At 58.7% G+C, this 113,753-nt stretch carries 108 protein-coding genes, 4 tRNA genes, 7 pseudogenes, 1 riboswitch and 1 other annotated feature (2 of these 121 running past the window's edge); of the genes and pseudogenes, 62 read left to right on the top strand and 57 right to left on the bottom strand.

Annotation, left to right across the window (positions count from 1 at the left end; genetic code table 11):
• Positions 1–27: the 5' portion of a hypothetical protein gene (locus H2O17_RS08885; RefSeq protein WP_182049353.1), read on the bottom strand. The gene continues 726 nt to the left of window position 1, outside the view; only the first 27 of its 753 coding nucleotides appear in the window; it begins with the start codon at positions 25–27; its stop codon lies off the left edge, out of view.
• 274 nt (positions 28–301) lie between these two features.
• Between H2O17_RS08885 and H2O17_RS08880 the strand changes: the two genes are divergently transcribed.
• Positions 302–377 (top strand) — tRNA-His (locus H2O17_RS08880).
• A 625-nt stretch (positions 378–1,002) separates the two neighbouring features.
• Here H2O17_RS08880 and H2O17_RS11835 read toward each other — a convergent pair.
• From H2O17_RS11835 to H2O17_RS08840, 9 genes and pseudogenes are all read right to left on the bottom strand, one after another.
• Positions 1,003–1,071: pseudogene (locus tag H2O17_RS11835) on the bottom strand (hypothetical protein); the annotation flags it as partial.
• Positions 1,072–1,179: 108 nt separating this feature from the next.
• The gene (locus H2O17_RS11550; protein ID WP_220456749.1) at positions 1,180–2,049 is read right to left on the bottom strand and encodes a recombinase family protein; all 870 of its coding nucleotides are present in this window, start codon (positions 2,047–2,049) and stop codon (positions 1,180–1,182) included.
• A 176-nt stretch (positions 2,050–2,225) separates the two neighbouring features.
• Entirely contained in the window at positions 2,226–2,432 is a 207-nt protein-coding gene (locus H2O17_RS08870) for a hypothetical protein (RefSeq protein ID WP_026926258.1), read from the bottom strand.
• Positions 2,433–2,435: 3 nt separating this feature from the next.
• Positions 2,436–3,014 carry a hypothetical protein gene (locus H2O17_RS08865; RefSeq protein ID WP_026926259.1) on the bottom strand — a complete coding sequence of 193 codons (579 nt, stop codon included), beginning with the start codon at positions 3,012–3,014 and terminating at the stop codon, positions 2,436–2,438.
• Positions 3,011–3,448, bottom strand: a complete 438-nt coding sequence (locus H2O17_RS08860) for a single-stranded DNA-binding protein (protein ID WP_182049352.1) — start codon at positions 3,446–3,448, stop codon at positions 3,011–3,013. The genes H2O17_RS08865 and H2O17_RS08860 overlap by 4 nt, the downstream gene beginning before the upstream one ends.
• Before the next feature lie 82 nt (positions 3,449–3,530).
• Positions 3,531–5,309, bottom strand: coding sequence for a type IV secretory system conjugative DNA transfer family protein (locus tag H2O17_RS08855; protein ID WP_182049351.1), 1,779 nt, complete (start codon positions 5,307–5,309; stop codon positions 3,531–3,533).
• Entirely contained in the window at positions 5,306–5,854 is a 549-nt protein-coding gene (locus tag H2O17_RS08850) for a hypothetical protein (RefSeq protein WP_182049350.1), read from the bottom strand. The genes H2O17_RS08855 and H2O17_RS08850 overlap by 4 nt, the downstream gene beginning before the upstream one ends.
• A complete protein-coding gene (locus H2O17_RS08845) occupies positions 5,851–7,335 on the bottom strand; it encodes an ATP-binding protein (RefSeq protein ID WP_182049349.1) in 1,485 nt (494 codons plus the stop codon). Before H2O17_RS08845 ends, H2O17_RS08850 begins: the two co-directional genes overlap by 4 nt.
• A complete protein-coding gene (locus H2O17_RS08840) occupies positions 7,332–8,162 on the bottom strand; it encodes a hypothetical protein (protein ID WP_182049348.1) in 831 nt (276 codons plus the stop codon). Before H2O17_RS08840 ends, H2O17_RS08845 begins: the two co-directional genes overlap by 4 nt.
• A 135-nt stretch (positions 8,163–8,297) precedes the next feature.
• Here H2O17_RS08840 and H2O17_RS08835 point away from each other — a divergent pair, with 135 nt between their 5' ends.
• Positions 8,298–9,989 (top strand): hypothetical protein, encoded by a 1,692-nt coding sequence (locus tag H2O17_RS08835; RefSeq protein ID WP_182049347.1) that lies wholly within the window; start codon positions 8,298–8,300, stop codon positions 9,987–9,989.
• A gap of 3 nt (positions 9,990–9,992) precedes the next feature.
• Here the strand turns inward: H2O17_RS08835 and H2O17_RS08830 are convergent, their stop codons facing one another.
• Positions 9,993–11,462 (bottom strand): PrgI family protein, encoded by a 1,470-nt coding sequence (locus H2O17_RS08830; RefSeq protein WP_182049346.1) that lies wholly within the window; start codon positions 11,460–11,462, stop codon positions 9,993–9,995.
• 491 nt (positions 11,463–11,953) lie between these two features.
• Between H2O17_RS08830 and H2O17_RS08825 the strand changes: the two genes are divergently transcribed.
• Complete coding sequence (locus H2O17_RS08825) at positions 11,954–12,301, top strand: hypothetical protein (protein ID WP_182049345.1); 348 nt, start codon at positions 11,954–11,956, stop codon at positions 12,299–12,301.
• Positions 12,302–12,418: 117 nt separating this feature from the next.
• Here H2O17_RS08825 and H2O17_RS08820 read toward each other — a convergent pair whose 3' ends face one another.
• Positions 12,419–12,784, bottom strand: a complete 366-nt coding sequence (locus H2O17_RS08820) for a sulfate permease (protein ID WP_182049344.1) — start codon at positions 12,782–12,784, stop codon at positions 12,419–12,421.
• 204 nt (positions 12,785–12,988) lie between these two features.
• Between H2O17_RS08820 and H2O17_RS08815 the strand changes: the two genes are divergently transcribed.
• Entirely contained in the window at positions 12,989–13,129 is a 141-nt protein-coding gene (locus H2O17_RS08815; protein ID WP_182049343.1) for a hypothetical protein, read from the top strand.
• A 34-nt stretch (positions 13,130–13,163) separates the two neighbouring features.
• On the opposite strand, the pseudogene H2O17_RS11830 reads toward H2O17_RS08815, so the two are convergent.
• Positions 13,164–13,307, bottom strand: a pseudogene (locus H2O17_RS11830) (hypothetical protein); the annotation flags it as partial.
• 239 nt (positions 13,308–13,546) lie between these two features.
• On the opposite strand from H2O17_RS11830, the gene H2O17_RS08805 reads away from it, so the two are divergent.
• Genes H2O17_RS08805 through H2O17_RS08780 form a run of 6 tightly spaced genes read left to right on the top strand, consistent with a single transcriptional unit; the run spans position 13,547 to position 18,740 of the window.
• On the top strand, positions 13,547–13,783 hold the full coding sequence (locus H2O17_RS08805) for a heavy-metal-associated domain-containing protein (protein WP_182049342.1): 237 nt from the start codon (positions 13,547–13,549) through the stop codon (positions 13,781–13,783).
• A 51-nt stretch (positions 13,784–13,834) separates the two neighbouring features.
• Positions 13,835–15,874, top strand: a complete 2,040-nt coding sequence (locus H2O17_RS08800) for a heavy metal translocating P-type ATPase (protein ID WP_182049341.1) — start codon at positions 13,835–13,837, stop codon at positions 15,872–15,874.
• Positions 15,875–15,889: 15 nt separating this feature from the next.
• Positions 15,890–16,321, top strand: a complete 432-nt coding sequence (locus H2O17_RS08795) for a cupin domain-containing protein (protein ID WP_182049340.1) — start codon at positions 15,890–15,892, stop codon at positions 16,319–16,321.
• Positions 16,322–16,356: 35 nt separating this feature from the next.
• The gene (locus H2O17_RS08790) at positions 16,357–17,307 is read left to right on the top strand and encodes an NADP-dependent oxidoreductase (RefSeq protein ID WP_246311206.1); all 951 of its coding nucleotides are present in this window, start codon (positions 16,357–16,359) and stop codon (positions 17,305–17,307) included.
• The gene (locus H2O17_RS08785; protein ID WP_182049339.1) at positions 17,304–17,972 is read left to right on the top strand and encodes a class I SAM-dependent methyltransferase; all 669 of its coding nucleotides are present in this window, start codon (positions 17,304–17,306) and stop codon (positions 17,970–17,972) included. Before H2O17_RS08790 ends, H2O17_RS08785 begins: the two co-directional genes overlap by 4 nt.
• A gap of 54 nt (positions 17,973–18,026) precedes the next feature.
• A complete protein-coding gene (locus H2O17_RS08780) occupies positions 18,027–18,740 on the top strand; it encodes a Crp/Fnr family transcriptional regulator (RefSeq protein WP_220456748.1) in 714 nt (237 codons plus the stop codon).
• A gap of 61 nt (positions 18,741–18,801) precedes the next feature.
• Here H2O17_RS08780 and H2O17_RS11545 read toward each other — a convergent pair whose 3' ends face one another.
• Positions 18,802–19,137: a hypothetical protein gene (locus H2O17_RS11545; RefSeq protein WP_220456868.1), complete on the bottom strand. Its 336-nt coding sequence runs from the start codon at positions 19,135–19,137 to the stop codon at positions 18,802–18,804.
• Here H2O17_RS11545 and H2O17_RS11860 point away from each other — a divergent pair.
• Both H2O17_RS11860 and H2O17_RS08775 read left to right on the top strand, forming a co-directional pair.
• Positions 19,018–19,395 (top strand): annotated as a pseudogene (locus H2O17_RS11860) (P-type ATPase actuator domain-containing protein); the annotation flags it as partial. The gene H2O17_RS11545 and the pseudogene H2O17_RS11860 overlap by 120 nt on opposite strands.
• 13 nt (positions 19,396–19,408) lie before the next feature.
• Positions 19,409–20,674: a heavy metal translocating P-type ATPase gene (locus H2O17_RS08775; RefSeq protein ID WP_220456747.1), complete on the top strand. Its 1,266-nt coding sequence runs from the start codon at positions 19,409–19,411 to the stop codon at positions 20,672–20,674.
• A 22-nt stretch (positions 20,675–20,696) separates the two neighbouring features.
• Here the strand turns inward: H2O17_RS08775 and H2O17_RS08770 are convergent, their stop codons facing one another.
• The 5 genes and pseudogenes from H2O17_RS08770 to H2O17_RS11825 all read right to left on the bottom strand — a co-directional run.
• Positions 20,697–21,008 (bottom strand): metal-sensitive transcriptional regulator, encoded by a 312-nt coding sequence (locus H2O17_RS08770; protein WP_182049337.1) that lies wholly within the window; start codon positions 21,006–21,008, stop codon positions 20,697–20,699.
• Positions 21,009–21,032: 24 nt separating this feature from the next.
• Positions 21,033–21,866, bottom strand: a complete 834-nt coding sequence (locus H2O17_RS11750; protein WP_281363083.1) for an HAD-IC family P-type ATPase — start codon at positions 21,864–21,866, stop codon at positions 21,033–21,035.
• A 101-nt stretch (positions 21,867–21,967) separates the two neighbouring features.
• A pseudogene (locus H2O17_RS11745) lies at positions 21,968–22,648 on the bottom strand (HAD-IC family P-type ATPase); the annotation flags it as partial.
• A 93-nt stretch (positions 22,649–22,741) separates the two neighbouring features.
• On the bottom strand, positions 22,742–23,143 hold the full coding sequence (locus tag H2O17_RS11740) for a hypothetical protein (RefSeq protein WP_281363046.1): 402 nt from the start codon (positions 23,141–23,143) through the stop codon (positions 22,742–22,744).
• Positions 23,144–23,181: 38 nt separating this feature from the next.
• Positions 23,182–23,407 (bottom strand): annotated as a pseudogene (locus tag H2O17_RS11825) (hypothetical protein); the annotation flags it as partial.
• Between the two features lie 347 nt (positions 23,408–23,754).
• Between H2O17_RS11825 and H2O17_RS08760 the strand changes: the two are divergent.
• Positions 23,755–24,423 carry an ankyrin repeat domain-containing protein gene (locus tag H2O17_RS08760; RefSeq protein ID WP_220456746.1) on the top strand — a complete coding sequence of 223 codons (669 nt, stop codon included), beginning with the start codon at positions 23,755–23,757 and terminating at the stop codon, positions 24,421–24,423.
• Here H2O17_RS08760 and H2O17_RS08755 read toward each other — a convergent pair.
• A complete protein-coding gene (locus H2O17_RS08755) occupies positions 24,420–24,641 on the bottom strand; it encodes a hypothetical protein (RefSeq protein ID WP_182049336.1) in 222 nt (73 codons plus the stop codon). The genes H2O17_RS08760 and H2O17_RS08755 overlap by 4 nt on opposite strands.
• A gap of 380 nt (positions 24,642–25,021) precedes the next feature.
• Between H2O17_RS08755 and H2O17_RS11820 the strand changes: the two genes are divergently transcribed.
• From H2O17_RS11820 to H2O17_RS08735, 4 genes are all read left to right on the top strand, one after another.
• Complete coding sequence (locus H2O17_RS11820; RefSeq protein ID WP_425486312.1) at positions 25,022–25,234, top strand: ATP-binding protein; 213 nt, start codon at positions 25,022–25,024, stop codon at positions 25,232–25,234.
• A 201-nt stretch (positions 25,235–25,435) separates the two neighbouring features.
• Positions 25,436–25,693, top strand: a complete 258-nt coding sequence (locus tag H2O17_RS08745; protein ID WP_182049334.1) for a Fic family protein — start codon at positions 25,436–25,438, stop codon at positions 25,691–25,693.
• Positions 25,690–25,854 carry a hypothetical protein gene (locus H2O17_RS08740; RefSeq protein ID WP_182049333.1) on the top strand — a complete coding sequence of 55 codons (165 nt, stop codon included), beginning with the start codon at positions 25,690–25,692 and terminating at the stop codon, positions 25,852–25,854. The genes H2O17_RS08745 and H2O17_RS08740 overlap by 4 nt, the downstream gene beginning before the upstream one ends.
• A complete protein-coding gene (locus H2O17_RS08735) occupies positions 25,838–26,095 on the top strand; it encodes a hypothetical protein (RefSeq protein WP_182049332.1) in 258 nt (85 codons plus the stop codon). Before H2O17_RS08740 ends, H2O17_RS08735 begins: the two co-directional genes overlap by 17 nt.
• Positions 26,096–26,115: 20 nt before the next feature.
• Here H2O17_RS08735 and H2O17_RS08730 read toward each other — a convergent pair whose 3' ends face one another.
• Positions 26,116–26,589: a hypothetical protein gene (locus H2O17_RS08730; RefSeq protein ID WP_182049331.1), complete on the bottom strand. Its 474-nt coding sequence runs from the start codon at positions 26,587–26,589 to the stop codon at positions 26,116–26,118.
• A gap of 295 nt (positions 26,590–26,884) precedes the next feature.
• Here H2O17_RS08730 and H2O17_RS11540 point away from each other — a divergent pair, with 295 nt between their 5' ends.
• A complete protein-coding gene (locus H2O17_RS11540; RefSeq protein WP_281363082.1) occupies positions 26,885–27,169 on the top strand; it encodes an AAA family ATPase in 285 nt (94 codons plus the stop codon).
• On the opposite strand, the gene H2O17_RS11535 is transcribed toward H2O17_RS11540, so the two are convergent.
• The gene (locus H2O17_RS11535) at positions 27,166–27,342 is read right to left on the bottom strand and encodes a hypothetical protein (RefSeq protein WP_220456744.1); all 177 of its coding nucleotides are present in this window, start codon (positions 27,340–27,342) and stop codon (positions 27,166–27,168) included. The two genes, H2O17_RS11540 and H2O17_RS11535, sit on opposite strands and share 4 nt — an antisense overlap.
• A gap of 923 nt (positions 27,343–28,265) precedes the next feature.
• Between H2O17_RS11535 and H2O17_RS08720 the strand changes: the two genes are divergently transcribed.
• Genes H2O17_RS08720 through H2O17_RS08710 form a run of 3 tightly spaced genes read left to right on the top strand, consistent with a single transcriptional unit; the run spans position 28,266 to position 31,150 of the window.
• Complete coding sequence (locus H2O17_RS08720) at positions 28,266–29,573, top strand: hypothetical protein (RefSeq protein ID WP_182049330.1); 1,308 nt, start codon at positions 28,266–28,268, stop codon at positions 29,571–29,573.
• Between the two features lie 2 nt (positions 29,574–29,575).
• Complete coding sequence (locus H2O17_RS08715) at positions 29,576–30,739, top strand: hypothetical protein (protein ID WP_182049329.1); 1,164 nt, start codon at positions 29,576–29,578, stop codon at positions 30,737–30,739.
• Positions 30,740–30,745: 6 nt separating this feature from the next.
• Complete coding sequence (locus H2O17_RS08710; RefSeq protein WP_182049328.1) at positions 30,746–31,150, top strand: Imm70 family immunity protein; 405 nt, start codon at positions 30,746–30,748, stop codon at positions 31,148–31,150.
• Positions 31,151–32,019: 869 nt separating this feature from the next.
• On the opposite strand, the gene H2O17_RS08705 is transcribed toward H2O17_RS08710, so the two are convergent.
• From H2O17_RS08705 to H2O17_RS08695, 3 genes are all read right to left on the bottom strand, one after another.
• Positions 32,020–33,006, bottom strand: coding sequence for a quinone oxidoreductase family protein (locus H2O17_RS08705; protein WP_182049327.1), 987 nt, complete (start codon positions 33,004–33,006; stop codon positions 32,020–32,022).
• Positions 33,007–33,166: 160 nt separating this feature from the next.
• Entirely contained in the window at positions 33,167–33,538 is a 372-nt protein-coding gene (locus H2O17_RS08700; RefSeq protein WP_220456743.1) for an alpha/beta hydrolase, read from the bottom strand.
• Between the two features lie 166 nt (positions 33,539–33,704).
• On the bottom strand, positions 33,705–33,950 hold the full coding sequence (locus tag H2O17_RS08695) for a carboxymuconolactone decarboxylase family protein (protein ID WP_220456859.1): 246 nt from the start codon (positions 33,948–33,950) through the stop codon (positions 33,705–33,707).
• Positions 33,951–34,119: 169 nt separating this feature from the next.
• On the opposite strand from H2O17_RS08695, the gene H2O17_RS08690 reads away from it, so the two are divergent.
• Complete coding sequence (locus H2O17_RS08690; protein ID WP_182049326.1) at positions 34,120–34,317, top strand: hypothetical protein; 198 nt, start codon at positions 34,120–34,122, stop codon at positions 34,315–34,317.
• On the opposite strand, the gene H2O17_RS11815 is transcribed toward H2O17_RS08690, so the two are convergent.
• A complete protein-coding gene (locus H2O17_RS11815; protein ID WP_425486311.1) occupies positions 34,292–34,567 on the bottom strand; it encodes an FAD-dependent oxidoreductase in 276 nt (91 codons plus the stop codon). The two genes, H2O17_RS08690 and H2O17_RS11815, sit on opposite strands and share 26 nt — an antisense overlap.
• 445 nt (positions 34,568–35,012) lie before the next feature.
• On the opposite strand from H2O17_RS11815, the gene H2O17_RS08680 reads away from it, so the two are divergent.
• Positions 35,013–35,579, top strand: coding sequence for a CDP-alcohol phosphatidyltransferase family protein (locus H2O17_RS08680; protein ID WP_182049325.1), 567 nt, complete (start codon positions 35,013–35,015; stop codon positions 35,577–35,579).
• 57 nt (positions 35,580–35,636) lie between these two features.
• Complete coding sequence (locus H2O17_RS11530; protein ID WP_188042578.1) at positions 35,637–36,041, top strand: arsenate reductase ArsC; 405 nt, start codon at positions 35,637–35,639, stop codon at positions 36,039–36,041.
• Positions 36,042–36,109: 68 nt separating this feature from the next.
• Here H2O17_RS11530 and H2O17_RS11675 read toward each other — a convergent pair.
• A pseudogene (locus H2O17_RS11675) lies at positions 36,110–36,634 on the bottom strand (dihydrofolate reductase family protein); the annotation flags it as partial.
• Positions 36,635–36,777: 143 nt separating this feature from the next.
• Positions 36,778–37,170: a winged helix-turn-helix transcriptional regulator gene (locus H2O17_RS08670; protein WP_182049323.1), complete on the bottom strand. Its 393-nt coding sequence runs from the start codon at positions 37,168–37,170 to the stop codon at positions 36,778–36,780.
• 172 nt (positions 37,171–37,342) lie between these two features.
• On the opposite strand from H2O17_RS08670, the gene H2O17_RS08665 reads away from it, so the two are divergent.
• Complete coding sequence (locus H2O17_RS08665; protein ID WP_182049322.1) at positions 37,343–37,993, top strand: NAD(P)-dependent oxidoreductase; 651 nt, start codon at positions 37,343–37,345, stop codon at positions 37,991–37,993.
• Between the two features lie 258 nt (positions 37,994–38,251).
• On the opposite strand, the gene eno is transcribed toward H2O17_RS08665, so the two are convergent.
• The 3 genes from eno to H2O17_RS08650 all read right to left on the bottom strand — a co-directional run bounded on the left by eno (position 38,252) and on the right by H2O17_RS08650 (position 42,952).
• Positions 38,252–39,526 (bottom strand): phosphopyruvate hydratase, encoded by a 1,275-nt coding sequence (gene eno, locus H2O17_RS08660; RefSeq protein WP_182049321.1) that lies wholly within the window; start codon positions 39,524–39,526, stop codon positions 38,252–38,254.
• A 55-nt stretch (positions 39,527–39,581) separates the two neighbouring features.
• Positions 39,582–39,655, bottom strand: a riboswitch (Fluoride riboswitch).
• 193 nt (positions 39,656–39,848) lie between these two features.
• Positions 39,849–40,223 (bottom strand): DUF2255 family protein, encoded by a 375-nt coding sequence (locus H2O17_RS08655; RefSeq protein ID WP_182049320.1) that lies wholly within the window; start codon positions 40,221–40,223, stop codon positions 39,849–39,851.
• 458 nt (positions 40,224–40,681) lie between these two features.
• Entirely contained in the window at positions 40,682–42,952 is a 2,271-nt protein-coding gene (locus H2O17_RS08650; protein ID WP_182049319.1) for a response regulator transcription factor, read from the bottom strand.
• Positions 42,953–43,695: 743 nt separating this feature from the next.
• Here H2O17_RS08650 and H2O17_RS11525 point away from each other — a divergent pair.
• Complete coding sequence (locus tag H2O17_RS11525) at positions 43,696–45,132, top strand: collagen-binding domain-containing protein (RefSeq protein ID WP_220456742.1); 1,437 nt, start codon at positions 43,696–43,698, stop codon at positions 45,130–45,132.
• A 157-nt stretch (positions 45,133–45,289) separates the two neighbouring features.
• On the opposite strand, the gene H2O17_RS08640 is transcribed toward H2O17_RS11525, so the two are convergent.
• The 4 genes from H2O17_RS08640 to H2O17_RS08625 all read right to left on the bottom strand — a co-directional run bounded on the left by H2O17_RS08640 (position 45,290) and on the right by H2O17_RS08625 (position 48,342).
• Entirely contained in the window at positions 45,290–46,078 is a 789-nt protein-coding gene (locus H2O17_RS08640; RefSeq protein ID WP_182049318.1) for an amino acid ABC transporter ATP-binding protein, read from the bottom strand.
• 1 nt (position 46,079) lies between these two features.
• Entirely contained in the window at positions 46,080–46,757 is a 678-nt protein-coding gene (locus tag H2O17_RS08635) for an amino acid ABC transporter permease (protein WP_182049317.1), read from the bottom strand.
• Entirely contained in the window at positions 46,738–47,397 is a 660-nt protein-coding gene (locus tag H2O17_RS08630) for an amino acid ABC transporter permease (RefSeq protein WP_182049316.1), read from the bottom strand. The genes H2O17_RS08635 and H2O17_RS08630 overlap by 20 nt, the downstream gene beginning before the upstream one ends.
• A 75-nt stretch (positions 47,398–47,472) precedes the next feature.
• Entirely contained in the window at positions 47,473–48,342 is an 870-nt protein-coding gene (locus H2O17_RS08625) for a transporter substrate-binding domain-containing protein (RefSeq protein WP_182049315.1), read from the bottom strand.
• A 70-nt stretch (positions 48,343–48,412) separates the two neighbouring features.
• On the opposite strand from H2O17_RS08625, the gene H2O17_RS08620 reads away from it, so the two are divergent.
• The 5 genes from H2O17_RS08620 (at position 48,413) to H2O17_RS08600 (ending at position 52,636) form a co-directional block, all read left to right on the top strand.
• A complete protein-coding gene (locus H2O17_RS08620) occupies positions 48,413–48,760 on the top strand; it encodes a metallopeptidase family protein (protein ID WP_182049314.1) in 348 nt (115 codons plus the stop codon).
• Positions 48,761–48,963: 203 nt separating this feature from the next.
• A complete protein-coding gene (locus H2O17_RS08615; RefSeq protein WP_182049313.1) occupies positions 48,964–49,524 on the top strand; it encodes a biotin transporter BioY in 561 nt (186 codons plus the stop codon).
• 80 nt (positions 49,525–49,604) lie between these two features.
• Positions 49,605–50,348 carry an energy-coupling factor ABC transporter ATP-binding protein gene (locus H2O17_RS08610; protein WP_220456741.1) on the top strand — a complete coding sequence of 248 codons (744 nt, stop codon included), beginning with the start codon at positions 49,605–49,607 and terminating at the stop codon, positions 50,346–50,348.
• Positions 50,348–50,956, top strand: a complete 609-nt coding sequence (locus H2O17_RS08605; RefSeq protein WP_246311363.1) for a CbiQ family ECF transporter T component — start codon at positions 50,348–50,350, stop codon at positions 50,954–50,956. The genes H2O17_RS08610 and H2O17_RS08605 overlap by 1 nt, the downstream gene beginning before the upstream one ends.
• 261 nt (positions 50,957–51,217) lie before the next feature.
• On the top strand, positions 51,218–52,636 hold the full coding sequence (locus H2O17_RS08600; RefSeq protein WP_182049310.1) for an MFS transporter: 1,419 nt from the start codon (positions 51,218–51,220) through the stop codon (positions 52,634–52,636).
• 172 nt (positions 52,637–52,808) lie between these two features.
• Here the strand turns inward: H2O17_RS08600 and orn are convergent, their stop codons facing one another.
• Positions 52,809–53,441, bottom strand: coding sequence for an oligoribonuclease (orn, locus tag H2O17_RS08595; protein ID WP_182051007.1), 633 nt, complete (start codon positions 53,439–53,441; stop codon positions 52,809–52,811).
• A gap of 254 nt (positions 53,442–53,695) precedes the next feature.
• On the opposite strand from orn, the gene H2O17_RS08590 reads away from it, so the two are divergent.
• Entirely contained in the window at positions 53,696–54,148 is a 453-nt protein-coding gene (locus H2O17_RS08590) for a Dps family protein (protein WP_182049309.1), read from the top strand.
• Between the two features lie 162 nt (positions 54,149–54,310).
• Here the strand turns inward: H2O17_RS08590 and H2O17_RS08585 are convergent, their stop codons facing one another.
• The gene (locus H2O17_RS08585; RefSeq protein WP_182049308.1) at positions 54,311–54,589 is read right to left on the bottom strand and encodes an acylphosphatase; all 279 of its coding nucleotides are present in this window, start codon (positions 54,587–54,589) and stop codon (positions 54,311–54,313) included.
• A 114-nt stretch (positions 54,590–54,703) separates the two neighbouring features.
• On the opposite strand from H2O17_RS08585, the gene H2O17_RS08580 reads away from it, so the two are divergent.
• Positions 54,704–55,378 carry a hypothetical protein gene (locus H2O17_RS08580; protein ID WP_182049307.1) on the top strand — a complete coding sequence of 225 codons (675 nt, stop codon included), beginning with the start codon at positions 54,704–54,706 and terminating at the stop codon, positions 55,376–55,378.
• A 141-nt stretch (positions 55,379–55,519) separates the two neighbouring features.
• Here the strand turns inward: H2O17_RS08580 and H2O17_RS08575 are convergent.
• Positions 55,520–56,911: pseudogene (locus H2O17_RS08575) on the bottom strand (NAD-dependent succinate-semialdehyde dehydrogenase).
• A gap of 171 nt (positions 56,912–57,082) precedes the next feature.
• A complete protein-coding gene (locus H2O17_RS08570; protein ID WP_182049306.1) occupies positions 57,083–57,370 on the bottom strand; it encodes a hypothetical protein in 288 nt (95 codons plus the stop codon).
• On the opposite strand from H2O17_RS08570, the gene H2O17_RS08565 reads away from it, so the two are divergent.
• Positions 57,363–57,758 carry a hypothetical protein gene (locus H2O17_RS08565; RefSeq protein WP_182049305.1) on the top strand — a complete coding sequence of 132 codons (396 nt, stop codon included), beginning with the start codon at positions 57,363–57,365 and terminating at the stop codon, positions 57,756–57,758. The genes H2O17_RS08570 and H2O17_RS08565 overlap by 8 nt on opposite strands.
• A 113-nt stretch (positions 57,759–57,871) precedes the next feature.
• Here the strand turns inward: H2O17_RS08565 and H2O17_RS08560 are convergent.
• Positions 57,872–57,947: transfer RNA gene (locus H2O17_RS08560), tRNA-Arg, on the bottom strand.
• 306 nt (positions 57,948–58,253) lie between these two features.
• Here H2O17_RS08560 and H2O17_RS08555 point away from each other — a divergent pair.
• From H2O17_RS08555 to H2O17_RS08535, 5 genes are all read left to right on the top strand, one after another.
• Positions 58,254–59,807, top strand: coding sequence for a GTPase (locus tag H2O17_RS08555; protein ID WP_182049304.1), 1,554 nt, complete (start codon positions 58,254–58,256; stop codon positions 59,805–59,807).
• 20 nt (positions 59,808–59,827) lie between these two features.
• Positions 59,828–61,357, top strand: coding sequence for a GTPase (locus H2O17_RS08550; RefSeq protein WP_182049303.1), 1,530 nt, complete (start codon positions 59,828–59,830; stop codon positions 61,355–61,357).
• A gap of 131 nt (positions 61,358–61,488) precedes the next feature.
• Positions 61,489–62,016, top strand: coding sequence for a single-stranded DNA-binding protein (locus H2O17_RS08545; RefSeq protein ID WP_182049302.1), 528 nt, complete (start codon positions 61,489–61,491; stop codon positions 62,014–62,016).
• A 126-nt stretch (positions 62,017–62,142) separates the two neighbouring features.
• Positions 62,143–63,825: an energy-dependent translational throttle protein EttA gene (ettA, locus tag H2O17_RS08540; RefSeq protein WP_182049301.1), complete on the top strand. Its 1,683-nt coding sequence runs from the start codon at positions 62,143–62,145 to the stop codon at positions 63,823–63,825.
• Positions 63,818–64,033, top strand: coding sequence for a hypothetical protein (locus H2O17_RS08535; RefSeq protein WP_182049300.1), 216 nt, complete (start codon positions 63,818–63,820; stop codon positions 64,031–64,033). Before ettA ends, H2O17_RS08535 begins: the two co-directional genes overlap by 8 nt.
• Before the next feature lie 241 nt (positions 64,034–64,274).
• On the opposite strand, the gene H2O17_RS08530 is transcribed toward H2O17_RS08535, so the two are convergent.
• On the bottom strand, positions 64,275–65,186 hold the full coding sequence (locus tag H2O17_RS08530; RefSeq protein WP_182049299.1) for an acyl-CoA thioesterase: 912 nt from the start codon (positions 65,184–65,186) through the stop codon (positions 64,275–64,277).
• 317 nt (positions 65,187–65,503) lie between these two features.
• On the opposite strand from H2O17_RS08530, the gene malQ reads away from it, so the two are divergent.
• The 3 genes from malQ (at position 65,504) to H2O17_RS08515 (ending at position 68,550) form a co-directional block, all read left to right on the top strand.
• Positions 65,504–67,660, top strand: a complete 2,157-nt coding sequence (malQ, locus tag H2O17_RS08525; RefSeq protein WP_182049298.1) for a 4-alpha-glucanotransferase — start codon at positions 65,504–65,506, stop codon at positions 67,658–67,660.
• 154 nt (positions 67,661–67,814) lie between these two features.
• Positions 67,815–68,054: a PTS sugar transporter subunit IIB gene (locus H2O17_RS08520; RefSeq protein WP_182049297.1), complete on the top strand. Its 240-nt coding sequence runs from the start codon at positions 67,815–67,817 to the stop codon at positions 68,052–68,054.
• Between the two features lies 1 nt (position 68,055).
• A complete protein-coding gene (locus H2O17_RS08515; protein ID WP_220456740.1) occupies positions 68,056–68,550 on the top strand; it encodes a PTS sugar transporter subunit IIA in 495 nt (164 codons plus the stop codon).
• Between the two features lie 154 nt (positions 68,551–68,704).
• Here H2O17_RS08515 and pepN read toward each other — a convergent pair whose 3' ends face one another.
• Together pepN and H2O17_RS08505 are read right to left on the bottom strand one after the other, a co-directional pair.
• Entirely contained in the window at positions 68,705–71,266 is a 2,562-nt protein-coding gene (pepN, locus tag H2O17_RS08510; RefSeq protein ID WP_182049296.1) for an aminopeptidase N, read from the bottom strand.
• Positions 71,267–71,398: 132 nt separating this feature from the next.
• Positions 71,399–73,396 carry a M13 family metallopeptidase gene (locus tag H2O17_RS08505; protein ID WP_182049295.1) on the bottom strand — a complete coding sequence of 666 codons (1,998 nt, stop codon included), beginning with the start codon at positions 73,394–73,396 and terminating at the stop codon, positions 71,399–71,401.
• A gap of 73 nt (positions 73,397–73,469) precedes the next feature.
• Here H2O17_RS08505 and H2O17_RS08500 point away from each other — a divergent pair, with 73 nt between their 5' ends.
• Positions 73,470–73,919 carry a ribose-5-phosphate isomerase gene (locus H2O17_RS08500; RefSeq protein ID WP_182049294.1) on the top strand — a complete coding sequence of 150 codons (450 nt, stop codon included), beginning with the start codon at positions 73,470–73,472 and terminating at the stop codon, positions 73,917–73,919.
• A gap of 70 nt (positions 73,920–73,989) precedes the next feature.
• On the opposite strand, the gene epsC is transcribed toward H2O17_RS08500, so the two are convergent.
• The 3 genes from epsC to H2O17_RS08485 form a co-directional block, all read right to left on the bottom strand.
• Positions 73,990–74,568: a serine O-acetyltransferase EpsC gene (gene epsC / locus H2O17_RS08495; RefSeq protein ID WP_182049293.1), complete on the bottom strand. Its 579-nt coding sequence runs from the start codon at positions 74,566–74,568 to the stop codon at positions 73,990–73,992.
• A 175-nt stretch (positions 74,569–74,743) separates the two neighbouring features.
• Entirely contained in the window at positions 74,744–75,679 is a 936-nt protein-coding gene (cysK, locus tag H2O17_RS08490; protein WP_182049292.1) for a cysteine synthase A, read from the bottom strand.
• A gap of 358 nt (positions 75,680–76,037) precedes the next feature.
• Positions 76,038–76,697, bottom strand: coding sequence for an IMPACT family protein (locus H2O17_RS08485; protein ID WP_182049291.1), 660 nt, complete (start codon positions 76,695–76,697; stop codon positions 76,038–76,040).
• Between the two features lie 191 nt (positions 76,698–76,888).
• On the opposite strand from H2O17_RS08485, the gene rpmF reads away from it, so the two are divergent.
• On the top strand, positions 76,889–77,053 hold the full coding sequence (gene rpmF, locus H2O17_RS08480; protein WP_182049290.1) for a 50S ribosomal protein L32: 165 nt from the start codon (positions 76,889–76,891) through the stop codon (positions 77,051–77,053).
• Positions 77,054–77,301: 248 nt separating this feature from the next.
• Here rpmF and H2O17_RS08475 read toward each other — a convergent pair whose 3' ends face one another.
• The gene (locus tag H2O17_RS08475; RefSeq protein ID WP_182049289.1) at positions 77,302–79,578 is read right to left on the bottom strand and encodes a YhgE/Pip domain-containing protein; all 2,277 of its coding nucleotides are present in this window, start codon (positions 79,576–79,578) and stop codon (positions 77,302–77,304) included.
• The gene (locus H2O17_RS08470; protein WP_182049288.1) at positions 79,575–82,301 is read right to left on the bottom strand and encodes an MMPL family transporter; all 2,727 of its coding nucleotides are present in this window, start codon (positions 82,299–82,301) and stop codon (positions 79,575–79,577) included. The genes H2O17_RS08475 and H2O17_RS08470 overlap by 4 nt, the downstream gene beginning before the upstream one ends.
• 261 nt (positions 82,302–82,562) lie before the next feature.
• Here H2O17_RS08470 and H2O17_RS08465 point away from each other — a divergent pair, with 261 nt between their 5' ends.
• Positions 82,563–83,300 carry a TetR/AcrR family transcriptional regulator gene (locus tag H2O17_RS08465; protein ID WP_182049287.1) on the top strand — a complete coding sequence of 246 codons (738 nt, stop codon included), beginning with the start codon at positions 82,563–82,565 and terminating at the stop codon, positions 83,298–83,300.
• 292 nt (positions 83,301–83,592) lie between these two features.
• On the opposite strand, the gene H2O17_RS08460 is transcribed toward H2O17_RS08465, so the two are convergent.
• Positions 83,593–83,665, bottom strand: a tRNA-Pro gene (locus tag H2O17_RS08460).
• 154 nt (positions 83,666–83,819) lie between these two features.
• Here H2O17_RS08460 and H2O17_RS08455 point away from each other — a divergent pair.
• Positions 83,820–83,893, top strand: a tRNA-Gly gene (locus H2O17_RS08455).
• Positions 83,894–84,416: 523 nt separating this feature from the next.
• On the opposite strand, the gene H2O17_RS08450 is transcribed toward H2O17_RS08455, so the two are convergent.
• Both H2O17_RS08450 and H2O17_RS08445 read right to left on the bottom strand, forming a co-directional pair.
• Complete coding sequence (locus H2O17_RS08450) at positions 84,417–84,845, bottom strand: hypothetical protein (RefSeq protein ID WP_182049286.1); 429 nt, start codon at positions 84,843–84,845, stop codon at positions 84,417–84,419.
• Positions 84,846–85,038: 193 nt separating this feature from the next.
• Positions 85,039–85,797 carry a hypothetical protein gene (locus tag H2O17_RS08445; protein WP_182049285.1) on the bottom strand — a complete coding sequence of 253 codons (759 nt, stop codon included), beginning with the start codon at positions 85,795–85,797 and terminating at the stop codon, positions 85,039–85,041.
• Positions 85,798–85,925: 128 nt separating this feature from the next.
• On the opposite strand from H2O17_RS08445, the gene H2O17_RS08440 reads away from it, so the two are divergent.
• Positions 85,926–86,159 carry a hypothetical protein gene (locus tag H2O17_RS08440; RefSeq protein WP_182049284.1) on the top strand — a complete coding sequence of 78 codons (234 nt, stop codon included), beginning with the start codon at positions 85,926–85,928 and terminating at the stop codon, positions 86,157–86,159.
• Between the two features lie 277 nt (positions 86,160–86,436).
• Complete coding sequence (locus tag H2O17_RS08435) at positions 86,437–87,093, top strand: Ltp family lipoprotein (protein ID WP_182049283.1); 657 nt, start codon at positions 86,437–86,439, stop codon at positions 87,091–87,093.
• A gap of 441 nt (positions 87,094–87,534) precedes the next feature.
• Here H2O17_RS08435 and H2O17_RS08430 read toward each other — a convergent pair.
• From H2O17_RS08430 to H2O17_RS08420, 3 genes are all read right to left on the bottom strand, one after another.
• Positions 87,535–88,786, bottom strand: a protein-coding gene (locus H2O17_RS08430) for an IS3 family transposase (RefSeq protein WP_246311205.1) whose coding sequence is annotated in 2 segments (ribosomal slippage) — positions 87,535–88,486 and positions 88,485–88,786 — 1,254 coding nt in all. Because the reading frame shifts where the segments join, the coding sequence is not laid out codon by codon here.
• Positions 88,366–88,499: a sequence feature (AL1L pseudoknot), on the bottom strand. (Overlaps the previous gene by 134 nt.)
• Positions 88,787–89,283: 497 nt before the next feature.
• Positions 89,284–89,910, bottom strand: a complete 627-nt coding sequence (locus H2O17_RS08425) for a hypothetical protein (protein WP_182049282.1) — start codon at positions 89,908–89,910, stop codon at positions 89,284–89,286.
• A 105-nt stretch (positions 89,911–90,015) separates the two neighbouring features.
• Positions 90,016–90,705 (bottom strand): cysteine peptidase family C39 domain-containing protein, encoded by a 690-nt coding sequence (locus tag H2O17_RS08420; RefSeq protein ID WP_182049281.1) that lies wholly within the window; start codon positions 90,703–90,705, stop codon positions 90,016–90,018.
• A 210-nt stretch (positions 90,706–90,915) separates the two neighbouring features.
• Between H2O17_RS08420 and tig the strand changes: the two genes are divergently transcribed.
• The 5 genes from tig to H2O17_RS08395 all read left to right on the top strand — a co-directional run bounded on the left by tig (position 90,916) and on the right by H2O17_RS08395 (position 95,815).
• Positions 90,916–92,430, top strand: coding sequence for a trigger factor (tig, locus tag H2O17_RS08415; protein WP_182049280.1), 1,515 nt, complete (start codon positions 90,916–90,918; stop codon positions 92,428–92,430).
• 208 nt (positions 92,431–92,638) lie between these two features.
• Complete coding sequence (locus H2O17_RS08410; RefSeq protein WP_182049279.1) at positions 92,639–93,253, top strand: ATP-dependent Clp protease proteolytic subunit; 615 nt, start codon at positions 92,639–92,641, stop codon at positions 93,251–93,253.
• Positions 93,254–93,320: 67 nt separating this feature from the next.
• Complete coding sequence (locus tag H2O17_RS08405; RefSeq protein ID WP_182051005.1) at positions 93,321–93,974, top strand: ATP-dependent Clp protease proteolytic subunit; 654 nt, start codon at positions 93,321–93,323, stop codon at positions 93,972–93,974.
• Between the two features lie 178 nt (positions 93,975–94,152).
• Complete coding sequence (clpX, locus tag H2O17_RS08400; RefSeq protein WP_182049278.1) at positions 94,153–95,421, top strand: ATP-dependent Clp protease ATP-binding subunit ClpX; 1,269 nt, start codon at positions 94,153–94,155, stop codon at positions 95,419–95,421.
• Positions 95,422–95,479: 58 nt separating this feature from the next.
• Positions 95,480–95,815 (top strand): chorismate mutase, encoded by a 336-nt coding sequence (locus H2O17_RS08395; RefSeq protein WP_246311204.1) that lies wholly within the window; start codon positions 95,480–95,482, stop codon positions 95,813–95,815.
• A 46-nt stretch (positions 95,816–95,861) separates the two neighbouring features.
• Here the strand turns inward: H2O17_RS08395 and H2O17_RS08390 are convergent, their stop codons facing one another.
• The gene (locus H2O17_RS08390) at positions 95,862–97,712 is read right to left on the bottom strand and encodes an AMP-dependent synthetase/ligase (RefSeq protein WP_182049277.1); all 1,851 of its coding nucleotides are present in this window, start codon (positions 97,710–97,712) and stop codon (positions 95,862–95,864) included.
• Between the two features lie 128 nt (positions 97,713–97,840).
• Here H2O17_RS08390 and H2O17_RS08385 point away from each other — a divergent pair, with 128 nt between their 5' ends.
• On the top strand, positions 97,841–99,877 hold the full coding sequence (locus tag H2O17_RS08385) for a S9 family peptidase (RefSeq protein ID WP_182049276.1): 2,037 nt from the start codon (positions 97,841–97,843) through the stop codon (positions 99,875–99,877).
• Between the two features lie 117 nt (positions 99,878–99,994).
• Here H2O17_RS08385 and valS read toward each other — a convergent pair whose 3' ends face one another.
• On the bottom strand, positions 99,995–102,640 hold the full coding sequence (gene valS / locus H2O17_RS08380; RefSeq protein WP_182049275.1) for a valine--tRNA ligase: 2,646 nt from the start codon (positions 102,638–102,640) through the stop codon (positions 99,995–99,997).
• Between the two features lie 177 nt (positions 102,641–102,817).
• Here valS and H2O17_RS08375 point away from each other — a divergent pair, with 177 nt between their 5' ends.
• Positions 102,818–103,378 carry a coenzyme F420-0:L-glutamate ligase gene (locus tag H2O17_RS08375; protein WP_182049274.1) on the top strand — a complete coding sequence of 187 codons (561 nt, stop codon included), beginning with the start codon at positions 102,818–102,820 and terminating at the stop codon, positions 103,376–103,378.
• 28 nt (positions 103,379–103,406) lie between these two features.
• Here the strand turns inward: H2O17_RS08375 and proC are convergent, their stop codons facing one another.
• Positions 103,407–104,225 carry a pyrroline-5-carboxylate reductase gene (gene proC, locus H2O17_RS08370; protein WP_182049273.1) on the bottom strand — a complete coding sequence of 273 codons (819 nt, stop codon included), beginning with the start codon at positions 104,223–104,225 and terminating at the stop codon, positions 103,407–103,409.
• Positions 104,226–104,443: 218 nt separating this feature from the next.
• Here proC and H2O17_RS08365 point away from each other — a divergent pair, with 218 nt between their 5' ends.
• The 7 genes from H2O17_RS08365 to ileS all read left to right on the top strand — a co-directional run.
• A complete protein-coding gene (locus tag H2O17_RS08365; protein ID WP_182049272.1) occupies positions 104,444–105,235 on the top strand; it encodes an SDR family NAD(P)-dependent oxidoreductase in 792 nt (263 codons plus the stop codon).
• Between the two features lie 358 nt (positions 105,236–105,593).
• Positions 105,594–106,910: an ABC transporter substrate-binding protein gene (locus H2O17_RS08360; protein WP_182049271.1), complete on the top strand. Its 1,317-nt coding sequence runs from the start codon at positions 105,594–105,596 to the stop codon at positions 106,908–106,910.
• 107 nt (positions 106,911–107,017) lie between these two features.
• Positions 107,018–108,085, top strand: a complete 1,068-nt coding sequence (locus H2O17_RS08355; protein ID WP_182049270.1) for a carbohydrate ABC transporter permease — start codon at positions 107,018–107,020, stop codon at positions 108,083–108,085.
• Positions 108,082–109,005: a carbohydrate ABC transporter permease gene (locus tag H2O17_RS08350; RefSeq protein WP_182049269.1), complete on the top strand. Its 924-nt coding sequence runs from the start codon at positions 108,082–108,084 to the stop codon at positions 109,003–109,005. The genes H2O17_RS08355 and H2O17_RS08350 overlap by 4 nt, the downstream gene beginning before the upstream one ends.
• Positions 109,005–110,495 carry a glycoside hydrolase family 1 protein gene (locus tag H2O17_RS08345; RefSeq protein WP_220456739.1) on the top strand — a complete coding sequence of 497 codons (1,491 nt, stop codon included), beginning with the start codon at positions 109,005–109,007 and terminating at the stop codon, positions 110,493–110,495. Before H2O17_RS08350 ends, H2O17_RS08345 begins: the two co-directional genes overlap by 1 nt.
• Before the next feature lie 49 nt (positions 110,496–110,544).
• On the top strand, positions 110,545–111,555 hold the full coding sequence (locus tag H2O17_RS08340) for a LacI family DNA-binding transcriptional regulator (RefSeq protein WP_182049268.1): 1,011 nt from the start codon (positions 110,545–110,547) through the stop codon (positions 111,553–111,555).
• Positions 111,556–111,869: 314 nt separating this feature from the next.
• Positions 111,870–113,753 carry the 5' portion of an isoleucine--tRNA ligase gene (gene ileS / locus H2O17_RS08335; protein WP_182049267.1) on the top strand. It continues 1,374 nt past the right edge of the window, so 1,884 of the gene's 3,258 nt are visible here — the first part of the coding sequence; the start codon lies at positions 111,870–111,872; its stop codon lies off the right edge, out of view.

Genomic DNA, 113,753 nt, shown 5'->3' with positions numbered 1-113,753 from the left:
GCTGACAACTTCATCGATGGTGTACATGGTGGCCCATTTCCTGCTGTGACTGGCGCCTAGACCTCAATGTTATACGCGTATGGAAAACACTAATAGCACTCCACCTTTTTGGCAACAGGGTTTGGGGAAAGATGGTGGTGGGCCCGCAGCGGCGGTGGTAAGACCTGCAGCGGCGGTGGTAAGACCTGCGGCGGCGGTGGTAAGACCTGAGCTAGTGGTGGGTGTCACGATGCGGCGATTCGGCACAACGCAGTTCGTCAGATATAGTTGTTGTTCGTTGCTGGTATTCCAGTAACCAATGGTGGATGTAGCTCAGTTGGCAGAGCACCTGGTTGTGGTCCAGGGGGTCGCGGGTTCAAGTCCCGTCTTCCACCCCAAACGGGTCAGGTGTGAACTTGCGACCAAGGGGCCACCCTTGGTCGCGGTTCGCGCCTGGCCCATTTTCTTCGCCTCGGCGGCCCAGCTCAGGGCGTCGGCGTGGAGGCCGGAGAGGCTCAGTCCGTCATACGGGTTCCGGTAGCCGACGCGCACGTCGTTGTCCTCGTCGATGTAGATCGCCCTGAACAGTGCTTGGTTGCACAGTCGGCGGTTCGCGTCGTCGGCGTGCTCGTAGAGGTCGGCTGCGTTGGACAGCAGTTTCAGCGAGTCGTCGAGGTTCGCCCGCGCGTCGGCATAGTGGCCGTGGTGAGCGGTGATCCGGTGCTCGATGGTCTCCAACGACGCGGTGATCCGGTCCTGCTCCTTCTTGAGCAGGTCGAGCGGGATGGCTCCGGCGTAGTGGGCTTGCAGCAACTTCTGCTGCTCGCCTTCGAGTTGGGTTCTCCGGGACGCGAGGTCGGCAAGTTCGGCGGCTCCTTCGGCCATCATCTCGTCGAACCGGGCATGGATCATCGCCGAAACCGCCTGCGTCGTCTCGGGATCGAACTGCACCTTGGCATAGAAGCGCTCGATGAGCCGTTCGACCTGCTCGATGAGCATCGCCTGCCGGGTGCAGTCGCCTCTGCCACCATGCCTGCTCGCGCACACGAAGTACGGGTAGATCGTGCCCTGGCTGCTCTTGGCGTTGCACACCAGTAGCCGCGAGCCGCACTGGCCGCAGAACACCGTCCCCTTCAAGTAGTGCTCGTGGACTTGCGTTGCATCTGCTGCCCAGCGGTGCGTGCCGAGCACGGTCTGCACCTAGTCCCACACCTCGTTGGGGACGATGGCCTCGTGCGCTCCGGCATAGGTCACGCCCTGGTAGCGGACGCTGCCCTTGTAGTACGGGTTCGTCAGCATCCGATGCACCGACGACTTCACGATGGGTCGGGACGGTCGCCGCGGCGACGCCGCTGTCGTGAGCCCGCGCGCTACGAGCTCCTGGTGAAGCTGGCTCGTCGTCCAGTCGCCGGATGCGAACACCTGGAACGCCCACCGCACCAACGGGGCTCGCTCCTCGTCGATCTCGACGGTGCGTACTTCCCGCCCGAACTCGTCGCGCACGCCGACGTTGCGGTAGCCGATGGGTGCCTTCGTCACGGTGCCGCCCTGCGCGGCCTTCTGCGACAGACCCTTGACGACCTCGGTGGCGAGGTTGCGGGAGTAGAACTCCGCGATCGAGGACATGATGCCGTGCAGCAGCATCCCGGACGGGGTCTCGTCGATGTTCTCCGTGGCCGACACCAGCGTGACGCCGGCGTCCTTGAGGGCGAGGTGGATGGTCACGTCGTCGGCTCGGTTGCGGGCGAGCCGGTCGACCTTGTGGACGATGCAGTAGTTCGTCTTGTGCTTCGCGACGTACTGGATCATCCGCATCAGTTCGGGCCGGTCGGCCTTGCGCGCGGACTCGCCCGCGTCGACGAACTCCTCGATGATCGTTGCTCCGAGCTGGTCGGCCTTGCGCTGGTTCGCCTCGCGCTGGGCCGGGATCGAGAAGCCCTCCGCCTGGCCGCCCTTCTCCGCCTGCTCCTTCGTGGAGACCCGTAGGTAGGAGACGGCGAATGATCCGGGGAACGGGGTGGGCGCTACGAGGCTGTCTATCGCGGTTCGGTCCGCGTCGATGATCGTCATGGCTCTTCTCCACAGTCACTGGTCCTGCCGACGCGGACTTGTGAGAGCGGATGTTGATCGTGAGAAGAGCCCGAAGGCTGTAGGACTAGGCCGAGTCGGCCACATTTACTTTGCCTCGCCGTGGCGGCGAAGCGCTAGGACCACAACATCCGCCATCCGCGACGGATGCCTCCATTCTACGACGACGCGCTCGCGGAGGCACGAGGGCGCTTCGGTCGCGTCGATCCCTCCGAACGGCACGCTCCCGACTGTTGGAGCGCCAGGCGGATCAGCAGCTCGCAGAGCTTGTCCAGGTCGGGCGGCTCGTGGAACTCGGCGCGGATCGTCAGCTCGCGCTCGCTCTGTTGACGCTGCCCGGTCTTCCGTTCATAGCGGCGCGCCACGATTCACACCTCGCCCGTCTCCGGGTCGATGCCCGCGAAGAAGGCATCCTCTGCTTCCTGGCGCGCATCCACCATGTCGATCACGAACCGAACGAAGTCTTCGTCGCGATCCGTGATCGGTGAGTCCTCGATGGGCTGAGTGGGGTCTTCACCGGGCCAGCTCGTCTGGCGAGTCGGGCGGTCTCGGTCGAGCCGCGTACCGCAGGCCGACACCCAATCACGAAGGCGGGCACGGGCATCGGCGAAGTCGCGGTGCCAGCCGAGCGGTGCCGACCCATTCTGCTCGGGGTCGTATGCGCACAGCCAGTGCAGGTGCAGCGCCGACAGTTCCCAGAGGAGCTCGGGGTGACGGTGCCAGTAGGGCGGAACGACGCTGGCCGGAAGTCCGTAGGTGTGGCGAAGCCAGTCCACCCAACGGTTCAGTTCGAGCAACTCGGCTTCGAGATCGTTGGCGGTCAGCAGATTCCAGTTGACCGGATGCGGCGGCTCGGGCACGTCGAAACGCGGGGACGCGAGACCTGCCTCGGGTGGCATGTCGTCGTGCTCAGGGTGGAACTGATCGCTCATGGCGGGATCGCTCACATTCCGATGGCAGCCGCGGTGGACGGCGCGGCCTGCTGAGGTCCGGTGAACGCCGCGGCGTCTCGGCCGGAAGTGCGTTCGCTGCGATCCACCTCGTAGCGGTTGCGGGCGAGGTCGTGTCCGATGCGCGTCGCGATGAACTCCTCGCCCTCGTACCGCTGGCCGTTGCGCTCGTAGGAGTAGTCGCGCACCCGTCCGTCGGCGATGATGTTGTCGCCCTTGGCGAGCCGCTCGGCTCCCTGCTCGGCAGCACCGCGATACGCAATGAGGTCGTGGAACGTCGTCTCCAGTTGCGTGAAGGAGTTGTCGGGCTCCTTGCGGTAGTGCTCGATGCCGACCTTCATGTAGAGCCGTGCGTCGCCGCGGTCGGTGTAGCTGAGCTGCGGGTCCGAGGCGACAAAGCCGGAGATGGACTGGTGGGTACGAATGGCCATGATGGCGTCCTCCTGAACTCGGGCGACCAGCCGTGTGTGGCCGCTGTGTCAGGCAGGTGCGCTTCGGCACCCAGACGCAGCGTCAGGTGACGGGGCGGTGGCGCAGCAGTGTTTCGAGTTCGTCGCGGTCGCTGCGGAGTTGCGCGGCATCGGGGCGAGTCGGCCAGGCGCGGAGGTCGGTGACGATGGGCGGCGCGGAGCGCAGCATCGCAATGCCGGTGCCGAATGGCAGGGTGCGGATGCGGTCTGGCGGCAGGATCGGGACGCGGCGGATCGAGCGCTGGTTGGAGCGGGTGCCGTGGTCGCCGAGGGTCACGCTGTCGGTGTACTCGTCGCGCTCTCCGATGAGCGTGGAGAGGTCTTGGAGGTCGCGGCTGTTGGATGCGCCGCCGAGGATGATCTTGACGATGCTAGCGTCCCAGATCGCGCCGGCCTGGTGTTCACTCCACCTGTCGCGAGCCTGTGCGAGGGACTGCAAGACCGGCATTGTCGTGATCCCGGTGCCACCGCCTTCGGCCATGAGCGTCGGAAGTGACGGCAGCGGGGCGAGATTCCCGATCTCGTCGAGCGCGAGCAGTAGCGGCGGGTCGAGCCGTGCTCCGGGCGAGCGGGCGGCAAGTCGGCGGGCGGTTTCGATGAGGTCTTCGACGAATGCCGCGACCAGCGATGCCGAGGCTCCTGCTCCTGCTCCGGTGGCGAGCAGGTACAGGGTGCCTTGTTCGGTGAGGAAGGTCTCGGGGTCGAAGTGCTCGTGCGGGCCTGACGTGACGGCATCGAGTACGCGCGGGTCGGCGAGTGCGGCGAGTGCGAGGGAGACGCCTTGCCAGATGCTGTCGCGGGTCTTGGGGTCGGCGTCGATCATCGCGGCCAGTGAGTCGTTCCAGCCCATCGCGGCGTTCGGGTGTGAGTTGAGGATGGCGACGGCTTCGGACGCGGCGCTGGGGTCGAGGGTCCATCTGAACAGCTCGGCTGGCTGGCGGCCGTCGAGCGCGGCGGCATGCAGCAGGCTTTGGAGTGCGGTGCGGGTTTTGCCTTCCCAGAACCCGCCGGACTCGACCCCTCCGGCGCTGAGTCCTGTGGCGGCTGCGAGGCCGTTAGCGCGGATCATCGCGGTCAGCGGATCGTCACAGCCGCGAATGGGCGACCAGCGCAGCCCGGCGGGGATGCCTTCGGCGAGGTGTTGCGGGTCGAACACCGCGACCGGTCCGCCCCTGCGGCGTCGGGCGCGGAGGGTCGCGGTGAGGGTGTCGGGCCTGGTGCTGGTGGTGACGACCGCTCCGGGTGCGTCGAGGATCGCGTTGATGACGACATGTAGGCCCTTGCCTGAGCGGGGTGGGCCGATCAGCAGGATCGAGTCTTCGACAGATGCCCAGACCTTCGTCCCGCGACTGGCACCGAGGAGGTAGCCGACATCCTGCGGGGCTGGTGATTCCAAGGAGGGGCGCAGTGTGGCCGCGCGGTGCAGCAGTGCCTTCGCGGATGCTGCGGTCTTGACTTCATGGCTGGTCGCGATCCCGGCAAGGCGGTGCGGGTCGGTCTCGGTCTTCCGCGTGTGGCGGCGCAGCACGATCCACACCCAGACGATCCCGGTGGCGAGTCCGCCGAGCAGTGCCGCGCTGACGAGCCAGTAGGCGACCGGGTTGAGACCGTCGGCACCGAGCGCGGTTGCCGGGTCGCCGGGGTTGAACAGCACGGCGAGTCCCGCCGCTGCGCCGGCGTCTGGCTGGGGTGTGCCGGTGAGGAACGCGGCGACACTGCCACCGGCGCGGAGAACGAGGGCGATCCCGAACATGCCGATCAGCCCAATGAGGGCGGCATTGGTGAGTTCGTCGCCCATGCCCCCGGCCTGCCGCTGGTTCATGTCAGCCGCCGCACCGCGAGCGTGCCCGAGATGCGCCCGAACAGGATCACCTCGTGTGTGCCGTCGGGTAGGTCGTCGAGGTCGATGAGCGTCCGGGCTTCGCCGGTCCCGGTAGCGTCGGTGTGGGAGACGATCGTCGCGACAGCGACATCCTCGCCAGGCACGAACCCGCCCGCGGTGACCTCAGCCAAGCGCGGCACCCGTCGGGCGTGGCGACTTCGACGAGTTTCCGGCGCAGGGGTCTCGGACGGTGCGACTGCGCGTCGGGGTTTGCGGGTGCGGAGGATGTCGGTGAAGACGCTGCCGTCGTTCTCGCGCACCTCGACTCGGACTGCGATGGTGCGGTCGTTGGTGATGGCATCCATGAGCGGCCCGAACGTCGCGCGCGTCCAGTCGCCCGCGTCCGGCGACGCGAACGGTGTCCCATCGACCATCGCGGCGAGGGTGCCGTCTTCGGCGACGGTCACGAGGACATGCGGCAGCTCGACGGGAGCCGTGTTCTCGTCGTCGGTCGTGGTGGATCGGCGTGGGCCATTGAGGTTCATCGGTGGCCTCCGGCTGCACGGCTGCTGGTGTCGAATAGTGCGAGTTCGTCGGGGTGGAGTTGGTGTTGGCAGACGAAGCTTCTGGCCTTGATCCGCCATAGGCCTTGTCCGACGCCGAGGTTTGGCAAGAGCTGCTGCTCGGTGCCGGTCAGGCCGAGAGCGGTAGCGGTCGGTCCGAGTTGGTCGGACTCCTGCCGGTACACGATCCGCGTCTCGGCGTTCGCAAGCAGTGAGTTGGCCAGCGAGCGCATGGCGGAGCCCTGGTCGCCCACGTTGTCGAGGTCGGTGAGCTTGTGGAAGATCAGCATGTTCGCGATCCCGTAGTGCCTGGCGAGTCGCCAGTGCGCATCCATCCGCCGCAACAGAGCCGGGTGGGACATGAGCCGCCAGGCCTCGTCGTAGATCACCCACCGCTGCCCACCGTTCGGGTCGAGCAGCGCAGACTCCATCCACGCCGACGAGCACGTCATCAACACCGAAATGAGCGTCGAGTTCTCGGTGACCCGCGAGAGATCGAGCGAGATCATCGGCAACGACGGATCGAACGCGACCGTCGAAGGCCCATCGAACAGCCCGGCCAGGTCACCGGCCACGAGGCGGCGCAGCGCATGGCCGACAAGCCTGCCGTCCTCGGCCAACCTGCCGTCGGCATCCGCACTCGGGGCGAGGATGCGATCAACGACCATCGGCAGGATCGGCACGTCGTTCTCCCGCACCGTCTGAGTCAGGGCGATGTCGATCGCGGTGTGCTCCAACGGCGACAAGCCGCGCGCGAGCACGGTCTCCGCGAGGGCGCCGATCAGGTCACGGCGTCGCGCAGCGACGGTCGAGGCCCACTGCTCATCCGAGAGTCCGCTGGGCCGGTGGCCTTCGTCGAGTGGATTCAGGCGAGTGTTGAGTCCGTGGCCGAGGACGATGGCGCGTCCGCCGACGGCGTTGGCGACGGCGGTGTGTTCGCCCTTCGGGTCGCCGGGCACGTATACGCGCCGTCCGAACGGTAGCGAGCGCGTGTAGAGGGACTTGGCCAGCGATGACTTGCCGGAGCCGACGATCCCGGCCAGCACCACGTTGGGTGCGGTGATGATGCCGCGTGCGTAGAGCACCCACGGGTCGTAGACGAAACTCCCGCCCGAGTAGAGGTCTTGGCCGACGAACACGCCATCGGCGCCGAGACCGCCCTCGGCGACGAACGGGTACGCACCCGCCAGCGTCGCCGACGTGTCCTGATGCCGCGTCAGATGGAACCGACCCGGCGTGCGCAACTGCGCAGCGCCAGGCTCGCCCGACTTCGGCAGGTAGCTCGTGGCGCGCCGCTCGGCACGCTCATCCTCGGCCTTCGCCTTTGCAGCGGCGAGCGTGATCCTTCGCTGCTCTGCGTGGAGTCGTGCCTCGGCCTTGCGGCGCTGCTTGCGGAGCTTCCGCCGTTCCTTCGACGGCGCCACCAGAACGGCGGTGTGCAGCCGTGCTCGATCCTCGGTCACAGCACCAGCCCCCGCGACTGCTTGACCGCCGTGATCTTGGCCGGCTCGAACCACGACCTGTCCCGCTTCGCCGTTGGTAGGTCGGTCCGCTCTGGGGCGCCCGGCGACGAGTACGACGCCAACAGCTCCGGCCCAGCCTGCACCGGAGCGGACTCGACCTGTTCGGCGTCCTGGGGCTCTGCATCCGGTTCGGTGTAGCGGTGCAGCAGCGACACGTAGCCGACGTGCGGGTTGACGACCAGCGCGTAGTCGCCCGAGAGCGCCACTTGGTCGCTGGTACCCTCGCCGGGTTCGTCGTAGACGTACCCGTTCTCCAGCGCGGCCTGCGTGGTCTCCTCGCCGTAGTCCCACTGCGCGAGGAAGTCCACCGCATCGACATGCCCCAGCTCGCCGAGGATGCGCAACGGCCAGTCGGCCTCATTGCCCTGTAGGAACACCACGTTGACCCACCTGGACGGCGCGGCCTCCTCGACGGCGGGCTCGGGGTGCCAAGCGATCCGCCCCGCAGCGATGAACCCTTCCGCGAGCCGGTCGTAGGCCCGGTCGACGAGGTTCGCGGCCTGACGCAACTCTTCCGCAGCAGCGGGCGCCTCCCGCACGCCTGCCTCGTGGTTCCCGTCGTCATTGAACGCGTGCGCGGCCTTACGCTCGTGAACATCGGCGATCTGGTCGAGCACCTGTTGCAGCGACCGCATCCCCGACGAGAGGTCGCCGATCACCCCGTACATCTGCGCGGGCAGATCGAACGTACGGCTCGCGTGAGCCAACCCCCGCAGAGCCTCGGATGCCTCCGCGGCGTCGGCAGTCGAATCGAAGAACGTGGGCATGGTCGGCCTCCTCGGGAGTCGTGTGATGAGGAGGTGCGCTGCCTAGCACCCCGGCGCTGTCGGAGGCGGCTGATATACTTGACGGAGGCGTCGGAGGGAGGCACAAGGCAGTCACCGGCGAGAAGGAGAGCCCACATGGACGACCCGCGTGACGAGTCCGATAGCGACGATGCCGTTGGCAGGCAGCCCTCGGAGGATGGTCAGATCAGGTCCGACGCACTTGAACTCGCAGCGTCCACGACCCTCGTCGAGGTGACGCCAGGCGTCGCAGTCGTATTTGGCGAAGTCCCCGACGGTCTTGAACTCATCAGCCTTGACATGGTGCCGTCCTTTGACCGTGCTCAGCTCGCCACCGCTCTCGGTTCCTTCGGCAACGCAGGCACGATCGTCGGGAACGTCGCGGAGGCTGTGTCGAGCGCGCAAGGCCTCTTCCGCGTTAACGATGCGACGCTGTCTCTGTTGAAAAGCGGCGGTGAGATGGCCGCGAAGGACGGCGCGAAGCTCGGAGCGATCTTCAAGAACGGTGAACTGGTCGCGCAGGCACGCTTCATCCCCGCGTCGATGACGGCCGCCACGGCGATCGCAGCCATCGGGCCGGCTGTCGCCATGATCGCGCTTCAGATGCAGCTCGGTGAGATTTCGGGCCTCGTTCGCTCCAACATTCAACTCACGACGCAGACGCTCAAGGCCATCCGGAACGAGCAATGGGCAGAGCTTGAAGGACTGGCGGAGTCCGTGGATGAGGCAGTCAAGGAGACCCGCGAACTCGACGCCATCACGGACTCTGTCTGGGAGCCCATTGCTCCTAGCGGTCCCAACATCCGCAAGCAGTTGAAGTTGTACCGCAAGAACGTGGCTGGCCATGTCCATGAACTCGGGAAGCTCGACGGTCGTGCTCGCCGCCAGTATCTCGAATCTAACGCCGAAGCGATCGTCTTCGATACGTACGCGCTTCTCAGCTCGCTCAAGACCCACGCGGAGTACCAGACTGTCCGAGCTGCCCTCGCCAGAACACGAAGCACCAACGACGAGAGCGAGGCGCAGCTCTTCGACCGGATCGCTCGGAACACTCCCGTCGAGATAGACGAATCGCTCTCCGAAGTGCGTTCGCTGACCGAGTCGCTCGTCCGGGAGTTGCGGATCATCGCCGAACTCCCTGGCCGCGCCACCGTGCCTCTCACGAAGAAGCGGAAGGACGCAAAGGCGTCTCAGCTCACTTGCGGGCAGCTCCTGGAAGCCATCGAGCCCTTGGCCGACATGCTCCATCCTGCCGTCGACATGCCTGCCGTTCCGGATACGGTGTGCGCACCCGAAGGGCTCGATCTTGATCCCTATCTGCACGTGCTTCGGTGGTTCTTGGAGGACGGAGAGCAACTCCGCAGCATTGCGTTCCCATACGAGACCGGCGCGCACAACCTCACAGGAGTGGTGCCAGCGCTCCTGGCCAAGCGTGTCGATACCGCCTGGGACGCGCTCGCCCCAGGAAGAGCCGGCGCGATCGTCGAAACACTCACGTCCAGCACCTTCGTCGCGGTAACTGACCGTCGAATCGTCACCGCGACACCGAAGACGCTTCTACGCCGTGGCGAGCTTGGCATCACGTACCCACTCGATGAGGTGAAATACGTGCGGCCGAGAACGAATCACGACGAGCGAGTGCGGCCAACCATCGGCGTCACCACAGAACGAAGTGATGTCCAGTGGATGTTTCCTGCTGATGCCGACCACGAGAGCATTGATGCCCTGGTGACCGCGATCGCAGACGGCGCCTCTGGTCGCACCGAAGCGCGGGCTGCCATCGCTGCTGCTGAGTCACCGTCCGCGTAGCCTCTACACCTTGCGACACAGCGGGAGTGCGGCGGCGGTGAACGCTGCGGCTTGCTGTCCGACGAGGAGCCGGGTCTCGCAGGATGCTTGGATCGCGGCTTGCTCGATGGCGGCGACGGCTGCGTCGAGCTCTTCGACGGTGGGTGCGGAGACGGCGATGAGGCCGGTGTAGCGCAGGATGCCGTGGCCGGCGGTGAGGTCGGCTTCTTGCTGGAGCACGTCGTGGTATTCGGCGGTCTGGGAGGCGTCCTCGATCTGGCCGATCTTCGAACGTTGGGTTTGGTCGGAGATGTGCTCGACCTTCTTCTTGCGGATGTCGCGAGCGGCCTGGTCGGAGCGCATCGGGGTGCAGATCAGTGAGAACGACCGATGGATGCCGGTGGACAGCAGCACCGGCGACAAGAACCCCGGATACACCAGCGACCGCGGCCACTCGCTGACCCAGAGCACCGCGTGGTGAGCGGAGTCGGTGCGCAGCCTGCCCCAGGTTTCCGTGACCGCAACCGGCCCCGCAGTCGCGAGCGACTGGCCGAGCCTCCCGTGCCGCTCCAGGGTGGCGGCGATGGCTGGGTCGTAGGCGGAGCGCAGCATGACCGCGATCTGCCCCGGGGTCATCCATCCCGACGGTGAGAGGTCGGCGGAGCGGAGCGCGGCGACGAGGGTATTCATCTCTTGCCGCAGCACGGCGGCGGCACCGCGTATCCCGCCTCCCGCAGTCCTGATCTGCCGCGCGCTCGTCTTCATGTCCAGCGACAGCGAGAGCGTGGTGGCGTGGCGTTCGCCGGCGGGTCCGGCACGGTTGATGAGTTCGGCGTAGGTGTCGGCCGCCCACGAGCCGTCGGGGGTGCCGTGGGTGGCCCACCATTCGGCCAGGCCGGTGCCGGAGTCTGGGAGGGTCCGCTCCAAGACCTGAAGAGTGGCGATCCGTCCGGAGCGGCAGACGGTGGCGAGCACGCGACCCCAGGAGCTGACGCGGCGTTCCTGTTCTCCGGGGCCGAGGAGCACGAACGCGGGATGGGTGACCTCGCACACCACCGTCAACGTGGCGGCGTGGGGGTCGTGGATCATCCCGACTCCGGTCTCGGGGTCGGTGTACTCGCGCAGCCGTCCCATGTCGCCGGGCAGTGCGAGGGTTCCGACGGGACGCGGGATGACGATCCTGCGTCGGTACAGTAGTTGTCCGCCGGTGGTGCGCCACAACCACCAGCAGGCGATGGGCAGCCATTCCACGATCGGTCGGCCCGCGATAGGTATCCAGGTAAACGCGGCAGCGAGGACCCAGACCGGGGCGGTGTACGCCAGAAGCATCCCGTCTCCGGCGTAGAACGCGCCGATCAACGTCGCTCCGCCGACGGCGAGGGTGATGAGCTGGGTCAGCGAAAGGCCGAGAAGGACACCGCGTCGGGTGAGGCGGGAAAACTTCACCGGCACCAGCTCGCCCGGGGCCTGCCGGTCGTTGTTCATGCTGTTCATCGTCTACTCCTTCGTGGGGCGCGGCGCGGGCGGCGGGGGCTGCTTCGGCGGCGTGCTCGCCCTGGGCTCCGAGCGTCGTCCCGGCCTTGGGTCCGGCGGTGGCGGCACCCTTGGCGACACTCGCTCCGATCACCACGCCCGCGGCCACGGGACCGGCTGCGGCTGCGCCGCTTCCGCCTGCTGCGGCACCTCCACCGCCTGCCGCTCCTCCGCTGCTCGCGGCGGGTGTCGGTGACGGGGTCTTCGGCGGCGGTGGCGCGCTGCCCCCGCCCCCTCCGCCAGAGCTTCCACCGCCACTGCTGCCGTCGAGTACCTTCTTCGGCTCTGCGCCGCCTTGCGGCCTGGACGGGACCGGGATCGGACGGTTGAGAGCGCTCTTGGCGTCCTGCTCGGAGCCGATCGCGTGGTACATGTCGAACCCGACGAACGCGATGAACTTGTCGGTGAGATAGGGCGCGAACGCGGCCATCGCCATCAGCACGATCCCCGCGATGGGATCACTGACCGACGCCAGGTCCGCGTCGATGGGTGCGGACACCTGGGTGATCGCGACCAGGAACATGACGACGAGGACGAGCTTGGAGCAGATCAGGGCGACGACGAACATCGCCCACTTCCCGATCCATCCCCGGCTGGCGTCCCAGGATGCGCCGCTGAACGCGAGCGGCGCGAACACGACCGCGACCAGCAGCAGCGCCTTCCTCACCAGCAGCGACAGCCACACGATCGCGGCGGCGGTGATGTTGATGCCGACTAGTCCGGCGGCGAGGAGGGCGATCTTGTCGCCCATCGACTCGGTGGTCTCCCCGGCGGCCTGCACGATCCCGATGCACAGCTGATCGACGACTTCCAGCAGCAGTGCCGTGAGTGTGATGGCCACGAACGATCCAAGGACAGATTTCGCTAGCCCCAATGCGGCGTAGTTCAGCGCGCGAGGAGGGTCGCTGGTTTCGGCATCAGGCGTCGACTAGTTGCTCGTTCGCGCGTACGGTTGGCGCTTCGGCAGCAGACCTCTGGAGTCGCCGCTCGTGAACACGAACGCGCGCGAGGAGCCCCATGCAGACGAGGCCGTTCGCTAAGAACTTCAACGCGTTCCAGATGCACACGAAGAAGACGACATAGAGCCATTTCGATGCGCCACCGTCGACAAGAGTCGAGACGTAGCTTGCAGCGAACAAGTACGGCACTGACAGAAGCATCGCCGGTGCGGCCCACTTGAGGCCGCTGCGAGTGCGGAGTGTGGTGATCGCAATATTGCTAGGCATGAAGCGCCGCATGAAGCTGCGAACGTAGATGCTGATGATCCAGATCAGGCGAAACATGGTGACAGTCCTCTCCAAGTCGAGGGCGACAGGAGGAAGAAAACTGTTCAGCCAAGGCCGTTGAGTTGTGTCACCGATTGTGGCGATGACGTAGCAGGTAGAGGCCGCCTGCCCTCAGCATACGCCGAAGGCTTGTGTGCTGGGAACCCGAAATTCCAAATAGTCGCTCAACCGAAAACAGAATCCCACGCACTCAATCCAAGAATGTCGGAGGGTAATGGCAATATCAGTTATATGGACACGATGCCGATGATGGTGCAGCCCGAGCTGAGTGCAGCTCTTCCTTTGCATCCGCTCGAAGACGGGCGCCTTGGTCTCTACGCTTGGCAGGAAGAAGCATTTTGAATTGGCCTGGTTCTTGTTCCGACCGGTTTCCCTGTCAGCCGGTCGGTGACAGAAGTGTCTCGGTTTCAGCGTAGTACGCCTGTTCGACCTCGATCGGAGTACGCATATCGAGTTCCCCGTGGAGCCGCTCATGGTTCCAGCACCACACGTATTCGAGGGTCGCAAGCTCGACCTGCTCGACCGTCCGCCAGGGCCTTGCTGACGGATCAGTTCGGTCTTGTAGACCTTCATGGCGCCCAGCAGATCAACCAAGAAGCGACTCACAGCACCCAAGTAGCTGGTGAGCCACAGAGAGGAGCTCCGAGCACGACTTGATCTAGGTCAAGGCGGAGGCTCTGTCAACACAGTAGTCTGGGTCGTGAAGGCCAGGAACCTCCTGGTCGATCCCCGTTTCGGGGTGAAGCGAAAGGACTCATCATGGCGAACGCTACTGACACCACCCACACTCTGCTGCGCGCCGAGGGTTTCTCGTGCCCGTCGTGCGTGACCAAGATCGAGAAGCAGGTCGGCAAGCTCGATGGCGTCGAGAACGTGACGGTGCACTTCGCCTCGGGTCGCGTTGAGATCGACCACGATGAGACAAGAAGTTCCGTCGACGATCTCATTGCTGCTGTCGATAAGGCCGGCTATAAGTCGAAGGCCACCGCGTTCTAGCCAAACGGCTCCTAACGCACTAAGTTCACCAATTCGAAAGGCGGCACATTCGTGAAAGCGTTCCGTAAGTGGCGGTATGGCAACTGGTTCATTCCCGTTGTCTCGGGCCTCCTCATTCTCGTGTCGTTCGGCGTCGAAAAGCTCTTCGGCGGCAGCTGGAACGTCACGGTCGGTCCGCAATGGTGGATCGACGCTGGCGAACACGCCCACGGTTCTGGTCATGTGTTTACCCTTGCGAACACGTTCATGCTCGCCGCAGCAATTGTCGCGGGGTACGGAATCGTCGTGAAGGCCGTCCGGGCACTGCTCGTAAAGTTCATCAGTATCGACCTGCTCGTATCGATTGCAGCGATCGGCGCGATACTCATCGGCAACTTCTGGGAAGCTGCCGCCGTGACGTTCCTCTTCGCGATCGGTCACGCACTCGAAGCCGGCACGATGAACAAGACCCGTGCAGCGCTCGCTGAGTTGGTCGCGGTGGCACCCGACGTTGCAGTCGTGATGCGCGACGGTGAGCAGGTCGAGATCGCCGCACATCAGGTGCGCATGGGCGAGATCGTGCTCGTAAAGAACGGAGCGAAAGTTCCCGTCGACGGGCAGGTCGCGTCAGGCACCGGAGCGATCGACGAGGCATCGATCACGGGTGAGTCGATCCCTGTCGAAAAGACGAAGTCAGATCACGTGTTTGCGGGCACGATCTCGCGGGGCGGATTCCTACAGGTCATGGCGACCGGCATCGGAGCCGACACGACGCTCGCGCGCATCATTCACCGTGTCGAAGAAGCGCAGGATACGAAAGCGAAAACGCAGGCATTCATCGACCGATTCTCGAAGTGGTACACGCCCGCGGTGATGGTACTCGCGCTTGCGGCGGGCCTCATCTCTGGTGACGTAGTGCTCGGCCTCACGTTGCTCGTGATCGGTTGCCCGGGCGCGCTCGTCATCTCGATTCCCGTGGCGATCGTAGCGGGAATCGGCCGCTCGGCCCGCAACGGGATTCTCATCAAGGGCGGCGAGTACCTCGAAACCTCGGCCAAGATCTCGGCCGTCGCAGTCGATAAGACGGGGACTCTCACCGAGGGCCGCCCGGTACCCACCGACATCGTTGTGCTCAATCCTGAAGCGGATCGGCGCGAGGTGCTTCGCTGGGCAGCCGCCGCAGAAGCAGGGTCCGAGCACCCACTTGCCCGCCTGATCCTCGACACCGCACGAGAAGAAGGAGTGGCCCCCGAGGGCCTTCCGGGATCGGTCACACCGGTCGTGGGCAAGGGGATCGTGGCCGACGCTCACGGCAAGCGGGTACTCATCGGTAACGTGCCGCTGCTCGAACAGTACGGGATCGTGAACGACGCGGGGGCGGCTGTGGCTGCGAACAAACTGGCAGCGGCAGGCAAGACCCCCATGATTGTTGCGGTCGATGAGAGCGTGCTTGGCGTAATCGGTGTCGCAGATACGATCCGCGAGGATGCCCCCGAGATGATCAGGCGCTTGCACGCTAGCGGGGTGCAGAAGGTGGTGATGCTCACCGGAGATACGCGCCTTGTCGCCGAAGCCATCGGTGAGGCGGTCGGTATCGATGAGATCCATGCTTCGTTGCTACCCGAGGACAAGCTCGACGCTGTCGCGCGGTTGCAGCGCGAGGGGCACACGGTCGCGATGGTGGGCGACGGCGTGAACGACGCCCCGGCCCTCGCGACCGCCGACATTGGTGTTGCCATGGGCGCAGCGGGCTCAGCGGTGGCCGTGGAGACGGCAGACATTGCCCTGATGGGCGACAACCTCTTGAAACTGCCCGAAGCAATCAGCCTCGCCAAACGCACCGTGAACGTCATGCGCCAGAACATCTGGATCGCGCTCATCACCGTTGTCGTGCTGCTCGTCGGGGTCTTCGCAGGGGGTGTCACGATGGCTATCGGCATGCTCGTGCACGAGGGATCGGTGCTCATCGTAATCCTCAACGCGATGCGCCTGCTGCGCAACACCCAAGGAGCCACTGCGTTGTCGAGGAGTGAACGCGCCCGAGCCGCACATGAAACAGGCCGCCCGGTCGAACCAGCCACGGCCCAGAGTTCATCCGAACTTCCATCTTAAGAAAGGACCACACACATGAGTGAGAACCAGTTCGGCGTCGGCGAGAAGGCGACGCACTTCATCATCGACGAGGTCGCGAAAGCAAACACGAATTTTCGTCAGGTGCTCTGGACGGGAAAGCATTCCCAACTCGTTGCGATGACGATTCCGGTGGGCGGGGAGATCGGCGACGAGGTGCATGACACCACCGACCAGTTGCTGAGTTTTGTGTCGGGCAGCGGAGAGGCCGACCTTGACGGCGAGACGCACACCGTTGATGCTGGCGACCTGTGCGCTGTCCCGGCCGGTACTCGCCACAACTTCCGCAACACTGGCGATGAGCCTTTGGTGCTCTACACCGTCTATTCACCTCCGGAGCACGCAATTGACGCGGAGTATGCCACGAAGGAACTCGCTGATGCGGCAGAGGCTTCGGGTGAAGACGCTCCGCCACAGGCAACCACGTAAGTGTCACTCACCTGGAGAATGAGGAGAAGTCAATAATGTCGAAAGCGCTGGTCTTCGTGGAGAATGAGGAGAAGTTAATAATGTCGAAAGCGCTGGTCTTCGCCGCCTATGGCGGCCCCGAGACGCAGGAACTCGTTGAACGCCCCGCTCCGGCGCCTGGGCCTGGAGAGCTCGCGATCGAAGTGAAAGCGGCCGGGGTGAATCCTGCTGACTGGAAGATCCGTGCGGGGCAGATGGGCTCCCACTGGCCGCTTCCCGCACCGATGGGCCGAGAGGCCTCCGGTGTCGTCACCGCCGTAGGCGCAGAGGTCGAGAACTTCGCTGTCGGTGACATGGTGCTCGGCCTCGCGGCCAAAGGACAGGGAACGTTCGCGAAGCACACGGTGTTGGATGCGGCACAAACCGTCCAGAAGCCCGAAGAGCTTTCCTTTGCTGACGCTGCAGCACTGCCTGTCGCAGGGGCGACTGCGTATGACGTGACGCATCAGATCGAGCTGGAACCTGGTCAGGCGATGCTGATTCTTGGCGCCGGAGGTGGGGTCGGGCTGATGGCGGCGCAGATCGGCAATGTGCACAAGTTCACGGTCATCGGTGTGGCCAGTGCAGCGAAGCAGGAACTGGTGGAGTCGACCGGTGCGGCGTTCGTTGCCTCCGGGGAGGGTGCGGCTGACCGGGTGCGTGCCATCGCGCCGGAGGGTGTTGATGTGCTCATCGACCTGGTCGGTGGGCAGGCGCTTCGTGATCTCGCGGTCGTCGCCAAAGACCCGAGCGTCATCATCAGTACCGCAGACCCGACCACCGTGCAGCAACTCGGTGGCGTAGCGGTGGTGCGCACGCGTGAAGGGCTCGAGAAGGTCACCGGCGTCGCGCAGTACGGTCTCGTCGACCCGCAGGTGACGGACCGGTACAGTCTCGATCGGGCTGCGGAGGCCGTCGCCATGGTGGAGGCTGGGCACACTGCCGGCAAAGTGATCATCGAACCATGACCCAGCGGCCTGAGGCACCGACGGACGCCGTATTCACAGCAGCACGGACGTCTGATCCTGTGGCCTCAATAAACCGGGTGGCCGATGCATACGGGTCGCCTGAGGTTGATATCGAGGGCATTCTCGGCGCCGAGATCTCACCGGATGACCCTGACCGTGCGGTCATCGAGCCGTGGGCCGCGGCAGTCGATGGCCCCATTCTTGATGTCGGCGCGGGTACCGGGCGTTGGACCGGTCACCTGGCACGCCTCGGACACACGGTGAAAGGGCTCGAGCCATCGGATCGCCTCATCACGATTGCCCGAGCCAGACATCCCGCGGTTGTGTTCCATCACGATTCCATCGAAGATCTCGCCCGTTGCGAGACCCGCTGGGGCGGGATCCTCGCCTGGTATTCGACCATTCACATGAGCTCAGAAGAGCTCCTACACGCGCTCGCAACACTGCGCACTCGGCTGGGTGACGGCGGATCGCTGCTGATGTCCTTTTTCGCGGGGCCGCGGCGGGAGGCATTCGACCATCCGATCGCCGCCGCAAACCGGTGGCCGATGAACAAAATGGTCGAAGCCCTCACCTACGCCGGGTTCGAGGTGATCGGGCAGCGCTCGAACCTGCGGACGCCACACGCGTACATCACTGCACGCGCCACCCCTGGCTTCAGCTGAAGCGCGTGTGTTGTGCCACGAGTCGCCATACTAGAAGGGAAGGGAAGGATGCCGTTGGCTGTTTCAACCGATGTGGATGCTGATCCAGCAAATGATCTCTGCGTGGCCCGTGTACCGCTGTTTCAAGGGCTCACACATGCGCAGCAAGTGGAAGTTGCGGGATTTGCACGTACCGTCCGATTAGACGCTGTCGAGCAGGCGTATACAGCAGGCTCGGATATATCGCAGTTGATGGTGGTGCACACCGGTCAGGTGAAGATCGCTCGTACAAGTGCGGCTGGGCACGAGCAGGTGATCCGGGTCCTCGGTCCGGGCGACTTCATCGGAGAATCCGCGTTTCTCACCGGCACGAGACCCGATCACGCAGCAGAAGCGCTCGTGCATACCGAACTGTGCGTGTTCCGTCATGCCGATCTCGGGCGTCTCGTCGAGAAGCATCCGAGCATCGGGCTGCGCATGCTGCAAGGAGTGAGTCAGCGCTTGGAAGATACTGAGGCGCGGCTGGCTTCTGTCATCTTCGGAAACGTGAGATCTCGTCTCGCCGATTACCTGCTCTCGCTCCCTGCGACGCCAGGGCCGCGAGGAGCCATCGACGTGACGCTGCCGCTCGCAAAGAAGGACATCGCTTCGCTCCTGTCCACGACACCAGAGTCCCTCAGTCGGCAACTTCGCAAACTCACCGACACCGGGGTGATCTCACAACAGGAACAGGGGCGGATCACGATCACTGATGTGACCGCACTCTCAACCCTCTCGAAGAGAGACTGAGAACAGCACCGTGCCAGCCCAGACCATCGCCCCACGTACCTCGGAAGCGTCACACGCAATGTCATCGACGGGGGAATTTCTTCGCAACCGCAAGCTCATGATGTTCGTGCTCGTCGGTTTGGCGACCGGGGTTATGCTCTGGCTGACCGGCGCAGAGATGGCTCTCGGGGTCACCGCATACTTGGTGCTCGGTATCGTGATCGTGATCACCGCGATCGACATGTTCAAAGATCTGATGCGCGGGCATTGGGGGCTCGACATTCTTGCGGTCATCGCCATGATCGCGACACTCGCCGTACAGGAACATGTCGCGGGGCTCATCATCGCGTTGATGCTCACCGGAGGGGAAGCACTCGAAGACCTCGCCGCTCGCCGCGCGAGCCGAGAACTCGACCAACTGTTGAGCCGAGCCCCAGCATTCGCGGGTCGAATTCACCCGGTAACAGGTGAGGTCGAACGCATCGCGATCGAAGAGGTGAAAGTCGGCGACGAACTGCTGGTGCGTTCCTCAGAGATCCTCCCCGTCGACGGGGTGCTCCTATCGAATCACGCGACGATTGATGAATCATCCGTGACCGGTGAACCGATCCCGGTGAACTACCACGCGGGCGACCCACTGCTTTCTGGAACGGTCAACAGCACGACGAGCTTCACGATGCGCGCAGAAGGTGGCAGCCGATTCGAACTACGCCTCGATCGTACGGTTGGTCGAGGAGGCCGTGGACTCCCGGGCACCGATGGTGCGACTCGCCGACCGTTATGCGGTGCCGTTCACCATTGTGTCATTGCTGATTGCGGGCTTCGCGTGGTTTCTCAGCGGGGACCCGGTGCGGTTTGCCGAGGTGCTCGTCGTGGCGACGCCGTGCCCGCTGCTCATCGCCACCCCGGTCGCGTTCATGGGCGGGATGAGTTCCGCGGCAAAGCTCAACGTCATCATCAAAGACGGTGGCGTGTTAGAGGTGCTCGCCCGGGTCCGTGCAGTCGCATTCGACAAGACCGGCACCTTGACCGAAGGTAAAGCCGACGTCGTCGAGATTCACCCTGCTGCTCGCGCCGTAGACGAGACGCTGCAGCTCGCGGCCGCCGCCGAGCAGTACTCCGTGCACGTGTTCGCCGATCCGATCGTGGCATCGGCACGCACACAGCAACTTGAGCTTCCCGAAGTGGTGGCGGCCGACGAGGTGGCAACAAACGGTGTCCTCGCCTCCCTGGCAGACGGCACCTCGGTGCGAGTGGGCAAGCCCTCATTTATCGAAGAGGTGACCGGGGCGATCGATCGACCCGTACTCTCAGCTGGGGAGACGGCCGTCTACGTATCGGTCGGTGACGAGCTCGCCGGAGTGATCATCTTGTCCGACCCGATTCGTGAGCAGTCTGCAGAGACGGTGTCCCGTCTTCGCCGAGCAGGCGTAGCCGAGATCGCGATGGTGACCGGTGATATCACGTCGACCGCGGAGTCTGTCGCACACGCGGTCGACATTCAGACGGTGCACGCTGAGACCACTCCCCAGACCAAGGTGCGGATTGTGCAGGCGATGCGGCCGAGACCCGTACTCATGGTCGGCGATGGGATCAATGATGCCCCGGTGCTGGCGGCCGCCGACGTCGGTGTTGCGATGGCGGGCAGGGGTGCAACGGTCGCGAGCGAGTCAGCAGCGGCGGTGATCACCTCGAACGACATCGCGCGAGTGGCAGATGTGGCCTATGTCTCGCGGCGCACGGTGCAGATCGCCCTCCAGTCGATCTGGATGGGCATCATCATCTCAGTCGGTTTGATGCTCGTCGCCGCATCCGGCTATTTGCCGGCGGTGGTGGGAGCGCTGCTGCAAGAAATTGTTGACCTTGTGGCCATTCTGTCGGCGCTCCGCGCGCTCCGAGCGCACCGGGGTGCGCGGCGCGAGAGCCCTGCTCGGCGGGAAGTGCCGGTAGGCTAACCCGCGAGGCCGACTCACACAGTCACGATCGGATCAGCCGGTTGACCGCGGCAGTGGCCTCCTGAATCTTCTCGTGGGCGGCCTCGTCGCTAAGCTTGGCGGCATCGAGCACACAGTGCTTCAGGTAATCATCGAGCAGCCCCGTCGCCACCCCCTGCAGCGAGCGGGTGAGCGCACTGACCTGGGTCAGAATGTGGATACAGTAGTGCTCTTCGTCGATCATATTCGCGATGCCCCGGGCCAAACCTTCGATTCGTTTCATGCGCTGCAGGTAGCGCTTCTTATCGCCGATATACCCGTGGTGCGACGCGTGCGATTCAGTGGTTGATGACATGTGCTGATCCTGGGCTGCGTGAGGTCAGTTCGTGCGTTCGAGCACGGCGCGAGTGCTGGCTTCTGGGCTGAGATCGATGCGGCGCAAGAGCTGGGCATTCAGCGCCACGACGATCGTCGACAGCGACATCAGAATCGCTCCGACCGACATCGGCAGCACGAACCCGACGCGGTCGAGCACACCGGCGGCAAGCGGCACCGAAATCAAGTTGTACCCCGCCGCCCACCACAGGTTCTGTTTCATCTTGCGGTAGGCAGCACGTGAGAGTTCGATCACTGAGAGCACCGAACGCGGGTCAGAGCTGGCGAGGATCACCCCTGCCGACGCGATCGCCACATCGGTGCCCGCCCCGATAGCGATACCAACATCGGCTTGCACGAGGGCGGGGGCATCGTTGACGCCGTCGCCGACCATCGCGACAGCCGTGCCTTCGTGTTGCAACTCGGCCACCTTCGCGGCCTTATCTTTGGGGCGCACGCCCGCGAACACACGGTCGATACCGAGTTCGCGAGCAACCTCCCCCGCGACGGCTGCAGCGTCACCGGTGATCATCACGACCTCAACACCGAGCCGATGCAGTGCGGCGAGGGCATCGCGCGACTCCGGGCGAATCTCATCGGCGAGCTTCAGCCCGCCGATCATGATTCCGTCACGAACGACATGCAGAATGATGGCACCGTCGGCCCGCCAGGCATCGGCTGCACCGATCTCGGGCTGCCCGGTTTCTTCCAGAAGCCGGGGCCCACCGACCTGAATCTCGTGGCCGGCCACGGTGGCGGTGACGCCAACCGCCGGTGGAGAAGAGAACCCGGTGGCGGGTGCAAGGCTGAGGCCTCGGTCGCTCGCCGCGGCGACGATCGCTTTGGCGAGGGGGGCTCGCTGTCGGCCTCGGTCGCGGCGGCCAGGGCCAGCAGGGCGTGCTCGTCAACATCGCCGACTGGCGCGACACCGGTGACAACCGGTTCGCCCTTGGTGAGTGTGCCCGTCTTGTCGAAGAGCACCGCGTCGACTTGGCGCATCGTCTCGAGCGCGAGACGATCTTTCACGAGCACCCCGCCGCGAGCCGCGCGCTCGGTGGCGATGGAAACCACGAGCGGAATCGCCAAGCCGAGCGCGTGCGGGCAGGCGATCACTAGCACGGTAATGGTGCGCATCACGGCCGCATCTGGGTCGCCCACGAGCATCCAAACGATCGCGGTGATGACCGCTGCGGCGAGGGCGAACCAGAACAGCCACCCTGCAGCCCGGTCGGCGATGCGCTGCGCCCGAGACGACGAGTTCTGTGCGTCGGCGACGAGTCGGTTGATGCCGGCAAGTGTCGTGTCGTCTCCGATGGCGGTGACTCTGACCCGCAGCCCCGAATCGGTCGCGACCGTGCCGGCGGTCACCGCATCGCCCTCGCTGCGGGTCGCGGGGTGCGATTCGCCGGTGATCATCGATTCATCCATGGCTGCACGTCCGTCAACAATCATGCCGTCGGCCGGCACGCTGCCGCCCGGGCGCACGATCACGAGATCATCAACGCGCAACTCCGCCGGGCTCACCGTGACGGCCGTTTCACCCTCGACCCGCTCGGCTTCGTCGGGCAGAAGCGCCGCGAGGGAGTCGAGCGCAGAAGTGGTCTGGGCGAGCGAACGCATCTCGATCCAGTGCCCGAGCAGCGTAATGACCACCAGCAGCGCGAGTTCCCACCAGAATTCGAGCTCGTGATGCAACAGCCCGAGTGTTGCGCCCTACGATGCGAGGAAGGCCACGGTGATGCCCAGGGCGATCAGCAGCATCATGCCCGGTTTGCGGGCCTTGATTTCGCTCACCGTGCCCGTCAAGAATGGGGAGCCGCCCCAGACATACATCACGGTGCCGATAACAGGTGCGATCCACGTGGCCCAGCCTGGTACTGAATAGCCGAGGATCATGGCAAACATTGGCGAGAACGCGACGACTGGCACCGCGAGCACGAGATTCACCCAGAACAGGCGCCGAAACTGTGCCACATGATCGCCGTGGCCGCCGCGACCGCAGTGGCCCATATGGCCAGCGTGACCACCGTGATCCTCGTGCCCAGTGCGCTCGTGCTGCTCGTGGCCACTGTGAGGCCCGTGGTCGTGCCCGTGGCCCGAGTGTGGCTTCGTCATGGGTGTCTCCTCTCGGCTGGGCGACCGGGCCCGGTGTGCTAGGCAGCCTGCTTGGTGATGGACGTGAAGCCGCGCAGACGCAGGCTGTTGCCAACGACGAAGACGCTCGAGAACGCCATCGCCGGCGAGCATTGGGTTGAGCATACCGAACGCTGCGACCGGAATCGCTGCCACGTTATAGGCGAACGCCCAAGACAGGTTCGTCTTGATGGTGCCGAGCGTCTTGCGTCAGAGTCGGATCACATCGACAGCGCTCCGCAGATCGCCGCGCTACTGCCTTTACTCACCGACCTTCAAGCAGTTCGTCTTCCGACCCAGACTTGTAGAGTGAATGGCAGAAGCTGTTGAGAAGTACCAGGCGCTACTTTGCCGTGCGCCGGTCGAAAAGGTTTGGTCAAAGTCTGACGGGTTGCAGAGGAGATCGAGTGCCGTCGCACTGGCGGCGTGACTAGAACTGTCACCTATCCGTGCAGCACTCCCGTCTGTGCGTTCGGCTCACTTAGCTGGACAGGCAGCACTTGAACTTGCTGGTCTTGATTCTGCCGAGTTGCCGACTCTTGCAACGGCAAGTGATGTAGATCCGCAGCAGTAGTTCTGGTTACACCGTCCGAATGTCGAGCGTAGGGTGGCAGTTGGACGTTGATTGGCCAGGCGTGATAGAGGAGGGACTTCTCAGGGAGAGTCACGTCGACAACATCAATCGTCTTGCGGACGTTGCCAAAGTCGGCAATTGGGAGGCGGTATTTCGTCTTCTTGATCGAGAGCGATTTCTGAGCGTAAATCAATGGAGAATCGCTGGTGACTCTTGGTTCACACCACTTCACCAGGCAGCTTGGCTCGGCGCCTCATCCGAGGTCGTGGATGAACTCATCCGCCGCGGAGCATGGCGTTCGTTACGGAACGCTGAAGGCGATCGTCCAATCGTTATTGCTTTGAAACGCAATCATCAGCATCTTGCTGATGCTCTGACCGTGCGTGATCTGAGCGACAACGAGTTGCGAAAGTTTACTGCATGGGACAAGCACCTATCTGAACTGATTCAGGAACGTACCGAGTCTTTGGAGCCCGTAAAGATTCGGCCAATCCCTTCCGAGATCATCGCGTTGGAGACATTGGACAATCTGTACTTTGGTTATCCAGGTATGTACGGCAGCTTCTCGATGTCGATATTCAAGGGTCGATTGCTGGTTGAGAGTTGGAGCCGAGTCGTTGGCGGTTCAGGCCAGGCCCATGTCATTACCGAGAGCGGTTGTGTGCTTGTCGAGGAAGGCTTCGTTTAAATTCTCATGGTCGAGGCTTGATCGACGAGTGCCCCAGCTGCGACTAAGGAGATGCGAACCTGCTTACGGTCGACACCGAGAGTGCGTGAGATAGCGCGCATTGAGATGCCACCGCCGTGCAGCTTCACTATCTCTGCGGCTTCCTCGATTGTGAGGCCGTGCTGGCGGCGCACGACGTTGCTCCGGGTGAGATGCTTCGAGAAGGTTGCACGGTGCACACCATACTTCTGAGCGAGGTATCCGACGCTGAAACCAGTGAGGTAATCGTCGACAAGTCGATCTACTTCTGCGGGGGTGAGAGAGGTTTGAGGTTTTCCAATCCTCCTTACGCAAGGCCCTCGTACGTCGTGAATCGGGGTATTATCGGCCCGCTGCGATACCCGGTATACCCCTCGTTTCCAGCGAGAAATCAACGATTTCAGCTTCGGGGTGGGGTTTGAGAACTTTCTACGCAGGGACCCCAATCTTTCTGTTGATATTTCCCCACTTCAACAACTCGCTCCAGCTGTGGGGCATAGGTGGGATCGCTGCCGAAGCGAGCGAAGGCTATCCCAAATATTTCCGGTGGCAACTCCAACTGTTCTTGTTCGGGTCCGCAGTGTGCACGCCGTCAGGGCTGGGTCCGTTTCAGGTGCTGTGCCGTGCGGGTCAGGGAGAATGCGTCACAAGTCCGGGCCTACTGTTGCCGGGGATAACGGTGGAGTCGATGCGGCCGGCCTCCCGCCTGTGCAATCCGTCGGTGGCGCGGATCTTCCGTGAGGCCGGGATCATGGAGCAGTGGGGTACGGGCCTCCAGCGCGTCTTCGAGTAGATTGCCGAGGAGGTTCTCCCCGAGCCTCGTATTGAAGAGGTGGTGGACCGGCTGCGCTTCACTGTCTACGTGCCCTCACATGCCCCGGATGCCCCTCTTGGTGCCATCGTTGACCATCAAGACGGCTCCCCGAGTGAGCAACGAGTGAGCAACGTGTGAGCAACGTGTGAGCAAGTCAAGTGAGTATCAAGTGAGTATCAAGTGAGTATCAACCGTGCGTTGGGAACATACGGTTTGTCGATGCTGCGCACCGTGGTGGACAAACATGCGACTAAGGATGCGCTCTTGGAAGGTACTGGGCTCTCAACCGCATATGGCAATTACACACGTCACGTATTGCCACTGCTTGATGCTGGACTCTTGGAGTACACCCTCCCGGAGAATCCTCGTCATCGTGGACAGCGCTACCGATTGACGGACTTGGCTCGGCGCGTGCTGACAGAACAGGACCACGAATGAGTTTGCTGACCTCAGTGCTGCCGCACCTCGAAGAACAGTTCGCCCACCAGTGTTTGGTGTTCTGGCACGATCCCGATGGTGACTACGCCGATGAGCTGGCCAGCGTGAATCTACCGGGTGTGACCGTGTCGGTGGTTTCCAACGATGAGTATGCTGCTTGAGCACCGGATGCTTCATGAGCAGCCGGATGACAAGTTTCTCGTCTATCGGCAAGGTGTCGTTCCTGCGGGGATCGGGAACTGGCTGCGTGATCTGGAACTTGCCTATGGGATGTTCACTGCGGAGGTGGTTGTTGTCTCCGTGCCTTTTGGTTACCCAGTTCAGAATGGTGAAGACCGATCAGCTGGTGAAAGGCAAGAACGGATCTACTATGCATCGAAGGGAGCCCGCTTACGGCAGTAGCCCAAAAGAAGCGATTCAACTCAATCTCCGGTTACTGGCAGATAGTCGTCCTTGAGGATTCCTCTGGCTTCTAGTCCAGCGCGGACGAAGTCCTCAGCGAATAACGTCGGACTCGTCAAGAATACTGAATCGGAATAAATGGGGCATGTCAGAACAAGCTTGAAGTCGTCGGACCAGATGTAGGTGGGAAACTTCAGGCTCTGTTCTAGATGAGTTACGGGTTCCAGTCGTACGCTGAAATCTGTTGTATCCCATGGTCCGATATGGGAGCTAGAGAGGGTAACTGTAGGAAATTGGGTACCGCTGCCTGCCGTGTTCTCAGTATCTGACTGGCTTGTCTCCGCATAGACCTTGGATCTAGCAAATATGAAACTGTCTTCAATCGAAACTGCAGAGGAAAGAACGTCGAGAAGTCGAGTGATCCAGCTATTCTGCGCCTCTGCGAGCGGGTGAATAGATTGTGCCTTGTCTTCATCAAGCAAGTCATAGAGCATTGTGTCAGCGCGCAAAGATGTGCCAGCAGATGTAGCGAGTTCAGACCAACAAAATTCTTGGACGTCGCTCTGACCAGAAAACGGCAGAAATAGTCGTGACGAGTTGAAACCAAGTCCGAACGGAACATATGCGCCCTGTCGTAGAGGGTCTTCAGAAAATGGTGGAACTCTGTGTGATATACGAATCCTCAACTTGATGATTCTTAGGTTGAACTATAAGTCATCCTGATCCGTACCATATGACAAGTTCGTACACTCTAGAGACGCTTGAAGTGCTTGTCGAGTCTGGGCTGTCCTGTTTAGATGTCATGCGGCAAAGGTCGGTGCGAAGGTGCTGCTGGTCGGCAACGACGTCCAACTCAAGCCCGTCGACGCGGGCGGCGCCTTCGGACTTCTTTTCCACGACCGGGGAGACGCCTCCGAGCTGGTGGATGTCCACGGCTTCACCTACGCATTGGAGACGACCGCCTTCCTGGACCCGCGCCACGGCCGCACCAACATCATCGACGCCTACGATGCGCACGGCAGCATCCACGAGGGGGAGACCGAGCAGATGCTCGATACCATCTACACCGCCTAGCGCGCCGACCTGCTGGCGGGCATAGGCGACTTCTGGCCGGGAGAAGCTGGGTCCGCAATCGCGATCGGTGGACCATTATTGATGCCTGCGACGACGGATCCGTCACTCTCCAGCGCGCCGGTGCTCAATGGGGTGGAACCGTCATCGCTCCAGCCGACTACGTCGCTGAGCATGTGTAACTCGCGTACGCCGTGACCTCACACCGTGCCCGAGGCATCACCACCGACACGGCCCACGTGCTCGTCGATTCCGTCATAACACGGGAAAACCTATGTGGCCATGACCAGCGGACGCGACGCCCACGTCGCCTACGTCGTCGTCGACCAGCCCGATGCTTCTCGCGGTTTCCGCATCCCGGCGACAACCAGGCCGCCACCGGCCTCAGCGTCCTCGACGGCGTCCTTCACATCCGGACGCCGACTTGTTGGCTCACGAAACGACCGTCGACGAGCGGGAGGCCTAGGGATCGATCTGGTCCCTCCGACCGCAAAAACCCAGTCCATCTTCTGCTGCAGCTTCTCAGATAGGCTCATCGATTTGCGTGAGATGGAGCGGTTATCTCGCTCTACGTCCAGCGAGAATCTGTGCGGCATCGTGCTAAAGGATCGCTCACTGGCCGCTTGCCAGCGTGAGCGATGACGGGCTGGGCAGACCCGGCACGGTTGAACACAGTGTCCAAACCTCATTGGAGCTCTCGGCGCCCGCAGATCATTCGATCAGACTCAGCAAGGCGGCACGCGCGTTGATTCCGAAGTTCTCCCGGTAGACGGCATCAGGTACGCCCGCGCCAGTGTTGAGCTCCCTGTTCTGCGACAAGCCTACGGCCAGCAGTTGATCAAGCTAGTTCGACCAGTGTCTGAGGGCCGGCGCGTCGTCCAGGCGCTCGACCAAATCAATCGTATGTACGCCACGACCGCCGTCGGATTCAGGCATAGTGGCATCAAGGCTCCACCTGCCCAGAAAATGTACCGCGAGCCACCTTCTCGGCTATGCCTTACCAATCGGGAAGACCTACCCATCGCGTCGGCCCAAGTGAAGTCGATGGTGAGCGAATATGATACGCAGAGACTCTGCAAAGCAGACTAGAGTTAGGGCCGTGATGAAGACTCAACCATATAGGAAGCTAACGACCGCCTTCCTTATTGCTTCGATGGTCGTGCTTTCGCCTGCCACCCAAGTCTTCGCGGATGATACGAGGTACCAACTGGGTGAAGACTCGCTTGTGAATACTGGTAAAGACAACGGGTTTTCGAGAACTGATGCAATTACCAAGGACGACGTGCATTGGGGCTGGCAAATTGGTGGTTTTTACGTAAGCGATTTCACCCGTGTGACCGAAGAAGACGGCAATCCAGTGTTACTGAAGAACGTTGGTGATGAGGTTGCCCTTTGGTTTGAGCAAGAACAAGATATTGACCGCTTGAACGGCGATGACTCTCTTTCGGTCGCCGAAGATAAGAACGGTTGGGATCAACGCCTTCAGGTAGCCCAACAGAACTTTGGACGCGGCATGCTGATTGTGAAGCATACCGATTATAAGAACGACACGAAGACCACGGTCTACAGTGACTTTCTCTCTGCTGAAGCCACTACGACGGCCGCGACTCAAGTCGGGCTATTCGAGGAGGGCGACTATGAGGTCGCGCTTGACTACGAGTTAAAGAAGCCACGGATCAACCTATTTGGATGGAAGCCGGCTTACGAGTACACCGACTACCAAATCACTTTCGAGTTTTCAGTTCGGAATGGGAACAGCATGGTGTTCCCATTCGACGTCAAGACCGGCGAGGAACTGACAAATGCTGCAGCTACCCCAAACGGGTTTCGGCTGGACCTAGCGAGATCCAGGTACCTAGACATCGACATTAGGCGTGAAGTTCTCAATGAGAGCAGCAGTGGGCTTGTCGAAGATACTCGATTCAACAAGCCCGCGAAAGACGGCAGCGAGTACACGGATGAAGGCACCTACACCATCACCGTTCACAACCGATATACCGATCAAGAAACGGAAAAGACAATCTACGTCGGCACAGACGAAGTGCTTAAAGCTCACGCGGCTACAGGACGATCGATATCCTCAATCAATTCGATGCTCGCGGATGGGGCAACCATCGCCGAAGACGGATCGATCAAGCCAGTAAACGGACCAACAATCGGAGTTGAGTCCGACAACGCAGCAGGTACTGACAGCGGAGACACCGGTAGTAACGAGAGCGATGGGCAGTCAGGTCAAGCCTTGGGAGATGCACCATCGGACGTGCCAGCGCCTCAGTTGGACACTGAGGCAGGTCGAGTTATCACTGGCCTCGCTGCAGTTATTGCATTGGTTTCTGTGTTCGCCATATTCCGACGCACGCGACGCGCTTCTGAACCTTCCCAGATCAATACCACGGAGAACGATTAGTCATGAAGCGACTCTTGGCAATTCTCATCTGTTCAGCACTTCTGCTTTCAGGATGTTCAGATCACTCTGAGCCCGAGAGTGCACAATCGAGTTCGAGCACCGGTATTCGTGAGTCTGACGGCACCGCGCCGACTGCACCAGATTCTGACCTAGCCTTCGATAGCCTCGATGACCAAGATCTCTTGCAGTATGTTGAAGACACTGTCTATGCCTCAGCCATTGAGGGGTTGAGCAGTGACGACTACAAAGTTGAGCAGGTTGTGGCCACCTATGTCTCCAAGGATTACCTAGAGGAACTGAATTACAACACGCAGGAGAACATCTACTTCGGGTACAAGCTGTCAGAGATCGAGGCCCAATACGAAGGCACAAAGTACGTCTTCGCGCTCAACGCAGCCGGCGAAACCGAGGTCCGACCCTTTGAAGCCTATGACGGTACCTATGACCAAGTCCTCAAGGATGTTGCCATAGGTACCGGTGTCATTCTGGTCGTGGTAACAGTCTCTGTGATAGCGGGTACGATTGCCGCTCCAACTGGCGCAACAGTGAGTACGCTTTTTATGGCATCAGCAGTGACTGGCACCAAGTTCGCGCTTTCATCCGCTGCCCTTGGTGGGGCTGCGAGCGGGATCGTTGAAGGGTTTGAAACGCGAGATACTGAAGCCGCACTTAAGGCTGCAGCTTTGGGCGCTAGCGAGGGGTTCAAGTGGGGAGCCATCACAGGTGTCGTGGCTGGTGGTGCTACCAAAGTGCTAGGAATTAGCCGACCCGGGAAGCAGATAATCCGGACTCCAACGGAATCCGAGGAATATGCGCACAAGAAGTATGGCGGTGTCACGCAAAAATCGTACTTAGCTGGTAAGGAAGTTAGCTACGGGACTCCTGGTTCCACCAGGATAGATATCGAAGGAAACCTCAACGGTGTACCAGACGCAATTGAAGTTAAGAACTGGGATTTGAAGAATAATCTGAAGCAGTTGTCTGTGGAATTGAAACGGCAAGTCTCGCAGCGAACGATTGACCTTCCAGCAGGTGAAACCCAAAGAATCGCGCTCGATGTCGGAGGGAGAAACTACTCTCGAAAATTCTTGAAAGAGGTTAAGGACTTCCTTGTCTCAGAACTCGACCCGATCTACCCCAATATCCCTATTGATTTCCTGAGGTGACACACGATGTTACAGAGTTCTGATGACCGTCGCACTTTAGATGTCGGCGACGGCGATCTGACGTGGTCGGTTCTCTCTACCGTCGACACTCATTTGACTTATCTAGCGTCTTCGGTGCCATTGGCAGTTTCATTCTTGAAGACTGGCATTTGTTCAGCTGATAATGCACAGGAGACCGCGCGTCAGATCAACTTGATTAGGGATGCACTCACCCAGGTTCCGCCCGAACTTGCGGTCTACGACCAATCGGATCTCTCAAAGCAGGCGCCGTGGCTCGGGAGGCTCAGCCCAGTCATTACTTCTTGCGGCAATCTGTACATAACCCCGGATGGCAAGGACCTGCTCTTCGAGCTGGTGAGTATCCTTTCGTACGCGAGCATCCTTGGAGTCGATATAGTTACGGTCGGTTAGATACGATATTGATGAAGGTGGCAGCGAGGAGGAAGCCTGTTGCTCACACTGCCGCCGTCACTGAAGGGCTCCACAGAAGTGTCGATGTTGACGGCGCCTATTCGTTCTCATTACCAAGCACCCCGAGCATGATTGCTTGGAAGCCCTCTGGCGCACCGATCATCTCCATTCTCATCAAGTCATGAGGTGTTGCAATGATCTCTTGTGCCGGAGGCCAGCCCCGCAGCTAGCATGTTTCACGCAAACTTGCTGAGCGCACAGGCTTATCAGAACGTCAGGTTCGTAACTGGACTTGTGAGCGTCGTGAGGTCTACGTATCCCGCGCAGATGAGAAGCGCACTGGTGAAGACGAAAGGCGTAGTCGTCGAGACGGAAAAGCTATTCTTCCGTATCGACGACTAGTCATTTTCCGGTATCACTGTCTCTTATCTTGTCGTCTTTTCCGTAAATGGAGGAAAACAGCAAAGACAACTCCCGAAGATATCGCAAAAGCAAAATCCGCTACACCTCTATGACCAGCAATCCACAAGCCAGCAGCTACTATGACGGCGACGCATGCGCCACCCCCAACTGTTCGAGCGAACATTTGATCTTCTTCCAGCCAGCTGGCAAACACGATGTCGCTGTTTTGTGCTCCACATTACACGGGACTGCTGCATGGTTAAGTGGCATTTGGCTTGGCTAGTTTTTGCTGGCCTAGGAGGATGTTGTGATGTCTACTGCGTATCCAGAAGTGTTCCGCTAGGACGCGCTTCGGGTGGCCGCTGCCCGCGCACTCCGAGGCGGTTGAGTCCCCTCCCTTTCGGGCGGCGTCGTGGGGTCTCGCCTCATTCGCGAGGCCCGCTCGGGTACGGGTACGGGTGCGGGGCTCATTCAAAGACCAGGACGATCTTGCCAACTGTTTCTCCGGAGCGCAGCCGGTCCGTCGCCTGCTGGAAGCTGGTGACGTCCAGCTGGGAGTCGATGACCGGCGCGATGTCGCCGCGGGTGACCGCGGGCAGAACCTGATCGCGAAGCGCCTCTAGGATCGGAACGGTTTCCCAATCCCGGGAGAATCCGAACGAGACTCCGTGCACGGTCAGGTGCCGGTACGACAATGCGTCAAGGTTGATCGTCGAGACAGGTCCGTCGAGGCGGCCGATGTTCACCACGTGCCCATCGACAGCGGTCGCGGGCAGGCAATGGGCAAACGTATTACCGGCGACGTGGTCAAGGACCACATCCGCGCCCTTCCCGTCCGTCGCGGCCAGCGCCGCCTCGGTCAAGTCTTCCTCTCCGGTGACGATCACGGCGTCCGCGCCCAGGCTCATGAGGAGGTCCTTCTTGGCTGCGGTCCGAGTTGTCGCGACCACGCGCGAGGCCCCGAGGGTCTTGGCGATTTGGATGCCGATCATGCCGATTCCGGTGGTCGCGCCCGTAATGAGTACGCTCTGCCCAGACTTGTACTCTGCGACGCTGAGTGCGCCGAACTCGGTCAGCAACGCGGTCGGCAGCGCGCAGGCCACCTCCGGCGCAAGCCCGTCTGGACGCGGCAACACAAACCGGTGATCAGCGACTAGGTACTCGGCGAAGGCGGACGGGAATGTCCCCATCACAGCATCCCCGATTCTCCAGTCGCCAGCGTCCGGGCCGACGGCGGCGATCTCGCCGGCATATTCAAATCCAGCGATCGCCTCCTTGCCGGTTCCGCCCCTGCTGGGGTCTGCCTCGGCGAGCATGGGCAGGTCGGCATTGTTGGTGGCCGACGCCCTATTGCGGATGAGGACCTGCCCGGGCCCCGGAGTAGGGGTCGGCACCTCGTCAAGAATCCACTCGGGTCCCCTTCCGAGCAGGAGGGCTCTCATTGTATCGGTCATGGTCGGATGCTCCATTCGTACTCGTATGCATTGCGTGTTCGTCGTCGTCTCGTGACGACGACGTGGATCTCGTAGGCGCTCGATCGAGGCAGGTTTCTACGTGGACCAAAGGGGCATGTCGGATCCTTCCGTTGCTGCCGTCTTCACCAGTTACGTCGGCTCAGAGGTTCTCGGTAAAGAACGATGTGAGCTTGTCGAAGGGGATGAGGTCGATCTTGTCGTACAGTCCGACGTGGTTCGCGCCGGGCACGGTCAAGAGTTCCTTGGGTTCGGCGGCGGCGGCGTACACGTCCTCGCTGAAGTACAGCGAGTGGGCCTCGGCACCAGCGATGAGCAGGATGGGGCGGGGCGAGATCCATTCGATGTGCTCCAGCAGTGGGAAGTTCACGAATGACGGGGTACTGGTGATGGTGAACTGGCTGAGAGCGTTGTGGTGGTAGCCGCGAGGGGTGGAGTAGAACTCTCCGAACTCACGAGCGATCGGGTTGGTGTTCTCGTCAAAGCCGATCGCTCCGATCTTTTCGCGGTCCACGAACGCACGGGTTCCGAGGAAGTCGACGCCGGCGTGCGGGTGACGTTATCGTCGAGGTCGAAGATGTAGTTGTCCATGGTGTTTCTCTCTTCACGTTTTCGTGGATATTCGTTCGGTATGCGGGCTCGCGCCCACCACGGGGCAGCGGAGCTTGGCGATCCGGGTGTCAGTCGGTGTAGACATCCTTGGCCATGCTCATCGCGGCCCAGGGCTTGGGCCAGCCTGCGTAGAACGCGGCATGGGTGAGGATTTCGGCCATCTCTTCGGCGGTGACGCCATTGGCTTTGACCCGTTCGATATGGCTCTGTAGAGCGGGGGTGAGTACGCCGCCGGCCATTATCGCCGTCACTGTCACGATGCTGCGATCCCGCGCGGAAAGCTGGTCCTCGCGGGACCAGACCTGCCCGAACAGGACGTCGTCGTTGCTCTTCCTATTTCCAGCGTCTTTATCGTTGGTTCACTTATCGATAGTCCTGCGCGACGGGCGGTCTCACCAGAGGAAGGATTCATCCTAGGGGCGGATGCCTCCCCCTCACGCAACGGCGCTGTCCGGGACCATTGGGGACATAATGAACCCTGGCATGCGGCAGAACGAGTTCGGCACCTCCCTCACGGCTCGCTGTGGTTCTAAGGCGTCCACGCAACAATTCGACGATGCGACCGACGACGACGCGAGCAAGCGGCCGCATTCCTCCGGGAGCCGCGACGCATCCGGCTACCCGCTGTCGGAGTCAACGGCGCACTTCCTGGTGGTCATCTCCGGGCAAAGGAACGACTGAAGCCTTGTCCGGACCGAACGAGGCTTCGGGCTGACGCGAGGCGGTCTCTTTCGTAGGTGACCAACGCGTCGGAAACCTGATTGGGCCGAGCGTTTCGGAGGAAGTTAGCGAGGCTAGCTGCGTCGTCGAGGCTGGCAGCGAAGCCGCTGCCGGTCATCGGCGTTGGGACGTGCGCGGCGTTGCCCACCAAAGCGGTACGTCCGCGGACCAGCCGGTCAGGTACGTACTCGGCGATCGGGGTCGCGGTGATGGACCGGCAGTCTATTCAATAGGGGAGGACAGCACTTCGTTCGTTTACACTGTCGTGCTGACGTGTGACCAGCAACAGGAATATCGAGTGAGCCTTCAGAACGAGGATGGTGCGGAACTGGCATGGACGTCTGGGGCTTCATGTGGGGGCCCAGCGTTGGGAGTATTTACATCGCCTTCATTGACGGAACCGGCAACACAGGTTGTGGTTGGTGTCCCAGCTGAGACACAGACAGCTTTGGTTGTGTACGCCTCAGATTCTCAGTAAAAAGTCACCGTGAGAGAGGACGAGCGCATGAATCTTCGTTGCTCGTCGTCGGCTCAACTTGGTCCGCGTGCCCTTGAACGATCGCTCAGCATCGGCGCGCGGCTTCGACTCCAGCGTGGATGCCATGCTTGGAACACTTCTTGAGTAGGCTGTAGCCAGCCGAACGAAAGTGGAGAACATGGACAGGCAAGCGCTGAGTCGATCCGACTGGTTGACGGTACCGAACATCATCACCGTTGTGAGGCTCTTGCTGTTACTGCCTATCTGCTACCTCTTCACGGTTGATGGTGACCCAGTTCTTTCGGCAGTCCTGCTGGTTGTTTTTGGCGCAACCGATTGGTGTGATGGATTCATTGCCCGGAGATTCAATCAGGTCAGCAGAGTCGGGGAAGTTATCGACCCGATCGCGGACCGCTTGGGTGTGGCGCTGATCGCCGTCTTTCTTGTGGTGGGACAGCATATTCCTTCCTGGATCGGCTGGGTCATAGTCCTGACTGACCTGACGTTGGCGTTTATCTTTCTCATCTTCCGTGGCAAGTACCGGCCGGGCGTGAGTTATCTTGGCAAAGTCCGCACAGCAATTCTCATGACCGGGCTTCCCCTCATAGTGTTCGGACGAATAGAGGGGCTGGGCTTCCTCGGATCTATCGGCATGACGGCTGTTTCCGCCGGTGCCCTGCTGCATGCCATCGTGGGATGTACGTACGCTTGGGCGATGATCAGCTCGCGCTCGGAACAGGACTAGCAAGGTTTGGTTGGATATACTGCAAGAGCCAGATTCGCTCGGGAGAAGAGTTCGATCATGTCTGATACCAAACCTTCTGTGCTGTTTGTGTGCGTGCACAACGCCGGCCGCTCGCAGATGGCAGCTGGCTTTCTCCGGGATCTTGCGGGAGATGGCGTTGAGGTTCGTTCGGCCGGTTCGTTGCCTGCGGATCGCATCAACCCGATGGCTGTGGAAGCCATGAGAGAGGTTGGAATCGATATTACTGCTGAAGAGCCCAAGGTCCTCACCGCTGATGCTGTTCAGGCTTCAGATGTGGTAATTACGATGGGTTGCGGTGATACCTGCCCTATCTACCCCGGTAAGCGATACGAGGACTGGATTGTGGAGGATCCGGCGGGCCAAGGAATCGAGTTCGTGCGGCCGATCCGCGAGGAGATCCGAACGCGAGTCGAGAGGCTGATCGCTTCGTTCGAAGAGTGATCCCTTCTCATGTCGCTCGGTTTTGGCCTCCAGTTCACCCTGCCGTAGCGCACATACACAACGCCCATCTCGAGCGCGCGGACCTCAAGAAGTTCCAGATTGGCGCGGTTTCCTCCATGTGGAAAATAGGGGACACTGCCGCCAACCAGCACGGGATAGATCCTTAGCCGGTATTCGTCAATGAGCCCCAGCTCAACCGCCTGCGCTGCAAGTGTGGCTCCACCAATCGCAATATCGCCAGCGCCAGGTTCGGACCGAAGCCTTTCGATCTCCTGTGCCAGAGTGCCCGTAGCCAGCCTCGCATTGCCCGCAACCGATGTGAGGGAGTGCGAGAAGACGAGCTTCGGCAGACCGCGCCACAACCGCGCGAACTCTTGGGTGGAAAAGCCTAACGCGTCGTCGTCGGCGTCGTTCTCCCAAAACAGCATCGATTCGTATAGGCGACGGCCAAGGAGATGGACCGATGCTCTGCGTACCTCATCGGTGGCTAGGTTGAAGATCTGTTCGTTGGGTACGGACCACTGAAAATCGCCGTCGGGGCCGTAGATATAGCCATCCGCTGAGGCGGACATTGAGTATGTAACCTTGCGCATCGATCGTTCCTTTCAACCGAGCTTCACCTCTACATCAAACGACTCAGACGTACACCAGACCGTTCACACGTACACCAAACCGTTCACACGTACACCAGACCGTTCACACGTACACCAAACCACTCAGACGTGCACCAACCCGCTCACACGTTCGCGAGGATGGGCTCTGTGAGATCTTGCTTGGTGTTCCGGTTCCGGGCCGCAAGGACCTGAGACATGTTCGCCGTTGCCCACTCCTCGAGCGCTTTAAGCGGCTCGCGAAGCGTGAGCCCCAACGGTGTTAGTTCGTATTCAACTCGCGGTGGAACTTCTGCAAAAACAGTGCGAGTCACCAGCCCGTCATTCTCAAGTGCGCGCAAAGTCTGCGTGAGCATCTTCTGCGAGACGCCGTCCACTTGGCGAGCAATCTGTGAAAACCGGAGTGGTCCCGCCTGCAAAGTGCCAATGATAAGCACCGTCCACCGATCTCCGATGCGATCCAGAAGCTGGCGTGTGGGGCAATCCCTCACGTATGGATCCCATTGTGGTTCTGACATGTGACGTCTCCGTTACCTGATTGTGCCATGGTTACCAGAAAGTGCCTACTTACCAGCAGATGGTAACTCTTCTATGGTAACTAATGACGTCGTGAGAAGGAACCCTCGCTTAGCCGCTCGGTCGCTGAGATGCCCTTCCCGCACCCCACCAATCCGAACAAGGAGAATCAAAATGGCACGAATCGTCGTTCTGGGCGGAACCGGATACGCAGGCAGCAACATTGTGGCTGTGGCAGCAGGCAAAGGGCACGAAGTTGTTTCCTACAGCCGCACGCTTCCCGCAACTCGCGTTGAAGGCGTTAACTATCAAACCGGAGACGTCCTTGAATCCTCGCTACTTGAACAAGCGGTAGTGGGGGCCGACGTCGTCGTTTCCGCACTTTCGCCACGCGGAGCGCTTGAAGGCGCCGGCAAGCTTCGTTCAATCGAGGGTGAAGTGGCTGAGCTGGCAGCGAAGAACGGCGTGCGGTTCGGCGTTGTAGGTGGCGCCGGTTCACTGCTCGTTGCCGAAGGTGGCCCGAAGGTTGCGGAAACTGACGGTTTCCCGGATGGGTTCAAGGCGGAAGCGGCCGAACTCACCGGAGTGTTAGATGATCTGCGCGCAAGCGATGAATCGCTCGACTGGTTCTTCGTCAGCCCCGCAGGCGGTTTCGGTGCTTGGGTTCCTGGCGAAGCCACGGGTGTGTTCCGGGTGGGCGGCGATGTTCTGCTCGTTGACGCCAACGGCGATTCGAATATCTCTGGTGCGGACCTTGCGCTCGCGATCGTCAACGAAATCGAAACTCCGGCCCATCGCCGCGCACGATTCACCGTGGCGTACTGACCCTGGCGCGCGAGCTGATCTTTCGAGGCCACGCAGGCCTTTGGTGGTTAGCCGCTCAGCATCTACCTGTCTGCTGACGGATGCCGGCTGGGCCACCTACACCGCACTCTTCGATTGAGTACGCACGATTGTAGACGATTATGTACCTCTGCCCTCGGGTTGGCTCTGACTACTAACTCGAGGGCAGAGGCACCTTGCTGGCCAAGTCACCTAACGTGGCCGCGCCAGTTCACGTACCTAACGCGTGGCCGCGCCATCCTACTCACCTAATCCAAAAGGCAAGTCCTGGTGATTTGCGGCAATCTCAATCAATCGGTTGTATTTGGCAACACGTTCGCCGCGTGCGGGAGCCCCGGTCTTGATGTGCCCGCATCCTGTTGCAACTGCTAGGTCCGCAATAAACGTATCGGGGGTCTCGCCAGACCTGTGTGACATGAATTGGCGATACCCAGCTCCAGCGCACACCCTCATTGCTTCAAGAGTCTCAGAGACTGTGCCAATCTGATTGAGCTTAATGAGAGAAGCGTTGGCCACTCCCTTCGATATCCCTTCGGCAATGATCGCCGGATTTGTGCAGAATAGATCGTCTCCCACCAGCTCGATGCGGTCCCCAAGCCGATCTGTGAGGGCCTTCCAGCCATCCCAATCGTCTTGAGCAAGCCCATCCTCCAAGAGCCACACGGGATACTTCTCCACCATGAGCGCATATCTTTCGATCATGTCCTCGGAGCTGAACTCTTGCCCATTCACGCGATAAGTGCCATCGTTCTGGTGGAACTCTGAAGACGCCGGATCCATTGCGATAGCCACGCCATCCCTCCCGGCCGTGTATCCCGCATCCTCAATGGCTGCCACGAGTAACGCCAAGGCTTCCTCTGGTTCGTGCAGTGCCGGGGCGAATCCACCTTCGTCGCCCAACCCGGTGGCGAATCCGGAATCGGCGAGTCTCCGCCTGAGGCAACTATAGACTTCCGCGCCAGCGCGCACTGCTTCAGCTATATCCGGTGCGCCGACAGGCGATACCATGAACTCCTGGAAATCGAGCGGATTTGGCGCATGGACGCCGCCGTTCAGCACGTTGAAGCACGGAACGGGGAGGCGCCGGCCTTGGCCGCTGATTCGCGGTAGGTAATCCACGAGCTCCACCCCCGTAGCACCCGCGAGCGCCCTCGCGTATGCCATCGAGACGCCGAGTATGGCGTTTGCTCCTAGACGTGCTTTGTTGCTTGTTCCATCCAGATTTATCAGTGTCTGGTCTAGGTCTTCGAGCGACGCGAAATCTCTTCCGACGACGACGTCCGCGATCTCACCTTCTACGTTTGCCACGGCTTTCAAAACGCCAGCTCCGGCGTATCGCGCGGGATCGCCGTCGCGCAATTCCGTAGCTTCGCGCACACCGGTTGAGGCGCCGGAAGGAACTTGGGCTGTTGCTACGGAGCCATCATCAAGAATGAGCTTCACAGCGACGGTGGGGCGGGCCCTAGAGTCAAGTATCTCTAGGGCACTCACAGATTGAATGATGGGATGAGTCATCTCGCACTCTCTCTACATAGTGTGCGAGACGACGGCCTCATGCCACATCCACACACAGTGGATAGGCACCATCAGCCGTCTGGCGGTTCGGGCATGCAAGCCCCGGCGGGTTCCATCGCCGTGTGTCCAGCATACCGCTGCTGCAGCGTGGCGTTAACATGACGCATCATGTTAACGCCGAACCGTTCTACACAGAACATGCGTATGTAACGGGAATACTCGCCACTGTGCCACCACCTGTCGCGTATACACGGAACATGCACGCGCCTCAGTTCGAGTGAAATACAACCTCAAGGCACCCAGCGTTTCCTACCGCGTCCTGCTATCGCGGGGTGATTTCGACTGAGGCGGCCTTTGGGCCTGGCGCAACCATGAGTGGAAGGTAGGGGCTTCCCGCATACTTGGTGTTATAGGCGGCGTCGATGCGTAAGCCCAGTTGGTGCTCGTCAATAGGCGTGAACTCAACCTGGTATTCGTTACCAGCGGCGGTGATGATCCCGGCGCGCTGCGCAACTGCAGATGCGTACCAGCGCCCGTTGATACCGCTATATGCGCGAACGAACAGGCGCCTGTCAACTACCACCGACCAAATCCAAGTCAGTGTGCCGGGCGTGACTCCGTCGGCACGGTAGGGGGCGATGTGGAGATCGTCAGTTCGAGCGATCTTCTCGATTTGGTCGGTGTTCCACGAAGTCATGATTCTCCTTGTGAGATTGTAGTTGGATAGTTCGTGCAGCCTTGGTGCACAGCGTTCTTTCGTGAGCTGTGCGTTCGATCACCGGGAGGGCACTATGGCCATACGTGACGACTTCACGCATGGGAGCTCTTCCACGTTGCATTGAACTCCATACAACCATCCTGCAGCGCGGCACCGGAGCCGATACAGATCCTGCCAGTACCCCTTTACGTAATTCCCGCGGCCTAATGCATGAAGCATAAAGATGGAGCACAGGATCCGCGGTCACAAAGTCGCGGCAGAGCGCGCCAATTACTAGGCCAGGCATAACATCGTGCGCCATTCGCGAAGCAAGAAGTGTGGGAGCCGCCCGTTTGTTGGGAATCTAGATCTCGAAGAAGGAGCTTCTGCTCGGTGTGAACGCCATGTGCTGATCAACGAGGGGAGCTCGTGTTGCGCAGTGAAGCTGGATCGCGTGCCTAGAGAAGCTGTTGGCGCTCTGCGGCCGCAACTGCCTCCTGCCTGTCCTCAGCTCCAAGCTTCCTGAGAATGTGGCGCACCTGAGTGCGAACGGTGTTGATGCTGACCACCCGACGTTCGGCAATCTGAGCATTGGTCAAGCCACCGCGGATAAGAACCAGTACGGCGTGCTCTGAGTCTGTGAGGTTCGCTTTGACATACGACCGCTTGAAACGTGGATCTTTGCTGCAAACCTTCATGTAGTTCGCAATAACTGGTGGAAGGTCCTTGCGATGGGTGCACAGAAGTGTGAAGTCCTCGGCGCTGAGGAATCGGAACGCGAATCTGGCAAGGCCCAGATTATCTAGTTGCGTTAGCGAGGCGAGCTTCGCGTTTGAGGCACTGGTATTGCCCAGTTGGGCATGGGCTGCCGCAGCAAGGACTGCCTCAATTGCCTGTGTGCGCGGCATCTCTGGATGTGACGTCAAACGGGAGAGTTCACCCATCGCTCGGTCGGGGTTTTCCGTTGCAATACTGAGCACCGCAGATGCTACGATGGTAAACCAATCGTCAGGAACGGAAGTCTCAAGGACTTTGGCTGCTGAGGCATATTCACTGCGGGTTACGTATGCAAAACTCGCGGCCGCGGCTACAAAGGGGCTACAGCGCCAGTCAATCCAGTCATTTCGTTCCGCCTCAACGATTTCCGCAATTGTTGTACTCGGTAACAGGTGTGGATCGGTGATGGCTTGCAGCAGAATCACTAGGGCTCGCCGGGCCGTATTGAATATTTGGGATCCAAGTTCTCGGTAACGCGCCCTGGTGAGGTCCCTCGCGCCATCATTGTCGCCAATATCGACGTGAGCCATTGCAAGAATCCGGGCGTTTCCGAAGATCTCGTCTGTGTTCTCTAGGCTGCTTGTTCCAAACAATAGGTCAATAGCGTCCAAGAATGCGTGGTCGTAGTTTCTGGAATACCGAGGCTGGCGCAAGACTCTTCGTGCAAAGGGAATAATCTGGTGAAGATGAGCGTAATCGTCAAGTTGAGCGCACACCCAAATGGCAAGGAATAAATATGATTCGCATTCATCGATGAGCGATTCGTCGTTGAAGATCTGCGAATACAGTTCTGCTGTAGCATTGGGTCCAATTTGCCGCCAGAGTTCATGAATACTGTTGTAGGCACTATCCCGGTCTCCTATGAGAGTCTCAGCGATTACCCGCGCGACTGAGATGCGCAGAGACTCAATACTGTCAAGATCGTGTATGGGAGGCAGCTTTGCCTTTACACGCCTGAATGCTGCGCGAGACTCCCGAGTTGCCTGGCCAGGTGATCTATGTGCAACTGCGAGAAGAGAAAGAAAAGGGTGGTCCTGTACTTCGCGCAAAGCGATGCGTTGAATAACCGACTGGAGAAGAGGATCAGCCGTGAGCAGGTATTCGCGAAGATTCTTGGAAACAATCGTTTCGGCGTTCTCAAAGTCCGAAGCAATAAGCAGATAATACAGCTCCATTGACGTGTGACCAGCGGCAAGAGTCGCTTTGCGAAGATCTGCTTCCTCGATGGGGAATATAGATGGCAAAGGGGAGGTGACTAGATCCTGCCATATAGGTGGAGACCAATCAAACACGTGCTGCCCAGTGGAGTGTTCCACTGCAGGAGTTCCCATTGGAAGGTTCCTGAGCCGTAGAAAGTAGAAGTGTAGATGGCTGGCGTTTATCATCTCAGCATTGGCATGCACTCCGCTACGCCCCCTAAATGAGTGAAGCGCCCGCTCAAGGATTTGGGCGGAAAGACGGCGAAACCGGCTTGAAAGCGCAAGGGTTTGTAACATAATGCTTGTTTCCCACACCTGGCTTGGCACCAACCGAAGTGAGTCCAATGGCGCCAGATTCTGCGCAAAAGTGAACAGACGCCATTCAGAAGTACGATCCGTGGATAGTACTTCGTCAAACATCTGCCGGGCTACCAGTGGGTAGGCGAGAAGTTGGGTGCCGCAATCAGGCAGCTTTTCCAGTGCTAGGGCACCTGAAGCTGCTTCCGGAAAGTTGAGAATTGCCAACTCAGACAACTGGGAGGAACTGAATGCAAGGCCGTCTTCGTTTACCACCGAGAACTGAGGGAGTTTGTCAGTGTCAACAGGTGGATTATCGATGCTGGAAAGATAGACGCGTAGGCGTGGATTGCGCTCGGCTGCTTGGCGAATTGACTGCCAGAGTGGATCGTGTTCTGTGTAGATTACGTCGTCGATAAACAGTACACACGGATCCTTGTGGTCGGATGATTTCAAGATGCCAGATACGGTTTCGCGATCGACACTCCAGATAACACTGTTGCCCTCATCGTGAAAGCGTGTCCTAAGCTCTCTCAATGCGGTGGTTCGTCCCCATCCGGGCACTGCGCAGAAGGCGAGGAGCCTTGGAAAGTCGCTAAGGTCCGTGATATTGGCATACCTCTGCACTGTGTTCCAAGTGTTTCTACCGTTGTGCCAGATCCCAATTCGTCTGGGTTTCGGAATAGGGGATTGGATGGCTTGCAGATGATGAGGCAAGGGCTCCATGCGATGAATCCTCCTCTGCCAGTTCCATGCACAGGCTCTCAATGGGACTAACGTGCCGGGTGAAGGCAATTGCTTGCCATGTCGCTTTCACGTCCGTGCTAATGCACTACCTTATCAACAGTAGTGGGCGTCAGCAGCGGTAATGTGTGGTGTGGTTCATACTGAGGATAATATATACGGGTGATCTTCAGCAGAGTCCTCATTTCGTAGTTAGATTTCGAAGTAAAGTTCCCGTGACAGCCTATCGATCTATGCACAGGGTAATCTCTGAAGACTGTGTGAGAGCGGTTTCATACTTGAGGTAGTCCGCAATCACCTTGCGGCAACAATCTCTGGAAACCCGGGGAAGTGCTCTGGAAACCCGGGGAAGTGAGAGTGTGATGGTACACATTTCGACAACGAGGCCGGCGGGGCGCAGGCCCGCGATCATCGCTTTTGCGACGGCGGTGGCCCTGGGGTGTGGTGGCGCCTTCATGGGTTCACTGGCCATGGCGGACAGCGATACGACAATAACCAAGATCAATCCATTCGAAATCAATGGCGGTTTCACTATCCTCTCACGTGGGGACGCGAGCCTAAGCAACGGTGAGCTTGAGGGTTCTGTGGCGGCGTTCGGTTCGATTTCCACTGAGAAGGGCTCTCCATTCCAGCTCAAGCAGGAAACGGCGGGGCAAGGTGATTTCACCGTCCCGCTCATTGATGGCACCCCCGTTCGCATCTTGGCCTCAAGTCTTGGTACGGGATCGTTTGAGGTCTCAAATGAGGGAGCCGATTCCGACACTCCTGAAGGCAAAGCGGTGGTGAAGCTTGTCAATACTGACGGCCTTTCGATTGAGGATCGCGGGTTTGCTCGCCTTCAGCGAGTTGCTGATCAGAACTACATCGACCTTAAGGCTGCCCCAGTCACTTCTGAGGTGAGCAATTACAAAACGGAACAAACCACTGTTGAAGGCTATTTCACTGGGCTTGAATCAACCATCGCCTCCACAAATACGTGCATGTCTGCGATGTACGCTGAAGATTCAGCTACTGCCAATAAGGTGACAGTGGAGCCGAGCGGCAACATGGTCACGCTCTCCGGCTTTGATGCAGACAAGCCAAATTACGTGAACTACTCGGACCTCGTCGATGAGAATGGGAATCCGTTGGTAGTGAAGCTGGCCGAAAGTTACGTTCCAAGTGCAGCCGCGCCATTCGTCGTTCGAGTGGAGGCGGGAACCACCACGCTAGGCAAGATCGGCGTGGAGGGATGGAGCTCCGACAAGAATGCTCAACAGGGTTACTCCTCCTACATCCTTGTTGATGCCTCAGCTGTTTCTGGATCTCTCAAGATCGCTGGTTTGGAGATGGGCGCTGTTTGGGCTCCGAACGCGGACCTGAGTTATGGATCTGACACGACTACGAATGGGCAGTACCTCTCCAAGTCGTTCACCAGCTCCGGTGGCGGAGAGATCCATCAGCACACGTTCAAGGCATCGTTGCTGTGCGCCACGAGTTCCCCGACGGAAGAACCGTCGACAGCTGCGCCAAGCACGGATGCACCAAGCACGGATGCACCAAGCACGGATGCTCCGACGACGGACGCTCCGACGACGGACGCTCCGACGACGGACGCTCCGACGACGGACGCACCAACGACGGATGCACCGACCACGGATGCACCAACAACGGACGCACCAACGACCGATGCACCAACGACCGATGCACCAACGACCGATGCACCAACAACGGACGCACCAACCAGTGACGATCCGACCACTGGCACGCCAGTGACAACGTCACCAACCACAGACAAACCAAAGGACAAGCTACCCAACACGGGTGCAAACGTCGGCAACATGGCGATAGCTGGAGTGATCCTGCTTCTCGGTGGCACCGCACTTTTCGTACGGAGCCGTAAGGAATCCTGAATAGACATGTGAGCCGAGCTACGAGAGGAAAGTGAGCTTCTTCGAGTAGCGATGAGGGCCTAGTTCCGAGCGCAAACGGAACTAGGCCCTCAAATGTCTTGGGCTGGTTGGTGAGCCCGCTCCTGCCGAGAGGAGAAGGTGTGTGAACCTGACGCCGCTAGATGACGAAGTTTGAACCGTCATCCTTCGGGCGTTCGAATGTGAAGGTGTTCAGGAACTGCTGAGCTCGCTCAGTCTGTGGGCAGTCAAAGAACTGTTCGGCGGGCGCTTCCTCAACTATGGAACCGGCGTCCAAGAATATGACTCGGTCAGCAATCGCCCGTGCGAATTGCATCTCATGAGTGACGATGAGCATTGTCATGCCGTCGGCTGCCAAACCAGCAACCACATCCAGCACTTCACGCACCATTTCTGGGTCTAATGAGGCCGTAACCTCATCGAGGAGGAGGACCTCTGGTCGCATCATGAGGGCGCGCACGATCGCCACACGCTGCTTCTGACCACCGGAAAGCTGACGCGGGAACGAATCGGCACGGTCTGCCAACCCAACTCGGTCGAGCAGACCGAGTGCCCGTTCCCTTGCTTCTGTCTTGTTCTCTTTGCGTACCTTGAGTGGGGCAAGCAGAAGGTTGTCAATGACAGTTAGGTGGGGGAACAGCTCGTAGCTTTGAAATACCATTCCTACGCGTTCGCGGATTTTGTTCCACTCGGTCTTCGGGCCGGTTATGACTTCGCCATCCAGCGCAATCGAACCGCCCTGGATGTCCTCTAAGCCATTAATGCAGCGCAGGAGGGTGGACTTTCCACAGCCTGACGGTCCGATTACGGCTATCACCTCGCTCTTCTCCACAGTGAGGTTCATGCGATCCAGAACCAAGCGTTCGCCGTCGTAGATCTTGACGATCCCATTGAGTTCAAGGACCGGCTTTTCGAATGAATCTGCCATATCAATTAGCCCATTTCTTTTCGAGTCGGCGTGCTCCCAGTGAAAGAGGGAAGCAGATGAGGAAGTATGCAAGGAAAATGACGCCGTAGATCCACAATGCGGCATCGGGGTAATCGAAACGATTTGCGTCGATGATCTGCTGGCCAACTTTGAGCGCTTCGATCACACCGATCAGTGCAATCAGAGTGGTCGTCTTAATCATGCGCGTGGCCAAGTTGATCGAAAACGGCAAGAGATGCCGAACCGCTTGGGGCAGGATCACTGATCGATACGTTTGGGCGTGGTTCATACCTAGTGCTTCCGCGCTTTCGTACTGGTGGCGCGGAATGGATATGAGTGCACCGCGAACGAGGTCGCCCATCTCTGCCGCTCCCCACAGGGTGAAAACCACCACGGCGGAAGCAGCGCCAGACAAGTTGATGCTCGCAACGCGAGCGAGGCCAAAGTAGACCAGAAAGAGCAGGACGAGCTGCGGCATGATTCGGATGAAGTCGAGGTATATCCGCATCAATACGCGCACTACCCGATTCTTCGAAAGCATTGCAATGCCAACGAATACGCCAATGATGGAGCCGAGTATGAGCGATAGCCCAGCGATCCACACTGTGGTCCAGAGGCCACCAAGCAACCGGAGGAAGTTGGAGCCTTCGAAGAGCACACTAATCCCCAAATCGGCCATGGCGCACCTTCCTCTCCAGATAGGCAGCTGCGAGTGAGATCGGCAGCAGAATGACCAGATAGAACGCCACGAGCATCCACAGCGCGGTCCACGTGTTGTAATCCATCCCGATGAGATCCTTCGTGACGTATACGAGGTCGGGTAGCGCCACGACCGAAACTACCGACGTCTCCTTGATGAGGAAGATGACGTTCGCCGTTAGGCCTGGCATCGCCACTGCGAATGCCTGAGGAAACACCACGTAGCGGATGGCAGTGCGAGTCTTCATGCCGAGGCTGAGTGCGGATTCCATTTGAATAGACTCGATGGATTCGAGTCCGCTGCGAAATGCCTCCGCCATGTACGAGCCGCCGAGGAAAGTAAGTCCAATTACGGCGCAGGCTTCTGCGGACCACACGATGCCAAGTTTGGGCAGGCCAAAATAGATGAAAAAGAGCTGAACGAGCAACGGAGTGTTGCGGGACAGCTCAACATAGACGTCAACAATCTGCCGCGCTACAGGTATGCGCAGGTACTGGATAAGGCTGGCAACGAGTCCGACGGCAAGTGAGTACACAATGCCGAAGAAAGCGATTCGAAGGGTCAGCCCGGCAGCCTCCACATAGAGGGGGAAGTATTCAGCGATGACTGTTACGTCCACGATGATCCTTGAGAGTTTGTGGTGCAGGCGCACGGAAGCGGCGCGTTGCTTGTGCAACGCGCCGCCCGTGGGGAATTAGTTGTTGGAAATGAGAAGGTCCTCGGGGTCGACGTCGTCGCCATACACCGGAAGAAGGGTGTCCTGGTAATCCTGAAGGAAGAAACCTTCATCATTGAGCGTAACCAGCTCATCGTTCAACCAAGCCAAGAGGGACGAGTTGCCCTTCTGAACTGCAGCAGCGATCGTGTCCGGTGTTCCTAGCTTGGTGATGCCAGTGGCGAAACCGTCGTGGGATCCAGTCCACGCAAGGGCCTCGGTGTTGTCAGTGACCCATGCATCACCACGGCCGTCGATGAGGGCGTTGGTGGCTTCGGTGTACTGTTCGTACTTCGTGACGTTGGCGTCCGGGTAGTTCTCATCTACGTATGTTTCTGCAGTGGTTCCCTTGACCACGATGATGTTGGCATCGGCCAGCTGGGACTCGTCTGTAATCTCCGAGCCGACTGGTGAAGCAACTCCGAGGGAAACCTGTAGGTAAGGATCAGCGAAATCAACTTGCTCGGCACGTTCGTCGGTCACGGTGAAGTTCGCAAGAATTACGTCAACCTTGTCTGACTGAAGGTATTCCACGCGAGCGGAAGCATCAACTGGCACCCATTCGATCTCAACACCGAGGTCCTTGGCGATGCGCTCGCCGTACTCGATATCGTATCCAACGTAGTTTCCATCTGAGTCGACGGAACCAAATGGCGCCTTATCGGTGAAGACTCCAAGCCGAACTGTGCCGGCGGACTGAATCTCTTCGACTGTGCGGCCAGCTGCATCATCGGAACTTGATGCTGAGTCCGCGCTGGAGTCGCTGGAGCAACCAGAGAGTGCCAGAGCAGATGCAATGAGTGTGGCACCGATGGCCGCGAAGCGGTTTGTACGGGATGAGCGAGACATGTGGATCCTCCTTTTGAGATAGGTTGTAGGGTAAATGTTGCGATGTGCTGGACGTTGTTAGGATTCCACCATGGTGGAAATCTCGGAAGAAAACTTTGAGGAGTTGGTTTCTGAGGCCCTCGACGCCCTGCCTGAAGACATGGTGGGTGGACTTGACAACGTGGTGTTCATGCTGGAAGACCGCAACGAGGATGGGCAGGAGCTGCTGGGACTCTACGAGGGTTTCGCGGTGACCGATCGTGGGGAGTATGGATATGGCGAAATGCCTGATCGGATCATCATCTATCGTGAGGCGCACGCAAAGATCTGTGCGACTTTGAGTGAACTGCGTGAAGAGGTTCATGTCACCTTGGTTCACGAGATCGCTCATTATTACGGGATCGACGACGATCGCCTTCACGATCTTGGCTGGGGCTGAAGCCCTTTCGGGTGTGGCACTGTGGCCTGCTCGATCCTTTGTTGATCGACACAAGTAGGTCACTCGGTGCTGCATACTTACCCTACGGTAGGGTAAGTTATGGGCTGGGAAGGCAACATCCCTAAGAGACTGCGGATTAGTGCACAGCTTCGGCAATCGCAAGGGCCTTCCCAGCAAGCGCCTAGATCCGCCAAGGAGAACTGATGAGACGAAGCACAGATGTAGCCCTTATCGCCGTCTTTGCAGCCATGATCGCCGCGTGCGCGGTGATCCCGGGCTTCACAATTGGCCCAGTTCCCTTCGTGGTCACGATCGTGATTGTGTTGCTTGCCCCATTGGTGCTCGGGGCATGGCAGGGAATGCTTGCCAACGCGCTCTACGTCCTAGCAGGGCTTTTTGGGCTACCCGTTTTTGCGGGAGGTGCAAGTGGCCCAGCTGTGCTGCTCGGACCAACGGGGGGATACCTCGTGGGATATATTCTTGGCTCATTTGTGGTTGGTGTTCTCGCGGCGCAGGTGCTGCGCCGCGAGGTTTCCGGCCCGCGCGCAGCGATAGGACTTATGGCGGCAGCGGTGGCAGGCGTGGTGGTCATTCATGCCGCGGGTGTGGCGGGGCTGGTGATCAATGCAGGCATGAGCCCCAGCGCAGCCGCGTTGACAACCATCGGGTTCTTTCCGCTTGATGTCCTCAAAGCTGGCATCGCCGGGTTTGTGGCAGTCACGGTGCTGCATGCCTTCCCGCGCCTCATTCCTGCCGCCGCATGATTTCCTTTCGCGGCGTCCGTCTCGATGTGCTAGATGTTGCATCCGGGAAGCGTGGGACCACCAAACGCATCCTCGGGCCTGTGAACCTAGATCTTGGGGAACGCCGAATCGCACTCATCGGCGCGAACGGATCGGGAAAGTCCACCCTCCTCAAGTTGATCAACGGACTCCTTGCGCCCACTGAAGGCGAGGTCAGCGTAGACGGACGTGACGTATCGCGCCACAGCAAAGAGATCCGTAGGGAACTCGGATATGTCTTCACTGATCCTCTTGCGCAACTGGTGATGACCACACCGCTGGATGACCTCGAGTTGAGCCTGCGGGCCATCATTCGCAACAAGGCTGAACGGCGTGATCGTGCGCTTGCGATTCTCGAGGATCGCGGCCTGGACCACCTCGCTCACCAAAGCATCTATGACCTATCCGGGGGAGAGAGGCAGTTGGTTTCGCTCTCCACCGTCCTTGCTGCTGGCCCACGCGTCCTCCTCGCAGACGAACCCACCACTCTCCTTGACCTGCGCAACCGCTATCTGCTTCACGAGGCGCTCCTAGGAATCGAGCAGCAGCTCATTGTTGCCACCCACGATGTGGATCTAGCGGCACAGATGGACAGAGTGATCGTGATCGACGACGGCGTAGTGATATCAGATGGTCCACCCGCCCAGATGATTCCCGCGTACGAACGCTGCATGCTGCCGGGCAGAAGGTGGGCCAGAACAGGCCGTGCATCGAAGGGTGTGATCGAAGAGCTGGCGAGTCTGCCAGAGCCCGGGCCCACACGGCATTCGACCAGAGGGCTACACCCCGACGAGGGGAGTGTGTGATGGGCTCGAACTTCTTCGGGCACTATCTGGCGGCACCAAGCCCGGCCCATCGTCTGCCAGTGGGGGTCAAGTACACGCTTCTCTTCGGAGTTGGGGTGGTGCCATTTCTTGTGGGTAATCCTGTGGTAAGTGTGGCCGCTGCGCTGTGCGGTGCCGCCTTGCTCGTGTTGTGTGCGCGCGCGCCGTTGAGTTGCCTCCGAATCGGAGTGCCGTTCTTCCTCATGATGGGCGCACTCTGCGCGTATCACGCTTGGCGGGGTGACCCGTGGCATGGCATTACATACGCGTGTGGCCTTATGGCATCTATCTACCTCGCCCGGTTCGTTACCGTGACTACGCCCGCCAGCGCCGTGATGGATGCCATTGCGTGGGCCGCGCGCCCGTTGCGCATTGTGGGCGTAAAGCCGCAGGTCGTGGCACTTTCCTTGGCACTTATGTGGCGCAGTATTCCCGTCATGATCTCCATTCTGGGTGGAGTTGGAGATGCTGCACGCGCTCGCGGTTTGGGAGTGGCGAGGATTCGCCTCATCGTTCCCGCAATCGTCTCGGCAGTCGGCTTCGGCATCGCTACCGGCGAGGCGGTCAAAGCGAGGGGTCTCCAAGACTAGTTCCGTCGCGATCTGGTGGCCCGACGTCGTCGTCGGCAGATGTGCGATGAACTGAGGGTTGTTGGTCCCACACGTGTGGATCTGAGGAAACGCTGTGAGCGTGATCCTCATTACCTCACGATTGTGTGACAGGAAACATTGGTGCAATACATGCCTCTGACCTGCGAAAACGCTAGATATGATCCGTCTCATCTATCGACATACATCCACAGTGTGGGACGCTGATCCCAGATAATGGTCAGCGGAAAAGGAGAACGCATCATGTCAGCAAGCACGGCGCCTGCCAAAGCGCCACTCAATTCACCTGGCCGGGTCATTGCCGCCAGCCTGGTGGGAACTACTATCGAGTTCTACGACTTCTACGTGTACGCGACCGCCGCAGCGCTCGTGTTCCCGAAGTTGTTCTTCCCCTCAGAAGACGCCACCACGGCACTCATCTCCTCGTTCGCTGTTTTCGGCGCCGCGATGGTAGCTCGTCCTGTTGGTGCCATCTTCTTTGGTCACCTGGGAGACAAGCGCGGCCGCAAAACTACTTTGGTCATCAGCCTGCTCACAATGGGCGTAGCTACTTTCCTAATCGGCTTGCTGCCCACCTATTTCCAAGCAGGCATCTTGGCCCCGATTCTGTTGCTTGCTCTACGCCTGTGCCAAGGTTTCGCACTTGGCGGCGAATGGTCGGGAGCCGCACTTGTGGCAACGGAGAACGCACCTGAAGGTAAGCGGGCCCTCTACGGCACCTTCCCGCAGCTCGGCGCGCCGATTGGCTTCATCATCGCCAACGGGCTATTCCTGCTCATCAACTTCGCGCTGCCACACCCAGACGGGCCGACCATGCAGTCTGAAGCGTTCCTCAGTTGGGGCTGGCGCATACCCTTCTTGTTCTCATCCGTCATGGTCATCATTGGCCTGTGGGTGCGCCTGAAGCTTGTGGAATCTGAAGCGTTCACGCGTGCGGAGAAGAAGGGCGCTATCTCGAAGCTCCCGCTCTCCAATACCCTTCGGTTTCATTGGCGTGCGCTCATCCTGGGCACCTTCATCATGTTGGCCACATATGTGCTGTTCTACCTGACCACCACTTTTGCGCTGACCTACGGCACAACAGCTTCTGATGCAACGCCTGGTGGGCTCGGCATTAATTACACCGATCTCGTACTCATGCAGATCATCGGCGTGGTTTTCTTCGGGGTGTTCACGCTGATCTCTGGTCCGGTGGCGGACATGATCGGGCGCCGCAAGCTGCTTATCGGCGTGACAGTTGCCATCATCGTGTTTGGCCTGAGCTTCCCGATATGGCTGACCATGCGTGAATCCCAGCTCTTCACGGGTGGCATGACTCAAGCGTTCCTTGTGATTGGCTTTACCCTCATGGGCATCACGTTTGGGCCGATGGGAGCAATTCTGCCGGAGCTCTTCCCAACCAATGTGCGCTACACGGGTTCGGCCATCGCCTACAACGTCTCCTCAATCCTTGGCGCGGCCCTAGCGCCGATCATTGCGGTAGCGCTGTGGAGCAAGGCAGGTGGAAGCACATGGATGGTTGGCGTGTATCTCGCTTTCGCAGCTCTGCTGACGCTTATCTCGCTTATCTTGGTCAAGGAAACCAAGGATACGGACTACAACGCCGCATCGGTTGAGGATGAGAACCTCAATCGGTCTCGTGTGGTTGAAACGGTTGCTTGATGTGACCCTCGCACAAACGAGCGGCGGCGTTCATTGGAACGCCGCCGCTCGTTTCTTTACTGTTGTCTACCGTTCCGTGTATTCGTGATTCCTCAGTACGGGGATGGGGGCAAGGTATTCGCCGACGTCGTCGCCGAATATCCGATCGCGACCAGTGATGGTGCGGGGCCGGCTACTTGGAAGCTGCGGTGTCCTTAGCGAGTGCCACCGTGCGGCCACTGACTTTTGCGGCCACTGACTTGCACTCGCTAGTGGATGGGCCATCACCCTCTGGCATGAGGACGCCGCGGTAGTAACGGAGCTCATCGATAGAATCGTAGATGTCTCCCAGTGCGCGATGGTTGCCCGTCTTTTCAGGAGCTGCGAAATAGAGGCGGGGGTACCAACGTTTGGCGAGTTCCTTGATGGAAGAAACATCGACGATTCGATAGTGAAGGTGTTCGACTACTGACGGCATGTATTTCTCAAGGAACGTCTTATCCGTACCCACCGAGTTGCCTCCCAGCGGAGCTTTTCCGGCTTCTGGGATGTGTGAGCGAATGTAGGCCAATACGGTAGCTTCCGCCTCGGCGAGCGGCAAACCTTGATCCCATTCCTTGATGAGCCCTGAGTTCGTGTGCATCTGCCGCACAAAGTCACCCATGTGATCAACGGCGGCTTGTGATGGCTTGATCAGAAGGTCGATGCCTTCGTCTGCCGGGTTCAGCTCTGAATCAGTAATAACTACCGAGACTTCCACCAACTCATCAATGCCTAGGTCCAGGCCTGTCATTTCGCAGTCAATCCAAACAATTGGATTGGTCATCGCATGGTAACTCACAGGGTCATCCTACTAGCAGGTCACCTTCCATGTGTTTTCAAGGAGTTATGTCTGTGTGATCGGCGTCTCGGAGTTGATAGGCTCGAATGGCTAGGTGGTGATCCGAATCTCTGGTGGTCGCGTGAGAAGCGGGTCTCCAATTGAACATCGGGGTTCACCCTGTTAAAATGGACTTAGTCCAGAAATAGTTGGATTGTCATGGGCTGTGTAGGCCCGCGAATCCTGATAAGGAGAAAGCAATGGCACAACCATCCGCAGTAGTTGAAAAGGCCCTTCAGCAGTCGCTTGTAGATCTCACCGATCTCGCTCTGCAGGGAAAGCAAGCACACTGGAACATCCAAGGGGCGCGCTTCCGTTCCCTTCATCTCGCACTCGATGAAATCGTCGCTGAGGTTCGTACCGCTTCCGACGACGTCGCCGAACGCCTCGCGGCCATCGGTGGCACGCCCGATGCTCGGGCCGCCTCAATTGCATCGCAATCGGGTCTCAAGCAGTTCGATGCCGGCAAGCTATCAGTGGACACCGTCTACCCAGCTTTCGAAGAGCTTCTGATGGGCACTTCGGATCGAATTAAGGCCACTCTCGATGAGGTCGACGCCGTCGATCACCTCACGTCCGATCTCCTTACTGGTATCGCAACAGGCTTGGAGAAGCAGGCGTGGATGCTTCGGATGGCGGCGCAAGAAGGCTGATGTAGGCGGCTCATGGGGTGTCACGAACAAGTGGCGCCTCATCCGTGACTTACACGTGGCGTGGGACTTGGTGTGGGCAGTGTTTGCAGCACGTTCCGCGCCACAGCCATGTCTAGTGCCTTCCTCAGCTGATCGGGTCACCGGAAAGCCCCACCGGTTGGTTCACTTCATAGAGAAATCGCGTAGGCCGCGGAACGTCCCTTCTACAGTTTCAACCTGGGTAACGCGAGCAAAGCGCGGGCCGTTGTGTAGGCGCTTGAGCATTGTGGCTATGGCGGGCTCTGGCCCTTCTAGATGTGCTAACACATCGCCATCTGGATCGTTGCGAACCCAGCCGTGCACACCCAACTCATTGGCCACACTCCATGCCCAATACCGGAATCCCACACCTTGTACAATTCCGGAGATTCGGACTTCGACCGCTAGATTGTGTTCGTTCAAGGAACCTCCCCTCGTGGCGACTCTTGCGCGAACGTCACTTCATTGTGTCAAATGTTTACCATTTTGAGGCTAATAGCGGGCAAGTGTGCAGATAGATCGTCATAGAGTTGAACCATGTCACGTTCACGATTTATTACTGTGCCGATAGCCGCAGTCATAACGCTCTCACTTCTTGGATGCACATCGGCAGATGAACCTGCCGCTTCGCCTAGTTCTTCAACCCAAGAATCAATCGCCGCTAGCCCAAGCACTACTGAGACTTCGCCTTTGCCGGAGGCGACCACACAATCCGAATCAAACACGGTGGATCTTGGTGACGCCTACCACCGAGCCGATGGTTTGATACTCACTGTTCAACCAGGCATTCGGTTTATTCAGGGGGATGAAGGGCCGGGATCTGACGACTACGTAAGTGGATACGAAGAATACCATTCGACCTATGGGTCCGGTCAAGAAGGCGCAAAGGTGGACCTTACTTTTGTGGCTACAAACAGCAACGTGCGCAACTATAGTACTGATGGAATGTCAGATGATGAACTGATAGACCTATCGGGGTTGAATGTCTCGCTCTATCGCTCAGGTCAGGAAGGGTTTCGTCTCGAGTTCAGTTCCGATTGGAGTACGCAAACCACGGTTGGAACTGGCATGAACTATATCTGGTCATGGCTATACATGGTTCCCAGTATCGACGACGTTCCCGATTGGCATGATCTGACAGTGACCATTTCAGACAGCAATTACCCAGAGATGGGAACTGTCACATTTGCACCTAGTTCGACGCAAGGCTGAGGTAGCTGCCGTCAGCATGTGAGGGCGATTCTCCACAGCAAAATAGGTTCCCTCCCAGTCAATACTAAACTGGCAGGGAACCTTTCTTTGAGTTTGGTATGGCGGTCTCTAGTCCTATAGCCGCCGATTAATCAGAATCAATCAGAATGAACCCTCGATATCGCTGACCACAACAACCTTTTCGTTCACAAACTCCTTGAGGCCAAGATCGATGAGCTCATGACCGAAGCCAGAACGCTTGACCCCACCAAATGGAATATCGGCCTTCACGCCGGTCGGCTGATTGATGTACACCATGCCGGTATCCAGTTGGCGAGCAACCTCTTGGGCCTTGTGAATATCGGTTGAGAATACGGAACCACCAAGGCCGAAAGGTGAGGAGTTCGCGATACGAACAGCGTCGTCGGCATCTTTGGCCTTGTACAACTGGGTGACCGGTCCAAAGAACTCGGTCTCAGCCGTAACGGAGTCCAACGGGATGTCCGTCAAGAGTGTCGGGCGAATAAATGCTCCTTGCTGGGGCACGGGAGCGCCGATCTCTTCAATGGTGACGCCTTCAGCAGCAGCCTTGTCGAGCTTGACTTGGACTTCGTCTGCTGCAGACTGGGATGAAAGTGGGGCAAGAGTGGTTGCAGGATCCATTGGATCACCGGCGACGAGCTTTCCGACACCAGCCTTGTACAGATCGAGGAACTTGTCATACACACCCTCAGTCACGATCAACCGCTTGGATGAGACGCAGACCTGGCCGCCATTCCAGTGGCGTCCGAAGACTGCCCATTCAGCAGCCTTCTCAACTTCAGCATCATCGAGGACGATGAACGCATCTGCGCCACCGAGTTCGAGTGTGGACTTCTTGAGATACTTTGAAGCCAACGAGGAGATCGCAGCGCCAGCTGCCTCCGATCCGGTGAGTGCTACTCCTCGAACGCGTGGATCCGAAATGATCAGTTCGGATGCTTCATGTGATGCGAAGACGTTGGTCAGAACTCCCTTGGGTGCCCCGGCCTTGATGAGAAGTTCTTCCATCGCAATGGCGGCCTGAGGAACGTTAGATGCATGCTTGAACACCACAACATTGCCTGCCGTGAGTTGCGGGGCGGAGATGCGGATGATCTGGTAATACGGGAAGTTCCAGGGCTCCACCGCGAAAAGAACTCCGAGTGGATCGTTCACCAGCTGAACGTCAGTATCTCCGAAACCTTCTGCGCGCAGGAAACGTGGGGTGAGGAACTCTGCACCAAACTTGACATAGTAATCAAGCATCTTGGCAGAAAGCTCAACTTCGGCTTCAGCTTCTCCGATGAGCTTGCCCATTTCCAGCGTTAGAATCTCAGCATATTTCCGATGATTGTCGCGCAGAATCTGTGCCGCCTTGGCAAGAATAGTTGCGCGTTATTCGGGAGTAGTTTTCTTCCAATCTTGGAATGCGGCGTTTGCTTGTTCAATTGCCGAATCAATGTCTTGTGGAGTAGCTGTTGGGAATGTCTTGACTACTTCACCCGTGAATGGATTGGTGGTGGCGTATGCCATGGTTATCTCCTGAGAGGCGGACCCTGTGCTGTGTTTAAAACTCCAACATCCTTCGGGGTCCACCGTTGTTACGTGATCAATGAAAGGACTTCTGTCCTAGAACACTCCACGATGACTCGTAGATCACATTCATCTATCGATTCTCAGCGATGGGCACTGAGGAAAGAGCGGTCACCACACAGGGTTTGGCATGTCCTCAGTCGGTACTTTCTCCGGCAATCTAAATACGTAGTAGCAATTCCATGCTGCGATTGCCACGCATACGATTCCGGTGAGGTAGAAGACTGCAGTGTTGAAGACGTTTGGCATGGAGAGTACCCACATGTTGGCGTTCGGTAGGAAGGTGTTGATAGTTCCGCCGAGGATAATGAGCGCAAGGGCCTTGCTGGTTCCTCGCCGACTGTTGAACTGTGTTCCGCGCTCACGCCACAAGATGCCAGGTGCTGTTGCAATGAGCATGTTGGTGAACAAGAACCATTGCATTATGGATCCGGGACCCATGAAGCTGATGAAGATGTTGACTACCGCATACATGTCGGCCAGAAGCATGATGACGGCCCACGAGCTGTCGCGGGCCTTCTACAGTGACTTCGTTGTCTCTCACCGGAAGGTAATTCATATGGTCTTCTTTGACCAGAAAGCCATGCCAGACCACTTGTCTGATCAAGTAGAGGTACTCGCAGATGCAGTGGCACATGGCCTTGCCGGTTCCGACCAACCTGAAGCTGTGGCTGGTGGTACCGTCCTCGTCTATGGTGTTGCGGCACTCGTTGCGCGCAACGAGGATTTGGATGGTGAGCACCTTCGAAGCCTCGTGAACGCTGTACTGAACACAAGTGGCCGGTGATCTGCTCTTCTACCGCTTTTGAGCGCCGTGGGTAGCTGAGTGCGTAGCTAACCGTTTCCGAATCTGCAGGAGTGTTCAACTCCCACTTTCTGGCGGTGTACCAGCGAAAGGTGTGGTGCCCCCAAGGCGACTCGAACGCCTAACCTACGGATTAGAAGGCCGTTGCTCTATCCATTGAGCTATGGGGGCCGATGCGTTGTGATGATCCGTGTGGAGTCATTCAGCGCGTGAAGCCAGTTTAGGGAAATCGCGCCCACGAAGTGGCTCGTCACCGCGATCCGAGCAACGCCTAGCGGCGTGCCCGCAGCCGGGTGAAGTGATCAATCCGCGGGTCTGAACTCACCAAACCCAAGAGACAAATTTACCCGAGCACAGCCAGATCACAAACTGGAGGCTGCCCAGCGCCTTGTGATCTGCCCTTTTCGTTGTGATCCGTTGGCAACATGCGCACCGAGTTTGTGGGAATTGTGGGGCAATGTGACAGACAATGGAGGAGTGAAACCCAGAACGACATCTCGCCAGCTGGCCGATCTTGTGGAAAGAACGGTCTCAGCGCTGGAGAATGCCCGCCTTCCGCTCGAAATGCCGGGTTCACGGGAGCTGGCCGAATCCAGAGTGCAACTGCTCACTCAGCTCGAAACCCGCATTCTCCCGCACTTGCGCACAGCCGAACTCCCAGCCGTCGTGGTGCTCGGGGGATCTTCGGGCGCCGGCAAGTCCACACTCTTCAACTCCGTGCTCGGCACAGAGATCTCGCCAGCCTCGGTACTTCGCCCAACCACGCGCACTCCCATCATTGCAGTGCACCCGGATGATGCCCCCATCCTCAAGGGCCACGCCCTTCTCAAAATGGGCCAACTCGAAGTCCTCGATTCGGCGCTCAAAGGCATCGTGCTAGTTGATGCACCCGACCTGGACTCCGTGGAGGCCGCGAACCGCGAACTGTCACACCGCCTCTTGGATGCCGCAGACATGTGGGTGTTTGTCACCACAGCATCCCGATATGGAGATGCCGTCGCATGGCGCACGCTTGAGGACGCGAATACGCGGGGTATGACCACCGCCGTGGTACTCAATCGCGTTCCTGATCGCTCCCGCCTGAAGATCCGGATGGATCTTCAGGCGCGTCTGGCCAAGCTAGGGCTTGATGAAGCGCCTCTGTTACTCGTCTCGGATGCGGGCCCGCACGAAGGCTTTCTGCCGGAGGAACTCATCCGGCCCATGAGGGAATGGCTCGATTCGATGGCCAACTCCCACATTGGTAAGGCACTTATATCGCGCACCACCGAAGCGATGTTCCCAGCACTGCGCACCCAGCTTATTGAACTCGCTGAAGCAGTGGAACTGCAGGCCAATTCAGTACAGGACCTCGCAGACCGCGCCAGCATCGCAGCGGCCCAGCCCATCGTGAAACTCACGACGAACGCCAAGAATGGCCGGTACGGCCAAGGGGCGCCCACCACCTCCTGGTTGTCATTTGCCTCCACCGGCGCCACCCTGGCCAGTCTCGCAGTGGGCGAAGCTCCCGGGTTCTTTCGCCGCCACGATTTTGCTCAACGTGACGGAGCCATCACCACAGTGTTCGACGCCGTTGTGTCAGCACTTCGCGTGGGCCTCCAGCAGGGAATCTTCGCCACGGATGAAGGCATTCAGTACGCCTGGCGCGAGGATATTGTTGAGACCTCGGAATACTGTGAACGTGGGCATGCGGGCGTCGTCGTCGACGAAATCGTGGCAGAAACGATCGCTTCGTGGAAGAACGACCTGTTGGAGCTAACAGCCGGTGCCCCAACCAACCCGTGGTTTGGCAAGCACGGCCTAGCCGCACTCCTGGGAAGTGCTGCCGGAGGGGTGGCCGGAGCCGAAAAGGCCTTGAGCTCGGTCAAACTTCAGGGCGCCTTGGGGCCCGCGCGGGATCTGCTCAGTTCGCGGCTTGAAGAAGGCATTCAGCGAGTCGTGGATTCCTACCGCGCGGTTCTTGACCAGATCGAGGTGGGCAACGGGCGCCAGCTGCGCGTGCGCGCCAGCGAATATCTTGATCGAGTGTGAGACGGGAAGGCGGAAACCACATGAACGGAGAGTCTGACGTGGAAACGGTACCTCGAGCATCTGACCATTCGGTCTTTCCAGCGGCCGAACCGGGAAGCGACGCACCCAATCCCGCACACACCACAATGCGAGATGTGCAGGACCGCCTTCAGGGCCTTCGGCGGGCGATGGAGGCAGGTTCCGAGTACCTTGACCCATTCGCCACGGCTCGGGCCAAGGATGAGTTGCGCCGGGCAGAAAGCCGTCTCACAGCAGGCATGGGTTTAACAGTGGTGTCGCTTGTGGGAGGCACCGGATCCGGTAAGTCCGAACTCTTCAACACGATCGCGGAACTGCAGTTCTCCCAGGTGGGCGACCTTCGCCCAACCACCACTCAAGCCAGTGCCTGCGTGTGGAACGCTGACGCAACCGAAGTGCTCGACGTCCTTGGGGTAGACCCGCGCAGGCGGATCCGCCATGACTCCATCCTGACAGCAGGCGACAACGAACTCGATTCACTCGTGTTGCTGGACCTGCCGGACCACGATTCCGTCGCGTTTGAGCATTCCGCAATTGTCGACCGCCTCCTGCCTAATTCCGACGTAGTGATATGGGTGCTCGACCCTCAAAAATACGCTGACCACCTCATTCATGATTCCTACTTGGCGCGCATGCGCGAGCGCAAAGACCACATGATCGTTGTGCTTAACCAGATTGATTTGGTGCCAGAATCTGGACGCCAACTTCTTCTCGACGACGTCCGCCGCCTTCTGGACGAGGATGGACTCGACGGAGTTCCTGCCTACGCCGTTTCTGCGAAGTTGCGGTTGGGGCTTGATGATGTGCGGGCACAGCTGAAGCTTGCTGTAGCAGACACCGCGTCGGGCCTATCTACCGCTGTAGCCGAACTGGACGCCATCCGGGTACGCCTTCTCACGGGCGTTGGAGCCTGCGAGCCAGACATAGACGGATCAGGCCTGCAGGCTGCCACCAACGAAATCGTGAATGCTAGCGGTATACCTGCCGTGGCGGAATCCTTGCGGCAGGCGGGCCAAATCTTCGGCAGGCCCGCGCTTGCGAAGCCGGAGCAAGCTGCGGCCTCTATGGTTGCTGCTACACGGGATTCGTGGTTGGCGCACGCTCGCGTGGATCTGCCTCCACTGTGGCGTGAAGCCGTGAGCAATGCTGCCCCCGAACCAGAAAAATTGCGCAGGGCGATTTCCACCAAGGTTCGCGCCGTTCCAGTGCCCTCCGTTCCTGTCCTTTCCAGAGTTGTGGTTTCCGTACTTGGAATTCTCTTGGGCTTGGCGGCCATCGTGTGCGCGGTTGTGGGGATCCCGAGCGCGGTTCTTGGTGTTCGTTTTGCGCTCGCGGTTATTGGAGTTGCCGTTGCTGTGGGGCTGTGGGTGCTTGCCCGAAGGCAGAAAGCGTCCCGTGCGGGGCGAGTTGCAGAGGAATACGAGGAAGCTGCGCGTTCCGCCGTTGCCCAGACGATGAGTGAACAGCTGGTCGAGCCAGTAGCGAAGATTCTCGATCAGCATCGGCGCACGCGGGAGGCGTTGACTGCCTGATCTGTTTCGGATCAATGCCCGTTACACAGCCGGGCGCAGCGCGATGCTCTTCCACAGTCTCGAAGCGCTCGGCCTCCTTGTATGTGGTGGTTCCGGCAATCTTGCCTCACACCAACAAAGGAGGGCATCACATGTCGAACGAAACCTTTCTCACGATCCGCGGCTTTGCTGGCGCAGATCCAACGGTCTTTCACAACGAATCCGGGCGGGTCACTGTTGTGATTCGTGTGGGCGTCACAGCCCGCAACTTTGATCGCAGGCTCAACACATACTCAGATGGGACCACCGCGTGGTACTCCGTGCGATGCTACGGAGATCTTGCAGAAAACGTCAGCCGTTCCATTCATAAGGGAAGCCCGGTACTGATCCGTGGCAGGCTCAGCCCACGAACGTGGACGGACAAGGACGGGCGGACTCGAACGGACTACGCCATTGCCGCGGATTCGGTTGCCATTGATCTGAACACGGGCTGGGCAACCTTCGTGCGGACCCGCAAACAGAGCCTCGAACCCATCGAAGGTGAGCCAGCGCATGCAGCAAGTGCTGATGACGAGGCTCCGCCACCCTCTCTGGACGCTATGCACGGGGAAGAGATAGCCGAACCCGTGGAGCCGGAGCTGGAGGAATCAGCGGCAGGCGTCTTGCAGGCATTGGCGTAGAGATCCAGCCCGCGAATAGTGACTAGTGCACAGGCGACTTTGCGTTGGCAGCCCTGTATCCTTGTACGGGGCTGCCAACCAAAGGTGCAGCCAGCACGGCACGGATAATAGGCGGAATGGAGCTTCGTGGCTGAGTACATTTACTCAATGGTCCACGCGTACAAGCGCGTGGGTGACAAGACGATTTTGGACGACGTCACAATGGCGTTTTTGCCCGGCGCCAAGATCGGTATGGTCGGTCCGAACGGAGCGGGCAAGTCAACCATTCTCAAGATCATGGCCGGGCTTGATGAAGCTTCAAATGGTGAAGCTCGCCTAGCCCCGGGTTATTCGGTGGGAATTCTCCTTCAGGAGCCGCCTCTTGATGAGACCAAGACGGTACTGGAGAACGTGCAGCTTGGCCGCGCAGAGATGATTGGCAAACTGCATCGGTTCAACCAGATTGGCGAGGAGATGGCCGATCCGGACGCTGATTTCGATTCGCTTATGGATGAGATGGGTAAGCTACAAACGGAGATCGACGCTGCCAACGCGTGGGATCTGGATGCCCAACTCCAGCAGGCCATGGATGCATTGCGCTGCCCGCCAGGGGAGACTCCCGTGAACGTTCTTTCTGGTGGCGAACGCCGCCGTGTGGCCTTGTGCCGGCTCCTCCTTGAGGCTCCTGACTTGCTGCTTCTTGACGAACCTACCAACCATTTGGACGCCGAATCGGTGCTGTGGTTGGAACAGCATCTGCAGCAGTATGCTGGCGCAGTCATTGCAGTGACCCACGATCGATACTTCCTTGACCACGTTGCATCGTGGATCGCAGAAGTGGATCGCGGCCGCCTCTACCCCTACGAAGGTAACTACTCCACTTACCTTGAAACCAAGGAAAAGCGACTCGAGGTTCGGGGTAAGAAGGATCAGAAGCTCGCCAAGCGTCTGAAGGATGAACTCGAGTGGGTACGCTCCTCGGCCAAGGGGCGTCAAGCCAAGTCCAAGGCTCGTCTCGAGCGCTATGAGGAGATGGCTTCGGAAGCCGAACGCACCCGCAAGCTTGACTTCGAAGAGATTCAGATTCCACCGGGGCCGCGCCTCGGTTCCATCGTCTTGGAGGCCAATAACCTTCAGAAGGGCTTCGATGGGCGTACGCTCATTGACGGATTGTCTTTCACATTGCCACGCAACGGCATCGTGGGCATTATCGGACCAAACGGCGTTGGAAAGACAACTCTGTTCAAGACGATTGTTGGACTCGAACCTCTGGACGCTGGCGAACTGAAGATCGGCGAAACCGTCAAGATCTCCTACGTGGACCAGACGCGCGCCGGAATCGATCCTGAGAAGTCGCTGTGGGAGGTCGTCTCCGATGGTCTTGACTTCATTCAGGTCGGAAATGTGGAGATGCCCTCGCGGGCCTACGTATCAGCATTCGGCTTCAAGGGTCCAGATCAGCAGAAACTGGCAGGAATCCTCTCTGGCGGTGAACGCAACCGTCTGAACTTGGCGTTGACTCTCAAGCAAGGCGGAAACTTGCTCCTCCTTGACGAACCAACCAACGATTTGGACGTCGAGACTCTGGGATCTCTCGAGAATGCGCTGCTTCAGTTCCCTGGTTGCGCCGTTGTGATCACCCATGATCGCTGGTTCCTTGACCGTGTTGCCACGCACATCCTCGCCTATGAAGGCACTCAGGAGAACCCAGCAAGCTGGTACTGGTTCGAAGGCAACTTCGAATCCTACGAGAAGAATAAGGTTGAACGTCTGGGCATCGATGCCAGCCGTCCGGCAGCAACTACCTATAGGAAGCTGACTCGTGACTAGTTCAGTTGTCGCCTCTGGCGCGAACGCGCTTTACCAGATCGGAAACTTCGCCTACATCGCAGGATCCATCGTCTTCGTGGTGGCGATTCTCGTTGCCGTGGTGCACATGATCCGGAACCGTTCCTCTGAGGAACTGAACTCTGTGGAACCGCCGTCTGTGAGGACGCCTGATGAGCGCGCCGAGCCAAGCGAACCTGTCTCCCAATAAGGCTGTGGCACTACGTGCCACGTAAGCTAATGGTGTGGGACCATGACGTAATGTTATGGTCCCACACCATTTCTTGTTCATATGCACGTGAACGGTGTCAGGCGCTCGACCAGCGTGTCAGAACCGGCTGAGTACGTACCCGTCGAGTCCACTTACACTAACTCCGTGCAGTCCGGGTCTCTCCGTCTCGACTGCGTGCGATTCGACCAGCTTCTGCTCATGAGGCGCTTAGGTCTCACAATTAATCGTCCTGATTAGTTACGGTCCGGATGCGAACCATGCCCTCCTGGGACATTGTGGCAATGTGCTTGCCATGCTGATAGAACTTAGCAATGGTCAAACCACGGCCATTTTGTGCCGATGGGCTCTCCAGATCAGCCAGAATCCAGTCCGAGATATCAAAGTTGCGGTGCCACCATATTGAGTGATCCAACGTGGCCAGTGACATGTTTGGATCGCTCCACTGCAAGCCAGTTGCGCGCATAACCGGTTCAAGCATGATCTGATCGGCGGCATACCCGAGCATCGCGCGTTGAAGGAGCCGGGATGTTCCGTCGGGCATGGGTGAACGCGTTCGCATCCAAATCATTGTGTGTGGATCGCGCTTCTCCGCCACCGTGGTAAAGATGTTCCCGTCAACAAAACGCATGTCCATGGCGTTCGTGCTGGACATGATACGCCCAAGAGCGTTGTTCATCTGGTAGAAGAAGTCCACCGAAGATGGCAGGGTCTCGGGTGCAGGGGCGGTAGGCATGGGCGTGCCGTAGGAAGGACCCGGCTGGCGAAGCTGGAAGGATACACGAGCGCTAAATATGATGCGCCCGTTCTGAAGTGCGCGAGTACTTCGTGTGGAAAACGATCGCCCGTCGTTGAGCTCCGTCACTTCGAATTCAGTGGGAACGTCAATGGCCCCGGGCCGAAGGAATGCTGCGGTAATGGAATGGGCGAGCCGTTCCTCAGGGCCGCCTGGCACGGTGTCAGCTGCCGCCAGAGTCGCTTGCGCCAAGACTTGGCCGCCATAGACGCGGCCAGAAAGCTGAGGCAAGTTGGATCCCACATACCGTTTGTCTCCGACGCGTTGTAGCCGCAATGGGTTGAGCAATGAGGCAAGTGGTTCCGTGTCGCAATCCGGCAGAAGGATAGTGCTGGGCATCCGCAGCGACCTTTCTCGGCAGTACTAAAGACTCTGCCATTTTACTTGAGAGCGAGCTGCACGGCGTGTGAACTTGTCACCTCGCGATGTGAAGAAAGTCCCCTGTTGTGGCCGGCAAAACGTGATAAGCCCCATGCTTCCAGCATTCGGAAGAAGCCGATTGCTCCTCAATGCCAAGGCATAGGGTTAGCTGGAAGCGCCCCGACCTACGGCTGTGTAAGAAGTACTGTCAGGATGCTGAAAAAACTTGCAGAATCTGGCAAGATTGTCGGTAGTCGGGTCGATGAAGACCCAGCAAGCCGCGGAGGGTGGCATTGATGAAGAGTGCTCCAAGCAGAGAGCTATTGTGCTCGCTTGCAGAGGCGTATGGAGTAGACACGGAATACTGGGCTTTCGGCGGATCTCTGACGCAAGTCGCTGATGAGACACTCATTAAGGTGCTTGCCGCGATGGGCGCAGACGCTGCGACGACGTCGTCAGCAGAACAAGCGATCAAAGACTCAGTACTCAAACCGTGGCGCGAAGTGTTGCCAGAATGCACAATCGTGCGGGTTCACGGCCAGTACACAATTCCGGTACACCTGCCGCACGGTTCCTCTGTATCCGTGCAGGTCACGGAGGAGTCAGGCCAGGTTCGATGGCTCGCCCAGATCGAGGATTTCACTCCGCCACGCGAAGTTGATGGGGTGGTGCTGGGGCAGGCGTCCTTTGCAGTTCCCGAGGATCTGCCGCTCGGATATCACACGCTGGGTGCCACAATCACCCTTGCAACAAGTTGCGGATGGGGTGAAGAAGGCGCACAAGTTTTGGTGGAAGCGCCGCTCATCGCAGTGCCACAGATGCTGCCGACGCCGTCCTCACGCGGCGCACGTAGCTGGGGAGCTATGGTGCAGCTGTACTCGGTCCGCTCACGCGAATCTTGGGGAGTGGGCGATACGGCAGACCTGAAGGAGATCTGTTCGGCATTCGGCGCAATGGGCGGAGACTTCGTGCTCATCAACCCACTCCATGCCGCCGAACCCGAAGGTCACATGACACCTTCCCCGTACCTCCCGGTTACGCGTCGTTTCTTTAATCCCCTCTACATCCGGCCAGAGGATATTCGGGAAGTTGGCTACATGCCAACTGAGGCTCGGTCAAACGTCCGGTGGGCCGGTGAACGCGCCAAAGAGGATTCGCTGCACAACCGGATTATCGATCGTGACAGGGCATGGGAAGGCAAGCGTAAGGCACTCGAGATCATCTTTGAGCAGCCTCGGTCTCAGGCGCGCGAACGGGATTTTCAACACTACCGACGCGCCGAGGGGCAAGGCCTGGAGGACTTCGCATTCTGGTGCGCGCTGCGCGAGAAGTACGGTGAGGATTTTCCCGCCAAGCTTTCGCGCCCGGATACACCAGCTGCAACGGTGGTTCGTCAGGAGCTTTCTGATCGCATCGACTTCTACACGTGGATGCAGTGGATCATTGACCAACAACTCGAGGATGCTCAGCGTAGTGCTTTAGATTCGGGAATGAGCATCGGGATTTTCCACGATCTCGCGGTGGGTGTGCACGCCACAGGATCTGACACATGGTCTATCCCTGAAGCTTTTGCACAGGGCGTGACGGTGGGCGCCCCACCAGACATGTATAACCAGCAGGGCCAAAACTGGTCGCAACCGCCGTGGCGGCCCGATTCTCTTCGCAAGATGGCCTATGCTCCGCTTCGCGACATGGCCAAGACTGTGCTGCGCCACGCTGGCGCACTTCGAGTGGATCACGTCATGGGGCTCTTCCGTCTGTGGTGGATTCCCGAAGGTGCCGATCCGTCGCAGGGCGCCTACGTCCGCTTCGATCAGGAAGCCATGGTTGGCGTACTCATGCTCGAAGCAGCGCGCGCCGGCGCGATTGTGGTGGGCGAGGATCTAGGAAATGTGGAGCCATGGGTACGCGACTACCTGAGTTCTCGTGGAATCCTCGGAACATCCGTTATGTGGTTTGAACAGGAAAGCGACGGCCAGTTCCGGCGGCCAACGGACTACCGCCGCGAAACTCTGGTCACGGTAGATACACACGATCTGCCGCCTGTGGCGGGGTATCTTGCCGGTGAACACGTGGTGCTACGCGAACATCTCGGACTCTTGACGGAACCTGTGGAACAGGTACGTGCCGAGGCGCTTGCTGAGAAGCAACACATGCTTGCACGCCTACATGAATATGGCTTGGTGGGGGAGAACCCGCGCGAGCAAGAGATTGTGGAAGCCATGCACCGCTACATTGCCCGCACTCCAGCCGAACTTCTGGCGGTTGCCCTCGTGGACGGAGTGGGTGAGCGCCGCGCGCAGAACCAGCCGGGTACGGATAATGAGTACCCGAACTGGCGTGTGCCACTAGCCGATGGTTCCAATCACCCTGTGATGGTTGAGGATCTGAGCACGAACGAACGCTTGCTGTCACTTGTGCAGGCGTTTACGGGAGAGTTACGGGAACGTTGAGCGCGCGTCACGATGAGAAACGGGCGTCAGCCGTGATTCTTCATCGCAGTTGGCGCAACTCGCACGGGTGTGCGGCACGATCGCCCGCCAAACTGTAGGCTTTCAATTGGAATATCGTAGAGGTCCGCGAAATTGCGGAGTCAGGAGCGAAGTCATGAACATTGACGCTTCGAATCTGTTGGCTGGTCTTGGCGGGGCACCGAACGTTCTGGACGTTGAAGCCTGCATTACGCGCCTTCGTGTGGAGGTCAATGACCCCGCCTCGGTGGATGAGGATGCGCTACGCAAGGCAGGCGCCTTTGGAGTTGTTCTCCAGGATTCCGTGGTTCAGGTGGTTGTTGGGCCGGTTGCCGACGATTTGACGGACGAAATCAACGAACTCCGCAAGGACTGATGTGACTGGCCTTGTGCTTGTGGCACCCGTCTCCGGAGACGTGGTGCCAATGGCCAACGTTCCCGACCCGGTGTTTTCTGCTGGACTCGTGGGGCCCGGAGCAGCGATTGAGCCCTTCCAAGGCGGCCTTACAGTCGTTGCGCCGTGCGATGGCACGATTGTGAAGTCAAAGCCTCACGGGATCGTCATCAGAACCGACGCCGGCGTAGGCGTGCTAGTTCACTTGGGTATCGATACCATCCGGCTGGATGGCGCGGGTTTCACTACGTTGGTGCGTGAAGGGCAGTACGTTACAGCTGGTCAGCCAATTGTCCTATGGAATACATCGGTGGCTGTGGAGGCGGGCTACGCGTTGTGCTCCCCATTGATCGTGATGGGGGTAAAGCCAGAGGCAGTCTCTGTGATTGCCCAAGCCCCGAAGGTGGAAGGCGGCAAGCCTTTCCTGTCAGTCGCCACGGTGGATTCCTCACAAGAGCCAGATCTAGGCGGGGTCTGACCAGCCCTGCTTTCGCAGGGCCCTAGCAGCGAGCGGGCAGAGAACGGATCGCGCATGGCTCAGCTCAGCTGCACCGCGCTTATGCAGAGGGAGGCGGACGATGTCTATCGTCCGCCTCCCTCTTGCTCTGGCGCTCTAGTTCTTACCTGCAGCTTCAGTTCTTGTCTGCAGCCTGTGCACGAACAGCGCGCTCCGCGCGATCCACCTGCTCTGAGACCAAGCGAATGCACGCTGCTGCGGCATCCTTATGCTCAGCTAGCCACGTATGTCCAAGCTCCACGATGTCCACACCAAGATCGGTGCGTCCTGCGAGTTGAATCGGGTAAGCGTACTCGAGCATGTTCTTGGCGATCTCCACGGTGTGATCGTTCCACTGGGCTTCGGCGTCGGCATAGTAACGCTCAGCGAACGGAACCATCGACTCTGCGGAGGAACGCATGATTCCCAAGCAGAGGTTACGTTGCACGGTGTTGGAGACGTCCTGGCCCGTGATATCCGACCATACCGATTCGCGCACAGTTGGATCAGCGAGTGCGCCACGTGCCTGTGCGGAGTAGATCTGGCCGTACGATGTTGCGTCGCGATCAAACTCTGCGGCAATCTCTGCCTCGCCAATCTGGCCAGCTGCCGCCAGCGCCACGATAATCAACCAACGCTGTTCGGCGTCGACCTCAAAACCGGACGGGACGCGCGCACCTTCGAGCCAACCGGCGATCTGGGCAAGCTGTTCTTCACTCTCAGCGGCGCGCATGGCAGCGCCAGCGATCTGAAGCTGGTGGTCCGAACCCGCAACGGATGTTGCAAGAATATCGAAGAGCACTGCAGCTGCCTTGGACCGCAGTCCGTCTCTATTCTCCAGTGAGGAGTAGAGGTTCACCGCAGTATTCACCTGGGCGAGTGTGTAGCGCAACACGGTGCCGTCTGTTTCATCTGGCAAGGCTCTGAGTGCGATATCAACGTATGCGGAAGCAGGCATCAGACCGTCGCGGCACATGTCCCATGCCGAGAGAAGCACGCTGGTCCGGGCCAGATGATCCTGCACTGCGAACTTATCGAGATTCTCAACCGCGAATGCCAAGGATTCTTGATCCAACCGGAACTTTCCGTAGGCATAGTCATAATCGTTGACAAGGATCAGCCCAGGGCGGTTCTTGCCAGCGAACTCGGCAACCTCGGTACGCTCACCATCCACGTCGAGTTCTGTAGAGAGCACGCGTGTGAGCTTGCCATCCACGACGTCGAATCCGCCAACGGCCATGCGGTGCGGGCGGAGGGAGGAACGTCCGTCAGATTCCTGAATCAAGGTCAAGGATTCGATCGTGCCGTCTGCCGCCACCTTCACCTCAGGGGTGAAGATGTTGACGCCGGATTCGCCCAGCCACAGTTTGGTCCATTCGCTCAGATCGCGGCCAGATGCGGCTTCGAGTTCTGTGAGCAGATCGGCCAAGGTGGCGTTGCCCCACGCGTACTTCGCGATATAGGAGCGTACCCCCGCAAGGAATTCGTCGAGTCCCACCCAAGCGGCCAGCTGCTTGAGCACAGATGCGCCCTTGCCATAGGTAATGCCATCAAAGTTGATGAGTACCGTTTCTAGGTCTACGACGTCCGCTGCGATGGGGTGCGTGGAGGGAAGCTGATCTTCGGAGGTTGCCCAGGACTTCTCCGATGTGAGGAAGGTGGTCCAGGCGTCGGTCAAGCGCGTGTTCGCGACTGCCGCAAGGTGGCTCATGTACTCAGCAAATGATTCGTTGAGCCACAGGTCATCCCACCACTTCATGGTGACGAGGTCACCAAACCACATGTGGGCTTGTTCATGAAGAATCGTGATGATGCGACGATCGATCATCGCGCCGGTTGGCTTGGTACGGAACACGTAGCTCTCAACCAGAGTCACGTTTCCGGGATGCTCCATGGCTCCGGCGTTGTATTCAGGGCAGAAGATCTGATCGTACTTGCGGAACGGGTAGGGGTGGCCGTAGTTCGCCTCATAGAACTCGAAGCCCTGTTTCGTGATGAGGAACAGCTCCTCCGAATCGAGGTATTCGGCAAGGGACTTGCGTGCCCACACGCCCAGCGGAATCTCGCGACCATCGGTGGAGATGTAGGAATCGTTGTTGAACCCCTCGTATGGGCCAGCCACGATTGAGGTGAGGTACGTGGACATCTTCTCCGTCGTGGAGAAAGCCCATGTAGCGACGCCGTCGCTCACAATCTGAGGTTCTGGCGACGGCGAGTTGGAGAACACGCGCCACGACGACGGAGCGGTGACAGTGAACGTGTAAACGGCCTTCAGATCAGGCTGTTCGAAGTTCGCAAAGACGCGGCGGGCATCGCCCACTTCGAACTGGGAATAGAGGTATACCTCACCGTCGGCAGGATCCACGTATCGGTGGAGTCCTTCACCGGTATGTGAGTAGTCCATGGTCGCCTCGACACGGACGGTGTTGTGCTCCTGCAGATTCGCAATGGGGAAGCGGGAGTCCGCATAGGCAGAGGTATCAAGATCCTCGCCGTTGAGTACAACTCGCTCAATGCTGTGAGCGATGATGTCAAGGAAGGTGGAGGTACCCGGCTTGGCTGAGAACTCAATCTCAGTAACGGAACCGAAGGTGGTCTCCGATTCTCCGGCTAGATCAAGCGCAATTGTGTAGGCCTCGGTGGTTACGAGCCCCGATCGAATGGCGGCTTCTTCACGCGTCAGGTTTGTGCCCGGCATGAGTGTCCTTTCTGCTAAGTTTTCCGCCCACTAGCCTACGCGAGTCGAGGGGAGACGCGCCCATCGGGCGGTTGGGTGGGGGTGCGTTGGGGAGGTTGAAGCGTGAGCTTCAACCTCCCCAACCATCAAGCACTACCAGATGCGCACCCGTTCTTCTGGAGGTAGGTAGAGAGCGTCGCCCTCAGTTAGGTCAAATGCCGTGGCGAAGGCATCCACGTTCTTGACCACACCGTTGCACCGGAACTCTGCAGGGGAGTGCGGGTCTGTGGCGATGAGAGTCTGGAGCAGCTCAGTGCGGCGCTTCTCCTGCCAGATGCGGGCATAGGAGAGGAACACTCGCTGAATGCCGGTCCAGCCTTCGATTGAAGGGGCTGTTTCGAGTGTGAGACCTTCACGCTCAAGTGCAACGCCATACGCCTTGAGGCCGATGGACAAGCCACCCAGATCGCCGATGTTCTCACCCAATGTCAGAGCGCCTTGTACGTGATGTGCCGCCTCGCCTTCGAACTGCTCAGGGATGTAGACGTCGTACTGAGCCACTAGTGCGGTGGTGCGCTTCTCAAACTCCCCTCGATCCTGGTCAGTCCACCAGTTCTTCAAGGAGCCGTCAGCTGAGTACTTTGAGCCCTGATCGTCGAATCCATGCCCGATCTCATGACCAATGACGGCGCCGATGCCACCGTAGTTCAGGGCGTCGTCGCGCTCCGGATCAAAGAAGGGGAACTGAAGAATCGCAGCTGGGAACACGATTTCATTCCACGTGGGGTTGTAGTAGGCGTTGACGGTCTGAGGTGACATAAACCATTCGCTGCGATCAACAGGCTTTCCGAGTTTGTTGATCGCACGGTTGAACTCAAACCTAGTCACTTGGCGAATATTCTCTGTAAGGTCTGTGCCGATCGTCATGGACGAGTAGTCAAGCCACTTGTCCGGGTAGCCGATCTTCAGGTTAAAGGAGTCCACCTTCTCAAGAGCCTTCGCCTTTGTGGCTTCACCCATCCAGTCCAATGAGCCGATCGAGCGGCGGTAGGCCTCGAGGAGGTCCTCAACCAGCAACCGCATTTTTTCCTTGTGCTCAGGTGGGAAGTGCCGATCCACATAGATCTTGCCCACAGCTTCACCCAGTGATCCGTTGACCAGTTGGATGCCACGCTTCCAGCGCTCGCGCTGCTCAGCGGTGCCGGAAAGAACGCGGCCGTAGAAGTCGAAGCTCGCCTTGTCGATTTCTGTGGTCAGATAGCTGGCTCGCGACCGGAGGATTCGCCACTTTGTGTAGGCCTTGAGATCCTCCAGTTCAGCGGTGGCCCAAACCTCAGCTGCACCGCGCAGGGCGTCAGGATTGAGAACGAGGACTTCCGCAAGCTTCTCATCTGTGAACCCAGAAGCGCGCAACGCCTCAGACCAGTTGAATCCGACGGCGGATTCGGCAAATGCGCTGAAGGTCATGAGGTTGTTGATCTTGTCGGTATCACGTGAATCGACAACACTCATGTGCTTGGCAGCGATCTGCTCTTCGATGCCAAAAACGGTACTGGCAGCCTCGCGGGCCTGCTCCTCACTTAGGCCGTAGCCCAGCGCGAGGAAGGAAATCATGAAGTCCTTATACTTGCCCAGCACTTCCGCGAATTGGGGTTCACGGTAGTAAGCCTCATCTGGCAACCCAATTCCGGACTGGTACAAGAATGTGATGTAGCGGGTGGGATCGTTAAGGTCTGAATCCACATCGAGCCCGTAGAACGAACCCACGCCTGTGGGCATGAGAGTGCCGATGGCCCGTGCCAATGCATCCTTCGTATCCGCTGAATCCACGAGTTCAAGGTCTGGCTTGAGTGGGGCAGTACCCAACGCGTCGGCCTTCTCCGTGTCCATCCAAGAGTTGAAGAGCCCAGCGATTTGGGCAGGTTCACCGGAAGTTGGGCGGGACTCAGCAATCTCTTCGATGATGGTTCGAACTTGTTCTTCAGCTTGAATGACAAGAGCCATGAACGAACCATCGGAAGCGAGATCACTGGGGATCTCATGGGAGTCAAGCCACGCGCCGTTCACAGCGCGAAATAGATCATCTTGCGGACGCACGGTGGGATCGGCGCCTGAAAGAACGGCAGCCAAGTGCTTGTCAGAAATCGTCATGTTCACAGCATACGCAGCCGTACACGCTCGATCTTTGCGTTCATCGGCCTGCGAAAACATCTACCATGGGTTCATGCGTGTTCATATTGCAACAGACCATGCTGGATTCGAACTCAAGGAGTTCCTAGTCCCGCAGCTACAGTCCGCTGGCTACGAGGTAGTAGATCACGGATCGGACGTCTACGATTCACTCGACGATTACCCAACTACCTGCATCCCCTGCGCCGAAGCAGTGGCGGCAGACCCTGGCTCGCTCGGTATTGTGCTGGGAGGATCGGGCAACGGCGAGCAGATCTCCGCGAACAAAGTGGCCGGTATTCGCTCGATTCTCGCTTGGAACAAGGAGACGGCACAGCTGGGCCGCGAGCACAACAATGCCAACGTCATTTCGATCGGCGCCCGAATGCACCAGCCTGAAGAGGCACTAGAGTTCGTTCTCGCGTTCCTTGAAACGCCATTTAGTGGGGATCCGCGCCATCAGCGCCGCATCGATCTGATTAGCGCCTACGAAGAGCAACGCTGAGCTAGGTGCAGAAGACTTATCGAGATCGCCCAGTTTCGAGCTAGATCCCACAGTCAGATGCAGATAGCAACTAGATATAGATAGCTGGGTCGATCCAGAATCCGGTGGGGGCGGGCTCCCTGTTCTTGGCAGGGACGCCCACGGCCGTCGCATGCGCCGGAACGTCATGCACCACAACGGCGTTCGCTCCGATTCGGGCACCGTCTCCGATGAGAATCGGGCCCAGAACTTTCGCTCCAGCGCCCACGACGACGTCGTCGCCAAGCGTTGGGTGCCGCTTGGTTGCCTTCAGGGATGTGCCACCGAGGGTCACGCCGTGATAGAGCATGCAGTCGGCGCCGAGTTCGGCGGTTTCCCCAATAACAACGCCCATGCCGTGATCAATGAAGAGGCGCGGACCGATCGTTGCTCCGGGGTGAATTTCGATGCCAGTCATGGCTCGAACGAATTGTGAGAACAAGCGAGCGGGAAGTTTGAATGCGGGATAGTGCACCCACACGGCATGGGCAATCCGGTACGCCCACACGGCGTGCACTCCTGGGTATCCGAGGGCGACTTCCACGTTTGATCGCGCGGCCGGGTCATGGTCTCGGGCGGCCTGAAGATCTTGGTGCAGAGTCTTCATGAAACGATGGAATCTTCCGCCCATGTGATCTCCCTGTGTTGCGCTGTGAAAAGACCATTGTTGCAACGATCTTGAGTTGATCATACGGATTACGCCCCCAGATGATCTATTCATGACCACATTGGGGGCGTAACTCGATATATTCAGCTGTGCTCGGGGGTTGCTGAGCGGAGAGCTCTAGGCATGCATAGCCGTGAGATCAGTCGAGCAGACCTTCGAAGAGTGGTGTGGAGAGGTAGCGTTCGCCGAAGTCGGGAACGATTGCCACGATCGTCTTGCCAGCCGCCTCGGGGCGCTTGGCGATCTGAAGTGCGGCATTGAGGGCTGCACCCGATGAAATGCCAACCAGAAGGCCTTCCTTGGTGGCAGCATCACGCGCAGTAGCGATGGCGTCATCGCTTGGGATTGCGATGACCTCGTCATACAGGTCGGTATCGAGGACATCTGGTACGAAGTTCGCGCCAATGCCCTGGATCTTGTGCGGGCCAGCCTTGCCTTCGGAAAGCAGTGGTGATTCTGCGGGTTCGACGACGACGAGCTTGACGTCCGGGTTGTGGCGGCGCAGCGCGCGACCAGCGCCGGTGATGGTGCCGCCGGTGCCAACGCCTGCAACGAAGTAGTCAATCTTGCCGTCAGTATCAGCCCAGATCTCTTCACCAGTGGTCTTCTCATGAATAGCTGGGTTTGCTTCATTTGCGAACTGCGAAGCGAGGATGGCGCCGGGGGTGGCTGCAACGATTTCGTTAGCCTTCTCAACAGCGCCCTTCATGCCGCCGGCGGGCTCAGTCAAAACGAGTTCAGCGCCGAATGCGCGAAGCAGTGCGCGGCGTTCCTTGGACATGGAGGAAGGCATCGTGAGGATCACCTTGTAACCGCGCACAGCGCCAACCCAAGCGAGCCCAATTCCGGTGTTGCCCGAGGTTGCTTCGACGATAGTGCCACCGTGGGTGAGCTGGCCGGACTCCTCGGCTGCATCGATGATGGCAACCGCGATGCGATCCTTGACTGAGTTTGCTGGGTTGTAGAACTCCAGCTTGGCCAGCACTGTTGCGCCATTCTCTTCGCCGAGGTTGTTGATCTTTACGAGCGGGGTGTTGCCAACCAGCGTGGTGGCGTTTTCATAGATGTTTGCCATGATCTCTCCTTGAGGTGGCTAATGACTTCTTGACGTTGTGGTTCTTCAGAACCAAATCCTTGGGTCCGATGCGGTGGTGAATCCGCCGGGCAGAGTGCCAGTTGCTGGCGCGGAGAGCGTCGAGTGCGTGCGCATCGCGCACCATTGAAGCCCGACGCTCTAGAGACACCGGCAGTGAGGTGAGAAGAGGAGAGCTGCGATATTGGTGTTTGACAACGTGCCGCTTCCTTCCTGCTTCTGTGATCCGGTCATTACGCATCCTAGTGTAGAACTAACCAACCATAAAAGTAGGAATAGATGCGAACTAGTCTCAGTGTGTAATACACATCACGTGAATGCATGCTCACAACACCGTCATCTAGCGAGCAATAGCCACCCCACGCGCGATCACACCACAAGCCTTCTCAACCGGAGTTAGTCCGGCAGGCTCAGCAATGATCCTGCCGGAGGAGAGGCGCGCGAGCGCTGCCACGACGTCGTCGTCGGTGGAAATGGTTGTCTGGACGCCGGAGGCAACATACGTTGTCTCCACGTGCCAACCGCGTGCGGAGAAGTCTGAGATAAAGCGCCCAGCTTCACCGTGTGGCAAGAGGGTGGACCACTTCTTCACTGTCACACGTTCGGTGAGTGGTGTTCCTTCAAGGCATTCGCGCACTGATTCGGAGTAAGCGCGCACTAACCCGCCCGTGCCAAGCAACGTCCCGCCAAAGTATCGGGTGACCACGGCGACGACGTCGAAGAGTGGGATTCCCGCCAAGACGTCAAGCATGGGACGGCCTGCCGTGCCTGCGGGTTCGCCGTCATCTGAGGAGTGCATGACCGGCAGGGAATCTGGCATCGTTACTGCAAAGGCTGTGCAGTGATGGCGGGCGTCCGGTGTGGCTGAGCGCTCGGATTCGATGACTGTGCGAGCTTCTTCGGGTGAGTCCACGCGGGCAACTAAGGCGATGAAACGAGAGCGCTTGATCTCAAGTTCGTTGCGTAGCACTGTACCGCGAGGGAGAAGGAGATCGCTCATAGAGTTATTGTGGCTGATGGCTGACGGGTGTGACCAAGTACTCTGCAGGCTTGCCTCAACAGCAGCGCTTCCAGAATGGCGCAGAAGCGATCAGTTAGGTAGACTAACTGCTTGTGCGCATTGGCCTCGTGCCGATGCCAGAAGACTGACGGGCCGCCACCGGGCGGTCGAACGAAGGAGAGGAGGGCATCATGCCAGTACCCAAGCGGAAGATGTCCCGCAGCAACACACGCTCTCGCCGTTCGCAGTGGAAGGCCGAGCTCACTGAGCTCCAGACCGTCCGCGTGCAGGGCCGCGAAGTGCGTATCCCACGTAAGCTTGCCAAGGCTTACCAGGCAGGTTTGCTGTCGGACTGACGCAATGACGTGAGAAGAAGGGCTTGTCCAGAAATGGACAAGCCCTTCTTCTTATGTGCGGGCGGTGGGTTCTTGTGGGGCGTGAGTGAGTTCTTGTGTGGGCGTTGGCAGGTTCTTGTGTGGCGTGAACACGGCTTTGCGGTCAGCATGTCGCGGCGGTTCGCCCGCGCTGTGCACTGGCGAACCGCCCCCTGAACTCCGTGCGGGGCCCAGAGTGTTCTGAGGGCCCCGCTGAGGAGGAAACCGGGTCAAGCAGCTCTGTTGAGCTGGTTGATGTGGGTCCTTACGGCACCCAGGCTCGTCTGGCGCCTCTTCTTAATCGCCACGAGCTCCACGACGAATGCGATCGCGGCCCACACCACCAACACGGCGATGGCGTTGCCAACCGTGGCGCCGGTCCCGGTAATGAGGGTCTGCAGCGCGCCGGCCGTGGCGGGCATCGGAGTGGTCGAATTGATCATGGCGAGGAAGCCGCCTTGTGTCTGGGATGGGATAATGATTCCCAGGCACACCGCCTGCGCCACGAAGAGGAACAACGAGATCGCGATTCCTCCGCGCCGGCCGCACGCAGTCAACAGGGCTTGTTGCACGGCCGTCAAAGCGACTGACGCCAACAGCAGGATCAACAGGGCAGCGAAGGCATGTGACATCTTAACGCCCGCGAGAATGAAGGTAACCCAGAGCGCGAGCGCTTGAATCACCGATAGCACTGCAGCGGGCCACAGTGACTGCACGGTCAACGCAAACGGAGTGGCGGCAGATTCGATCCTGCGGCGGTTGATGGAGCCGAGGCACAGGATAGCAAGCAGTGTGCCGATCCACAGTCCCGCTACGCCCGCGGCGCTGGCGAATGCGGTCATCACCGAGGTGTCACCGCCTTGGTCGCTCACACCGACAGGGGTCGCAATGGCGCTTGCCATCTCTGATGCCTGGTCATCGGTGTATGTGGGGATGGCGTCCTGAGCTTGGGAAAGCCCATCCGCCAACGTTGATGCACCTTCGGTGAGCTGAGCTGAACCGTCCGCAAGGGTCGCTGCACCTTCAGCCAATTGATCTGCACCATCGTTAGCGCTGGCTGCGCCTTCGTCCAGACTGGTTGCTCCTGTTGCTAGCTGCGAAGCGCCCGACGTTACGGCGGACGATGACTCATTGAGAGTCGCGAGTCCCTCGGAGAGCGTGGTTGCTCCTGTTGCTAGTTGCGAAGCGCCTGAGGTTAGCGTGGATGCGTTCGTTCCAAGCAAGTTCGAGTTGATTGAAGTGGCCAGCGTGCTGATACCGTCGGAGACGGCGTGTGCGCCGGCGGAGAGCTGCTCAAGTGCATCTTGACCCTCCGAAAGTGTGGAGAGCTGGGAAGCTGCAGCCGTCGCTTGATCTGCACCCTCACTCAAAGAGGTGCCGAGCGTTGAGGCGCCTGAGGCAATCCCGTTGGCAATCTGGGTAGCCGCCGCGCAGTAATCAGTCTGATCGCTCGGAACACTGGTCAGTCCGGCCGCCGTGAGCTGGGCGGTCTGGAACTGGCATGCCGCGATTGCTTGCGTGAGCTGTGTGCCTGCGGTGTCCGAAATGGTGTTTGCCGCGTCGGCCGCAGAACCCAACTGATTGGGCATCGTGGCCAGCCCGCTGACGTCCACGGATGCAAGCGTCGTGTTGAGAGTATCGATGCCCGCTGCTACCGTGGCTGCGCCGTCCTTCAGGCTGGTTGATGAACCAGATTGGGCTTTGGTGATGCCTGAGTAGACCTGAGCGACACCGCCGGTGTAGGCCGCGACGCCAGAAGAGAGGCTCGAAGCTCCGCTTGCCAGCGTCGAGGCGCCGGAAGCAGCACTGGAGACGGCATCCGTGTAGGTTCCCACGCCGTCTGCCAGCGTGTCTGCGCCAGAGGAAAGCTCGCTGGTACCGCTGTGAAGTGACTCCAGCCCGGTAGTGAGTGATGCCGCGCCATCTGCCAAGGTGGAGGCGCCCTCGGCAGCAGATTCCTGACCTTCGTGAAGCTCCTGCGCGCCACGTGCCGCGTCCCCGATTGAATCGGAGATAGTGGTGGTGGCAGCCAAAGACGTGTCCAGATAGGAGACCGTCAGAGTGGTTCCCAGATCGTTGGCGGCGGAGGTAACCAGAGCGCTTGTCAAGCGTCCGACCACCGGAGAGGAGCTGGAAGAACTGACTTCGACCTGTGGAACGGTGGTCGAATCTCCTTGAAGCACGTCGGCGACTTGCCGGGAGAACGTTGACGGAATCGTCACAACTGCGTAGTAGGTACCCTCGGCGAGCCCAGACTCCGCAGTATCAGCTGAGACCACAGACCAGTCAAGCGTGGTCTGATCAGGGGCCGTCAGACTGGCGAGCATTTGGCGCCCGGCAGGGAGCGTATCGCCTGAATCCAGCGTCACGGGTTCGTCAAGGTTGACGATCGCAGCAGGGATTGCATCGATGTTGTCCACTGAGTCGCTCGTGGCTACCAATGTGGTCAGCCCGAGCAGAGCCGGCAAAACCATGACCAGCGTCAGGAGTATCGAACGGCGCTTCATTGATCTCTCCAATCGTTTGCCTCGTTTACCGAGGTGGTAGACGTTCCAACGGAACTCGACACAAGGTCTCGGGCAGGTGCGTGGCGGCGGTGGATGGGTTGTCCTGCCGTGCCCAGATCGGTTTGGTCTGTAGGTTTCAGATCATCTGGGACCGCCAGTGCGAGCGGTCCGGTCACAACCACAGTTCTTCCTTCTTCCAGTAGTTGGCGGACTCGTTTCCAGCGGCGCCCACCCGGATCGTCGACGACGACAACCTGAGCCCGGTCCGTGATTTCGTCGTCCCAGTTGTGAAGGGAGGTTGTCATGCCTTGGGCGGATGCCGTGCCGTCGGGCAAACAGTTCCGTCCAATGATCACCTTTCCGGATGTGGCGCGAAGCCGAGCACCGATAACGGCGGCAAGCGAAAGCCGCGCGGCGACGTCGTCGGTCCGAACAACAGCCAACTCACCAGAAGCAAGAGCGAGCGATAGCCCATCGATAGCAACATCGCTGCCTTCAGAGACAACCAGATTCTCAATGCGGACTGTGGACGGACCATTCTGGGCCACCCATTGCGTGTGCTCGAGGTTGCGTTCCAAGCCTTCACCCTCGATATCCACTACGGGCAGAAGGCGGTCCAACCAGCCGGGGAGCCACCATGCCTGTTCGCCCAACCAGTACATCGCCGCGGGAATGAAGGTCATGCGGACCAAGAATGCATCAGCCGCAATGCCCACAGTCAGTGCCACAGCGATTGGTTTGATATAGACCATGCCATCAGGGATAAACGCGGCAAACACGCTGGTCATGATGATGGCGGCCACGCTCACAACTTTTGCGGAACCCACAAAGCCCGCTTTGACGGAGGCTTTCGCGTCATGCGTCTTGATCCATTCTTCGCGCATACGAGAAACCAGGAACACCTCGTAGTCCATAGCCAAGCCAAACAAGATGCCCATAACGATCACGGGAAGGAAGGATATGACGGCGCCGGTTTTCGTGACGTTGATGGCATCGGCAAACCAGCCCCAACCCCACACGGCGCCAACCGCTCCCATTCCTGCTCCAAGGGAGAGGAGATAGCCGAGCGTGGCGGTGATGGGAACGGCGATCGAGCGGAACACCACCATCAAGAGGACGAGCGAGAGGCCCACAACCACAGTTCCGAATGGGAGAAGCGCGCTGTTGAGTTTGTTCGCAACATCGATTGCGATTGCCGTGCGGCCGGTGACCATGAGGTCCGATATTCCAAACTGGGCTTCGTAATCTGAAGCGTTTGACCGAATGGTCTTCACGAGGTCTGTGGTTGCTTGATCAGCTTGCCCCTCTTCCGGAAGTATCTCGATAAATGCCAGCGAACCATCCTCATTTGGGGTCTCCAACGCAACTCGAGCGACCCCGTCGAGCGTCCCGATTTCATCTGCCAGATCTGCAACTACTGAGACCGGGTCGTCCGTCTGAACGATGTTGGCAATAACGATGATGGGCGAGTTGTACCCTGGTCCGTACGCTTCGGAAATGGCATCGTACGTATCGCGTTGCTGCGTGCCTTGAGGTTCGAAGCCGTTATCCGTCAGCGCAAGGCTTACGGCAGAAATGGGAATCGTGCAGACTCCGAGAATTGCGATGACGGCAAGGATCGTGGCGGCGGGAAACCGTGTCACAGCATTCACCCAGCGGGAAGCCATGGCACCCGTCTTTCGGCCGTGACGTTCCTTAGGGGCAATGCGCTCGCCCATCAGGCCCAGCATGGCCGGGACAGCGGTGAGTGCCACACACACGGCAACTGCCACGGCAGCGGCGGAAGCAATACCCATGGAGGTCAGAAATGCGATGCCGGCAACTGAAAGTCCGCAGAGGGCCACAATGACAGTGGTTCCCGCGAATGCCACGGCCGAACCGGCCGTGGCAATTGCACGGGCGGCAGCTTCCTTGGGTTCGATGCCTTCGGCCAGGTACTCGCGCGCTCGCGAGATGATGAACAATGCGTAGTCGATACCGACTGCCAGACCGATCATGACGGCGAGAACGGGTGTGGTCGAGTTGATTGAAACAAAACTTGCGACAAACACGATGCCGAGAATTCCGACGCCAACACCCAGCAAAGCGGAGATGATTGGAGCTCCGGCGGCCATAACCGATCCGAATGTAATGAGGAGCACCACGGCGGCTATGATGACGCCGATGATCTCAGTGGCGGAAAGCTCGATCGCTACGGTTTGGCCGATGGTGCCTCCCAGTTGAACGGTCAGGTCGGAGTCGCTGGCTTCGGCGGCGGCGGCCAGCGAATCGAGCTGATTTGCAACTTGGTTTGCCTTTTCGGAGGCTGCGCCTACCGCCGATCCGACACTTGAATCGCTTTGGATTTGAACGAGGGCGGATGCACCGTTATCGGAGATGGTGTTTGTCGATTCAGCGAATGGATCACTCGCTGTGGAGATGCCATCGATATCACCTGCTGCATCCACGAACTCTTCGATGGTGGTTTGGTGAACGGTGATATCCCCGGACTTTGAGGTGAATAACGCCTGCTCACTGGTGCCGGCAGCCTGCGGCAGACGTTCGCTCAAGATGGTTAGGCCGTCGAGAGATTCGCTGTTTGAGATCTCGAAGGTGTTGTCGAGATTCATACCAACGGCGGCAACCGCCGCAGCGAGGGCGGCGAGGAGGGCGAACCATATGGCAAGGACTCGTTTGCCATGGTTGGCGCACCAGAGGCCTAGGCGATGGAGAGAGGAGGACATGCAGTGCTCTTTCGAACGAATCGAGTGAATCAGATGAAGCGGGAAGTGAACAGTATTTCAATACAGTAATATATTCAATACAGAAGTGTATGCAATTCGGTTGTGAATGCATATTGTCAGCAGCGTGAGCCCGAACACTGCAAGATATGGTGTGAGGATCTAGCTGAGCAGACCGGATACTCTGGATGTCCGAGCCCGGTCAGTAGCGGTGCAAGGTACTGGTGCGCAATGGCCCGCGAACACTTGAGGAAGGGAGAAGTCGTGAATCAGTCCTACGAGAGTCTCCGAAAGCGTGAGAACACAAAGGCGCGGCTACTTAGCGCTGCCACAGAAGTGTTCACTGAGAAGGGTTTCTCCGGCGCTCGAATCGACGAAATCGTCAAGTTGGCGGGATTCTCGCGCGGCGCTTTCTACTCGAACTACTCTTCTCTGGAAGAGCTTTTGCGTGATGTGTTGGTTACCCGTGCGGCTGGCCTGTTGGATGTCATTCAAGATGCCGTGGAAGCAGTGGAGGAGCCTGCGAGTGTGAAATCGCTCGTGGAGATTCTGGTTGCGATTCAGCCTGAAGGCCGGACTCTTTATATCTTGACCACGGAGTTCACAATGTTTCGGCTGCGGAACCCAGACCGGGCTGATTTTGGTGTAGCCGATAGGGAGAACTTCAGCAAGCTCCTGAGCAAGACGGTCTTGAGTGCGCTTGACCGGCTGCACCGCACACCCATTATCGACGTCTCCAACCTTGCCGACATTTTGGTCGTGCTGTTCTTAGATTATGTGGCAAGAAGTTCGCTCAATGAGGCCCGCGGTGGCACTACACAGTATCTGGAGCAGATCGTGGAAGGGATCCTTTTTGGGCTCAGCCTTCCCAAGACGGATCAGGAACCTGGTGAGGTGACGGCAGAGAACCTTGCAGCGGCACGTGATCTCATCGCACGAATCTCGAGTGGACATTGCGGAAATGAGGGTGACGGACTCACCGTGACTAGCGGGCTTATTTAGTCTCCCCGTGCGAGAAGGCCGTCATGGTGCGTGCCTCGGCCGTCTGCTGAAGGCATATTTTCCGGGTCAAAGTGGCGCTGTGTCTGTGCCGCGAGATAGTGCGGAGCTTCTTAGAGGTGAAGGTGGATCTGCCTTAAGCAGTGAAGGTGAACCGTATTACGCAGTGAAGGTGAACCCGCCTTGTGCGCTTACGCTTTGCTCCACCAAGGCAGCTGCGATAGTTTCGGCTGGCGTTCCATGCCTGTGGCGATACTCATTCTGGCGAAGAGCTCTCTGTTGCACATTCCGACTGTCGGGGTAGCGGGACTCGAACCCACGGCCTCCCGCTCCCAAAGCGGGCGCGCTACCAACTGCGCCATACCCCGTGACCCATTACTGGGACTTGTTCATCTTAGGGGAAAGGACATGCAAAAAGCACATCGAACACTTGTGGGAAAGGGAACCGTGATGGTTAACACGCTTCGGCGGAGCACGCCGATGTGAATTCTGGGCCACCAACCTGCTATTCTCGTTGAGCACGCGAGTGTAGCTCAATGGTAGAGCCTCTGCCTTCCAAGCAGATCACGCGGGTTCGATTCCCGTCACTCGCTCCAACACACGAAAGACCGGCACCACAACGAAAAGTGGCTGCCGGTCTTTCATTGTTTCAGGGCCAAAACGGGCTTATTAGACACATTATTAGACACATTTTGGGCGTCAAACCCGCCCCGATACCGCACAGGTACCACGCCGCACACTCGCGCCGTTCGACTGAGGGTTCCTTAACGTGGTCGACGGAGTATCACACGTCGACAATGACGCTGTTGATCTACGAGAGACACCGCGGTCCTCCCGGAAGTCGCCGCCAAGGACCTGCAGCACGCAACCCAACTCTGCCAGCCTCTCTCAGAGGGGTTCGGTTACACAGTTTGTGACCCCGCCAGTGGTGACAATTGCGGTGAACATTTCAAAGACCTTCGTCAGCGCTGCTGCAGCGCTGTCGCGATTAGAGTCATTCGGGAACACCTCGCAGACTCGAAAGCAGAGATCGAGAAGCTCTCCACGCGCCCAGACGCTCTGGAGTTAGAGCGTGACGATTAAAAGAAACGCCTCGCACTCGAAGAGCTCTACTCGGCTTCACTCCGCTCGTACATCTTTGCTCAGCCTTCTTCTTGATTGTGTTTTGATGATCGGAGCGCAGAGTTGAAGAGAGATGATTGCTGACCAAACGATGAGAACCAGAGGAGGATTATTGATAATCAGTGATGGAGCCAGGTTCCAGATCAAGAGGGCAGCTATGACCTCAATAGATATCGGTATTCCAACAACGTGAGCTGGCAATAGGCTTTCGTACGATCCAAGAAGGTATATAGAAACAGCGGAGAGTGCTCCAATGACAACTCCGAGAATTACGACCACTATGTTGCCGGAAACAAGAGAATTTCCCTGCAAATAGTTCCCGGAGAAGTTAGCACTGTATATCTTGGTGGCAATCCCTGGGATCAATAGGAGCACCAGACCGCATAATGTTGCCGCAGCTATCTGCAATACTGTTTTTGTCTTCATGAAACCCCTAACGGTCTGCCCATAGTTCTTTCATACGGACCAATTATTTCGGTGAGCCTATCAGCGGGTATGTGTTCGAAGACACAATAGTGGACACATTTTGGCAACGATGTGGATGAAACTTGTCCTAATTTCGACCTGACTGGCGACCAGGTTCGAGTAGAACGGTCTGTGACTTAGGGCGGAGGAAGGGTTAGGGGGTGCGGTCGTCGTTGGTTGCTTTTGCTGCGATCTTCATGTCGCCGTGGACGTGGTTCTTGACGAGCTTTGTTTGGTCAACCAGCATCTCGGTAATGTGCTGTGGAAAGCCTGAGTCTGCGAGTAGTGAGATCTTGGAGTGACGGGCTTCGTGAAGTAGATAGTATTCGGCATCGCCGAAGAGCTCACCATGACTGTTGCGAGTTCCGTTGGGCGGCCTTTTGCGCGTCTCTCTACTCTTAGCGATCGGCTTCACGGTTACGTGCATAGCCGAGGCGTGTGACCTCGACGTCGTCGCCCTCCTTGATCCGGAATGTTCCCATATCTCGGTCGAGATAGGGGAGGGAATGTACTTGCAGTGTGAGGCGCATGGTGCGGCGACGATGGCGTCGGGTTTGAGTGTCGGGTCGAAGAGTAGGTGGACCCAGTGGAGGCCCGAGATTTCGCCTGCTCTGGTTCCGTGGAAGACGGCGAGGAAGAGGCGTACTGCGTCGGGGTGCATGGCGTATGCCTGAGTGAAAGTCGCTGCAACTTCTTGTTTGCTCATGGAGGTGCGTTTCGAGGATTTCCCGGCGCCGGATTTCTTCGCCGCGAAGAATCGTTCGGGCACCCGGTAGCCGTCTGCGAGTGCCGCCACCAGCATCTTGTTGAGGGCCCGTTGGGCACTGTTGGCTGTGGAGAGGCTGCGTCCGGATGTGCGTGCTGCCTCTCCGACTTTGCGCATGTGTGCTGCGGTGAGGACTTCGATCTCCACGTTCCCGATCTGAGGGATGATCCACTGGTTGAGGTTGGATGCGTCTCCGTGCTCGTTGACGGTTCCAGTGTCGTAGCGTCCGACCCAAATTTGGAGGTTGGAGTCCCAGCTGAAGGAGCCTTGTCCGTATGGCAGGTGGCAATCGCCATACCCAGTTCCCAGCCATCCCCACCCGGCTCTTGGCAACCATGGACACTGACACCCAGATCGCCCAGCTCTTCGCCACCGCTCACCACCGCGCCCAGGCTTACAACACCATCAATCATTGGGTAACCATTGGGGCAGAGGCGTTAGCCTGCCGTGCTTCTTCGATCTCTGCCAAGAGAGGCGACCTGAGGAACGATATGTATCTCCCGTGTTGAAAGATTGACCGATTCGTCAACCGTGTAGAGATAGTCAACGACCTGCTGGTGTAACTTGGCTAAAGCGGTGCCTGCGTGTGGTGGTCTTCATCTATTTCGAGTTGCCACCCACCTGACCAGCGCGTGGCAAGTATGTTGATTGCTGTCACTGTTTACTCCTTTGGATTGCTTTCAAAGCGTCGCGGACCATTCTTAGCGAGCAACACCCACAAGAAGCAGGCACAGATCCCGAAAGAGAGCCTGAGAATTTGTCGGGAGGATCCATATTGTTGTCGATATGAGCACTTCAGACTTTCCGGGTGTAAACCCGAACTCGCCCCAAGGTCCACAATTCACACAGCAGCCCTACTTCAGTCAAAGCCAAACACCTCAGCCCACCACGAAGCCAAAGAAGCCCTGGTATAAGAAATGGTGGATCTGGGCCATCATCGTCATCGTCATTGCGGCGGGGTCTGGCCTAGGAAGTGGCGGCAACGACGGCGCAAGCACAACTCCAATTCCACAACAAGAACAGTCGGTGACGGCCACCTCCGCCCCGGCCGGAACCACCAAAGCCGGAACCACCGAAGCCGGAACCACCGAAGCTGCGTCTACAGAAGAGGTGACCACCGAAGCGGCCGAACCTGAGGTGCCAGCAGAGTACAAGGCTGCGCTTACGAAGGCAGAGTCATACGCAAGCATGATGCAGATGAGCAAGGCTGGAATCTACGACCAACTGACCTCGGAGTACGGCGAGGGCTTCCCTGCCGACGCGGCCCAATACGCTATCGACCATCTTGAATGGGACTGGAATGCCAACGCACTCGGCAAGGCGAAGTCTTACCAAGAGCAGATGGCGATGTCCACCTCAGCAATCTATGATCAGCTAGTCTCCGACTATGGCGAAAAGTTCACCCCAGAAGAAGCTCAGTACGCTATCGACCATCTCGGATAGCAAATAGGTCGAAAGAAGTAGATACCCCGACCAACTGGTCGGGGTATCGGTATGTAAATGGGGAACAACCTTGCTCAAGAAACCAACCGACTCAACTGCCATCGCCGGACCCTCCGTCATCCTCGCCTTCATCCACATCAAGAAGCACACACCGCATGAGCGCAACCGGTTTCTACCTCTCATGCGCAAAAGTAGGGACCTGATTGTCCTATGGCCTCAAGCCTCGAGAAACGCTATGGATTCGAAAAGTCCAAGACTGATGCAGTTGAAGATTCCCACAATCTCTTGTTCGGCAGGCGTAACATCTCAAATGAGAGAAGTGAAGAGAAGGCGAGTAAGCAAGAACCTAGCTGATCTTCTTTGCGAATAACATTCATCAATGGAGATGATGTGGAATTTTCGGACTCATCTGAAGCGCCCTGGGTTTAGTGGAGACTCAGCTCATTTGATTTCAACCAGTTCTTGGGCGCTGGTAACCCCAGCATAGAACGATTCCTCGAACTTCGTTGGAGGCACATCACCGAGGTAGCCATGGAGTCGTTTCGTGTTGTGCCAGTGCACCCACCCCAGCGTCGCGAGCTCGAGGTCATCGACCGTTTTCCACGGCCCCGGTTTCGCGGGCCCGCGCACAAGCTCAGCCTTGTAATAGCCGTTCACTGTCTCAGCGAGCGCGTTATCGTAGCTGTCGCCAACGGTCCCGATCGAGGGCGTCGCCCCGATCTCGGCGAGGCGTTCCCCATAGCGAATGGACGTGAATTGACTGCCCGCGTCGCTGTGACAACGCAGCTCGGGAAGATGCCTGCCGCGTGACCAGCGGGCCATTTCAATCGCATCGAGCACCGTCTCGGTCTTCATGTTCGATGCACATCGCCAGCCCACAATCATGCGGCTGAACGCGTCGATGATGAAGCACACGTAAGCGACGCCCTGCCAGGTGGGCACGAACGTCAGATCTGTCACCCACAGCTGATTCGGCGCATCTGCATTGAAGACGCGGTTCACGAGATCGGGATGCCTCGGCATCTTCGGATCAGGCTTCGTGGTCTTGACCCGTTTCTCGCGCCGTACCCCTTCAATCTGAAGGATTTTCATCAGTCTCGCGACTTGGTCACGACCGATATCGATACCCGATCGCTGGGCTGCTTTCCAGAGCTTACGCACCCCATAGACCGAGTAGTTTGACTCCCAGAGCTCGAGCAACCGTGGCGCGACCTCCGCGTCCCGAATTTGCCGGGCTGATGCCGGCCTGCCGTTCGCGGCGTAATACGTAGACGGGGCCACCTGCAATACCTTGCAGATGCGCTCGACCCCGAGCCTGCGTCCAGCAACAATATCGTCCTTGTTCGCGTTGATGAATGCCACTACATCTTGTGTTGGCGGTCGAGCTCCGCCCGAAGAAAGACGCGGCCCGCTTCAAGATTTCATTCGCGCGCTTGAGCTCGCGCACCTCTTGTTCAAGCTCACGCATCCGAGCCTGCTCGTCGGTCGTGACCCCGGCTTTCACGCCGTCATCGATATCAGCCTGGCGCACCCAGGCCCGCACCGACTCAACCCCGTAACCGAGCTGCTCGGCCACGCGCGAGGTCGTTCCTTGGCTCGTACCGAGCTCGACGCGAAGTGTGCGCACCATCCGGACCGCAGCGGCTTTCTCTTCAGCCGAGTAGCGGCGTCCCTTGTTCTTGTGTTGGGCCATGAATCTATTCTCCATCCGTAACTCTGGAGCCTCCAACAAACCCAGGTCGTATCACATCAGAGAAGGTTGCAATGTTGTCCAGTTCTGGTGCTCTAGCAACTCGGCCACGTGCACTGTTGTGCACTTCTGGTGGAGTTGAGCTTGTGAAAGCACTATTGAAATGAAGCAAGATCCTTTGAGGTCAGGAAGGAAGTTTGGTGTGCGCGAGCATCTTGCAGGAAGTATTCTCGCATGTTCATATGTCTTTCTTTGTTACGTGACGTACGAGATGGCATCCAAAGATATGGGATTCTTGATACCAGTACTTATCTCTGGAGTTGTCGGGCTTGTGGCCAGTCAGATGATGGTGCTAAAGCCTAAGAAAGACAATCCGCATGAGACCGCCGATCAGAACCGATTGGAAGTCAAGTAGACACATGGTGGGCGTCAAGCGTCATTCACTGTAAATCCACACGATGCGGCGAGGAAGAGGCGCTCGGCAAGGGAACAGTTCAGACTTACTGGGCTTGCTCTTCAGCTTCTGGCAAGGTCGCTGTTGCAGGCAGAGTATCGCCAGTATCCAATTCAACTCGGCCAAAACTCACCTTGTCAGCCTTTTCAGAATCCGCTTGGCTCGTGCTCTTGAGTACCGATGGGTTTGATGATCTACCTGAGGTGGCCTCATAGATTCCCGCTTCCGTTCCCGTCACGTAGTACTGGGAAGCGAGGTCTCCAGAAAGACCGGATGGCGTCAGGTATAGAAGGTATACCTGATCTGCATTTAGTATCTCGACACCCGTTTGTTGGTCAACAGATCCGATTTGACGAACTTCGACTACGTCGCCAGCCTTGGCATCTGCGCCTTTCACCACGCGGGTGACATTGAACGACGAAACTGTGAAGTCGTCTTCTTCGGTGATATCGCGAACCACTTCTTGGGTAGAAACAGTTCCCACAACGATCAAGTCTGAATCATCGGACATCTCAGAAAGAGAATCGCAAAGCGTGACTCGGGAAACGTCGCCAGTCGAGGTAGTGTCGTTCGGATCAATGGACGACGTCGCCGAACAGGCAGCACCTAGACTGCCAACGAGCGCGAGGATCAGTAGTCCTCGTCCGGCGGAAGATATGGTTCTTAAAGACATTAAAACCACCTCATTCAATGTGTCTCACTACAGTGTATTGATTCCCTGGATTTCATCCGAGGTTAGGCTGCGCACTCTTGCGCCGTCATTGCTTTGCATTATTAGCTACATAGCAAATGTGTTGAGTGAGGCCACTCGATCGAGAATGGGTGCCTCGGCAAAGCCGTCAAAGTCAATGTACCGCTGGCCAGGAACCCAGCCATCTACCACGGCGAGGAATCGCTGGGTCACGGCGTCGTCGTTATTGGGAAGAAAGCACTGGTATTCGGCATATCCATTGACGGTGACGGTGTGGCTGGCATAGCTGCCGTGCCACATATTCATGAGGAGAGGGCGTCCGGCGTCGATCTCTTCGCGGGCCACGCTGTAGAAATCGCCGGTCAGTACGGTTCGGCACTCCACCTCTACGCCGTAGCTGCGCATGACCTGCCGTGTGATCAGAGGGATGCGCAGTGGATTGGTGCCGCGGCCAACGAGCGAGGCTAGCCCACGGCATTGCCGCGCTACGTGCGAATACAGCGAAGACCGGAGAACGGGCACGCCGGCGTGGTAGCTCTGCGCAAGCAAGTACTCGAGCACCCGTGTGATGCCGGTGGGCACGCAGTTGTTGTGACCGCCCATCGAACGCATCGTGAACATCTCCACGGGCAGGGTGACCGCTGCGGTCCTTCTCACCCGAGTAGCACCATAGCGGTCGCGCAGGTAGGTGGGCACAAGGAATACCTGGCCAAAGTTGCCGTGGGTCGCGGTCGCAGAATCCTGCCCTTGAAAGGAGATGAGCGTTCGATCGTCCATGCCTTCATCCTAGGTCCAGCATCATCACGTGGGCCGTACAACTAAAGTCCGAATCGCAGCAAAGATTACTTTGTCGTAGAATTGGCCGGTATGCGCGCACACTGTGCGGCGCCCACAAGCAAGCGGAGGCAGGCCAGGCGGCCCAATCCGAATCAATAAAACCCGGGCGGCAAGTGCCGTCCCCCTCGTCAACTGAGTGGAGAAACCCCCGTGAAGAGCTCCGTCGAGAATCTCGAGCCCACCAAGGTCAAGGTGACCGTTGAGGTGCCGTTCGAGGACTTCAAGCCCGCCATCGATCGATCCGCAAAGCAAATCGGCAAGCAGGTCTCGATTCCTGGATTCCGTAAGGGGCATGTCCCAGCCCGCATCATCGAAGCACAGTTCGGTCGCGGCGCGATCGTCCAAGAAGCCGTTAATGACTCCCTCGACGATTACTACAGCGAAGCCATTCGCCAGAATGAACTGGTTCCGCTTGGCCGCCCCGAGGTTGAGGTCACCAACATACCGATTGAGAACGATGACACGTCCGATCTGGTTTTCACCGTGATTGTTGATGTACGCCCAGAGATCGTTTTCCCGGATCCAGCCACCATCACCCTAAACGTTGAGTCCGTTGCCGTTTCTGACGACGACGTCGAAGAGCGCCTGACCTCCCTGCGCGAGCGTTTTGCCACTCTCAAGGAAGTGGACCGCGCCGCCAAGGAAGGTGACTACCTCACCATCGATATGACCGCCAAGATTGGCGACGAGGATATCGATTCCGTTTCTGGCGTTTCCTACGAGGTTGGCTCCGGCACGATGCTTCCGGGCATGGATGAAGCCCTTGTTGGTATGTCCGCTAACGAAACCAAGACCTTCACCGATACACTCGCCGGCGGAGAACACGAAGGTGAAGACGCTGAGGTCACCGTGACCGTGTCTGACGTGAAGGAATCCGAACTTCCTGAGGCCGACGACGACTTCGCACAGCTCGCTTCCGAGTTCGATACAGTCGAAGAGCTCAAGGCTGATCTTCGCGAGCAGGTTGGCAAGGATAAGAAAACCAACCAGGTTTACGCCGCCCGCGATCTTCTGCTCGAAGAGTTCCGCAAGACGATCGAGTTCCCGCTGCCCACCTCAGTCGTTGAAGCTGAGATCGCGTCCCACTTGGAGCGCGAAGGTAAGGAACTGGATGACCCGCATGGCGCCGAAGTCCGCAGTGAAGTTGAAGAGGCCATGCGCGATCAGCTCATGCTCGATGTTCTGGCCGAGAAGTTCAACACCCAGGCCGATCAGAATGAACTGTTCAACTTCCTCATTGAACAGGCACAGGCCTACGGCATGGACCCCAATCAGTTCATTCAAGCTACCGCTCAGACCAACCAGCTCAGCGCATTCGCTGGCGAACTGACTCGCGGCAAGGCACTGATCTCCGCGCTGCGCCTCGCAAAGGTTGTTGACGCTGACGGAAACGAACTGAATGTTGCCGACGTCGTCGGCGAAGCTCCTGAAGGCGAGATCGTTCCGGATTTCTCCGCAGCGCCCGCACCAAAGGCCGCAGCTACGGCTGGGGCTGAAGAAGCCGCTCCCTCCGAAGCTGCTGAGCTCTTCGATCCGTCCACTGCCAAGGTAGACGAGGTCATCGCCTACGTTGCAGGTGCAGACGATGCAGAGCGCGCCCGCGTCCTCGAGGCAGAGAAGGCCGGCAAGGCACGCAAGACCCTCATCGAGAAGCTCTCTGCCTGAGAAGCAAACCGATAAGTCGAAGGCGGAGTCGCAGTTGCGACTCCGCCTTTTGCGTTGGGCATAAAGCTCCGCTTACCATGCGCCTTCAGCGAAAAACAGCCAAACTCAGATGAACCTGCTGAGCACAGCGGCTACAGTCAAGTGAACAAGCTTCCGGGGACATCTTCGGAACGGTCCGGGCGTTGCCCGGCGGAGGAAGGATTACCACGTGAACACCACGCCCCAGTTGGCTGGCGAGTCAGCCCAAGGTTTTGGCCTCGGCGACTCCGTTTACAACAGGCTCCTCAAGGAGCGCATTATCTGGCTCGGCTCCGAGGTCCGCGACGAAAACGCAAACATCATCTGCGCCCAGATGATGCTCTTGGCCGCGGAGGATCCAGACAAGGATATCTACCTGTACGTCAATTCGCCTGGCGGATCGATCACTGCTGGTATGGCCATCTATGACACGATGCAGTACATCAAGCCTGACGTTGTGACAGTGGGCATGGGTATGGCGGCATCGATGGGCCAGTTCCTCTTGACGGCTGGCGCACAAGGCAAGCGCTACATTACCCCGCACACTCGCGTGCTTCTGCATCAACCCCTAGGTGGGGCCGGTGGTACGGCAACTGAGATTCGCATCAATGCGGACCTTATCCTCAAGATGAAGTACGAGCTCTCGGCCATCACGGCCGCGAACACGGGCAAGACGGTGGAGCAGGTTATCGAGGATTCTGACCGCGATCACTGGTTCACTGCTCAGGAAGCGCTTGAGTACGGATTCGTTGACCACATTATCGCCAACTCGCAGGCCATGATGGCGGCCTCTTCGCAGGAATGAGAACAGCATGACTATCAACTTCAACTCTGCGGGTCAGCTTCCTCAGATGGTGGCGGCTCAGTCTCGGATGCCCCTGGCACAGGTTGCTGGCGGCATGGCCCCGGCGATGCCGTCAGCGCGTTACGTCCTTCCGAACTTCGAAGAGCGTACGCCCTACGGTTACAAGCGGCAGGATCCTTACGCCAAGCTCTTTGAAGATCGCATCATTTTCTTGGGTGTGCAGGTCGATGACGCGTCGGCAGACGATGTCATGGCACAGCTCTTGGTTCTTGAATCGCAGGATCCGGATTCTCCGATCACGATGTACATCAACTCTCCTGGTGGATCCTTCACTGCTTTGACGGCCATCTATGACACGATGCAGTACATCCGCCCTGAGATTCAGACGGTGTGCTTGGGGCAGGCCGCTTCGGCTGCTGCTGTGTTGTTGGCAGCGGGCGCCCCTGGGCGTCGTTTGGCGCTTCCTAATGCTCGGGTGCTCATTCACGAACCGGCTATGGAAGGTGCGCAAGGTCAGGCGTCTGACATTGCTATCATAGCCGATGAACTCGACCGCATGAACAAGTGGCTGTGTGACACTCTGGCATTCCACACAGGCAAGGATTCTGAGGAGATCGCGAAGGACATTCTGCGGGACAAGATCCTCACGGCAGCACAGGCCAAGGATTATGGCCTTGTGGACGAGGTCCTCGTTTCTCGCAAGATCACCGCGAAACCGTGATCGATACGTATTAACCGATAGGGTGAGGCATTTCTGCCTCACCCTATCGGCTTTTTTGGCCATCCGTGCTGGTGACGTGATGCGCGTTGCCGCGTGGAGACGTGACGTGGTCGCCTGGATGGTGTGAAATGGTATAGCAGGCTCGCCCACGAGCCATCCACTACTTGAGGGAGTCGGGATGCCCCGCACAGCCGATGCTGCAGACATGCTGAAGTGCTCGTTCTGTCAGAAGAGCCAGCGCCAGGTGAAGAAGCTGATTACTGGTTCAGGTGTGTACATCTGCAACGAGTGCGTCGAACTGTGCAATGAGATCATTGAAGAGGAACTGGGTGCTGAAGCCTCGAACTTCTCATTGGACTCCCTCCCTAAGCCCCAAGAAATCGCCGCCTTCCTTGATGAGTATGTTGTGGGCCAAGCAGCGGCCAAGCGCACGTTGTCTGTGGCCGTCTACAACCACTACAAGCGTGTGCGCGCGGAACAACTGCCCAAAGGCTCCGAGGATTCCGTAGAGATCGGGAAGTCAAACATCCTGCTCCTCGGCCCAACTGGCACAGGCAAGACCTACCTCGCCCAGTCATTGGCTCGGATGCTCGACGTTCCGTTTACCATTGCAGATGCAACGGCGCTCACGGAAGCCGGTTACGTGGGTGAAGATGTTGAGAATATCCTTCTCAAGCTTATTCAAGCTGCCGACGACGACGTCAAGCGAGCCGAAGTCGGCATCATCTACATTGACGAGATCGACAAGATCTCCCGCAAATCAGAGAACCCCTCCATCACTCGTGATGTCTCAGGTGAGGGCGTACAGCAAGCGCTGCTCAAGATCATTGAAGGAACAGTTGCTTCCGTACCTCCGCAGGGTGGACGCAAGCATCCACAACAGGACCTTATCCAGATCGATACCTCGAACATTTTGTTCATCTGTGCAGGGGCGTTTGCGGGTATGGAAGAGATCATTGCTTCTCGCGCGGGCAGGCGCGGTATCGGTTTTGGCGCGCATCTGCACGATGTCGATTCTCAGGCAACTATTCTCAACGAGGTCACGCCAGATGATCTGCATAGGTTCGGTCTCATCCCAGAACTTGTAGGCCGCCTTCCCGTCATTGCTACCGTGGATGCCCTCACTGAAGACGATTTGGTGCGCATTCTTCAGGAACCGAAGAATGCGCTAGTCCGCCAGTACCAGCGCATGTTCGAATTGGATGGGGTTCGCCTCACCCTGACCGAAGGCTCCCTCCGCGAGATCGCCCGCGAGGCTTTGGAGCGTGGCACAGGGGCGCGTGGCTTGCGTTCCATTCTTGAGAACCTGCTGCGTGAGCAGATGTTTGAGATTCCTTCGCGCGCAGATGTGGCGGAGGTTGTGTATGATGCCGCCGCCGTGACGGGGACGGGTGAACCAAAGCTTGTCTTGAAGAAGACCCGTGAGACGAGCGGGCGCTCTGCATAGGCTTATTCTGGGAGGGGCGGGCATACGGCTCCACACGTGTGACAGAGAGGTGACAAGAATGGCAGCAGAGATGCCGCACATGGCAGCAGAGATCCCGCAGGAACTCGAATCCTATCGGCACACCATTGATAATCTGGACGCCGCTCTTATCCACATCTTGGCTGAGCGGTTTCGGTGCACCCAACAGGTTGGACTGCTCAAGGCAAGGCAGAAGCTACCCGCTTCAGATCCTGGTCGCGAGGAACGTCAGATTACCCGTCTGCGGGAGCTGGCAGCCGAATCTGGGCTGGACCCGGTCTTTGCGGAAAAGTTCCTCAAGTTCATCGTGGCAGAAGTGATCCGCCACCATGAGGAAATCGCGGCAGACCATGAAGAAAACGGGTCTGCCAGCTAGAGCTATCACCCCAGCTGGCAGACCTAGTTCGCTGCGTTAGCGAACATCACGTTGTGTAGAGCTGCTCGATGGTATCAGCGAAATCGGCCAGAACGGCGTTGCGCTTGACCTTGAGGGACGGCGTCAAATAGCCGTTCTGCACGGTGAAGTCCACTGGCAGAACGGTGAACTTGCGGATGGATTCAGCCCGAGAGACAGCTTCGTTTGCTCGCTTAACGGCGCGGTCAATTGCAGCGAGAACCTGAGGATCGGCAATCGCCTCAGTGACGGTACTGGGTTCGAGCCCATGGTTCTTCATCCAGGCCGGAAGCATTTCTGTGTCGAGTGTGACAAGTGCAGCAATGAACGGCTTTCCATCGCCCACTACCACCACCTGTGAGATGAGTGGATGGCCACGCAGCCTGTCTTCGAGAACTGCGGGGGCAACGTTCTTGCCGCCTGCAGTCACGATCAGTTCCTTCTTGCGGCCGGTGACCCACACGAATCCGTCGTCGTCAATGGTGCCGAGGTCGCCCGAACGGAACCAACCATCGTCGGTCAGCGCTGCCTTGGTGGCCTTGTCATTGTTGTTGTAGCCGAGGAAGATGTGGTCGCCTTGCGCAATGATTTCGCCATCGTCGTCGACTGATACACGGGTGCCGGGATATGCGCGGCCTACTGAGCCAATCCGCTGGGCTCCAGGCAGATTCACGGTGGTAGGGGCGGAGGTTTCCGTTAGGCCGTAACCTTCGATGACTGTGATGCCTACGCCACGGAAGAAGTGGCCGAGCCGTTCGCCAAGTGGTGCGCCACCTGAGATGGCGTACCGGAGGTCTCCTCCGGTGATGGAACGCAAGGTCTGGTAGACCAGCCTGTCACCGACCTCGTGTTCTGCCCTTTGCAGGGCAGTGACGCCTTCAGGCGTATCCATGGCGCGCGAATATGCGATTGCTGCCTTCGCATAATGCCTAAACAGCTTAAGCTTCATGCCGTGCCCGGCTTTCGCATCGGCCGCGTTATAGATCTTCTCGAAGACTCGTGGGACGGCCAGAACATAGGTGGGCTTGAAGGACTGCATGTCTGCCACAAGGTTCTTTGTATCAGGGGAGTAACCCACCACAGTGCCGCAATAAAGTGCCATGAGGTTGATGAAGCGGGCGAACACGTGAGCCATCGGCAGGAACAGGAGTGTGCGCTGGTTTCCGTTGACGATGGCAGACAGATTGTCATCCAAAGGGCCATTGATAGCAACATGAAGCAAGTTGCGGTGGCTGAGCCGAGCTCCCTTGGGGCGCCCAGTGGTGCCGGAGGTGTAGATGATGGTTGCCAAATCGTCAGCGTGGATAGCGTCGATGCGCCGGTCGATTTCGGAATCATCCTCCAGCTTGCCCAGTGCGGAGATCGTGTTCTGGGCGCCAGCCTCAATCACAAACGTCTGCTGAAAATGCTTATGACGCTTCTGCAACGAGGTGAGAATCTCGCCCATTTGAGTGGTTTCGGCAATCGCAAAACGAATCCGTGAATCCTCGATGATCCAGGCGGCCTGTTCTGCTGAGTCCGTTTCATAGATCGGCACGCCTTGAGCGCCAACTGACCAAATGGCCAGATCGAAGAGGGTGAACTCATAGCGAGTGTGGCTCATAATTGCGATGTGATCGCCGGGCTTGACGCCCAAAGCGATAAGACCACGAGCGACTGCTCGCACCTCTGATTCGAGTTGACGCCAGGTGACGGGAACCCACGTGTTGATTTCGGACTTACGTTCGATGGCCACATGGTTTGGCTTGTCGCGTGCGATCTTCCGGTAGATCCATGGAATGTTCATGGTCTCGGTAATTGTGATCTTGCCGGGCGTGAAGGACTCCGGATGCTCTGGTGTGGCGCCCTCGCCGGGCTGGGCATCATTCACGGTGCTCATCGGTTCTTTACACAGCCTCTCTCTGGTCTTCAGGGTTACGATACCGTAACTTGTGTTTGCGTGAATGCGGCTCTGGCGGGTGCGCTTGGAGTGAGTGCCAATTCTCATGCACGCGTACGATGGCTGACATGGCACAAATCCTCCAGAATTCTGACGAACCGAGCGCAGTTCCCACACCCGACGCGAAGCCCGACTACTCGAACCCAGCATTCAACAGTATTCCGGCCTTCGTGCGCACCAGCCGTATCGTATCCCTTTCTGCTGATCGTGTGAGTGGGCGGGTTCTTGAAACACGGCGCACCATCAATGAAGCGGGCACCGAGTTCGTTGACCAACTTGTTGAGGTCAACCCTGATGTGAGCCGGGCACTGACACACGGAATCAAATCGGCTAGCCTCTTGGCGATCGGGCAGCGAGGTGAGGTCTACTTCTCGCGAGAGGACGCCACAGATGAGGAGAAAGGATCGGCGCTGTGGATGCTGCCTCCAACAGGCGAAGCGCGCGAGATCCTTCGCCACCGTGAGGGAATCGATTCTCTTGCGGTAACGCGTTCGTCTCTCGTGCTCACGCTCCCGCTCATGCCGGGAACCTCGACCTTGGAAGAGTCGAACACCGTGGCCAAGAAGCGTGCCGACGCCAAGATCTCCGGTGTCCTCCACGAACGATTCCCGGTGCGCGCATGGGATCACGACCTCGGGCCGAGCGAGCCGCACCTCTACACAGCACCGTTGCCAGATCTCGATGATGTTGATGGCGCCCAACTTGAGCTTGAAGAAGTAGAGCTGCCACAGGCGCCGGAAGCCGTCGACGAGTGGAGGCTTGACGGGGCAGTTCCGTCTCACGATGGCAGGGTGGTGGCACTCACCATGTCCACCCGTACCGGCATCAGTGAAGGTTCTCAGGTGTGGTTGGCTAGCTTGGATAACTCGGAACCGGCGCGCAAGCTTTTTGCTCCGGCCGGCGAGGACGCGTGGGCGCGCGCATTCAGTTCGGACGGCTCGTGGCTTCTCGTGGAGACCGAGCTGCCTCCGCTCGCGGGCCAAGCCCTTGGGGCGGACCTGTATCGCGTGAGTCTAGATGGCGATTCCGCAGTGCTCACTGCTGCTTTTGATGAAATACCGTCCGAAACCGTTGTGACCGACGACGACGTCGTATACGTCTGTGCGGATCGGCGCGGTCGCGGTGGAATATACCGGCTCCTTCCAGAGGGCAACGCAGAACTTGTAACTCCGGATGATGAGTTCTCATACTCATCTCTGCACTGGCTTGCACCCGAGGGAAAACTCGTGGCTTTGCGCTCCTCGGTTGCCGAGGCGAACCAAACGGTATTCATCGATCCGCACACAGGGGAGACTGAGACTACCGCCCGAATCGTGCCTGACTTGGAGCTGCCCGGCGAGCTGACGGAAGTTAGTGCTACCGCCGAAGATGGCACGCCGCTACGCGCTTGGCTTGCACTTCCTGAAGGTGAAGGCCCGCATCCTATTGTGGTGTTTGCGCACGGTGGGCCGTGGGGATCCTGGAACGGATGGACGTGGCGATGGAACCCGTGGGTGTTTGTGGCGCGCGGGTATGCGGTGCTGCTTCCGGACCCGGGGATTTCCACTGGTTACGGCCACAAGATGCTCTCCCGTGGCCACGATGCAATAGGTAGGGAGCCGTTCACAGACATCCTCACCTTGGCGGATACTGCAGTTGCTCGCCCGGATATAGACGAAGCTCGCCAAGCCTTTGCAGGTGGCTCCTATGGTGGATACATGGCCAACTGGGTGGCGGGCCACACGGGTACCCGGTTCCGGTGCATTGTTTCTCACGCCGCCTTGTGGAACGTCGAGTCCATGGCGCGCACCACAGATAACGGTTCGTGGTACTTGTGGATGACAGGCGAAGTTGAGGGTGAAGGACCTCAAATCGCTAACTGGTCACCACACAACTCTGCGGACGCGATCAAGGTACCCATGTTGGTCATCCATGGCGATAAAGACTATCGAGTGCCCCTTGGTCAGGGGCTCGAATTGTGGCAGGACTTGCAGCGCTTGAGCCCGGAACTTGGACATAAGTTCTTGTACTTCCCTGATGAGGGGCACTGGGTTCTCAAGCCCGCTAATGCTCAGATGTGGTATGAAACCTTCCTTGAGTTCCTCGATACACATGTGAAGGCATAACGGGTGCAGGGTTAGTGGCCTCATAAGAGGCGCGGAAGAATGTGGGGCGGGTTGGGAACCTATTTCCCAACCCGCCCCACATCTAGCCCTTCGGTGCGCGCAGCGCGCCTAGGCCACCTACTTGTTCTTAGGCTCTGGCGGATCTAGCTCATAGGCCGCCACGGCCACAGCACCTTCAGCTGAATCCTCAACTGTGAGTTCGCCGCGCACATGAGCCGCCCGCACCAGATCGGTCAGGACTGCCTCGAGGCGCTCGCGATCACTTTTTGCGACACAAACCGTGAGGCTCGCATAAGTGGTGCGCTGAGAGACCTTGTTCTCGGACTTCACTTTGCGGAGCACGGTCAGCGCTTCACCGGCCACTCGCAGGATCTCAGCATCCCCGCCCTGCGCCGCGGCGCGCAGCGGCTCGGATGTGGGCCACGACGCGTGGTGGACTGAACCAGTGCGGTACCAGTGCCACACCTCTTCCGTTGCGAACGGGATAAAGGGAGCGAGCAGACGCAGGAAGGTGTCGATGGCAATGTTCAGCGCAACCTGCGCCGACTTGGCCGTGGGATCCTCGGAGTATGCGCGATCCTTGACGAGCTCAAGGTAATCGTCACAGAAAGCCCAGAAGTAGGTCTCGGCAACTTCCAGCGCACGGGTGTGATCGTAGGCTGTGAACGATTCCGTAGCTTGATCCACCACATCTGCTAGGCCGGCCAATACGGCGCGATCGACTGGTTCGGTAACGGCCTGCGGATCAAGATCCACAGCTACCCCTTCGCCGGCCATAGAGAGAGCAAACTTGGAAGCATTGAGCACCTTCATCGCAAGGCGGCGCCCGATCTTCATCTGCTGCTCATCAAACGTGGCGTCCACACCCAAACGGGCAGAGGCCGCCCAGTAACGGACAGCATCCGATCCGTGCTTCTCCAATAGGCCCATCGGAGTCACCACGTTGCCCTTGGATTTGGACATCTTCTTGTGGTCGGGATCCAAGATCCAGCCTGAGATCGCCGCATGCTTCCATGGCTTCTCTGCAAATTCGAGGTGCGCACGGACCATCGAAGAGAACAACCAGGTACGAATGATGTCTTGACCTTGTGGGCGCACATCCATTGGATACACGCGTTGGAACAGGTCGTCGTCGGTCAGCCATCCTGAGGCAATCTGCGCGGAAAGTGACGAGGTAGCCCACGTGTCCATGATGTCCACTTCGCCAGCAAATCCGCCCGGAACCCCGCGTTGATCAGCGGTGAAACCGGCAGGAACATCGGAGGAAGGATCAACCGGGAGCTGATCGAAATCCGGGGTGATGACGTGTTCGTACAAGACCTCGCCAGATTCGGCAATTCGGTACCACACCGGGATGGGCACGCCGAAGAAGCGCTGGCGTGATACGAGCCAATCGGTGTTGAGCCCATTGACCCAATTGTCATATCGAACATGCATGAAATCGGGGTGGAACTCGAGGGTGTTACCGGCCTCAATGAGGTTCTCACGCAGCTGCTTGCCGTTTGATTCGGCGTATTCGCGCCCACCGTTGCGGATATACCACTGGCGTGACGTGACGATCTCAAGGGGCTTGTCGCCCTTCTCAAAGAAGTTCGTCATTCGGTTCGTGGGCTTGGCCTCGCCGATCATCTCGCTGGACGCCTGCAGCGCTTCCACCAATGCCTTACGCGCAGAGAACGTGGTCTTGCCGGCCATCTCTGCATACATCTCACGTCCGCGTTCAGAAGTGATCCATTCTGGGGTCTCGCGGATCATGCGGCCGTCTTTGCCCAAGACGGAACGCATGGGAAGGTCCAGTTCACGCCACCACTGGACGTCAGTCAGATCGCCAAAGGTGCAGCACATGGCGATACCAGCACCCTTATCCATCTCCGCGGCGGTGTGCGCCACAACCGGCAGCTCCACATCAAAGATGGGGGAGGTGACCGTAGTGCCAAACAGGTGCTGATAGCGTTCGTCGTCGGGATGTGCAATGAGGGCTACACACGCAGGAAGAAGTTCAGGGCGAGTGGTCTCAATGACCACATCCTCATCGGTGCCATGGAAAGCCAGCGCGTGGTAAGCGCCCGGGTATTCGCGGGCCTCGAGTTCTGCTTGCGCCACTGCGGTCTGGAACGTCACGTCCCACAACCCGGGGGCTTGGGCCTGATATGCCTCATTGCGTTCGAGGTTCTTGAGGAATCCGGCCTGAGCAACCTTCTGTGCCTTTGCGCCGATGGTCTGGTAGTGCTGCTTCCAATCGACCGAAAGGCCGAGGTAGCGCCACAGCGCCTCAAACTGGCCCTCATCCTCGGCGGTGAGCTTCCAGCACAGTTCAATGAAGTTGCGGCGCGAAATCGGCTTCTGATCTGCAAACTTAATGGACTTACCATCGCCGCCATCGTGAGGTGGCACAAAATCGGGTTCGTACGGCAGAGAAGGATCGCAGCGCACCCCGTAATAATTCTGCACACGGCGTTCGGTAGGTAGGCCGTTATCGTCCCAACCCATGGGGTAGAAGACTGACTTGCCTTGCATGCGCTGGAAGCGTGCCACGGTATCTGTATGCGTGTAGGAGAAGACGTGCCCGATGTGCAGCGAGCCGGATACCGTGGGAGGCGGGGTATCAATCGAGTACACCGACTCGCGGTCCGCTGTGCGATCGAAGGCGTAGGTTTGATCCGCTTCCCAGCGAGAACCCCAACGTTCTTCGAGTCCTTCCAATGTGGCCTTGTCCGGGACCTCCGTGTGATCGAGGAGCTCGGATGGTTGCGTTTTTGTCATGGTCTCTATTGTTCCACGTTCTGGCCGTCGCCACATTTCCCAGGCTCCGCCACAGGTGTGCGCTGTATCGCTCCACAGAGGCACCGGGGAGACACTCAATACGCCGCTATCCTTACGTCAGAAGCGAGTACCTCATCCACATTTCTGGTGCTCTTACCGCAGGGTTGGGAGAAACGCATGTACATGATCGCACCGGTCGTGGGCGTTCCGGTAGTTTCCAGTGGCGACGACGTCGCCGCCGTCATCGCGGGCCCGCTTAACGCGTTGGTTTGGCCGGATGGAGGGCGCTCATTATGGGGCGACGACGTGGTGGTTCTCGCAGGTAAGATCGTGGCCAAGTCTCAAGGACGTTTTACTGCCCGCGATGAAGGGATGGCAGAACGCTTCGAGGAGTTCGACGCAAAGAACTTGCTCATGTTTCGCAGCGTGCCGCGCAAACTGGCCCTGTATCGACCAGAGAACCCGATCGAGGCGGCCGCTCAGATACGGCGCGGGCTCGCAGCTCGCTTTGGCGGCAGGCCTGCTGTTATTATCTCCGGCTCAGAACGCGAGAGACGGCGCGGGTACGGGCGGCGTGATGTGGCACTGGGAAGCGCAGGCGTGGATCTCGAGACGCCAGCGGGGGAGGCAATTGTTGATTCTCTTGCTGCAGCTGCGGGCTTGGCAATGAACCAGAATCCGGAGTGTCCGGTGGTAGTCATTCGTGGGGTTACTGGCGTTCTGACTCTCCAGGATTAGTCAGGATTGCAAGCGCGGCGCCGAACCCTCAGCTTTGCATCTGCACGTCGCGGTCAACAGAGGCCTGGATACCTCGAACAACTGCGGCGGAGAAACCAGCTTCCTCAAGGGCCACTACCCCAGCCACAGTTGTGCCGCCGGGGGACTGGACGGAGTCAGCGAGCGAAGCTGGGGTCAGGCCTTGTTCAAGTCCAACTAGGACCATCTGCGCGCTTCCCAATACTGCTTGGGCAGCAATCTTGACTGCTTGTGCTTTGGGAATCCCATTTCGAACTCCTGCGCGCGCCATCGCATCAATGTACTCAAAGGTGAAGGCAGGCGAACAACCAGCGAGGGCCGAAAAGGTGGAGAAGTCCTTCTCTGTAATCCGCGTGATCTCACCGACGGCATGGAACACGTCTTCCACGGCCACGAACTGGGCCTGCGAAACTGCTGGGCCCGCGCACAGCGCCGTCATAGACTGCCCGATTGCTGCGTTGACGTTGGGCATAGTTCGAATGATGGGCTGATCGGGAGTCAGGTGGCTCGCCAGTGTCTCAAGCGTGGTGCCTGCGGCAACGGACACGATAACAGTGTTATGGGCGATGGCGGACTCACGTACGGAGTCCAAAACGCTGCCAACGGCGTAGGGCTTCACCGCGATCACAACGATGCCGTCATCCCCAACGGCATCGACAAGGTCAGTTGCCGTGGGCGCGCTCGTAACACCGAGCTGCGTTGCAATTTGAATGGATCGCTCAGGTGAGGAACCACAGACGAAGATCTCGCTGGCCGGATACAAGCCCGATTCGATGACTCCACGCACAATCGCGCCGCCCATTGCGCCTGCGCCAATGAATCCCAACATGATGCCTCCAGATGGTGTGTTGCTCCAACGAGTGTTGCGCTGCTTCAAGAATCTCACGCCGTCGCCCGTGAGCGGAATACATCTCGCCAATGATCAGGCGGCGATGGCGTGGCAAACGCACATCGCCCCAGCGCAGCACTCGTGTGGAGGGGAGTGCGTATTCGTGGGAAAATGGGGGAGCAGCAGGTTTAGCTGCGCAGTCTTAGATGGGAGTTGTCATGGCACGTGGACGGGTACTGGTGACTGGGGCATCCTCGGGGATTGGCGAGGCAACTGCTCGGCGGTTGGTAGAAGAGGGTTTTGAGGTTATCGCCACTGCGAGGCGCGAAGCGCGCCTCGCAGAGCTGGCGCGGCAGATTGGCTGCCAGTACTTTGCTGCAGACCTGACCGACCCGGAGAGTGTGGCTTCGTTGGTGGCGTCTGTCCAAGAAGGTGGAGCTCTCACAGGATTGGTGAACAACGCTGGAGGCGCACTAGGTGCGGATCCCGTAGCGGGCGGCAAGCTTGATGATTGGGCCCGCATGTATGAGATGAACGTGCTGGCGACCCTTCGCCTCACGCAAGCCTTCCTCCCGCAGATGCGCGAGCATGGTGGTGACATCGTGTTCGTAACCTCCACTGCCGCCCATGAGACCTACAAGGGTGGCGGCGGATACACGGCAGCCAAGCATGCTGAGCTCATGATTGCCCAGACCTTGCGGATTGAATTAGTTGGAGAACCTGTCAGGCTGATTGAAGTAGCTCCTGGAATGGTGAAGACTCCGGAGTTTTCCCTCAATCGTCTGGGCAGTGAGAAAGCTGCTGAAGACGTCTACGCGGGTGTAGCCGAACCGCTCTTAGCGGAGGATATCGCGGACGTCATCGCGTGGACGTTGACGCGTCCGCGCCACGTCAACATCGATTCCGTGACGGTGCGGCCTGTGGCACAGGCAAACAGCTGGACGGTTGCTCGTGTTCCAGATGCGGATGCGGCACCGCTGCCGCGCACCGCGCTCGCGGATATCGAGTGACGGAACTGATTGGCGATCTAGCCGGGCTGTGAGAGCAACTGAAACAGGAATGACGGTTTTTCACGACTCGGGCGGACTTCGATGTGGCAGTTTCAACCGCCACATCGAAGCCCGTTCTTCATCAATGACCTGCGGAATGATGCCCACTTGCATTCTTTGCAGGATCTCTCATGGGTTTTCGCAAGAATGAATGCGAGAAGTTCTCTCATTTGACTTGACGTGGTCGCCGTCACGGTATTAGATGAAGTTATTCCTGAAAGCGCTCTCACAGATGAGAACCACGGCGCGATGAAAGCGCTCTCACTGTGAGATTGGCTTTTGGGGGTACGCATGGCATGCGAAAAACAAAGGAGTTTTCATGCGCGGACGACGTTCCCTTGCCGCACTCGCGGCATTCAGCGTTCTTTCCATTGGGCTTGCTGCTTGTAGCTCAGTTGGAGCGGACTCTGATTCAACCGCTACCACCGGCAGTGGCGATACAAGCGATTCAACAGAGCAAATCACTCTGACGGTCGCCACGTTCAATGAGTTTGGATACGAAGGCCTGTACCAGGAGTACATGGATGCGCATCCGAACATCAAGATTGAGGCAAAGAAGGCAGCTACGTCTAACGAAGCTCAGCAGAACCTCAAGACAGCACTCGGCGCCGGATCAGGTGCCGCTGATATTGAAGCAATCGAAGTGGACTGGCTGCCGGAACTCATGCAGTATCCGGATCAGTTCACCGACCTAACTTCCGATGCAGTGGAAGGCCGCTGGCTCGATTGGAAGACCGCTAGTGCAACCACTACCGATGGCAAGCTCATCGGCTACGGCACTGACATCGGCCCAGAAGGCGTATGCTACCGCTCGGACTTGTTCGAGCAGGCCGGGCTTCCTACTGATCGTGAAGAAGTGGCCGCATTGCTTGAAGGCGACTGGGATACATACTTCTCGGTTGGCAAGCAGTTTACGGATGCAACGGGTATCCCGTGGTATGACGCCTCCGTAGCTACCTTCCAAGGCATGGTCAACCAGTTGGCAAATCCGTTGGAGAACTCCGATGGAACTCCAATTCCTTTGGCTGACAACACTGATATCAAGGACATCTACAACACGGTTCTGACTCAGTCTGTTGACAACAACCTTTCGGCCGGCCTCGAACAGTGGAGCGACGATTGGGTAGCCGCATTCCAGAACGACGGCTTTGCAACCATGTTGTGCCCAGGCTGGATGCTCGGTGTTATCGAAGGCAACGCTGCTGGTGTAACCGGCTGGGACATCGCTGATGTTTTCCCTGGCGGTGGCGGTAACTGGGGCGGTTCCTTCCTGACCGTTCCTGCTCAAGGTAAGAACATCGATGCCGCCGTTGAGCTCGCTCAGTGGTTGACGGCTCCTGAACAGCAGATCAAGGCATTCGAAGCAAAGGGCACCTTCCCCTCTCAGGTTGAGGCACTTTCCTCTGAAACCTTGCTCTCTCAGACAAACGAGTTCTTCAATAACGCTCCGACCGGCCAAATTCTGGCCAACCGAGCCGATGCTGTTGAACTCCAGCCCTACAAGGGTCCAAACTACTTCGCGATCTACAACATCCTTGCCGACGCTCTGAACCGTGTGGATGTTTCAGGAACGGACGATGCTTCATCCTCCTGGGACAAGGCTCTGAGCGACTTCGACGCCCTGGGAATCGGCTGATCTCTGGTCAGTTGGTTTCACTCAGAAACCGGCGTTTCTTCTCCTGATCTGTGAATCTGGCGGCCCGCTCTATAAAGGGCGGGCCGCCCCTATGAAGTAGGCAAAGAATGGCACATTCTGTTCAAAGCGTGAGTGCTAGCGTTGGCGGCACACCTGAGACCGCCACCACCAGCACTGAGCCCACGAAAGTGGGAGACGCCGTCGAGGCGCTGACGGCTCCAGAGCTGCACGTGGCCAAGCACGAACGTGCGGCATGGCGTCAGAAGCTCAGTCGAATAGATGAGAAGGTATCCCCGTATCTCTACGTGAGTCCGTTCTTTATCGTCTTCGCGATTGTGGGCCTGTATCCACTCTTGTACACAGCGTGGGTCTCGCTGCATGATTGGACACTTCTTGGTGGCCAAGGCGAGTTCGTGGGATGGGATAATTTCGCATCCGTTCTCTCGGAGCCGCGATTCTACACGGCAGTGCGAAACACCTTCTCTATTTTCATTCTCTCGTCCGTTCCCCAAATCATCGGAGCGATCCTCATCGCCGCAGTTCTCAATGCGAACCTGCGTGCCAAGACGTTCTGGCGAATGGGAGTCTTGCTTCCATACGTGGTTGCACCTGTAGCAGTCTCACTCATCTTCTCGAAGATGTTTGGAGATCAGGCGGGCCTCATCAACACGATTATTGGCTACATTGGCATAGACCCAATTGGTTGGCACGCAAACGCGTTCGCCTCGCATATCGCAATTGCCACCATGGTTAACTTTCGTTGGCTCGGTTACAACGCGTTGATCCTCCTAGCTGCGATGCAAGCCATACCCACGGAACTCTACGAGGCCGCGATTGTGGATGGAGCGGGCCGCGTTCGCCAGTTCTTCAGCATCACAATCCCTCAACTCCGTTCCACAATCGTGTTCGTGGTCATCACCTCAACGATCGGTGGCTTGCAGATCTTTGACGAACCACGAACATTCGACACGATGGGACGAGGAGGTTCGGACGGTCAATGGCAGACCCTTACTCTGTTCCTTTATGAAAGAGGTTGGGGCGCTCAGTCCGACTTCGGAAAGGCGGCCGCAGTTGCCTGGTTGCTCTTCCTCCTTATCATTTTGATAGGCATGGTCAACTTCGCTCTGACGCAAAGGATTTCGTCAGGAGAAGGCAAGAAAGGGAAGAAGCGATGAGCACCGGTCTCAGTTCCGCTCCGGCAGTCCAGCAGATGGCTGGAAAGGGAGCAGCGAGGGCATACTCGCGTAAGCAGAAGCATGCGAGCTACGGGCCAAATCGTCGCCCGCGATGGTACACATATGCGCTTCTGACCCTGTTTATTCTCGTGTGTTTCTACCCTTTGTGGTACGCAGTTCTGTTGGCCTCCTCTGATGCGGCCAGCATTGCACAACACCCCATTCCCTCTCTCATTCCTGAGGGCAACCTCTTTACCAATATCAACCGCGTGCTGAACGCAGATATCAACTTCTGGCAAGCTGTTATCAACTCGATCATCGTCGCGGTGATTACCTCCATCTCGGTTGTGTTCTTCTCAACACTGGCTGGATATGCGTTCTCCAAGCTTCGCTTCCGTGGCCGCGATGGTCTGCTGGTCTTCATCATTGCCACAATGGCAGTTCCAACCCAGCTCGGCGTGGTTCCGCTGTTCATCGTCATGTCGAACCTTGGGTGGACAGGCAAACTGGTGTCAGTCATTGTCCCCGCAATGGTTACGGCATTTGGCGTGTTCTGGATGACCCAGTACTTGCGTGATGCCCTTCCGTTTGAACTCATTGAAGCTGCCCGCGTTGACGGCTGTTCGATGATCAGGACCTTTGTGTCGGTTGCTCTGCCAGCCGCCCGCCCGGCAGCTGCGATGCTTGCACTCTTCACCTTCGTGGGATCATGGACCAACTTCTTCTGGCCATCGATTGTCCTAGGCGCAAACAACCCCACCCTTCCGGTGGCGTTGAAGCTGCTGCAAGCGTCCTACTTCAAGGACTACTCGCTCATCATGGCAGGCGTGGTGGTATCCACGGTCCCGCTCATTCTGCTGTTCGTCTTCGCAGGCAAGCAGCTGGTTTCCGGCATCATGCAGGGAGCAGTGAAGGGCTGATGGCCACGTTAAGCTTTCCGCCATCATTCGTCTGGGGAGCCGCAACAGCGGCATACCAAATTGAAGGTGGTCACCGCGAAGACGGACGCACGGACTCAATTTGGGATGCATTCGCCAAGGTTCCAGGCGCTGTTTCGGGCGGCGCTGATGGCGCTATCGCATGCGATCATTACCACCGGATGCCAACCGACGTGGCACTGCTTAAGGATCTGGGGATCACAAACTACAGATTCTCCACGTCCTGGAGCAGAGTGCGCCCAGATGGATTGCCAAATCCGCGAGGTTTGGACTTCTATTCGAGGCTCGTGGATGAACTGCTCGAGGCAGGGATTACGCCGTGGTTGACGCTCGAGCATTGGGATCTACCCCAGAGTATTGAGCAGAGAGGCGGGTGGCGGGTCCGCGAGACGGCGCAACTCTTCGCCGATTTCACCACTGATGTGGTTGCGAAGTTGGGTGATCGAGTTTCGCATTTCATTACTCTCAATGAACCGTGGTGTCAGGCGTTCCTTGGATACGGTTCCGGCTACCATGCGCCGGGCCGGGCTTCGGCTGCGGAGGCAGTGGACGCCGCTCATGTTCTCTTGTTGGCTCATGGTTTGGGACTCGAACGGATCCGGGAGCTGGCACCCTCAGCGAAGGCGGGAATCGTGGTCAACTTGACTGTGGCCAACCCGTTGGATCCGCAGAATCCGGCCGATCAGGAGGCCGCTCGGCTAGTGGAAGGTGCTCAGAATAGGGTCTTCTTGGACCCGATCTTCAAGGGCTCGTATCCATCTGACATCCTCGAAAGCATGGCCGGTGCAGGCCTTGGCAGGATCGCGCAACCAGAGGATTTCCGCATCATCAGTGCTCCCATGGACTTCATAGGAGTGAACTTCTACAACGGTTGCCAGGTTGCTGGCGCTGGTGCACACACTCAGCCTTCCGAGGGCACAGCGGCGAATGTGCCAACGCCGGCCGGCAACGATGCCACCAGTGAGGCCACCAGTCAGGCCACCGCGAAGCCAAGCCCGTATGTGGGCACCGAAGGCGTGCGCTGGGTGCCACGAGCACTCCCACACACAGCCATGGATTGGGAGGTTTGGGCCCCTGATCTCACAACGGCTCTGGTGAATCTGCATGAGGAGTACTCGGGACCCGCCGGAATCCCAATCTACGTCTCTGAAAACGGCGCTGCATACGACGACGTCGTCGACGATCACGGTTTTGTGGACGATTCCGGTACCCGTCAGCGCTACATCGCCGAACACATCACGGCTGTCCATGACGCGATCGAAGGCGGGGCAAACGTAGACGGATACTTTGTATGGTCATTCATGGACAACTTTGAATGGTCACAGGGTTATCGCGCGCGCTTTGGAGTGGTTCGGGTGGACTACGATACGTTGGAGCGGATTCCAAAGGCGTCAGCCGGTTTCTTCAGTGAAGTGATCACACAGAATTCCATCTCAGAATCTAGGCCGGATCTACAGAGCGTGCTGAATTAGCGAGCGCACTTGCATTCTGGCTGCTGGCTACGGCAGTTGAGGTACCGAAATGAGAAGAAAGACCAACGCACCCACGCTTGACGACGTGGCGCTCGCGGCTGGTGTCTCCAGAGCTTCAGCCTCCCGGGCAATTCGGGGCGAGGTGAGGGTCTCACCGGAAGTTTTGGAGGCCGTCCAAAGGGCCGTCAAGGACCTCGGATATGTTCCCAACAGGGCTGCGCGCTCGCTTGCTACGCAGCGTGCGGACGCAATTACAGTGATATTCACTGAGACCGTTGAGCACGTGTTTGGCGATCCATTCTTCGCCACCACCATGCGTGGAATCTCAGAAGTGCTGGACGCTGCGGGCAAACAGCTCGTGCTGTTGCTACGGACCTCCACGCATGACCACACGCATATCGGGTATTTGACAGCAGGGCACACCGACGGCGTGGTGGTGGTCTCCCACAGGACAGACGACGAGGTGGGCGAGGCGCTTGCAGCTCTCGACTTGCCGGTTGCTTTCGTGGGGCGCCCGCCACAGCAGATGTCCACGGCCAACTACGTGGACACTGACAACAAAGCCGGCGGCGCTCTGGTTGCCAACCACCTCCTCAAACAAGGCTGCCGCAAGCTCGCCATTGTCACAGGAAACCTTGAGATGCCAGCGGGCATCGATAGGTTGGAGGGGTGGCGTCAAGCCCTCCGGGATGCCGGAGTGGACGCTTCGGGGGTGTACGAGGCCGATTTCACGGTCACCACGGCCTATGAAGCCACCCTTCGTTTGCTTGAGGAACACCCAGACGTTGAGGGCATTTTTGCAGCTTCCGATCTGATGGCAATGGGTGTGGCACGTGCGGTTGAGGAGAAGGGGAAATCGATCCCCGACGACATTCGCCTGGTCGGATATGGAGATCTGCCGGACGTCTCCGAGATGCGGGTTCCGCTGACCACAGTGGTGAACCCCGGTGTAGAGATGGCCCGTCTAGCAACCCGCATGGTGCTCGATGAAATCACGGGCGATCTGGTGGATGGTTCGATCATCGTTCCCCCGAAGCTCATCGTGCGGCAATCCGGCTGAGTGGTTCTTGGTTTGGCTGAGCAGTGCTTGTTCATTAGGTCTCCTTGAGTTTTGCGGCATGGATTCATACTCATAACGTGAGATAAGATCTTTCCTGTGTTGACCCGGCTGCACCGCGTGTGCAGGTATCACCGGCGAGCATTTGGAAGAACAGGTGCGGCGCATCGCCAAACCTCAGTAGAACCAAACGGTTGGACCCGTTACAGTCCCCAATGAGCGGCCACGCCTTCTGGTGCGGCAAGCGAGGTGGTACCGCGGTGGCGAACGCCAGTTCACCCATCGTCCTCGCCTGACCGATTCCACCAAGGAGAGACATGAGCGAGCAGGCCCACTATCCACTCCATCGCGATGGCGCAGTGCAGGCGTCACCCGAGTTTCCCAAACTCGAGGAGGAGGTGCTCGCTTACTGGAAGCAGGACGGCACCTTTCAGGCGTCCATTGATAACCGTCCCAGCGGCCCCAAGGGAGCAAACGAGTTTGTTTTCTATGACGGACCGCCATTTGCCAATGGTCTGCCTCATTACGGCCACCTTCTCACGGGCTATGTGAAAGACGTCGTCGGGCGCTACCAAACAATGCGTGGCAAGCGCGTTGAGCGGCGTTTCGGCTGGGATACTCACGGTCTGCCAGCGGAACTCGAAGCTGAGAAGATCCTCGGGATTACAGATAAGTCGCAGATCGAAGGCGAAGGCGGCATCGGTATCCGGGCGTTCAATGAGGCCGCACGCAGCGGCGTCATGAAGTATGCGACCCAATGGCAGGACTACGTCACTCGCCAAGCCCGCTGGGTTGATTTTGACAACGACTACAAGACGATGAACCCCGCCTTCATGGAGTCTGTCATCTGGGCCTTTAAGCAGCTCTATGACAAGGGGCTGATCTACGACGGCTTCCGCGTTCTGCCGTATTGCTGGAACGATCAAACGCCATTGGCCAACCACGAACTGAAGATGGATGATGACATCTATCAGGATCGCACTGACCAGACTGTCACGGTGGGCTTGCGTCTAGAGACAGGCGAGTTGGCTCTTATTTGGACGACGACGCCGTGGACTTTGCCCTCAAACCTCGCGATCGCGGTTGGACCCGACATCGAGTATGTGGTTGTGGCTCCATCCGAAGGTGAACTGGCGGGGGAGCGGGTTGTACTAGCCAAGGCATTGCTCGCCTCCTACGCGAAGGAACTAGGTGAGGATCCCGAGGTGGTTTCCACCTTGACTGGATCGGATCTGGTGGGGCGCCGGTACACGCCAATCTTTGACTACTTCGATACAGACGAGGACCGCAGCGAGGGTCAAGCTCCGGGACCCAATGCCTGGACTATCGTCGCGGGCGACTTCGTGACCACTGAAGATGGCACGGGCTTAGTGCACATTGCGCCGGCCTTCGGCGAAGATGACATGAACGTCTGCCGCACCGCTGGCATCCGGGCCGTCGTGCCTGTAGATGACGCCGGCAAGTTCACCTCTGCCGTGCCGGATTACGAAGGCGTACAGGTATTCGAGGCCAATCGTCTGGTGATCGCGGACCTTCGGGAAGGCACCGGAAACCTTGCTCACCGTGATCCCTCAGTACGCGCCAAACTTGTCCGCCAAGCTTCATACAAGCACTCCTACCCACATTGCTGGCGGTGCCGTAAGCCACTCATCTATAAGGCAGTCAGCTCATGGTTCGTGGGCGTGACCGAGTTCCGCGATGAGATGGTTGAGCTTAACCAGCAGATCACGTGGGTGCCGGAGCATATCAAAGACGGCATCTTTGGGAACTGGCTGGCAAACGCGCGCGATTGGTCTATTTCCCGCACCAGATTCTGGGGCTCACCAATTCCCGTGTGGAAGTCGGATGACCCAGCATTCCCTCGCGTTGACGTGTACGGATCGTTGGAGGAACTTGAGCGTGACTTCGGGCATGCGCCGATGAACGATGAGGGAGAGGTGGATCTCCACCGCCCATACATCGATGAACTAGTGCGCCCGAATCCTGATGATCCCAGCGGTAAGTCGATGATGCGGCGCGTGCCAGATGTTCTGGACACGTGGTTTGATTCTGGCTCCATGCCGTACGCGCAGGTTCATTATCCGTTCGAAAACCAGGATTGGTTCGAGAACCATTACCCGGGCGATTTCATTGTGGAGTACATCGGCCAGACTCGTGGATGGTTCTATAACCTGCACGTGCTTGCCACGGCGTTGTTCGAC

Origin of the sequence: Changpingibacter yushuensis (assembly GCF_014041995.1) — a bacterium.
Classification (GTDB): domain Bacteria; phylum Actinomycetota; class Actinomycetes; order Actinomycetales; family Actinomycetaceae; genus Changpingibacter; species Changpingibacter yushuensis.
The sequence above is the reverse complement of the archived record's forward strand: the minus strand, read 5'-3'. Positions and strand labels throughout refer to the sequence as shown.

Bases quoted from the DNA above. Each gene is read 5' to 3' on its own strand.
- H2O17_RS11550 (WP_220456749.1), bottom strand. From the start codon at position 2,049: ATGACGATCATCGACGCGGACCGAACCGCGATAGACAGCCTCGTAGCG.
- H2O17_RS08860 (WP_182049352.1), bottom strand. From the start codon at position 3,448: ATGGCCATTCGTACCCACCAGTCCATCTCCGGCTTTGTCGCCTCGGAC.
- H2O17_RS08855 (WP_182049351.1), bottom strand. From the start codon at position 5,309: ATGAACCAGCGGCAGGCCGGGGGCATGGGCGACGAACTCACCAATGCC.
- H2O17_RS08850 (WP_182049350.1), bottom strand. From the start codon at position 5,854: ATGAACCTCAATGGCCCACGCCGATCCACCACGACCGACGACGAGAAC.
- H2O17_RS08840 (WP_182049348.1), bottom strand. From the start codon at position 8,162: ATGCCCACGTTCTTCGATTCGACTGCCGACGCCGCGGAGGCATCCGAG.
- H2O17_RS08835 (WP_182049347.1), top strand. From the start codon at position 8,298: ATGGACGACCCGCGTGACGAGTCCGATAGCGACGATGCCGTTGGCAGG.
- H2O17_RS08830 (WP_182049346.1), bottom strand. From the start codon at position 11,462: ATGAACAGCATGAACAACGACCGGCAGGCCCCGGGCGAGCTGGTGCCG.
- H2O17_RS08825 (WP_182049345.1), top strand. From the start codon at position 11,954: ATGGGATCACTGACCGACGCCAGGTCCGCGTCGATGGGTGCGGACACC.
- H2O17_RS08820 (WP_182049344.1), bottom strand. From the start codon at position 12,784: ATGTTTCGCCTGATCTGGATCATCAGCATCTACGTTCGCAGCTTCATG.
- H2O17_RS08815 (WP_182049343.1), top strand. From the start codon at position 12,989: ATGTCGGAGGGTAATGGCAATATCAGTTATATGGACACGATGCCGATG.
- H2O17_RS08805 (WP_182049342.1), top strand. From the start codon at position 13,547: ATGGCGAACGCTACTGACACCACCCACACTCTGCTGCGCGCCGAGGGT.
- H2O17_RS08795 (WP_182049340.1), top strand. From the start codon at position 15,890: ATGAGTGAGAACCAGTTCGGCGTCGGCGAGAAGGCGACGCACTTCATC.
- H2O17_RS08790 (WP_246311206.1), top strand. From the start codon at position 16,357: ATGTCGAAAGCGCTGGTCTTCGTGGAGAATGAGGAGAAGTTAATAATG.
- H2O17_RS08785 (WP_182049339.1), top strand. From the start codon at position 17,304: ATGACCCAGCGGCCTGAGGCACCGACGGACGCCGTATTCACAGCAGCA.
- H2O17_RS08770 (WP_182049337.1), bottom strand. From the start codon at position 21,008: ATGTCATCAACCACTGAATCGCACGCGTCGCACCACGGGTATATCGGC.
- H2O17_RS11740 (WP_281363046.1), bottom strand. From the start codon at position 23,143: ATGACGAAGCCACACTCGGGCCACGGGCACGACCACGGGCCTCACAGT.
- H2O17_RS08760 (WP_220456746.1), top strand. From the start codon at position 23,755: ATGTCGAGCGTAGGGTGGCAGTTGGACGTTGATTGGCCAGGCGTGATA.
- H2O17_RS08740 (WP_182049333.1), top strand. From the start codon at position 25,690: ATGAGTTTGCTGACCTCAGTGCTGCCGCACCTCGAAGAACAGTTCGCC.
- H2O17_RS08735 (WP_182049332.1), top strand. From the start codon at position 25,838: ATGAGTATGCTGCTTGAGCACCGGATGCTTCATGAGCAGCCGGATGAC.
- H2O17_RS08730 (WP_182049331.1), bottom strand. From the start codon at position 26,589: ATGCTCTATGACTTGCTTGATGAAGACAAGGCACAATCTATTCACCCG.
- H2O17_RS11535 (WP_220456744.1), bottom strand. From the start codon at position 27,342: ATGCTCAGCGACGTAGTCGGCTGGAGCGATGACGGTTCCACCCCATTG.
- H2O17_RS08715 (WP_182049329.1), top strand. From the start codon at position 29,576: ATGAAGCGACTCTTGGCAATTCTCATCTGTTCAGCACTTCTGCTTTCA.
- H2O17_RS08710 (WP_182049328.1), top strand. From the start codon at position 30,746: ATGTTACAGAGTTCTGATGACCGTCGCACTTTAGATGTCGGCGACGGC.
- H2O17_RS08705 (WP_182049327.1), bottom strand. From the start codon at position 33,006: ATGACCGATACAATGAGAGCCCTCCTGCTCGGAAGGGGACCCGAGTGG.
- H2O17_RS08690 (WP_182049326.1), top strand. From the start codon at position 34,120: ATGCGGCAGAACGAGTTCGGCACCTCCCTCACGGCTCGCTGTGGTTCT.
- H2O17_RS08680 (WP_182049325.1), top strand. From the start codon at position 35,013: ATGGACAGGCAAGCGCTGAGTCGATCCGACTGGTTGACGGTACCGAAC.
- H2O17_RS11530 (WP_188042578.1), top strand. From the start codon at position 35,637: ATGTCTGATACCAAACCTTCTGTGCTGTTTGTGTGCGTGCACAACGCC.
- H2O17_RS08670 (WP_182049323.1), bottom strand. From the start codon at position 37,170: ATGTCAGAACCACAATGGGATCCATACGTGAGGGATTGCCCCACACGC.
- H2O17_RS08665 (WP_182049322.1), top strand. From the start codon at position 37,343: ATGGCACGAATCGTCGTTCTGGGCGGAACCGGATACGCAGGCAGCAAC.
- eno (WP_182049321.1), bottom strand. From the start codon at position 39,526: ATGACTCATCCCATCATTCAATCTGTGAGTGCCCTAGAGATACTTGAC.
- H2O17_RS08655 (WP_182049320.1), bottom strand. From the start codon at position 40,223: ATGACTTCGTGGAACACCGACCAAATCGAGAAGATCGCTCGAACTGAC.
- H2O17_RS11525 (WP_220456742.1), top strand. From the start codon at position 43,696: ATGGGTTCACTGGCCATGGCGGACAGCGATACGACAATAACCAAGATC.
- H2O17_RS08640 (WP_182049318.1), bottom strand. From the start codon at position 46,078: ATGGCAGATTCATTCGAAAAGCCGGTCCTTGAACTCAATGGGATCGTC.
- H2O17_RS08635 (WP_182049317.1), bottom strand. From the start codon at position 46,757: ATGGCCGATTTGGGGATTAGTGTGCTCTTCGAAGGCTCCAACTTCCTC.
- H2O17_RS08625 (WP_182049315.1), bottom strand. From the start codon at position 48,342: ATGTCTCGCTCATCCCGTACAAACCGCTTCGCGGCCATCGGTGCCACA.
- H2O17_RS08620 (WP_182049314.1), top strand. From the start codon at position 48,413: ATGGTGGAAATCTCGGAAGAAAACTTTGAGGAGTTGGTTTCTGAGGCC.
- H2O17_RS08615 (WP_182049313.1), top strand. From the start codon at position 48,964: ATGAGACGAAGCACAGATGTAGCCCTTATCGCCGTCTTTGCAGCCATG.
- H2O17_RS08605 (WP_246311363.1), top strand. From the start codon at position 50,348: ATGGGCTCGAACTTCTTCGGGCACTATCTGGCGGCACCAAGCCCGGCC.
- H2O17_RS08600 (WP_182049310.1), top strand. From the start codon at position 51,218: ATGTCAGCAAGCACGGCGCCTGCCAAAGCGCCACTCAATTCACCTGGC.
- orn (WP_182051007.1), bottom strand. From the start codon at position 53,441: ATGACCAATCCAATTGTTTGGATTGACTGCGAAATGACAGGCCTGGAC.
- H2O17_RS08590 (WP_182049309.1), top strand. From the start codon at position 53,696: ATGGCACAACCATCCGCAGTAGTTGAAAAGGCCCTTCAGCAGTCGCTT.
- H2O17_RS08580 (WP_182049307.1), top strand. From the start codon at position 54,704: ATGTCACGTTCACGATTTATTACTGTGCCGATAGCCGCAGTCATAACG.
- H2O17_RS08565 (WP_182049305.1), top strand. From the start codon at position 57,363: ATGAGCATGTTGGTGAACAAGAACCATTGCATTATGGATCCGGGACCC.
- H2O17_RS08570 (WP_182049306.1), bottom strand. From the start codon at position 57,370: ATGCTCATTGCAACAGCACCTGGCATCTTGTGGCGTGAGCGCGGAACA.
- H2O17_RS08550 (WP_182049303.1), top strand. From the start codon at position 59,828: ATGAACGGAGAGTCTGACGTGGAAACGGTACCTCGAGCATCTGACCAT.
- H2O17_RS08545 (WP_182049302.1), top strand. From the start codon at position 61,489: ATGTCGAACGAAACCTTTCTCACGATCCGCGGCTTTGCTGGCGCAGAT.
- H2O17_RS08530 (WP_182049299.1), bottom strand. From the start codon at position 65,186: ATGCCCAGCACTATCCTTCTGCCGGATTGCGACACGGAACCACTTGCC.
- malQ (WP_182049298.1), top strand. From the start codon at position 65,504: ATGAAGAGTGCTCCAAGCAGAGAGCTATTGTGCTCGCTTGCAGAGGCG.
- H2O17_RS08520 (WP_182049297.1), top strand. From the start codon at position 67,815: ATGAACATTGACGCTTCGAATCTGTTGGCTGGTCTTGGCGGGGCACCG.
- pepN (WP_182049296.1), bottom strand. From the start codon at position 71,266: ATGCCGGGCACAAACCTGACGCGTGAAGAAGCCGCCATTCGATCGGGG.
- H2O17_RS08505 (WP_182049295.1), bottom strand. From the start codon at position 73,396: ATGACGATTTCTGACAAGCACTTGGCTGCCGTTCTTTCAGGCGCCGAT.
- H2O17_RS08500 (WP_182049294.1), top strand. From the start codon at position 73,470: ATGCGTGTTCATATTGCAACAGACCATGCTGGATTCGAACTCAAGGAG.
- epsC (WP_182049293.1), bottom strand. From the start codon at position 74,568: ATGGGCGGAAGATTCCATCGTTTCATGAAGACTCTGCACCAAGATCTT.
- cysK (WP_182049292.1), bottom strand. From the start codon at position 75,679: ATGGCAAACATCTATGAAAACGCCACCACGCTGGTTGGCAACACCCCG.
- H2O17_RS08485 (WP_182049291.1), bottom strand. From the start codon at position 76,697: ATGAGCGATCTCCTTCTCCCTCGCGGTACAGTGCTACGCAACGAACTT.
- rpmF (WP_182049290.1), top strand. From the start codon at position 76,889: ATGCCAGTACCCAAGCGGAAGATGTCCCGCAGCAACACACGCTCTCGC.
- H2O17_RS08475 (WP_182049289.1), bottom strand. From the start codon at position 79,578: ATGAAGCGCCGTTCGATACTCCTGACGCTGGTCATGGTTTTGCCGGCT.
- H2O17_RS08470 (WP_182049288.1), bottom strand. From the start codon at position 82,301: ATGTCCTCCTCTCTCCATCGCCTAGGCCTCTGGTGCGCCAACCATGGC.
- H2O17_RS08450 (WP_182049286.1), bottom strand. From the start codon at position 84,845: ATGAAGACAAAAACAGTATTGCAGATAGCTGCGGCAACATTATGCGGT.
- H2O17_RS08440 (WP_182049284.1), top strand. From the start codon at position 85,926: ATGGCAGGTGGCAATCGCCATACCCAGTTCCCAGCCATCCCCACCCGG.
- H2O17_RS08435 (WP_182049283.1), top strand. From the start codon at position 86,437: ATGAGCACTTCAGACTTTCCGGGTGTAAACCCGAACTCGCCCCAAGGT.
- H2O17_RS08425 (WP_182049282.1), bottom strand. From the start codon at position 89,910: ATGTCTTTAAGAACCATATCTTCCGCCGGACGAGGACTACTGATCCTC.
- H2O17_RS08420 (WP_182049281.1), bottom strand. From the start codon at position 90,705: ATGGACGATCGAACGCTCATCTCCTTTCAAGGGCAGGATTCTGCGACC.
- H2O17_RS08405 (WP_182051005.1), top strand. From the start codon at position 93,321: ATGCCCCTGGCACAGGTTGCTGGCGGCATGGCCCCGGCGATGCCGTCA.
- clpX (WP_182049278.1), top strand. From the start codon at position 94,153: ATGCCCCGCACAGCCGATGCTGCAGACATGCTGAAGTGCTCGTTCTGT.
- H2O17_RS08395 (WP_246311204.1), top strand. From the start codon at position 95,480: ATGGCAGCAGAGATGCCGCACATGGCAGCAGAGATCCCGCAGGAACTC.
- H2O17_RS08390 (WP_182049277.1), bottom strand. From the start codon at position 97,712: ATGAGCACCGTGAATGATGCCCAGCCCGGCGAGGGCGCCACACCAGAG.
- H2O17_RS08385 (WP_182049276.1), top strand. From the start codon at position 97,841: ATGGCACAAATCCTCCAGAATTCTGACGAACCGAGCGCAGTTCCCACA.
- valS (WP_182049275.1), bottom strand. From the start codon at position 102,640: ATGACAAAAACGCAACCATCCGAGCTCCTCGATCACACGGAGGTCCCG.
- H2O17_RS08375 (WP_182049274.1), top strand. From the start codon at position 102,818: ATGTACATGATCGCACCGGTCGTGGGCGTTCCGGTAGTTTCCAGTGGC.
- proC (WP_182049273.1), bottom strand. From the start codon at position 104,225: ATGTTGGGATTCATTGGCGCAGGCGCAATGGGCGGCGCGATTGTGCGT.
- H2O17_RS08365 (WP_182049272.1), top strand. From the start codon at position 104,444: ATGGCACGTGGACGGGTACTGGTGACTGGGGCATCCTCGGGGATTGGC.
- H2O17_RS08360 (WP_182049271.1), top strand. From the start codon at position 105,594: ATGCGCGGACGACGTTCCCTTGCCGCACTCGCGGCATTCAGCGTTCTT.
- H2O17_RS08355 (WP_182049270.1), top strand. From the start codon at position 107,018: ATGGCACATTCTGTTCAAAGCGTGAGTGCTAGCGTTGGCGGCACACCT.
- H2O17_RS08350 (WP_182049269.1), top strand. From the start codon at position 108,082: ATGAGCACCGGTCTCAGTTCCGCTCCGGCAGTCCAGCAGATGGCTGGA.
- H2O17_RS08345 (WP_220456739.1), top strand. From the start codon at position 109,005: ATGGCCACGTTAAGCTTTCCGCCATCATTCGTCTGGGGAGCCGCAACA.
- H2O17_RS08340 (WP_182049268.1), top strand. From the start codon at position 110,545: ATGAGAAGAAAGACCAACGCACCCACGCTTGACGACGTGGCGCTCGCG.